The organism is Pseudomonas sp. 1L-C-7-B-C1 (assembly GCF_057291635.1).
On sequence record NZ_JBXAWH010000009.1, the window covers coordinates 1 to 115,343 of the forward strand.

99 protein-coding genes and 3 pseudogenes (1 of these 102 running past the window's edge) are annotated in these 115,343 nt (G+C 61.5%); 34 read left to right on the forward strand and 68 right to left on the reverse strand.

The genetic code is table 11. From position 1 onward, the window contains the following. Positions 1-186, forward strand: a pseudogene (locus tag AC0Z8Z_RS14840) (threonine ammonia-lyase, biosynthetic); the annotation flags it as partial. A gap of 62 nt (positions 187-248) precedes the next feature. Continuing rightward, entirely contained in the window at positions 249-677 is a 429-nt protein-coding gene (locus tag AC0Z8Z_RS14845; RefSeq protein WP_485619614.1) for a DUF2269 family protein, read from the forward strand. Between the two features lie 81 nt (positions 678-758). Here AC0Z8Z_RS14845 and AC0Z8Z_RS14850 read toward each other — a convergent pair whose 3' ends face one another. Then, the gene (locus tag AC0Z8Z_RS14850; protein WP_485619615.1) at positions 759-1,415 is read right to left on the reverse strand and encodes a histidinol-phosphatase; all 657 of its coding nucleotides are present in this window, start codon (positions 1,413-1,415) and stop codon (positions 759-761) included. Positions 1,416-1,581: 166 nt separating this feature from the next. Between AC0Z8Z_RS14850 and AC0Z8Z_RS14855 the strand changes: the two genes are divergently transcribed. After that, positions 1,582-2,061: an RNA pyrophosphohydrolase gene (locus AC0Z8Z_RS14855; protein ID WP_062379340.1), complete on the forward strand. Its 480-nt coding sequence runs from the start codon at positions 1,582-1,584 to the stop codon at positions 2,059-2,061. A 21-nt stretch (positions 2,062-2,082) separates the two neighbouring features. Continuing rightward, complete coding sequence (gene ptsP / locus AC0Z8Z_RS14860) at positions 2,083-4,362, forward strand: phosphoenolpyruvate--protein phosphotransferase (RefSeq protein WP_122533979.1); 2,280 nt, start codon at positions 2,083-2,085, stop codon at positions 4,360-4,362. Positions 4,363-4,495: 133 nt separating this feature from the next. Here the strand turns inward: ptsP and AC0Z8Z_RS14865 are convergent, their stop codons facing one another. Continuing rightward, positions 4,496-5,242, reverse strand: coding sequence for an NRDE family protein (locus AC0Z8Z_RS14865; protein ID WP_485619616.1), 747 nt, complete (start codon positions 5,240-5,242; stop codon positions 4,496-4,498). 267 nt (positions 5,243-5,509) lie between these two features. Between AC0Z8Z_RS14865 and lgt the strand changes: the two genes are divergently transcribed. From lgt to AC0Z8Z_RS14880, 3 genes are all read left to right on the forward strand, one after another. Beyond that, on the forward strand, positions 5,510-6,322 hold the full coding sequence (gene lgt, locus AC0Z8Z_RS14870) for a prolipoprotein diacylglyceryl transferase (protein WP_037016162.1): 813 nt from the start codon (positions 5,510-5,512) through the stop codon (positions 6,320-6,322). Positions 6,323-6,395: 73 nt separating this feature from the next. After that, positions 6,396-7,229 (forward strand): thymidylate synthase, encoded by an 834-nt coding sequence (locus tag AC0Z8Z_RS14875; protein ID WP_074889717.1) that lies wholly within the window; start codon positions 6,396-6,398, stop codon positions 7,227-7,229. A 183-nt stretch (positions 7,230-7,412) separates the two neighbouring features. Then, entirely contained in the window at positions 7,413-8,861 is a 1,449-nt protein-coding gene (locus tag AC0Z8Z_RS14880; protein WP_172610408.1) for a catalase, read from the forward strand. 218 nt (positions 8,862-9,079) lie between these two features. Here AC0Z8Z_RS14880 and cadR read toward each other — a convergent pair whose 3' ends face one another. Beyond that, positions 9,080-9,538: a Cd(II)/Pb(II)-responsive transcriptional regulator gene (cadR, locus tag AC0Z8Z_RS14885; RefSeq protein WP_122533975.1), complete on the reverse strand. Its 459-nt coding sequence runs from the start codon at positions 9,536-9,538 to the stop codon at positions 9,080-9,082. An 83-nt stretch (positions 9,539-9,621) separates the two neighbouring features. Here cadR and AC0Z8Z_RS14890 point away from each other — a divergent pair, with 83 nt between their 5' ends. Beyond that, positions 9,622-11,961, forward strand: a complete 2,340-nt coding sequence (locus AC0Z8Z_RS14890; RefSeq protein WP_485619617.1) for a heavy metal translocating P-type ATPase — start codon at positions 9,622-9,624, stop codon at positions 11,959-11,961. 198 nt (positions 11,962-12,159) lie between these two features. On the opposite strand, the gene hutG is transcribed toward AC0Z8Z_RS14890, so the two are convergent. The 13 genes from hutG to hutC form a co-directional block, all read right to left on the reverse strand. After that, positions 12,160-12,963 (reverse strand): N-formylglutamate deformylase, encoded by an 804-nt coding sequence (gene hutG / locus AC0Z8Z_RS14895; RefSeq protein ID WP_485619618.1) that lies wholly within the window; start codon positions 12,961-12,963, stop codon positions 12,160-12,162. Positions 12,964-12,976: 13 nt separating this feature from the next. Further along, entirely contained in the window at positions 12,977-14,182 is a 1,206-nt protein-coding gene (gene hutI / locus AC0Z8Z_RS14900) for an imidazolonepropionase (RefSeq protein ID WP_485619619.1), read from the reverse strand. Positions 14,183-14,354: 172 nt separating this feature from the next. After that, on the reverse strand, positions 14,355-15,749 hold the full coding sequence (locus AC0Z8Z_RS14905; RefSeq protein WP_485619620.1) for an amino acid permease: 1,395 nt from the start codon (positions 15,747-15,749) through the stop codon (positions 14,355-14,357). Between the two features lie 101 nt (positions 15,750-15,850). Beyond that, entirely contained in the window at positions 15,851-17,401 is a 1,551-nt protein-coding gene (gene hutH, locus AC0Z8Z_RS14910; protein WP_485619621.1) for a histidine ammonia-lyase, read from the reverse strand. Continuing rightward, positions 17,398-19,047, reverse strand: a complete 1,650-nt coding sequence (gene hutH / locus AC0Z8Z_RS14915) for a histidine ammonia-lyase (RefSeq protein ID WP_485619622.1) — start codon at positions 19,045-19,047, stop codon at positions 17,398-17,400. Before hutH (AC0Z8Z_RS14915) ends, hutH (AC0Z8Z_RS14910) begins: the two co-directional genes overlap by 4 nt. 13 nt (positions 19,048-19,060) lie before the next feature. Next, the gene (locus AC0Z8Z_RS14920; RefSeq protein WP_485619623.1) at positions 19,061-19,945 is read right to left on the reverse strand and encodes a quaternary amine ABC transporter ATP-binding protein; all 885 of its coding nucleotides are present in this window, start codon (positions 19,943-19,945) and stop codon (positions 19,061-19,063) included. Further along, complete coding sequence (locus tag AC0Z8Z_RS14925; RefSeq protein ID WP_074890829.1) at positions 19,942-20,793, reverse strand: ABC transporter permease; 852 nt, start codon at positions 20,791-20,793, stop codon at positions 19,942-19,944. Before AC0Z8Z_RS14925 ends, AC0Z8Z_RS14920 begins: the two co-directional genes overlap by 4 nt. 180 nt (positions 20,794-20,973) lie before the next feature. Further along, positions 20,974-21,939, reverse strand: coding sequence for an ABC transporter substrate-binding protein (locus AC0Z8Z_RS14930; RefSeq protein ID WP_122533969.1), 966 nt, complete (start codon positions 21,937-21,939; stop codon positions 20,974-20,976). A 139-nt stretch (positions 21,940-22,078) separates the two neighbouring features. Next, entirely contained in the window at positions 22,079-23,548 is a 1,470-nt protein-coding gene (locus tag AC0Z8Z_RS14935) for a purine-cytosine permease family protein (protein WP_485619624.1), read from the reverse strand. 188 nt (positions 23,549-23,736) lie between these two features. Then, positions 23,737-25,434, reverse strand: a complete 1,698-nt coding sequence (gene hutU, locus AC0Z8Z_RS14940; protein ID WP_485619625.1) for a urocanate hydratase — start codon at positions 25,432-25,434, stop codon at positions 23,737-23,739. A gap of 480 nt (positions 25,435-25,914) precedes the next feature. After that, on the reverse strand, positions 25,915-27,090 hold the full coding sequence (gene nhaA / locus AC0Z8Z_RS14945; protein ID WP_485619626.1) for a Na+/H+ antiporter NhaA: 1,176 nt from the start codon (positions 27,088-27,090) through the stop codon (positions 25,915-25,917). Between the two features lie 56 nt (positions 27,091-27,146). Next, positions 27,147-27,740, reverse strand: a complete 594-nt coding sequence (locus AC0Z8Z_RS14950; protein ID WP_485619627.1) for a HutD/Ves family protein — start codon at positions 27,738-27,740, stop codon at positions 27,147-27,149. Beyond that, a complete protein-coding gene (hutC, locus tag AC0Z8Z_RS14955; protein ID WP_485619735.1) occupies positions 27,737-28,447 on the reverse strand; it encodes a histidine utilization repressor in 711 nt (236 codons plus the stop codon). Before hutC ends, AC0Z8Z_RS14950 begins: the two co-directional genes overlap by 4 nt. Before the next feature lie 190 nt (positions 28,448-28,637). On the opposite strand from hutC, the gene AC0Z8Z_RS14960 reads away from it, so the two are divergent. After that, entirely contained in the window at positions 28,638-30,002 is a 1,365-nt protein-coding gene (locus AC0Z8Z_RS14960) for a formimidoylglutamate deiminase (RefSeq protein WP_485619628.1), read from the forward strand. 64 nt (positions 30,003-30,066) lie between these two features. On the opposite strand, the gene AC0Z8Z_RS14965 is transcribed toward AC0Z8Z_RS14960, so the two are convergent. From AC0Z8Z_RS14965 to AC0Z8Z_RS14990, 6 genes are all read right to left on the reverse strand, one after another. Then, positions 30,067-30,561 (reverse strand): lipocalin family protein, encoded by a 495-nt coding sequence (locus tag AC0Z8Z_RS14965; RefSeq protein ID WP_485619736.1) that lies wholly within the window; start codon positions 30,559-30,561, stop codon positions 30,067-30,069. An 86-nt stretch (positions 30,562-30,647) separates the two neighbouring features. After that, on the reverse strand, positions 30,648-30,902 hold the full coding sequence (bamE, locus tag AC0Z8Z_RS14970; protein WP_122533960.1) for an outer membrane protein assembly factor BamE domain-containing protein: 255 nt from the start codon (positions 30,900-30,902) through the stop codon (positions 30,648-30,650). Positions 30,903-30,990: 88 nt separating this feature from the next. After that, positions 30,991-32,001, reverse strand: coding sequence for a class 1 fructose-bisphosphatase (locus AC0Z8Z_RS14975; RefSeq protein WP_192171239.1), 1,011 nt, complete (start codon positions 31,999-32,001; stop codon positions 30,991-30,993). Between the two features lie 367 nt (positions 32,002-32,368). Further along, positions 32,369-33,766: a DUF3999 domain-containing protein gene (locus AC0Z8Z_RS14980; protein WP_485619629.1), complete on the reverse strand. Its 1,398-nt coding sequence runs from the start codon at positions 33,764-33,766 to the stop codon at positions 32,369-32,371. After that, positions 33,763-36,618: a DUF2339 domain-containing protein gene (locus tag AC0Z8Z_RS14985; RefSeq protein WP_485619630.1), complete on the reverse strand. Its 2,856-nt coding sequence runs from the start codon at positions 36,616-36,618 to the stop codon at positions 33,763-33,765. Before AC0Z8Z_RS14985 ends, AC0Z8Z_RS14980 begins: the two co-directional genes overlap by 4 nt. Before the next feature lie 336 nt (positions 36,619-36,954). Further along, positions 36,955-39,438, reverse strand: a complete 2,484-nt coding sequence (locus AC0Z8Z_RS14990) for a glycogen/starch/alpha-glucan phosphorylase (RefSeq protein WP_485619631.1) — start codon at positions 39,436-39,438, stop codon at positions 36,955-36,957. A 378-nt stretch (positions 39,439-39,816) separates the two neighbouring features. Between AC0Z8Z_RS14990 and pip the strand changes: the two genes are divergently transcribed. From pip to mdoH, 4 genes are all read left to right on the forward strand, one after another. After that, positions 39,817-40,788, forward strand: a complete 972-nt coding sequence (gene pip / locus AC0Z8Z_RS14995; protein ID WP_485619632.1) for a prolyl aminopeptidase — start codon at positions 39,817-39,819, stop codon at positions 40,786-40,788. After that, positions 40,789-41,226, forward strand: coding sequence for a D-aminoacyl-tRNA deacylase (dtd, locus tag AC0Z8Z_RS15000; protein WP_485619633.1), 438 nt, complete (start codon positions 40,789-40,791; stop codon positions 41,224-41,226). A 264-nt stretch (positions 41,227-41,490) separates the two neighbouring features. Next, positions 41,491-43,464 carry a glucan biosynthesis protein G gene (locus AC0Z8Z_RS15005; protein ID WP_122533952.1) on the forward strand — a complete coding sequence of 658 codons (1,974 nt, stop codon included), beginning with the start codon at positions 41,491-41,493 and terminating at the stop codon, positions 43,462-43,464. Continuing rightward, complete coding sequence (gene mdoH / locus AC0Z8Z_RS15010) at positions 43,457-46,054, forward strand: glucans biosynthesis glucosyltransferase MdoH (protein ID WP_485619634.1); 2,598 nt, start codon at positions 43,457-43,459, stop codon at positions 46,052-46,054. The genes AC0Z8Z_RS15005 and mdoH overlap by 8 nt, the downstream gene beginning before the upstream one ends. A gap of 197 nt (positions 46,055-46,251) precedes the next feature. On the opposite strand, the gene AC0Z8Z_RS15015 is transcribed toward mdoH, so the two are convergent. From AC0Z8Z_RS15015 to ubiE, 12 genes and pseudogenes are all read right to left on the reverse strand, one after another. Further along, entirely contained in the window at positions 46,252-48,195 is a 1,944-nt protein-coding gene (locus tag AC0Z8Z_RS15015; RefSeq protein ID WP_485619635.1) for a methyl-accepting chemotaxis protein, read from the reverse strand. Between the two features lie 183 nt (positions 48,196-48,378). After that, positions 48,379-49,242, reverse strand: coding sequence for a methyl-accepting chemotaxis protein (locus AC0Z8Z_RS15020; RefSeq protein ID WP_485619737.1), 864 nt, complete (start codon positions 49,240-49,242; stop codon positions 48,379-48,381). 39 nt (positions 49,243-49,281) lie between these two features. Continuing rightward, a pseudogene (locus tag AC0Z8Z_RS15025) lies at positions 49,282-50,295 on the reverse strand (methyl-accepting chemotaxis protein); the annotation flags it as partial. Between the two features lie 465 nt (positions 50,296-50,760). After that, complete coding sequence (locus AC0Z8Z_RS15030) at positions 50,761-51,468, reverse strand: 16S rRNA (uracil(1498)-N(3))-methyltransferase (RefSeq protein WP_485619636.1); 708 nt, start codon at positions 51,466-51,468, stop codon at positions 50,761-50,763. Then, positions 51,465-52,259, reverse strand: a complete 795-nt coding sequence (gene tatC, locus AC0Z8Z_RS15035; protein WP_122533947.1) for a twin-arginine translocase subunit TatC — start codon at positions 52,257-52,259, stop codon at positions 51,465-51,467. The genes AC0Z8Z_RS15030 and tatC overlap by 4 nt, the downstream gene beginning before the upstream one ends. 337 nt (positions 52,260-52,596) lie before the next feature. Continuing rightward, positions 52,597-52,831: pseudogene (gene tatB, locus AC0Z8Z_RS15040) on the reverse strand (Sec-independent protein translocase protein TatB); the annotation flags it as partial. 10 nt (positions 52,832-52,841) lie between these two features. Then, entirely contained in the window at positions 52,842-53,126 is a 285-nt protein-coding gene (locus AC0Z8Z_RS15045; protein ID WP_122533945.1) for a twin-arginine translocase TatA/TatE family subunit, read from the reverse strand. A gap of 42 nt (positions 53,127-53,168) precedes the next feature. Next, positions 53,169-53,501 (reverse strand): phosphoribosyl-ATP diphosphatase, encoded by a 333-nt coding sequence (locus tag AC0Z8Z_RS15050; protein ID WP_065986654.1) that lies wholly within the window; start codon positions 53,499-53,501, stop codon positions 53,169-53,171. A 2-nt stretch (positions 53,502-53,503) separates the two neighbouring features. Next, positions 53,504-53,896 carry a phosphoribosyl-AMP cyclohydrolase gene (hisI, locus tag AC0Z8Z_RS15055; protein ID WP_122533944.1) on the reverse strand — a complete coding sequence of 131 codons (393 nt, stop codon included), beginning with the start codon at positions 53,894-53,896 and terminating at the stop codon, positions 53,504-53,506. Positions 53,897-53,952: 56 nt separating this feature from the next. Then, on the reverse strand, positions 53,953-55,572 hold the full coding sequence (gene ubiB / locus AC0Z8Z_RS15060; RefSeq protein ID WP_172610434.1) for a ubiquinone biosynthesis regulatory protein kinase UbiB: 1,620 nt from the start codon (positions 55,570-55,572) through the stop codon (positions 53,953-53,955). Further along, a complete protein-coding gene (locus AC0Z8Z_RS15065) occupies positions 55,569-56,192 on the reverse strand; it encodes a ubiquinone biosynthesis accessory factor UbiJ (RefSeq protein ID WP_272633263.1) in 624 nt (207 codons plus the stop codon). Before AC0Z8Z_RS15065 ends, ubiB begins: the two co-directional genes overlap by 4 nt. After that, the gene (gene ubiE, locus AC0Z8Z_RS15070) at positions 56,192-56,962 is read right to left on the reverse strand and encodes a bifunctional demethylmenaquinone methyltransferase/2-methoxy-6-polyprenyl-1,4-benzoquinol methylase UbiE (RefSeq protein WP_485619637.1); all 771 of its coding nucleotides are present in this window, start codon (positions 56,960-56,962) and stop codon (positions 56,192-56,194) included. Before ubiE ends, AC0Z8Z_RS15065 begins: the two co-directional genes overlap by 1 nt. 141 nt (positions 56,963-57,103) lie before the next feature. On the opposite strand from ubiE, the gene AC0Z8Z_RS15075 reads away from it, so the two are divergent. Beyond that, positions 57,104-57,382, forward strand: a complete 279-nt coding sequence (locus tag AC0Z8Z_RS15075; protein ID WP_065986644.1) for a polyhydroxyalkanoic acid system family protein — start codon at positions 57,104-57,106, stop codon at positions 57,380-57,382. 15 nt (positions 57,383-57,397) lie between these two features. On the opposite strand, the gene AC0Z8Z_RS15080 is transcribed toward AC0Z8Z_RS15075, so the two are convergent. From AC0Z8Z_RS15080 to AC0Z8Z_RS15105, 6 genes are all read right to left on the reverse strand, one after another. Next, the gene (locus tag AC0Z8Z_RS15080; RefSeq protein ID WP_485619638.1) at positions 57,398-57,775 is read right to left on the reverse strand and encodes a gamma-butyrobetaine hydroxylase family protein; all 378 of its coding nucleotides are present in this window, start codon (positions 57,773-57,775) and stop codon (positions 57,398-57,400) included. A 148-nt stretch (positions 57,776-57,923) separates the two neighbouring features. Then, positions 57,924-59,261 carry an ATP-dependent protease ATPase subunit HslU gene (gene hslU, locus AC0Z8Z_RS15085; protein WP_122533939.1) on the reverse strand — a complete coding sequence of 446 codons (1,338 nt, stop codon included), beginning with the start codon at positions 59,259-59,261 and terminating at the stop codon, positions 57,924-57,926. Positions 59,262-59,330: 69 nt separating this feature from the next. Beyond that, positions 59,331-59,861 (reverse strand): ATP-dependent protease subunit HslV, encoded by a 531-nt coding sequence (hslV, locus tag AC0Z8Z_RS15090; RefSeq protein WP_065986638.1) that lies wholly within the window; start codon positions 59,859-59,861, stop codon positions 59,331-59,333. A gap of 275 nt (positions 59,862-60,136) precedes the next feature. Further along, positions 60,137-60,826 (reverse strand): SPOR domain-containing protein, encoded by a 690-nt coding sequence (locus AC0Z8Z_RS15095; RefSeq protein ID WP_108119117.1) that lies wholly within the window; start codon positions 60,824-60,826, stop codon positions 60,137-60,139. 1 nt (position 60,827) lies between these two features. Further along, positions 60,828-62,573 (reverse strand): arginine--tRNA ligase, encoded by a 1,746-nt coding sequence (argS, locus tag AC0Z8Z_RS15100; protein WP_485619639.1) that lies wholly within the window; start codon positions 62,571-62,573, stop codon positions 60,828-60,830. Between the two features lie 120 nt (positions 62,574-62,693). Next, positions 62,694-64,913, reverse strand: a complete 2,220-nt coding sequence (locus tag AC0Z8Z_RS15105; RefSeq protein WP_122533936.1) for a primosomal protein N' — start codon at positions 64,911-64,913, stop codon at positions 62,694-62,696. Between the two features lie 168 nt (positions 64,914-65,081). Here AC0Z8Z_RS15105 and rpmE point away from each other — a divergent pair, with 168 nt between their 5' ends. From rpmE to AC0Z8Z_RS15120, 3 genes are all read left to right on the forward strand, one after another. Next, positions 65,082-65,312 carry a 50S ribosomal protein L31 gene (gene rpmE, locus AC0Z8Z_RS15110; RefSeq protein ID WP_122533935.1) on the forward strand — a complete coding sequence of 77 codons (231 nt, stop codon included), beginning with the start codon at positions 65,082-65,084 and terminating at the stop codon, positions 65,310-65,312. A 23-nt stretch (positions 65,313-65,335) separates the two neighbouring features. Further along, positions 65,336-66,139 carry a thermonuclease family protein gene (locus AC0Z8Z_RS15115; RefSeq protein WP_485619640.1) on the forward strand — a complete coding sequence of 268 codons (804 nt, stop codon included), beginning with the start codon at positions 65,336-65,338 and terminating at the stop codon, positions 66,137-66,139. Positions 66,140-66,317: 178 nt separating this feature from the next. Further along, a complete protein-coding gene (locus AC0Z8Z_RS15120) occupies positions 66,318-67,586 on the forward strand; it encodes a malic enzyme-like NAD(P)-binding protein (RefSeq protein WP_122533933.1) in 1,269 nt (422 codons plus the stop codon). Positions 67,587-67,722: 136 nt separating this feature from the next. Here the strand turns inward: AC0Z8Z_RS15120 and AC0Z8Z_RS15125 are convergent, their stop codons facing one another. After that, positions 67,723-70,197: a penicillin-binding protein 1A gene (locus AC0Z8Z_RS15125; protein WP_485619738.1), complete on the reverse strand. Its 2,475-nt coding sequence runs from the start codon at positions 70,195-70,197 to the stop codon at positions 67,723-67,725. Positions 70,198-70,406: 209 nt separating this feature from the next. On the opposite strand from AC0Z8Z_RS15125, the gene AC0Z8Z_RS15130 reads away from it, so the two are divergent. The 11 genes from AC0Z8Z_RS15130 to hemE all read left to right on the forward strand — a co-directional run bounded on the left by AC0Z8Z_RS15130 (position 70,407) and on the right by hemE (position 86,355). Then, positions 70,407-71,471 (forward strand): pilus assembly protein PilM, encoded by a 1,065-nt coding sequence (locus AC0Z8Z_RS15130; RefSeq protein WP_074890782.1) that lies wholly within the window; start codon positions 70,407-70,409, stop codon positions 71,469-71,471. Continuing rightward, complete coding sequence (locus tag AC0Z8Z_RS15135) at positions 71,471-72,040, forward strand: PilN domain-containing protein (RefSeq protein ID WP_122533931.1); 570 nt, start codon at positions 71,471-71,473, stop codon at positions 72,038-72,040. The genes AC0Z8Z_RS15130 and AC0Z8Z_RS15135 overlap by 1 nt, the downstream gene beginning before the upstream one ends. After that, positions 72,037-72,684, forward strand: a complete 648-nt coding sequence (gene pilO, locus AC0Z8Z_RS15140; RefSeq protein ID WP_485619641.1) for a type 4a pilus biogenesis protein PilO — start codon at positions 72,037-72,039, stop codon at positions 72,682-72,684. Before AC0Z8Z_RS15135 ends, pilO begins: the two co-directional genes overlap by 4 nt. Next, a complete protein-coding gene (locus AC0Z8Z_RS15145; protein WP_122533929.1) occupies positions 72,681-73,208 on the forward strand; it encodes a pilus assembly protein PilP in 528 nt (175 codons plus the stop codon). Before pilO ends, AC0Z8Z_RS15145 begins: the two co-directional genes overlap by 4 nt. Positions 73,209-73,261: 53 nt before the next feature. Further along, the gene (locus AC0Z8Z_RS15150) at positions 73,262-75,346 is read left to right on the forward strand and encodes a type IV pilus secretin PilQ (RefSeq protein WP_485619642.1); all 2,085 of its coding nucleotides are present in this window, start codon (positions 73,262-73,264) and stop codon (positions 75,344-75,346) included. A 4-nt stretch (positions 75,347-75,350) separates the two neighbouring features. After that, positions 75,351-75,869 (forward strand): shikimate kinase AroK, encoded by a 519-nt coding sequence (gene aroK, locus AC0Z8Z_RS15155; protein WP_065986620.1) that lies wholly within the window; start codon positions 75,351-75,353, stop codon positions 75,867-75,869. 130 nt (positions 75,870-75,999) lie between these two features. Further along, positions 76,000-77,103 (forward strand): 3-dehydroquinate synthase, encoded by a 1,104-nt coding sequence (aroB, locus tag AC0Z8Z_RS15160; protein ID WP_485619643.1) that lies wholly within the window; start codon positions 76,000-76,002, stop codon positions 77,101-77,103. Positions 77,104-77,113: 10 nt separating this feature from the next. Then, positions 77,114-78,739, forward strand: coding sequence for an AAA family ATPase (locus AC0Z8Z_RS15165; RefSeq protein WP_122533927.1), 1,626 nt, complete (start codon positions 77,114-77,116; stop codon positions 78,737-78,739). A gap of 358 nt (positions 78,740-79,097) precedes the next feature. Continuing rightward, the gene (gene gltB, locus AC0Z8Z_RS15170) at positions 79,098-83,543 is read left to right on the forward strand and encodes a glutamate synthase large subunit (protein ID WP_485619644.1); all 4,446 of its coding nucleotides are present in this window, start codon (positions 79,098-79,100) and stop codon (positions 83,541-83,543) included. 115 nt (positions 83,544-83,658) lie between these two features. Continuing rightward, complete coding sequence (locus tag AC0Z8Z_RS15175) at positions 83,659-85,077, forward strand: FAD-dependent oxidoreductase (protein ID WP_122533925.1); 1,419 nt, start codon at positions 83,659-83,661, stop codon at positions 85,075-85,077. A 213-nt stretch (positions 85,078-85,290) separates the two neighbouring features. Beyond that, on the forward strand, positions 85,291-86,355 hold the full coding sequence (gene hemE / locus AC0Z8Z_RS15180) for a uroporphyrinogen decarboxylase (RefSeq protein WP_122533923.1): 1,065 nt from the start codon (positions 85,291-85,293) through the stop codon (positions 86,353-86,355). A gap of 54 nt (positions 86,356-86,409) precedes the next feature. On the opposite strand, the gene AC0Z8Z_RS15185 is transcribed toward hemE, so the two are convergent. Continuing rightward, complete coding sequence (locus tag AC0Z8Z_RS15185; RefSeq protein WP_485619645.1) at positions 86,410-86,709, reverse strand: HigA family addiction module antitoxin; 300 nt, start codon at positions 86,707-86,709, stop codon at positions 86,410-86,412. Between the two features lie 308 nt (positions 86,710-87,017). Continuing rightward, a complete protein-coding gene (locus AC0Z8Z_RS15190) occupies positions 87,018-88,283 on the reverse strand; it encodes an MFS transporter (protein WP_485619646.1) in 1,266 nt (421 codons plus the stop codon). 115 nt (positions 88,284-88,398) lie between these two features. Here AC0Z8Z_RS15190 and AC0Z8Z_RS15195 point away from each other — a divergent pair, with 115 nt between their 5' ends. After that, the gene (locus AC0Z8Z_RS15195; protein WP_122625545.1) at positions 88,399-89,289 is read left to right on the forward strand and encodes a LysR family transcriptional regulator; all 891 of its coding nucleotides are present in this window, start codon (positions 88,399-88,401) and stop codon (positions 89,287-89,289) included. A gap of 168 nt (positions 89,290-89,457) precedes the next feature. On the opposite strand, the gene AC0Z8Z_RS15200 is transcribed toward AC0Z8Z_RS15195, so the two are convergent. From AC0Z8Z_RS15200 to AC0Z8Z_RS15300, 21 genes are all read right to left on the reverse strand, one after another. Continuing rightward, on the reverse strand, positions 89,458-89,904 hold the full coding sequence (locus AC0Z8Z_RS15200) for an excinuclease (protein WP_122625546.1): 447 nt from the start codon (positions 89,902-89,904) through the stop codon (positions 89,458-89,460). 99 nt (positions 89,905-90,003) lie between these two features. After that, positions 90,004-91,230 (reverse strand): beta-ketoacyl-ACP synthase, encoded by a 1,227-nt coding sequence (locus AC0Z8Z_RS15205; protein ID WP_485619647.1) that lies wholly within the window; start codon positions 91,228-91,230, stop codon positions 90,004-90,006. Beyond that, positions 91,230-91,958: a 3-oxoacyl-ACP reductase FabG gene (gene fabG / locus AC0Z8Z_RS15210; protein WP_485619648.1), complete on the reverse strand. Its 729-nt coding sequence runs from the start codon at positions 91,956-91,958 to the stop codon at positions 91,230-91,232. The genes AC0Z8Z_RS15205 and fabG overlap by 1 nt, the downstream gene beginning before the upstream one ends. Next, the gene (locus AC0Z8Z_RS15215) at positions 91,951-92,424 is read right to left on the reverse strand and encodes a hotdog family protein (protein ID WP_485619649.1); all 474 of its coding nucleotides are present in this window, start codon (positions 92,422-92,424) and stop codon (positions 91,951-91,953) included. Before AC0Z8Z_RS15215 ends, fabG begins: the two co-directional genes overlap by 8 nt. Continuing rightward, complete coding sequence (locus tag AC0Z8Z_RS15220) at positions 92,421-93,617, reverse strand: beta-ketoacyl-[acyl-carrier-protein] synthase family protein (RefSeq protein ID WP_485619650.1); 1,197 nt, start codon at positions 93,615-93,617, stop codon at positions 92,421-92,423. Before AC0Z8Z_RS15220 ends, AC0Z8Z_RS15215 begins: the two co-directional genes overlap by 4 nt. Continuing rightward, positions 93,614-94,102 carry a DUF3261 domain-containing protein gene (locus AC0Z8Z_RS15225; protein WP_122533914.1) on the reverse strand — a complete coding sequence of 163 codons (489 nt, stop codon included), beginning with the start codon at positions 94,100-94,102 and terminating at the stop codon, positions 93,614-93,616. The genes AC0Z8Z_RS15220 and AC0Z8Z_RS15225 overlap by 4 nt, the downstream gene beginning before the upstream one ends. Beyond that, positions 94,099-94,845 (reverse strand): class I SAM-dependent methyltransferase, encoded by a 747-nt coding sequence (locus tag AC0Z8Z_RS15230; protein WP_485619651.1) that lies wholly within the window; start codon positions 94,843-94,845, stop codon positions 94,099-94,101. The genes AC0Z8Z_RS15225 and AC0Z8Z_RS15230 overlap by 4 nt, the downstream gene beginning before the upstream one ends. Beyond that, positions 94,842-96,089 (reverse strand): NAD(P)/FAD-dependent oxidoreductase, encoded by a 1,248-nt coding sequence (locus AC0Z8Z_RS15235; RefSeq protein ID WP_485619652.1) that lies wholly within the window; start codon positions 96,087-96,089, stop codon positions 94,842-94,844. Before AC0Z8Z_RS15235 ends, AC0Z8Z_RS15230 begins: the two co-directional genes overlap by 4 nt. Further along, the gene (locus AC0Z8Z_RS15240; RefSeq protein WP_485619653.1) at positions 96,076-97,251 is read right to left on the reverse strand and encodes a cation:proton antiporter; all 1,176 of its coding nucleotides are present in this window, start codon (positions 97,249-97,251) and stop codon (positions 96,076-96,078) included. Before AC0Z8Z_RS15240 ends, AC0Z8Z_RS15235 begins: the two co-directional genes overlap by 14 nt. Beyond that, entirely contained in the window at positions 97,248-99,563 is a 2,316-nt protein-coding gene (locus tag AC0Z8Z_RS15245) for an MMPL family transporter (RefSeq protein WP_485619654.1), read from the reverse strand. The genes AC0Z8Z_RS15240 and AC0Z8Z_RS15245 overlap by 4 nt, the downstream gene beginning before the upstream one ends. Further along, entirely contained in the window at positions 99,553-100,155 is a 603-nt protein-coding gene (locus AC0Z8Z_RS15250; protein ID WP_192171191.1) for an outer membrane lipoprotein carrier protein LolA, read from the reverse strand. Before AC0Z8Z_RS15250 ends, AC0Z8Z_RS15245 begins: the two co-directional genes overlap by 11 nt. Then, positions 100,152-100,577 (reverse strand): acyl-CoA thioesterase, encoded by a 426-nt coding sequence (locus tag AC0Z8Z_RS15255; RefSeq protein ID WP_485619655.1) that lies wholly within the window; start codon positions 100,575-100,577, stop codon positions 100,152-100,154. Before AC0Z8Z_RS15255 ends, AC0Z8Z_RS15250 begins: the two co-directional genes overlap by 4 nt. Next, positions 100,570-102,114 carry an HAL/PAL/TAL family ammonia-lyase gene (locus tag AC0Z8Z_RS15260; protein ID WP_485619656.1) on the reverse strand — a complete coding sequence of 515 codons (1,545 nt, stop codon included), beginning with the start codon at positions 102,112-102,114 and terminating at the stop codon, positions 100,570-100,572. The genes AC0Z8Z_RS15255 and AC0Z8Z_RS15260 overlap by 8 nt, the downstream gene beginning before the upstream one ends. Next, positions 102,095-103,039: a lysophospholipid acyltransferase family protein gene (locus AC0Z8Z_RS15265; RefSeq protein WP_485619657.1), complete on the reverse strand. Its 945-nt coding sequence runs from the start codon at positions 103,037-103,039 to the stop codon at positions 102,095-102,097. Before AC0Z8Z_RS15265 ends, AC0Z8Z_RS15260 begins: the two co-directional genes overlap by 20 nt. After that, the gene (locus AC0Z8Z_RS15270) at positions 103,036-103,770 is read right to left on the reverse strand and encodes a glycosyltransferase family 2 protein (protein WP_485619658.1); all 735 of its coding nucleotides are present in this window, start codon (positions 103,768-103,770) and stop codon (positions 103,036-103,038) included. The genes AC0Z8Z_RS15265 and AC0Z8Z_RS15270 overlap by 4 nt, the downstream gene beginning before the upstream one ends. 29 nt (positions 103,771-103,799) lie before the next feature. Next, positions 103,800-105,479, reverse strand: a complete 1,680-nt coding sequence (locus tag AC0Z8Z_RS15275; RefSeq protein WP_485619659.1) for an ApeI family dehydratase — start codon at positions 105,477-105,479, stop codon at positions 103,800-103,802. Continuing rightward, on the reverse strand, positions 105,476-106,021 hold the full coding sequence (locus tag AC0Z8Z_RS15280; protein ID WP_122533903.1) for a COG4648 family protein: 546 nt from the start codon (positions 106,019-106,021) through the stop codon (positions 105,476-105,478). Before AC0Z8Z_RS15280 ends, AC0Z8Z_RS15275 begins: the two co-directional genes overlap by 4 nt. Further along, on the reverse strand, positions 106,018-106,272 hold the full coding sequence (locus tag AC0Z8Z_RS15285) for an acyl carrier protein (RefSeq protein WP_122533902.1): 255 nt from the start codon (positions 106,270-106,272) through the stop codon (positions 106,018-106,020). Before AC0Z8Z_RS15285 ends, AC0Z8Z_RS15280 begins: the two co-directional genes overlap by 4 nt. A 9-nt stretch (positions 106,273-106,281) precedes the next feature. Further along, the gene (locus AC0Z8Z_RS15290) at positions 106,282-106,542 is read right to left on the reverse strand and encodes a phosphopantetheine-binding protein (RefSeq protein WP_122533901.1); all 261 of its coding nucleotides are present in this window, start codon (positions 106,540-106,542) and stop codon (positions 106,282-106,284) included. After that, the gene (locus tag AC0Z8Z_RS15295; RefSeq protein ID WP_172610463.1) at positions 106,517-107,329 is read right to left on the reverse strand and encodes a lysophospholipid acyltransferase family protein; all 813 of its coding nucleotides are present in this window, start codon (positions 107,327-107,329) and stop codon (positions 106,517-106,519) included. The genes AC0Z8Z_RS15290 and AC0Z8Z_RS15295 overlap by 26 nt, the downstream gene beginning before the upstream one ends. After that, positions 107,305-108,033, reverse strand: a complete 729-nt coding sequence (locus AC0Z8Z_RS15300; RefSeq protein WP_485619660.1) for a beta-ketoacyl synthase chain length factor — start codon at positions 108,031-108,033, stop codon at positions 107,305-107,307. Before AC0Z8Z_RS15300 ends, AC0Z8Z_RS15295 begins: the two co-directional genes overlap by 25 nt. Positions 108,034-108,380: 347 nt before the next feature. Here AC0Z8Z_RS15300 and AC0Z8Z_RS15305 point away from each other — a divergent pair, with 347 nt between their 5' ends. After that, positions 108,381-109,163 (forward strand): ParA family protein, encoded by a 783-nt coding sequence (locus AC0Z8Z_RS15305; RefSeq protein ID WP_172610465.1) that lies wholly within the window; start codon positions 108,381-108,383, stop codon positions 109,161-109,163. A gap of 3 nt (positions 109,164-109,166) precedes the next feature. On the opposite strand, the gene AC0Z8Z_RS15310 is transcribed toward AC0Z8Z_RS15305, so the two are convergent. Both AC0Z8Z_RS15310 and trxC read right to left on the reverse strand, forming a co-directional pair. Beyond that, positions 109,167-109,544 (reverse strand): PAAR domain-containing protein, encoded by a 378-nt coding sequence (locus tag AC0Z8Z_RS15310; protein WP_122533897.1) that lies wholly within the window; start codon positions 109,542-109,544, stop codon positions 109,167-109,169. A 136-nt stretch (positions 109,545-109,680) separates the two neighbouring features. Then, entirely contained in the window at positions 109,681-110,115 is a 435-nt protein-coding gene (gene trxC / locus AC0Z8Z_RS15315) for a thioredoxin TrxC (protein ID WP_485619661.1), read from the reverse strand. Positions 110,116-110,409: 294 nt separating this feature from the next. On the opposite strand from trxC, the gene AC0Z8Z_RS15320 reads away from it, so the two are divergent. The 4 genes from AC0Z8Z_RS15320 to AC0Z8Z_RS15335 all read left to right on the forward strand — a co-directional run bounded on the left by AC0Z8Z_RS15320 (position 110,410) and on the right by AC0Z8Z_RS15335 (position 113,765). Continuing rightward, complete coding sequence (locus tag AC0Z8Z_RS15320; RefSeq protein WP_485619662.1) at positions 110,410-110,673, forward strand: AbrB/MazE/SpoVT family DNA-binding domain-containing protein; 264 nt, start codon at positions 110,410-110,412, stop codon at positions 110,671-110,673. Further along, complete coding sequence (gene mazF / locus AC0Z8Z_RS15325; protein ID WP_485619663.1) at positions 110,673-111,035, forward strand: type II toxin-antitoxin system toxin MazF; 363 nt, start codon at positions 110,673-110,675, stop codon at positions 111,033-111,035. The genes AC0Z8Z_RS15320 and mazF overlap by 1 nt, the downstream gene beginning before the upstream one ends. A gap of 244 nt (positions 111,036-111,279) precedes the next feature. Then, the gene (locus tag AC0Z8Z_RS15330; RefSeq protein WP_485619664.1) at positions 111,280-112,254 is read left to right on the forward strand and encodes a hypothetical protein; all 975 of its coding nucleotides are present in this window, start codon (positions 111,280-111,282) and stop codon (positions 112,252-112,254) included. Positions 112,255-113,102: 848 nt separating this feature from the next. Beyond that, positions 113,103-113,765: a hypothetical protein gene (locus AC0Z8Z_RS15335; RefSeq protein ID WP_485619665.1), complete on the forward strand. Its 663-nt coding sequence runs from the start codon at positions 113,103-113,105 to the stop codon at positions 113,763-113,765. Here AC0Z8Z_RS15335 and selO read toward each other — a convergent pair. Both selO and mscK read right to left on the reverse strand, forming a co-directional pair. Further along, positions 113,749-115,212: a protein adenylyltransferase SelO gene (selO, locus tag AC0Z8Z_RS15340; RefSeq protein WP_485619666.1), complete on the reverse strand. Its 1,464-nt coding sequence runs from the start codon at positions 115,210-115,212 to the stop codon at positions 113,749-113,751. The two genes, AC0Z8Z_RS15335 and selO, sit on opposite strands and share 17 nt — an antisense overlap. Before the next feature lie 48 nt (positions 115,213-115,260). Beyond that, on the reverse strand, positions 115,261-115,343 hold the final stretch of the coding sequence (gene mscK / locus AC0Z8Z_RS15345; RefSeq protein WP_485619667.1) for a mechanosensitive channel MscK. It continues 3,286 nt past the right edge of the window; the window shows 83 of its 3,369 coding nt (coding positions 3,287-3,369); its start codon lies beyond the right edge, outside the window — the gene reads right to left on this strand; it ends in the stop codon at positions 115,261-115,263.

Below are 115,343 nucleotides of genomic sequence, written 5' to 3' on the forward strand. Positions count from 1 at the left end.
TTGGGCGGGAAGTGGAATATTTCGATGTTCCACTACCGCAACCATGGCGCGGCAGACGGGCGTGTGGTGGCCGGATTGGTGGTGCCGGAGGATGAGCGGCATCTGGTGCCGCAGGCGCTGGCGGAGATTGGCTATCCGTACTGGGACGAGACCAGGAATCCGGCTTACAAGCTGTTTCTGGGATAACGGCAGCGGCATGCGACCGGCTGCTACGCTTCAAACACCGCCAGACACAGGGACACGACACAATGGAACACTTCGCTGCACTGAAAATCCTGCACGTCGTCAGCACGGTGCTGCTGTTCATCTGCGCGCTGGGGCTGGTCGTGTGGATCGTCCGTGGTCGTCGGGCCGGTGATGTGACCGTGCAGAACCGCGCCATGCAACGGCCGTGGGCATTCGTCTGGGTGCTGATGGGCGTATGCCTGCTAACCCTGCCGATCAGCGGCTGGTGGCTGGTGCACTACGCCGGCTGGCCGCTGGGACAGACCTGGCTGCTGGCGGCGAGTGTGCTGTATCTCTTCGGCGCCTTGAGCTGGGCCTGGCTGGCGGTGCGGGTCAATCGCCTGCGCCGGCCGGTCATCGTGGGTAACTCCCGCTTCACCCTGGCGCTGGCCATCTTCAGCGTCGTCTGCTTCGTGGCGATTGCCGGTCTGATGGGCGCCAAACCGGTCTAAATCTCAGTCATCCAAACGGACGCCAGCGCAGATGTTCCCGCCGATAAAGAACGGTGGGAGCGAGCTTGCTCGCGAAGGCTTTCAACCGCGCAGTGAAATCACCGGCCAGCCGCGACGGGTGGCTTCGGCGCGCAGCTTTTCATCAGGATCGACCGCCACCGGGTTCACCACCTGCTCCAGCAATGGCAAATCGTTCATCGAGTCACTGTAAAACCAGCTGTCGTCCAGGTTGAAACCGTTCTCCTCGATCCAGCGGTTCAGGCGGGTCACTTTGCCCTCGCGGAAGCACGGCACGTCAGTGGTCCGCCCGGTGTAGCGGCCATCGACGATTTCGCACTCGGTCGCCAGCAGCGTGTCGATGCCCAGTCGGGCCACGATCGGCGCGGTGACGAAACGGTTGGTCGCCGTGATCACTACCAGTTTGTCGCCAGCGTCGCGGTGCTTGGCGATGAGGGCCATGGCCTTTGGCAGGATCAGGGGCTCGACGCAATCGCGCATGAATTCCCGGTGCCATTCGTCGAGCTGCGCCATGTCGGTGCGCCCCAGAATCTCCAGGCTGAAATTCAGGTAGTCGGTCAGGTTCAGCGTGCCGGCCAGATAGTCCTGATAAAAAGCATCGTTGCGTGCCTTGTAGGCCGCGCCGTCCAGGATGCCGCGTTCGCACAGGTAATCGCCCCAGGCGTGGTCGCTGTCGCCGCCGAGAAGGGTGTTGTCGAGGTCGAAGAGGGCCAGGCGCATGAGCTTTACTCGCTGAAATATCAGAAAAAAGAGCACAAGAATACGAGGTTTGCTCGAGAGATCGCATCTATTAATGCAGTTGTCACGATAAGCTGTCGCAGCCTCGTTGCTGCCTTCACGATCTTTGTGGAACAATGCGGCGACATGCGTTTGCGAGGTTGTAGCCGTGATCGACCCCGATGGTTTTCGCCCTAATGTCGGGATAATTCTGACAAATGATGCTGGTCAGGTCTTATGGGCTCGGCGCATCAATCAAGACGCCTGGCAGTTTCCGCAGGGGGGTATCAACCCTCAAGAGACGCCGGAAGACGCGCTTTACCGTGAATTGAATGAAGAAGTCGGGCTGGAACGGCATGATGTTGAAATTCTTGCCTGCACCCGGGGTTGGTTGCGCTATCGTCTGCCGCAACGATTGGTCCGTACCCACAGCCAACCGCTGTGCATCGGCCAGAAGCAAAAATGGTTTCTCCTGCGCCTGATCTCCAACGAGCAGCGGGTGCGGATGGATTTGACCGGCAAACCGGAGTTCGATGGCTGGCGTTGGGTCAGTTATTGGTACCCGTTGGGCCAGGTGGTGACATTCAAGCGCGAGGTATATCGCCGCGCACTCAAAGAGCTTGCCCCGCGCCTGTTGGCGCGCGACTGACACGGAGTTCGACCCCGAGCCATGCTCAATACGCTGCGCAAGATCGTCCAGGAAGTTAACTCCGCCAAGGATCTCAAGGCGGCGTTGGGCATTATTGTGTTACGCGTCAAAGAGGCCATGAGCAGCCAGGTCTGCTCGGTCTATCTGCTCGACCCTGAAGCCAACCGCTTTGTACTCATGGCGACCGAAGGCCTGAACAAGCGCTCGATCGGCAAGGTGAGCATGGCCCCGAACGAAGGCCTCGTGGGTCTGGTCGGTACACGTGAAGAACCACTGAACCTCGAAAACGCCGCCGACCACCCTCGCTATCGGTACTTTGCTGAAACCGGTGAAGAGCGTTACGCGTCGTTCCTCGGCGCGCCGATCATCCACCACCGCAGGGTAGTGGGCGTATTGGTTATCCAGCAAAAGGAGCGCCGTCAGTTCGACGAGGGCGAAGAAGCCTTCCTCGTGACGATGAGCGCGCAACTCGCAGGCGTTATCGCCCATGCGGAAGCCACCGGCTCCATTCGCGGGCTGGGTCGGCAGGGCAAGGGCATTCAGGAAGCCCGATTTGTCGGCGTGCCGGGTTCGCCGGGCGCTGCGGTCGGTACTGCCCTGGTCATGCTGCCGCCGGCCGACCTCGAAGTTGTGCCGGACAAAACCGTCTCTGATATCACCGCTGAACTCAAGTTGTTCCAGACTGCCCTTGAAGGCGTTCGCAATGACATGCGCACCCTTTCGGCGAAGTTGGCGACACAGTTGCGCCCAGAAGAACGCGCGTTGTTTGATGTGTACCTGATGATGCTTGACGATGCGTCGCTGGGCAGTGAAGTCACCAACGTCATCAAGACCGGCCAGTGGGCCCAGGGCGCTTTGCGCTCGGTGGTCAACGAGCACGTCAAACGCTTCGAGCTGATGGACGACGCCTACCTGCGCGAACGTGCATCGGACGTCAAAGACCTCGGTCGCCGCCTGCTTGCCTACCTTCAGGAAGCGCGCCAGCAAACACTGGTTTATCCCGACAACACCATTCTGGTCAGCGAAGAGCTGTCCCCCGCCATGCTCGGCGAGGTGCCGGAAGGGAAGTTGGTGGGCCTGATTTCGGTACTCGGCTCGGGTAACTCCCACGTCGCCATTCTCGCCCGGGCCATGGGCATTCCCACGGTCATGGGCGTGGTGGACCTGCCGTACTCGAAAGTCGACGGCATCCAGCTGATCGTCGACGGCTATCACGGCGAGGTCTTCACCAACCCGTCCGAGATTCTGATCAAACAGTATTCCGTCGTCGTCGAAGAGGAGCGTCAGCTTTCTCAAGGCCTCGACGCGCTGCGTGAATTGCCCTGCGTGACCCTCGACGGACACCGCATGCCGCTGTGGGTCAACACGGGTCTGCTGGCGGACGTGGCCCGCGCGCAACAACGGGGCGCGGAAGGCGTTGGCCTGTACCGCACCGAAGTGCCGTTCATGATTCAGCAGCGTTTCCCGAGCGAGAAGGAACAGCTCGCCATCTATCGTGAGCAATTGGCGGCATTCCACCCATTGCCGGTGACGATGCGAACTTTGGACATCGGCGGCGACAAGTCGCTGTCGTACTTCCCGATCAAGGAAGACAACCCGTTCCTCGGCTGGCGCGGCATCCGCGTGACGCTGGATCATCCTGAAATCTTCCTCGTGCAGACCCGCGCCATGCTCAAAGCGAGCGAGGGCCTTAACAACCTGCGGATTCTGCTGCCGATGATCTCCGGCACCCACGAGACCGAAGAGGCGCTGCACCTCATTCACCGGGCGTGGGGCGAAGTGCGCGATGAAGGCACCGACGTGCCGATGCCGCCGGTGGGCGTGATGATTGAAGTACCGGCAGCGGTCTACCAGACCCGTGAGCTGGCGCGTCAGGTGGATTTCCTGTCTGTTGGTTCGAACGATCTGACTCAATATCTGCTGGCGGTCGACCGTAACAACCCGCGCGTGGCGGATTTGTACGATTATCTCCATCCGGCGGTGCTCCAGGCCTTGCAGAGCGTGGTGCGTGATGCCCACGCCGAAGGCAAGCCGGTTAGCATTTGCGGCGAGATGGCCGGTGATCCTGCGGCGGCGGTGCTGCTGATGGCGATGGGCTTTGACAGCCTGTCGATGAACGCCACCAACTTGCCGAAAGTGAAATGGATGCTGCGTCAGATCAACCTGAGCATGGCCAAGGATCTGTTGGCCCAACTGATGAAGAACGACAACCCGCAAGTCATCAGCAGCTCGTTGCAGCTGGCGCTGAGGAATCTGGGCCTGTCGCGGATGATCAATCCGGGGTCTGTGAAAGGGCATTGAGGGCTGGCGCTGCGCTGCTCCTGGTGGGACCGGCTTCAGCCGGAAAGAGGCCGGCTTGAACACCCTAAGATGTTGGGCGTGACACAGGACGCTTTCCCGGCTAAAGCCGGTCCTACTAAAACCTTGATGCAGGCTAAACCTGCAGGTCCACTTCTCCCAATCTCCCGCCATACGGCCCAAAGCTGCGCTCGATAAGTCGCCGGCTGCCATCCGCATTAACCAGCAACACCGTGCTCGCTCGCGTGCCGTAATTGGGGCTGGCGATGAACACGCTCGACAGCAGCTTCTCCGTCGCAAGCCCAACGCCGGTGCTTGGCAGTTCAGCGTCTGGCGCAGGCGCGTGATCGCTGAGAAAGCCAAACAGCGCTTCGGGATCAGGATTGTCCAAATGATCAGACAGGGCAGCCTTGGCCTTCACCAGCTTGGGCCACGGCGTGTCGAGTCCGGCGTTGGACACTCCGTAGATGCCTGCTTCCAGTCGGCGGGGTGTCGGATCGTTCCCGTTGAGGAAGTGCAACTGCTCACGATCACCTACCAGCACGTTGAATCCGCCGTACTCCGCCGAACGCGCGGCGACACCACGCAAATAATCGTCAATCGCAACTTCATTGTTTAAAAAACCGGCGACTAATTCCCCCCGCGAACGACGGCCTGGCGGCTTGCCTGGGTCGCGGATGTTGGTGAGCGCTGCGAATCGTCCGTCAGCATTGATCCCCAGCCACGTTCCACCCGCTTCAAGATCGCGTCCGGCATAGATCTGTGGCGCTTCTTCCCACTGCGCGAGCGGCAACGTAGGGCGCGCGTAGAACTCGTCGCGATTGGCTGCCAGAATCAGCGGCTGCGCGTGCGTCGGCCGCCAGGCGAAGACGATAAGGCACATGGATGACTCCTTTTTTCGCCACTTTACCCACCCCGCACGCCGACATCCATCGCACGCTGCTAGAGCGGATCGGCGCGGTCCGGTAACATGCCGCACTCTGTTTTTGAGAGATGCCCCACCGAGCTGTGGTGACATCATCGGCTCGCGGGTTTCCCTTCGCAGTCGCCTTACACCAGATTTCATGATTATTGGGTGGCATGACCTGCCGCCGCCGCCGCATAGTTCTGCTTCGTCGCTCAATGAGCGCTTCTATTTCAAGGAGTCGCAATGCTGCCTTACCCGCAGATTGACCCGGTAGCTGTGGCCATCGGTCCGCTGCAAATTCACTGGTACGGCCTGATGTATCTGGTCGGTATCGGCAGTGCCTGGTACCTGGCATCCCGTCGGCTTAATCGCTTCGACCCGACGTGGACCAAGGAAAAACTCTCGGACATGATTTTCTGGGTCGCCATGGGCGTCATTGTCGGTGGGCGTCTCGGCTACGTGCTGTTCTACGATCTGCCCAATTACATCGCCAACCCGCTGCTGATCTTCGAAGTGTGGAAGGGCGGCATGGCCTTCCACGGCGGTTTCATCGGCGTGATGATCGCGACGTACTGGTTCGGCAAGCGCAACGGCAAGTCGTTCTTCCAGCTCATGGACTTCATCGCGCCACTGGTGCCGATTGGTCTGGGCGCCGGGCGCATCGGCAACTTCATCAACGCCGAACTGTGGGGCAAACCGACTGATCTGCCCTGGGCCATGGTGTTCCCGCCCTACAGCGATCCTGCGCAGCTGGCGCGCCACCCGTCCCAGCTCTACCAGTTCGCGCTGGAAGGCGTGGCCTTGTTCGCCATTCTCTATTTTTATTCCCGCAAGCCGCGTCCGACCATGGCCGTGTCCGGCATGTTCGCCCTGTTCTACGGCATCTTCCGCTTTGTTGTGGAGTTCGTTCGGGTACCGGACGCGCAGCTGGGTTATCTGGCCTGGGGCTGGGTCACCATGGGGCAGATCCTCAGCTTGCCGATGATCATCGGCGGTCTGGTGCTGATCTGGCTTGCCTACCACCGCGCGCCCGCTGCCAACAACGCTGCGGCGTGACGCGCCGGTTACATCTGCTGAACGCCGGGCCTGAAGGGTTCGGCGGATTCACCGAATCAGAGGACCTCTGGTCATGAAGCAATACCTTGAGCTGCTGCAGGACGTCATCAATAACGGAACCCGCAAGGGCGACCGCACCGGGACCGGCACCACTGCCGTGTTCGGTCGGCAGATTCGCCACAACCTGGCCGATGGCTTCCCGCTGCTGACCACCAAAAAACTGCACTTCAAGAGCATCGCCAACGAACTGATCTGGATGCTCAGCGGCAACACCAACACCAAGTGGCTCAATGAAAACGGAGTGACCATCTGGGACGAGTGGGCCACCGAAGACGGCGACCTGGGCCCGGTGTACGGCGCGCAGTGGACCGGCTGGCCGACCAAGGACGGCGGCAAGATCAACCAGATCGACTACATGGTCGACTGCCTGAAGAACAACCCGAACAGCCGCCGCATCCTGTTCCATGGCTGGAATACCGAATACCTGCCGGACGAGAAGCTGTCGCCCCAGGAAAACGTCAAGGCCGGGCGCCAGGCCCTTGCGGTGTGCCATTTGCTGTACCAAGCCTTCGTGGCCGACGGCAAGCTGTCGATGCAGTTGTACATCCGCAGTTCCGACGTCTTCCTCGGCCTGCCGTACAACATCGCCGCGCTGGCGCTGCTGACCCACATGCTGGCTCAGCAATGCGACCTGATCCCCCACGAGATCATCGTCAGCCTGGGCGACACCCACGCTTACTCCAACCACGAAGAGCAAATCGCGACCCAGCTGACTCGCACGCCTCGACAGCTGCCGCAGCTGAACATCAAGCGTCGCCCGGAGAGCATCTACGATTACCGATTCGAAGATTTCGAGATCGTGGGTTATGACGCGGATCCGAGCATCAAGGCGCCCGTAGCGGTGTGATCCGGCTGCGCTCATGAGCGGAGGCTATTGATCAATCGGCAATCGATTGAAATCCTCTATCCGCTCAGTGCGCAGTGACAATGAGCTTAAACGCGTCGATTTCCCTATCGTTCTCCCCATCGGACAGACACAGGGCGGCCTCAGCAGAGGTCGCCCGCCAGTATCCTTGGTGGAGAAACACGCATGAGCAACAAACTGACGACCGCTTTTGGCGCCCCTGTAGTCGATAACCAGAATATCCAGACCGCTGGCCCCCACGGCCCCGCGCTGCTGCAGGATGTCTGGTTCCTCGAGAAGCTCGCCCATTTCGATCGTGAGGTCATCCCTGAGCGTCGCATGCACGCCAAGGGTTCTGGCGCGTTTGGCACCTTCACCGTCACCCACGACATCACCCGCTACACCCGCGCAAAAATCTTTTCTGAAATCGGCAAGAGCACTGAAATGTTCGCCCGCTTCTCCACCGTTGCCGGCGAGCGCGGTGCGGCTGACGCCGAGCGGGATATTCGCGGTTTTGCGATGAAGTTCTACACCGAGGAAGGCAACTGGGACATGGTCGGCAATAACACGCCGGTGTTTTTCCTGCGTGACCCAATGAAGTTTCCTGACCTGAACCACGCCGTCAAACGCGACCCACGCACCGGCATGCGCAGTGCTGAAAACAACTGGGACTTCTGGACTCAACTGCCGGAAGCGCTGCACCAGGTGACCGTGGTCATGAGCGAACGCGGCATCCCCCGCAGTTACCGCGAAATGCACGGTTTCGGCAGCCATACTTACAGCTTCCTCAACGCACAGCACGAGCGGTTCTGGGTCAAATTCCACTTCGTCTCGCAACAAGGCATCGCCAACCTGAGCGACGCCGAAGCGCAGGAACTGGTCGGACGTGACCGTGAGTCCCATCACCGCGACCTGTACGAAAACATCGAGCAGGGCAACTTCCCGCGCTGGAAGCTGTTCGTGCAGATCATGCCGGAGAAAGAGGCGGGCTCGTATCCGATCAACCCGTTCGACCTGACCAAGGTCTGGCCGAAGGGCGATTACCCGCTGATTGAAGTGGGCGTGGTCGAGCTGAACCGCAATCCGGAGAACAACTTTGCGGACGTCGAGCAGGCGGCATTTGCGCCTTCCAACGTGGTGCCTGGCATCAGCTTCTCGCCGGACAAAATGCTCCAGGGTCGGCTGTTTTCCTACGGCGATGCGCAGCGCTACCGTTTGAGCGTCAACCACCACCAGATCCCGGTGAACTCGCCACGGGCGGCGCTGCACGTGAACAGCTACCACCGCGACGGCCTGATGCGCGTCGACGGCAACCGTGGGGGCATGACCTCTTACGAGCCGAACACCAAGGGCGCATTTCAGGAACAGCCGGATTTCAGAGAGCCGCCGCTGTCCATCGAAGGCGCGGCCGCTCACTGGAACCACCGCGTGGATGGCGACTACTACTCACAGCCAGGCAACCTGTTCCGCCTAATGAACGCCCGGGAGAAACAGTCGCTGTTCGACAACACCGCCCGCTCGCTGCGCGGCGTGTCGGCGCCGATTATCCAGCTGCACATCGAACACTGCTCGATGGCCGATCCTGAGTACGGGATTGGTGTGGCGGCTGCGGTTGAGCGTATTCACAACGCCTGATCCCTGTGGGACCGGCTTCAGCCGGGAAGGCGTCGGATGCCACACTGCGAAAGTGATGTTGCCCCCAATGGCCCCTTCCCGGCTAAAGCCGGTCCCACTGACACACCGCATATCCCTTGTGGGACCGGCTTCAGCCGGGAAGGCGTCGGATGCCACACCGCGAAAGTGATGTTGCCCCCAATGGCCCCTTCCCGGCTAAAACCGGTCCCACTAACCAGTCAATGCCCGTGGCTGCGGCCTACGTGGGAGTGTTCGACGTCCGCGGCTACGACGCTGCCGCTGATTTCCAGTCGATCAAGTATGCCGCAGTGATCCGGCGCGCCTTCGCTGCAGCGTTGGCGCAGGTCCACCAATTGCTCCTGCAGCGCTTGCAGGCTCGCAACGCGGGCGTTCACGTGCTGGATGTGTTCGTCGATCAGCGCGTTGACGTTTTCGCACTGGTCCCGGGGACTGTCGCGCAGTGCGAGCAGGCTGCGAATCTCGTCCAGCGTCATGTCCAGGCTGCGGCAATTGCGGATGAAAGTCAGGCGCTCGACGTGCTCTTGGGTGTACAGCCGATAGTTACCGTCGCTGCGTGCGGGTTCGCTAAGCAGGCCTTCACGCTCGTAATAGCGGATGGTTTCCACCGGGCAGTCCGTGAGTTTCGCCAGTTCGCCGATTTTAAATGAAGGGTTCATGCGCAAGACCTCGATAGGACGCTTGACCCTATAGTGGCTACAGGGTGTTCACTTGGCAACACGCACACTTAGAGACTCAACCCATGAGTGACTCTGTACACACACCTTCCCCGCACAAGCCTGGCCACTACTCGCACAACCATGCCGAGCACGAGCACGCTGGCCATGACCATTCCGCCCATGACCACGCCGATCACGATCATGCCGGTCACGACCACGGGCAGTCCAAACTCACGCCCGTGCAGAAACACGACCATGCCGCCCATGCCTGCTGCTCCCATGACAGCGCACCGGCCGTCGTGACCATTGATGGCGCGTCAGACGCTGAGGGTCAGCTCAGCAGCTTCCGCATCGAAGCCATGGACTGCCCCACTGAGCAGACGCTGATCCAGAATAAACTCGGCAAAATGAAGGGCATTCAGAAGCTTGAATTCAACCTGATCAACCGCGTGCTGGGCGTGTGGCACGAGTTGCCGTCCACCGATCCCATCCGCGACGCCATTGGCTCGCTGGGCATGCAGGCGGACCTGATCGAGGAGGGCGCCGACAAGGAAACCGCGTCGCTGCCGCCTGCGAACAAACCGTGGTGGCCGCTGGCGCTGTCGGGTGTCGCTGCGTTGTCTGCGGAGGTCATCCATTTCACCAACGCCGCGCCAACGTGGGTGGTCGCCATCGTTGCGCTGATCGCCATTTTCAGCGGCGGCCTGACCACGTACAAGAAGGGCTGGATCGCCCTGAAAAACTTCAATCTGAATATCAACGCGCTGATGAGCATTGCGGTCACCGGTGCGGTGCTGATCGGGCAGTGGCCGGAAGCGGCGATGGTGATGTTTCTGTTCACTGTTGCCGAGCTGATTGAAGCCAAGTCCCTGGACCGTGCCCGCAACGCCATCGGCGGCCTGATGCAGCTGACGCCGGAAACCGCCACCGTGCAGCAGAACGGCGAGTGGCTCGAGCTTGAGGTCAAGGATATTGCGTTGGGCAGCGTCGTCCGGGTCAAACCGGGCGAGCGCATCGGGCTGGACGGTGCAGTGGTTGCCGGCCAGTCGAGCATCGATCAGGCGCCGATTACCGGTGAAAGCCTGCCGGTCGAGAAAACCGTCGGCGACAAGGTTTTTGCCGGCACCATCAATCAGGCCGGTTCGCTGGAATACAAAGTGACCGCCGCCGCCAACAACTCGACGCTGGCGCGGATCATCCATGCCGTCGAGGCGGCCCAAGGTGCGCGCGCGCCGACCCAGCGATTCGTTGACAGCTTTTCAAAAATCTATACACCTGCGGTGTTCGCACTGGCGCTGGCGATCGCGATCATTCCGCCGCTGTTCATGGGCGCGGTCTGGTTCGACTGGATCTATCGCGCGCTGGTGCTGCTGGTGGTTGCGTGCCCGTGTGCGCTGGTGATTTCCACGCCGGTGACGATCGTCAGCGGCCTGGCGGCGGCGGCGCGCAAAGGCATCCTGATCAAGGGCGGCGTGTACCTGGAGAAGGGGCACAAGCTCGATTACCTTGCCCTCGACAAGACTGGCACCATTACCCATGGCAAGCCGGTGCAGACCGATTACGTGTTGCTCGATACGTCGTTGGGCGAGCAAGCGCTGGCGATCTCGGCGAGCCTGGCCGGTCGCTCGGATCACCCGGTGTCTCAAGCCATTGCCAAGGCCGCGCAGGAAGGTACCCGGCTGCCGGTTGAAGCATTCGAAGCCCTTGCGGGGCTTGGCGTGAAGGGCGAAGTACAAGGGCGTTTGTACCACTTGGGCAACCACCGTCTGGTGCATGACGCCGGGTATTGCTCGCCGGAACTGGAAGCGCAACTTGAAGCGCTGGAAAGCCAAGGCAAAACCGTGGTGCTGCTGTTCGACGCCTCCGGCCCGCTGGCGCTGTTTGCGGTCGCCGACACGGTCAAGGACAGCAGCCGCGAGGCCATCGAGCAACTGCATGCGCTGGGCGTGAAGACGATGATGCTGACGGGTGACAACCCGCACACGGCCAAGGCCATCGCTGCTCAGGTGGGCATCGATCAGGCCCAGGGCAATCTGATGCCAACCGACAAGCTGCAAGCCATCGAAGCTCTGTATGCGAAGAACCACCGAGTGGGCATGGTCGGCGACGGCATCAATGATGCGCCGGCGCTGGCCCGGGCGGAGATCGGTTTTGCCATGGCGGCAGCGGGCACGGACACCGCCATCGAAACCGCCGACGTGGCGCTGATGGACGACGACCTGCGCAAGATCCCGACCTTCATTCGGCTGTCGCGGGACACCGCAGCAGTGCTCAAGCAGAACATCGCGCTGGCGCTGGTGATCAAGCTGATCTTTCTGGCGGTGACCTTCGCCGGTATGGCGACCATGTGGATGGCGGTATTCGCCGACATGGGCGTGAGTCTGTTGGTAGTGTTCAACGGGTTGCGGTTGTTGAAGAAGTGACGCTCACCATCAGGAGACTGATGGTGCGTAGGCAGGCCTCTTCCCGGCTGAAGCCGGTCCCACTAACGCCACGTGCGCATCCAGTGGGACCGGCTTTAGCCGGGAAGGCGTCAGGTGCAATGCCGCAAAATTGATGGCGCTCAAACTGGCCTCTTCCCGGCTAAAGCCGGTCCCACCAAGAAAATCATCAACCCAGGCCTACTTCCCGTACTTCTCCCGCCCCCATGCGATCATTTCTTCCAGCAAACCTTTCAACACCACTTGCGTCGGCTCGGCCAGATCACGGCGGTAGTGGAACGGCACGAACTCGTCCATGTACGTGCTCTGCGCCAGTTCCAGTTGCACGGCGTGGATATGGTTGGCCGGGTCGCCGTAGTGGCGGGTGATGTGGCCGCCCTTGAAACGACCGTTGAGCACATGGCTGTAGTTCTTCGCCGCGGCGCAGGTTGAATCCAGACGCCGGGCCAGCGCTTCATCGCAGCTCGCACCATTAAAGGTCCCGAGGTTGAAGTCCGGCAGCCGACCGTCAAACAGATGCGGGATGTGCCCGCGAATGGAATGCGCATCGAACAGCAGCGCGTAACCGAACTCCGCGCGCAGGCGCTCCAACTCGTTGCGCAGCGTGTCGTGGTACGGCGTCCAGATCTTCTCCAGATAAGTCGCGCGTTCTTCCTTGCTCGGCGCCAAACCCTCTTTGAACAACGGATCGCCCTCAAACAGCGTCGACGGGAACAACCCGGTGGTCGCGCCCGCGTACAGCGGCGTGTCGTCGGACGGGCGATTAAGGTCGATGACGAAGCGCGAATATTCCGCCGAGAGCACGCTTGCCCCCAGATCAGACGCAAAGTCATACAGACGCGGAATGTGCCAATCGGTGTCCGGCAGGCTCACGGCCTCGTCCACCAGACCGTCACGCACGACGGGCGTCAGGTGCAGTCCCGGGTGCGGCATGCTGATCAGCAGCGGTACGCGACCGCGAGTGAAACTCAGAACCTTGTCCACAGTATTCCCCTGATTAGAGAGTGCGTTCCACGCCATGACGCACGACGCGTTTGTCCAGATCGCCGCCCAGCCAGTAGGCCAGGTCGGCAGGCCGTTCGATGTGCCAGGCGACGAAATCCGCCGTTTTGCCGACTTCCAGCGAGCCATGGGTTTCGGCCATGCCCAGCGCTTGAGCCGCATGAACTGTGGCGCCAGCCAGGGCTTCTTCCGGCGTCATGCGGAACAGCGTGCAGGCCATGTTCAGCATCAGCCGCAGCGACAGGCCCGGCGACGTGCCCGGATTGAGGTCGGTGGAAATGGCGATCTTCACCCCGTGTTTGCGCAGGGCATCCATCGGCGGCAATTGAGTTTCGCGCAGGAAGTAGAACGCCCCCGGCAGCAAGACGGCGACCGTGCCTGAGGCCGCCATCGCGATGGCGTCTTCTTCGGTCATGAACTCCAGATGATCAGCCGACAGTGCCTGATAACGCGCCGCCAGACTCGAGCCGTGCAGCGAAGACAATTGCTCGGCGTGCAGCTTCACTGGCAGCCCCAACTGGCCGGCGGTGATGAACACCTGCTCGACCTGCGCCGGCGAAAACGCCAGGAATTCGCAGAACGCATCGACCGCATCCACCAGATTCTCCGCCGCCAGCGCGGGCAACATTTCGCTGCAGATATGGGCGATGTAATCGTCGGCGCGGTCTTTGTATTCCGGCGGCAGGGCGTGGGCGGCCAGGCAAGTGCTGCGCACGGTGACCGGCAGGTTTTCACCCAGTTGGCGAATCACCCGCAGGATCTTGCGTTCGCTGGCGAGGTCCAGGCCGTAGCCTGATTTCATCTCGATCGTGGTCACGCCGTCCCTGAGCAGGTGCATCAAGCGACGCTCGGCGCTGGCGTAGAGTTCTTCCTCACTGGCGGCGCGGGTGGCGCGCACTGTGCTGGCGATACCGCCGCCGGCTGCGGCGATTTCCGCGTAACTGACGCCCTGCAAACGCTGCTCGAACTCACCGCTGCGGTTACCGCCGAACACCGTGTGGGTATGGCAATCGATCAGGCCGGGCGTCACCCACGCGCCGTTCAGGTCGACGCGCTTGATGTCGCCCTGGTCCGGCAGGTCTCGGAGAGGACCGATCCAGATGATCTGCGCTGCATCGGTCACGATGGCGGCGTCCTCGATGATCGAGTACGTGCCGTTCGCCATGGTTGCTGCGTGACAGTGGTGCCAGAGCGTTTTCATCGATGCCTCCAAGAGTCCGGTTTTACAACCTGTTTCGGGTATCGCAAGCGTTAAGTGTGGGCGTGAGCTTGCTCACGAAGAGGCGAGTGTGTCCGCCAAATCTCCAACGCCTGAACTTCAGTCTTCGCGAGCAAGCTAGCTCCCACACGGACCATTCATGACAGCCCATTTATCAGCGGTTTGATGTTGCCTTCCTCAGGTTCTGCTTCGGCTTGACCCATACCCAGTACGCAACCACCAGCAACCCGATCCACACCGCCCCCACCACCAGCGCGGCCTGGCTGTCCGGGAAATAACCCAGCACGCCGAATACGAACACCATGAACAATGTGGCAACGATCGGCGCGACGGGCCAGAACGGCACCGGGAATTTCAGCTGGGCGACTTCTTCTGCGCTCATGGAGCGGCGCATGGCGATCTGCGTAACCAAAATCATCAGCCACACCCAGACCGTCGCGAAGGTTGCGATCGAAGCGATCAGCAGGAACACGTTTTCAGGAATCAGGTAATTCAGCACAACGCCGCAGAGCAGCGCGACGCCCATCACCAGCACGGTCATCCACGGCACGCCCTGGGCGGACAACTGAGCAAAACCCTTGGGTGCCTGACCTTGTATCGCCAGGCCGTACATCATGCGTCCGGCACCGAAAATGTCGCTGTTGATCGCCGAAACGGCTGCGGTGATGACCACGATGTTGAGGACGGTGGCCGCGGATGAAATCCCCAGGTGATCGAAGATCTGGACGAACGGGCTGCCCTGGCTGCCGATCTGCTGCCACGGGTACAGCGACATCAGGACGAACAACGTGAGCACGTAAAACAGCAGAATCCGCAGCGGCACCGCATTGATCGCGCGAGGAATCACGCGCTCCGGGTTGCGCGCTTCGCCGGCGGTGATGCCGATGATTTCGATGCCGCCGAAGGCAAACATGACGACCGCCAGGGAGGCCACAAGACCACCGATGCCGTTGGGCATGAAGCCGCCGTAGGCCCACAGATTGCTCACGCTGCTGACGCCGCCGCCTGAGACCGAGCCGATGCCGAACAGCATGATGCCGAAGCCTGCAAGGATCATCGCGATGATCGCGCCGACCTTGAGCAGCGACAGCCAGAACTCCGTTTCACCGAAAACCTTGACGCTGCACAGGTTGAGCGCGCCGATCAGAAAGACGATGCCGAGCACCCAGATCCAGCGTGGCACCTCGGGAAACCAGAAGCCCATGTAGATGCCGAACGCAGTGACATCGGCCAGGCAGACGATGACCATCTCGAACGCATAGGTCCAGCCGAGGACAAACCCCGCGAGCGGACCCAGATAGGTGGTGGCGTATTCGCCGAACGAGCCGGACACCGGGTTGCGCACGGCCATCTCGCCGAGAGCGCGCATGACCATGTAAACCGCAGCGCCGGCGATTATGTACACCAGCAGAACGGCGGGACCGGCCAGTTGGATGGCTGACGCGGAACCGTAGAACAACCCGGTGCCAATGGCCGAGCCCAGCGCCATGAAGCGAATGTGACGCGCGCTGAGCCCGCGTTTCAGATCTGTTGCGTTTTGCGATGTCATTTCACACGTTCCTAGTCTTACTTTTTGCTGCGAAACGAGCGGTTGCGGGGGGCGATACCCCCACACTCATTTCAACGACAGGCCATCCTGGCCTGTCCCGATCAGAAGCTCGGCAGCAGGTCAGCAGAAACCAGGTCGCTCAGGCAGTTGGAAGCCAGCAGCTCGATGGCGGCCTCGATATCAGGGGCGAAGAAGCGGTCTTTCTCATAGAACGGGACTTTGCCGCGCAGCGTGGTGCGGGCGATTTCCAGTTTTTCGGAGGTCTTCAGACCGTTGCGCAAGTCCAGACCCTGACACGCAGCCAGCCATTCTACAGCCAGCACGCCGCGAGTGTTCTCCGCCATTTCCCACAAGCGCTTGCCGGCGGCAGGCGCCATCGACACGTGGTCTTCCTGGTTGGCGGAGGTTGGCAGGCTGTCGACGCTGTGCGGGTGGGACAGCGCCTTGTTTTCACTGGCCAGCGCAGCGGCCGTGACCTGGGCAATCATGAAGCCGGAATTTACGCCGCCATTGGCCACCAGGAACGGCGGCAGTTGCGACATGTGCTTGTCCATCATCAGCGAGATGCGACGCTCGCTCAGCGAGCCGATTTCAGCGATGGCCAAGGCGATGTTGTCGGCCGCCATGGCAACGGGTTCGGCGTGGAAGTTACCGCCGGAAATCACTTCGCCTTCGGCCGCGAACACCAGCGGGTTGTCCGACACCGCGTTGGATTCGATCGCCAGCACTTCGGCGGCCTGACGCAGTTGGGTCAGGCAAGCGCCCATGACTTGGGGCTGGCAGCGCAGGGAGTAGGGGTCCTGAACCTTGTCGCAGTCGCGGTGGGAGTCGGAAACCTGACTGCCTTCGCCGAGCAGGGCGCGATAGGCCGCAGCCGAATCGATCTGGCCGCGCTGACCGCGAGCCGCATGAATGCGCGCGTCGAACGGCGCGCGGGAGCCGAGCACGGCTTCAACGGTCAGCGCGCCGCAGCTCAGGGCGCCGGCGAACAGGTCTTCGGCTTCAAACAGGCCGCGCAGCGCGTAGGCCGTCGACACTTGCGTGCCGTTGAGCAGCGCCAGGCCTTCTTTGGCCGCCAGCGTCAGCGGGGTGAGCCCGGCAATCGCCAGTGCTTCCACAGCATTCAGCCATTCGCCCTTGTAGCGCGCCTTGCCTTCGCCCAGCAGCACCAGCGACATGTGCGCCAATGGCGCGAGATCTCCGGAGGCACCGACCGAACCCTTGAGCGGGATGTGCGGGTAAACCTCGGCGTTGATCAGGGCGATCAGCGCGTCGATGACCTGGCGGCGAATCCCGGAGAAACCCCGGCTCAGGCTGTTGACCTTGAGCACCATGATCAGGCGCACCAGCTCATCGCTGATCGGCCCGCCAACGCCCGCAGCGTGAGACAGCACCAGCGAACGCTGCAGGTTCTCGAGGTCGGCGCTGGCAATGCGCGTCGACGCCAGCAGGCCGAAACCGGTGTTGATGCCGTAGGCGGTGCGGTTCTCCGCGAGGATCTGCTCGACGCAGGCCACGCTGTCTTCGATCTGCCGATTGGCGCTGGCGTCGAGGGTCAGCGTAACCGGCCGCTGATAAATCGCGCGCAACTGGGCGAGGCTCAATTGGCCGGGGATCAGATTCAGCGGGGTCGCCTGTTGGGTGTCGGTCACGATGCTGCTACTCCTGAATGGATATCGGTCGTCTGCGCTGAACCGGCTCCTGCCTGTCCTGCGCGGGGGGCGCTTGCGCTGCGACCGTTGTTGTCGGTGTCGGGGTGAGCCTGCGCCGCGTAATCGCGGCAGCGCTGGAATACGGTTTCCAATGACTCTTCGTTCTTGAGCAGGGTCACGCTGCTGGCGATGTCCGGGGCCAGCCAGCGGTCTTCGTCATAGGCCGGCACGCGCTCGCGCAGCAGACGCCACGCCGCTTCGGTGCCGACGCCAAAGCGCGGGCCCTTGAAAAACTCGAACGCCTGGGCGGCCAGCAAATACTCGATCGCGAGGATCTGCGTCACGTTCTCCAGCACCTTGTGCAGCTTCAAGGCGGCGCTGGTGCCCATGCTCAGATGATCCTCCTGCAGGCCGGACGTCACGTAGTTATCAATGACCGCCGGTTGTGCCAGCTGGCGGTTTTCCGCGCACAGCGAGGCGGCGACGTATTGGGTGATCATCATCCCGGAGTTGACCCCAGGCTGGCTGACCAGAAACGCCGGAAGTCCGCTGACTGTCGGGTTGATCAACCGGTCCAGCCGTCGCTCGGCAATCGAGCCCAGTTCGGCCATGGCGATCGCCAGCAAGTCAGCGGCCATCGCCACGGACTGGCCGTGCGGGTTGGCCTGGGAAACCACGCGATACGCTTTGGGCGTGCCCAGCAGCAGCGGGTTGTCGGTGGCGGAATTCAGCTCGATCTCGATCTGCCGCGTTGCGTGGGCCAACTGGTCGCGGGTGGCGCCGTGGACCTGCGGGATCGAGCGGATGCTCAAGGCGTCCTGGGTGCGGATACCCTGACTGTTGGCGAGCACTTCACTGCCCGCGAGCAGGCCGCGCAGGTTTTTGCCGACCTGCTGCATGCCGGGGTGCGGCTTGAGCGCGATGATGGTTTCGTCAAAAGCGTCGAGCTGGCCGCGCAGGCCCTCGAAGGTCATGGCGCTGATCACGTCAGCCCACTGCATCAGGCGATTCACGTCGGCAACGGCCAGGCAACTGAGGCCGGTCATGCACGGCGTGCCGTTGACCAGACACAACCCGTCTTTTGCGCCCAGCTCCACCGGCGACAGGCCTTCTTCGCTGAGCGCCTGCAACGCCGACATCACTTGCCCGCGGTAACTGACCTGACCCACGCCGAGCAGCGCGACGCCGATGTGCGCCATGTGCGTGAGGTAACCCACCGAACCCTGGGACGGCACTTGCGGTGTGATGCGTCGATTGAGCAGGGCGAGCAAGGCCTCGACCACCTGACGATGAATCCCGGACTTGCCCTGGCTGTAGTTGATGATCGCGGCGCAGGTGATCGCGCGGGTCTGCTCGTCCGGTAACGCCGGGCCAACGCCGCAGGCATGGCTGAGCAGGGTATTGCGTGACAGTCGACCCAGTTGCTCGCCCGCCAGCGACACATTGCACAGGGCGCCGAGGCCGGTGTTCACGCCATAGGCGCGTTCGCCGCTGGCAACGATGCGCTGCACAATCGCCTGAGCATTGTCGATCCGCGCCCAGGCGGCTTCCGATAACGAAAGCGTCGCGCCATGACGGGCAACCGCGGTCACATCCCGCCAGCTGAGCGGGCCTTCGCCGATGATGATCTGTTCTGCTCGCGACATGACCACAGCGTCCTTAAAGAGTCGCCACGCGCCGCTGCACGAAACGGTCAACGTAATCGTCGGCGGGCGAGTAGAGGATTTCCTTCGGCGTGCCAACCTGAATCAGCCGACCGTCCTTGAGAATCGCAATGCGGTTACCGATGCGCACGGCTTCGTCGAGGTCGTGGGTGATGAACACGATGGTTTTCTTCAGGCTCGATTGCAGCTCCAGCAACTGGTCCTGCATCTCCGCGCGAATCAGCGGATCGAGTGCGCTGAACGCTTCGTCCATCAGGATGATGTCGGTGTCAGCCGCCAGCGCCCGTGCCAGGCCAACACGCTGGCGCATGCCGCCGGAGAGCTGATGCGGGTACTTTTTCTCGTAGCCCTTCAGCCCCACCGTGGTGATCCAGTGCTGCGCGCGCTCGGCGCATTGCGTTTTGCTCTCGCCGCGAATGGTCAGCCCGTAGGCGACGTTGTCGATCACGGTCTTGTGCGGCAGCAGACCGAAGCTCTGGAACACCATGCTGATCTTGTGCCGACGGAAGTTGCGCAGCGCTTCCATGTCGTAGGTCAGGATGTTCTCGCCATCGACCAGAATCTCGCCGCTGGTGGGGTCGATCAGACGATTGAAATGGCGCACCAGGGTCGATTTGCCGGAGCCGGACAGGCCCATGATCACGAAGATCTCGCCGCTAGAGATGGACAGCGACAGGTCGTTCACGCCGACCACGCAGCCGGTCTGCGCCAGCACCTGATCCTTGGTCTGGTTGTTCTGAACCATCGCCAGCGCATCCTTGGCGCGGTTGCCGAAGATCTTGTACACGTTCTTGACGACGATTTTGCCGTCCGTGCTATCTGGACTGCCCGCGCCAAGCGGATTGCCCGAGCTCGCTGGATTAATAGTCTCGACGCTCATTTGTTCGCCTCATGCCGTGGGCGGCCGTAGGCCTGCGTGATGCGGTCGATCACGACCGCCAGAATGACGATGGCCAGGCCCGCTTCCAGGCCGCGTCCGACGTTGAGGGTCTGGATGCCGACCAGCACGTCTTCGCCCAGGCCGCGCGCACCGATCATCGAGGCGATCACCACCATCGACAGCGCCATCATCGTGGTCTGGTTGATCCCGGCCATGATGCTCGGCAGGGCCAGCGGCAGTTGCACGCCGAACAGTTGTTGCCAGCGGTTGGCGCCGAATGCGTTGATCGCTTCCATGACCTCGCCATCCACCTGACGAATGCCCAGGTCGGTCAGACGAATCAGCGGCGGCGCGGCGTAGATGACCGTGGCGAAGATCGCCGGGACCTTGCCCAGGCCAAACAGCATCAGCACCGGAATCAGGTACACGAAGCTGGGCATGGTCTGCATGATGTCCAGCAAGGGCATCAACACCGAACGCAGGCGATTGCTGCGCGCCGACAGAATGCCGAGGGGGATGCCGATGATCACCGAGATCAGCGTGGCGACCAGCATCAGCGCCAGGGTCTGCATCAGCTTGTCCCACAGGCCTACGGCACCGACCAGGAACAGCAGGCCGACGATGACCACAGTGGTCGTGATTTTGCGTGTCGCGTGCCAGGCGATCAGACCGACGATGGCCAGCAGCAGCCACCACGGCGCAACGCGCAGCAGGCCTTCGAGTTTGACGATGGCCCACAGCAGCGTGTCGGAGATGTGCCGGAACACGTCGCCGTAGTTGGTGACCAGCTTGTCGACCCAGTCATTGACCCAGTCGGCGATGGAGAACGTGAAGCTTTCGGGGAACATAGGTTTTCTCGATCAAGTAGGTGGTACTGATTCCTGTAGGAGTGACCGGGGTGGCGCTCCACCTTGCTCGCGATAGCAATTTGTCAGCCACCAACGATGGTGGGTGTGCCGACGTCATCGCGAGCAAGCTCACTCCTACAGGTTCGGTGTACCGCCGTAGCGCGGCACCCGGATCAAGGTTTACAGCGAAGCATCCACCTTCTTCGCCGCATCCTCGCTCACCCACTGATGCCACACTTCCGGGTGTTCCTTGAGGAAGATCTTCGCCAGCTTCGGCGACTCGATGCGCTCCTTGGTCATGCGCGCCAGGTTCTGGTTGAGCAGGTCGATCGGGATATTGACCTTTTCCATCACTGCCACCAGTTCAGGCGCCTGCTCGTGGAACGCCTTGGACAGGCCGACCTTGATCTCGATGGTCTTGTTCACGCCGGCTTTTTCTTCCAGACGCACCATGTCCACCTGGCCCATCAGCGGCGTTGGCGACCAGTAGTAAGCCAGGATCGGCTCGCCACGCTTGTAGCTGGACAGAATCGCCGCATCCAGCGCCGGTCCGGTGCCTGGGCGGAAGTTGGTGTATTTGCTTTCCAGGCCATAGCTTTTCAGCATCTCGCTGTTTTCCAGCTCGCAGGTCCAGCCAGCCGGGCAGTTATAGAAGCGGCCTTTCTCCGGTTCTTCGGCGTCCTTGAACAGTGCTGAGTATTTGCCCAGATCGGCGATGGACTTCAGGTCCGGTGCCTTGGCTTCCAGCTTGCGCTTGGCGTCGCCTTCAATCACGTAACGCGGCACGTACCAGCCTTCCACCGCGCCCTTCACCGGCGAGCCGACACCCACCACTTTGCCGGCGGCTTCAGCCTTGTTCCACACTTCGCTGCGGCCTACCCACTCTTCAGCAAACACTTGAATGTCATTGGTGCCCAGGGCGTTTTCCATGGTGATGGAGTTGCCCGGCAGGCTGTCCGTTTCGCAGCCATAGCCCTTGTTCAGCACAACTTGCAGCACATCGGTCAGCAGCATTGCGCTTTCCCAGTTCAGACCGGCGAATTTCACCGGTTTGCCGGACTCGCACCATCCCGCAGCCTGACTGGCGCCACTGGCGAGCACGCCCGCGGTGAGCAACGTGGATAGCAGGGCCTTTTTCGTGTTCATTGAGTGACGCTCCGGTCTTGTAGTGGATGACGGCAGTAACGAAAACAGACGGCTTCCAGCCAAGGGGAGAGGCACTTGTCGGCCTCTTCCCGCTTCTCTCTCCAGCATGCCCCCTGCAACAGACGTGCATGACGAACGGTCAGTTCACCTCGACGTGCGCAGGAGCAACGCTGCCGCTTGCAGGAGACGCGTTTTGCTCCGTTGGCAGGATCAAACGATCGGCCACGTTGCCCGGCCACGTCTTCGCCGCCACGTAGTACAGCACAGCAGGCACGATGAGACCGATGATCCATGAGATGTCAGTGTCATCGAGGCTCGCCACCAGTGGGCCGGTGTAGAAATGCGTGGAGATGAACGGCATTTGAATCAGCACGCCCAACACGTATATCCCGATGCCCATCCCGTTCCAGCGGCCATAGCGACCGTCCGGGTCCGACAGCGCCGGGATGTCGTAGCGCTCTTTGGTGATGCAGTAGAAATCCACCAGATTGATCGCGCTCCACGGCGTGAAAAACGCCAGCAGGAACAGGATGAACGCCGAGAAGTCCTTGAGGAACGAGTCCTTGCCCAGCAGCGCCAGGGCCGTGGCGATGCCGACCATGGCGAAGATGTACGTCAGTCGCAGCGCGCTGGAGATGTGCCGGTTGCCGCGAAAGCCGCTGACGATGGTGGCAATGGACATGAAGCTGCCGTAGGCGTTGAGCGTGGTGATGGTCACCTTGCCGAATGCGATGCTGAAATACAGCGCTGCCGCCACCGCGCCGGTCCCGCCGAGGCCGACAATGAACGAGACCTCGTGATGGGCAAAGTTCTTGCCGGCCAGTGCCGCGGCGAACACGCCGAAGACCATGGACGCCTGCGCGCCGATCACCGAACCCAGGCCCACCGCCCAGAACGTTTTGCCGGCGGACGTGCTGCGCGGCAGGTAGCGGGAGTAGTCCGCGACATAAGGGCCAAAGGCAATCTGCCAGGATGCCGACAACGAGATCGCCAGCAGGAAGCTGCTCAGCGAGAAATGCTTGTTGCCCAGCAGGGCGCCGACGTCGTTGCCTGCCAGCAGCGCAGCGAACAGGTAAACGAAGGCGATCACGCCGATGAGGCTGGCGACGCGGCCGATCATGTGGATGACCCGGTAGCCGAGAATGGTCAGTACCACGATGGCCGCTGCGAAGATCACCACGCCCTGCCAGTCCGGCACGTTGATCAGTTGCGCCACCGCTTGCCCTGCGAGCAACGAGCCGCTGGCGGAAAAGCCGATGTACATCAGGCACACCAGCACCAGCGGAATCACCGCGCCATAAACGCCGAACTGCACCCGGCTGGAAATCATCTGCGGCAGACCGAGCTTCGGGCCCTGCGCCGCATGCAGCGCCATGACGCCACCGCCGATTAGCTGACCGATGAACAACCCGATCAGCGACCAGAACACATCGCCGCCCAGCACCACGGCTAGCGCCCCGGTGACGATCGCGGTGATCTGCAGGTTGGCGCCCAGCCAGAGCGTGAACTGACTGAACAGACGCCCGTGTCGTTCGGCATCAGGGATGTAATCGATCGAACGCCGCTCGATCACGGAAGCAGGTGCAGCACGATCATCTGGAATAGCCATCTCAAACATCCCCTAAATCGATTGTTGGCACGCGTACTTGTGCTGCCGCGGATTTGTGGGAGCGAGCTTGCTCGCGAAGGGGCCGGTACGGACGACGCATCACCGGCGTCTGGGCCTCAGCATTCGCGAGCAAGGTGGCGCGCCACCCCGGTCGCTCCCACGGGTGCTGTGTGCACCAATGGCATTGATCAGTTATTGATCATCGGCAGGTTCAACCCCTGCTCTTTGGCGCAGTCGATCGCGATCTGATACCCGGCATCGGCATGACGCATCACGCCAGTGGCCGGGTCGTTGTGCAGGACGCGGGCGATGCGGTCGGCGGCTTCATCGGTGCCGTCGCAGACGATGACCATGCCCGAGTGCTGCGAGAAGCCCATGCCGACGCCGCCGCCGTGGTGCAACGAGACCCAGGTCGCGCCGCTCGCGGTATTGAGCAGGGCGTTGAGCAGTGGCCAGTCGGAGACGGCGTCGGAGCCGTCCTGCATCGATTCGGTCTCGCGGTTCGGGCTGGCGACGGAGCCGGAATCCAGGTGATCACGACCGATCACCACCGGCGCCGACAGCTCGCCGCTGCGGACCATTTCGTTGAAGGCCAGGCCCAGCTTGGCGCGCTGGCCCAGGCCGACCCAGCAGATGCGTGCCGGCAGACCCTGGAAGCTGATGCGCTCACGGGCCATGTCCAGCCAGTTGTGCAGGTGTGCGTCGTCCGGGATCAGCTCTTTGACTTTGGCGTCGGTCTTGTAGATGTCTTCAGGATTGCCCGACAGCGCGGCCCAGCGGAATGGACCGACGCCGCGGCAGAACAACGGCCGAATGTACGCGGGGACGAAACCGGGGAAGTCGAAGGCATGGGTCACGCCGACTTCCTTGGCCATCTGACGGATGTTGTTGCCGTAATCGAACGTCGGCACGCCCATTTTCTGAAACGCCAGCATGGCTTCGACGTGCTCGGCCATGGACTGCTTGGCGGCCTTGACTACTGCGGCAGGCTCGCTGGCGGCGCGCTCGCGGTACTGCTCCCAGGTCCAGCCTTTGGGCAGGTAGCCGTTGAGCGGGTCGTGAGCGCTGGTCTGGTCGGTGACCATGTCCGGGCGTACGCCACGGCGGACCATTTCCGGAAGGATCTCGGCGGCGTTGCCGCACAAGGCGATTGAGATCGCTTTGCCTTCGGCAGTGTATTTGGCGATGCGGGCGAGGGCGTCGTCGAGGTCCGTGGCTTGCTCATCGACATAGCGGGTTTTCAGGCGGAAATCGATGCGGCTTTGCTGGCATTCGATGTTCAGCGAGCAGGCGCCCGCCATGCCTGCAGCCAGAGGCTGCGCGCCGCCCATGCCGCCCAGTCCTGCGGTCAGCACCCAGCGGCCTTTAAGATTGCCGTCGTAATGCTGGCGACCGGCTTCGACGAAGGTTTCGTAGGTGCCTTGAACGATGCCCTGGCTGCCGATGTAGATCCAGCTGCCGGCGGTCATCTGGCCGTACATCGCCAGGCCTTTTGCATCCAGTTCGTTGAAGTGCTCCCAACTGGCCCAGTGCGGCACCAGGTTGGAGTTGGCGATCAGCACGCGGGGCGCGTTGCTGTGAGTCTTGAACACGCCGACCGGCTTGCCGGATTGCACCAGCAGGGTTTCGTCGTCGTTCAGGTTCGTGAGGCTCTCGACGATCTTGTCGTAGCACTCCCAGTTACGCGCTGCACGACCGATACCGCCGTAGACCACCAGTTCGTTCGGGTTCTCGGCGACTTCCGGATCGAGGTTGTTCATCAACATCCGCAATGGCGCCTCGGTCATCCAGCTCTTGGCGGTCAGTTGCGTGCCACGGGCTGCGCGGATTTCGACATCGCGGCGTTTGGTCCATTGCTGAGCAGGGGGGGTGTGGTCAGTAGTCACTTAACAATCCTCGATGATCAATCCGGCCTGGACGCGGGGTCCGTGACGAACGTGGAATAAGGTTCTGCGTGAGTGCTGCCGTTGTGATCCGGACCGGGCTCGATGGCCTCGTGCTGACTCATGCTTACTTGTACATACAAGCATATGCAACCAAGGGGCCAATGTTGGTTTTGCGGGCGCAGAAAAGCCGTTGGGCCGTGCTGGCCCGGTCGTTCCGAAGGTGAGTGAGTCGGGATATCGAAAAGCGCAGAAGCGGCCACAGGAAGGAAATTGTTACTTTTCGGTGCGCGCGCCCCAGTGCGGTGCGTGGCTAGGGGTAACAGAACCTTGTGCGCTGACACACGACCTGTGGGAGCGAGCTTGCTCGCGAAGAGGCCATTTCAGCCGCGGAGATGCAGCGGATGTACTGCCATCTTCGTGAGCAAGCTCACTCCCACATGATCGGTAGCGCTGGATATATCAGGGTAGTCTCAGTGCTAATCAGCGCTGAGCCAGCTTGCTGCGCAACAGCCACACCCCGGCAAGCGCCGACGCGATCGAGCCCAGCAACACGCCTACTTTCACTTCATCGATCAGATGCGCGGCGCCCGGGAATGCCAGGTTGCCGATGAACAGGCTCATGGTGAACCCGATCCCGCAGAGCAGGGCCACGCCATACAGCTGCGTCCAGTTGCTGCCTTCCGGCAGTGTCGCCAGACCGGACCGGATGGCCAGCACCGCCGCAAGAAACACGCCGATCTGCTTGCCGACAAACAACCCCAGTGCCACGCCCAGCGGCACCGGGTCTACCAGGTTGCCCAACGTGATGCCCGACAAGGACACGCCTGCGTTGGCGAAGCCGAAAATGGGCACCACCGCGAACGCCACCCAGTAGTGCATTTTCTCTTCAAGAAACAGCAGCGGCGAGCGGGCTTCTTCCTTGCGCGTGCCCAACGGAATGCACAGCGCCAGGGCTACACCGGCCAGCGTTGCATGCACGCCTGATTGCAGCACGAAGAACCACAACAACAGACCGAGCAGCAGGTACGGCAGCAATCGCTGCACGCCCATTCGGTTCATGATCACCAGCACGGCCAGCGTCGCGAACGAGGCGCCGAGCATCGGCATGTTCAGGCCGGTGCTGTAAAACAGCGCAATGATGGTAACGGCGCCCAGGTCGTCGAGAATCGCCAGCGCGGCAAGAAAAACCTTCAACGACGTCGGCACCCGCTTGCCCAGCAACGACAGCACGCCGAGGGCGAAAGCGATGTCGGTGGCCGCCGGGATCGCCCAACCGCTCAGGGTTTCGGCGTTGCCCATATTGACGCCGATGTAGATCAGCGCCGGCACCAGCATGCCGCCCGCTGCTGCAAAACCGGGCAGCGCACGCTGACCCCAACTGGCGAGACCGCCGGCCAATACTTCGCGTTTGATTTCCAGACCGACCATCAGAAAGAAGATCGCCATCAGCCCGTCGTTGATCCACAGCTCGATCGACAACCCGCCCCAGACACTTTGCAGTGCGGCGAAATACGTGGGGGCGAGGGGGGAGTTGGCAACGATGATTGCTGCAAGGGCGGCGCCCATCAGCACAAGGCCGCCTGCTGATTCCGACGCAAGGAAACTGGCAAGAATGGCGAGGGCTCGTGGGCTTTCTCTGTTGTTGAGCGTCGTCATGGTCGTCCCTGTGTGCTGGCGAAAAAAAACGCAATCTACCACAGTGACGGCGGGACTCAGACGCGTGACAGCTCGATCACGCAGACGCGGCTGGCGCGTGGAGCGTAGAGCACCGCTTCCACTAGCGCGCCGGGGGCATTGTCCAATTGTAAGCAGTCATGTTGTTCGAGCAATTGCGGCGGATGCTCGCCGATGTTGGCGGCCATCTGCTCAGCGGTGCTGAACACCAGAAAAACGTCAGCCGAACTGAAAAACCGCTGCGGCTGCATCACGTCGATCCACTGCAGGCGCGCGCGGTAGCGGGCAGGCGAGTAGATCAGGTTGAAATCGCGTATCGGGCCGTCGAGCAGCGTGCATGACACCGCGCTGTCGCCGCTGAACGCGAACGGATCGGAGGGCAGCAGTGGCTCGCTATCTCTGCCATCGATATTCAGCGTCATGCCTGCGCCTTGCAGCACCGTGATGATGCGTTGATAACCGGCGAACACCGAAAAGCCACCTGACTCGGCGATGTCGGCGATGGACAACCGCCAGCCGAAACCTTCCAGTCCTTTTCCGGCATCGCGGGTAATTTCTTCAGTGCTGCCGCCACCGTTTTTCCAGGGCATGCGCCGGTAGTCAGCGGCGCGCAGAACAGTCGGTTGAGTCATTTGCTGAAGCGTCCTTCCAGGCGGTGGCGTGAGCCGGGGTGGATCAGGCGGGCAGCGGTCACTGGTTGGCGGCCGGACCAAGTGCGGCGACGCACCAGCAGGCACGGCTCGCCCTTCTCGATCTGCAGCAATTTACACTCGTCGGGCTCGGCGAGAATCGCCTCGACCACGTGCTCGCCCTCGGTCAGCGGCGCGACTTGGGACAGATAAGCGTAGGGCGTTTGTTGTGTGAAGTCCTGCTGCAGGTAATCCGGCGCGACGAGGGCGTTGACGAAGCGGTCTTCGATTTGCACGGGAATATCGTTTTCGAAATGCACAATCAGCGAGTGAAACACCCGCTGGCCTTCACGCATGTCCAGCGCCAGCGCGCGTTCGGAGCCGGCAGCTTCTTCGGTCAGAATAATCACCTTGCAGGTGTGGGCATGTCCGCGGGCGGCAATCTCATCGGCGATGTTATGCACTTCGAACAGCGCGGATTGAGTCTTGGGCTCGGCGACGAAAGTGCCGACGCCCTGCATGCGCACCAACAGCCCTTCGGCGGTCATCTCGCGCAGGGCGCGGTTAATGGTCATACGGCTGAAGCCCAGCCGCGTCACCAGTTCGCTCTCGGACGGCACGCGGTGATGCGGCGGCCAGGTGCCGTTCTGAATCTGCTGGGTGATCATGTGCTTCACCCTAGCGTAGAGCGGCGCCGGACTGTCACCCATCTGGGAAGCCAGCGGCAAATGGGCAGGTGGAGTCGGCACAGAGAAATCCTTGTTATGGCGTTATTCAGGCGAGAGAGGTTACAGCGTTCACGCTAACCATTAACACGTGGGCCGACAAGCGCCTCGCAGTTTACCGGCCGTATAAACGTCTGTATATGTATAGACAATTTCAAGCAAGGGGTGCCGATTCATGTCCGTTTTCTTTGCCGAACGCGCGTTACTGCCCACCGGCTGGGCCACTGACGTACGTTTCGAGGTCAGCGCCGACGGCTTGCTGAGCCAGGTTCAGGCCAACGCCGAGCGCGGTGACGCCGAGTGGCTCGACGGGCCGGTCGTGCCGGGCATGCCCAATCTGCATTCCCACGCTTTTCAACGCGCCATGGCCGGCCTGGCGGAAGTGGCCGGCAATCCCAATGACAGTTTCTGGACCTGGCGCGACCTGATGTATCGCCTCGTCGGGCAGATCAGTCCGCAGCAGCTTGGCGTCATCGCGCGGCAGCTGTACATCGAAATGCTCAAGGGCGGCTTCACCTCGGTCGCCGAATTTCACTACGTCCATCAGGACACCACCGGCAAGCCTTACGCCGACCCTGCCGAACTCGCGCTGCAGGTCAGTCAGGCGGCAAGTTCGGTTGGCATCGGCATGACCCTGCTGCCGGTGCTTTACAGCCACTCCGGCTTTGGCGGTCTGACCCCGAACGAAGGGCAGCGCCGGTTTATCAACAGCACCGACAGTTACCTGGATTTGCAGTCCCGTCTGAAGCCGATCATCGGTAAGCAGCCGGCTCAGGCCCTGGGCCTTTGCTTTCACTCGTTGCGCGCCGTGACCCCACAGCAGATCAGCGACGTGACAGCCGCCAGCGACCCCCAATGCCCGATCCACATTCATATCGCCGAGCAGCAGAAGGAAGTCGATGACTGCCTGAGCTGGAGCGGTCGCAGGCCGTTGCAGTGGCTGTATGAAAACGTCGAGGTCGATGGGCGCTGGTGCCTGGTGCATGCGACCCATGCCGAGCCGGACGAAGTGGCGTTGATGGCGAAAAGTCGTGCGATCGCAGGACTGTGCCTGACCACCGAAGCAAACCTGGGCGACGGGATTTTTCCGGCGGTGGATTACATCGCCCAGGGCGGGCGTTGGGGCATTGGTTCCGACAGCCATGTGTCGCTGAGCGTAGTCGAAGAGTTGCGCTGGCTGGAATACGGCCAGCGTCTGCGCGACCAGCGCCGTAATCGTCTGTACCGGCCTGATCAACCGATGGTCGGACGCACGCTGTACGACGCAGCCCTGGTGGGCGGTACCCAAGCGATGGGGCAACCGGTGGGTGCGCTGGAAGTAGGCAAACGGGCGGACTGGCTGGTGCTCGATGGCAACGACCCGTATCTGGCGACGGCATCCGATGATGCCATTCTCAATCGCTGGCTGTTCGCCGGGAGTGATCGCCAGATCAAGGACGTAATGGTCAATGGCCGCTGGGTGATCCGCGACGGCCACCACAACGACGAAGCGCAGACCAGCCGCGCGTTCGCTCAGGTGTTGCGAGAATTGCTGGGCTGATGCGCTGCAGTGAATGGATAGTAGTTTCGCGAGCAAGGTGAAGCATCACCTTGCTCGCGAAGGGTCAGTCCGCCTTGCCCACCTTCGAATCCGCCACCCGCCAGATCAGCTTGGTGGTGTCGTAACCCTGTTGCTGCGCTCTCATCAGCATGTCGTTACGCACTAAGTCCGGCACTTGAGGCGTGCGCGACAGCAGCCACAGGAACTTGCGGTTGGGGCTGCCCACCAGCGCTACTTTGTAGTCGGGGCTCACGTACAGCACCCAGTAGTCGCCTTTCGCCACACCCGGGAAGAGGTTCGAGAACCAGTTATCGAACACGACCCACAACTTGTCGGTCTTGCCCTTGATTTGCGGCGAAGCTGTCCCGGTTGCTTCCTCCCACTTGCCCTCAATGGTGCGGCAGCGGTTGGTGACGGCAATATTCCCGTCATCCTTCAGCGTGTAGTGCGCTTCGGACTGCGCGCAGTTGCGCTGAAAGAACATCGGCAGCCGCGCCACCTCGTACCACGTGCCCTGGTAGCGCTTGAGGTCGACATGATCGACCGTCTTCGGCGCCATGGATTCAGTTTCAGGCTTCGTCGCACAGGCGCTGATCCACAATGCTGCCAGCGCCACAGCGCCGATTTTCAATGCCTGACGAATGCTCATTTAAGGCCCTGCCCGGAAAACAGCACAACCTTGTCGGCGGCGTACTGGACGCTGATGAACGTCTTCGCATCGCCCCACGTGCAGCTGGACATGCCCAAGGCGCCGGAGCATTCGGTCGGGCTGCCGAGCAGCTGCTCGACCTGCGCCTTCGACATGCCAGCGGAGATTTTCGAGTAGTTTTCCTGGGTGACCTTGCTGCAGGCCGCCAGCAAGACACAGAACGACAACACCGCGAGAGTGCGCAAAGACATGAGATGAAGCTCCTGGATCCAAGGGGGGGCAGTGTCACAGCGCTGACATTGAAAAGAAAATGGCCGCTAAAAGCGGCCATTCAGGACCTCATTCCTTGTGATACGCCGTTGCGCGTTCCACTTCTTCTTTCGAACCCAGGAAGACAGCGACACGCTGGTGCAGGCCTTCGGGCTGGATGTCGAGGATGCGCTGATGGCCGTCGGTCGACGCGCCGCCAGCTTGCTCAACCAGGAACGACATCGGGTTGGCTTCGTACATCAGGCGCAGCTTGCCCGGCTTGGAAGGCTCGCGGGAATCGCGCGGGTACATGAACAGGCCGCCACGGGTCAGGATACGGTGTACATCAGCGACCATCGCCGCGACCCAGCGCATGTTGTAGTTCTTCTTCAACGGACCGTCTTCGCCCGCCAGCAGCTCTTCGACGTAGCGCTTGACCGGGGCTTCCCAGTGACGCTGATTGGACATGTTGACCGCGAATTCCTGAGTGGACTCCGGGATCTTGATGTCTTCGTGGCTGAGGACAAAGCTGCCCATCTCGCGGTCCAGCGTGAAGCCTTTGACGCCGTCACCCAGGGTCAGCACCAGCATGGTCTGCGGGCCGTAGATGGCGTAACCGGCGGCGACTTGCTGGGTGCCTGGCTGCAGAAATGCCTTCTCGTTCAGCGCTTCGTTCTGGCTCAGGTACTCGTTCGGGCAACGCAGCACCGAGAAGATCGTGCCGACCGGCGCGTTGATGTCGATGTTGGACGAACCGTCCAGTGGGTCGAACACCAGCAGGTAGGCGCCTTTCGGGTATTTGCCGGGAATCTGGTAGGCGTTGTCCATTTCTTCGGAGGCCATGCCGGCCAGGTGACCGCCCCATTCGTTGGCTTCGAGCAGAATCTCGTTGGACATCACGTCCAGTTTCTTCTGCACTTCACCCTGCACGTTTTCAGTGCCCATGCTGCCGAGCACGCCGCCCAGGGCGCCTTTGGATACCGCGTGGCTGATCTCCTTGCACGCACGCGCCACCACTTCAATCAGAAAGCGCAGATCGGCAGGGGTGTTGTTGGTGCGGGTCTGCTCGATCAGATAACGACTCAAGGTAACGCGGGACATGGAGAGCTCCGAAATGGGGGATAAAAACGCGCACAGTCTAGCGTGAGCGGAGATTTAATACTGCCTGTCAGACCGGTTAGGTAGTGATTCAGTTCACGGGCTACATCCAAGTGGGACCGGCTTTAGCCGGGAAGAGGCCAGTGTGAACACCACAAATCTTGCAGCGTGACGACTGACGCCTTCCCGGCTGAAGCCGGTCCCACAAGGGATCTCCGTACCCAGTCGCATCGGTTGTACGTTAAGCGTAGCGCGATCGGGGTGACGAATTGGCTTGCATCGTCTGCAATTTTTTCGATCCCGGATCGATTCAGCGTCATCACCCCGACACCTATTCTTTGGCGCCTGAGCAGGCGCGTTGTTTTGCGCGTTATTTGCTACGAGACCCGCGCAGCGTGCCAAGCGCCATCCATGCCAGAAAAACCACCCCGATTATCAGCACGGCCCACAGACCGATGCGCTTCAGGTCAGGCATGGCCTCCACGGGCGCAGCCGCAGCAACTGGCGCGACCGGTGTGGAGGCCATGGACGCGCTGCCAAGTGCTGCCAGCTTCTCGGGGCTGACGCCGGGAATCAGCGTCGCCAGCGGCAGCGCCGCGCTTTTCACCGTGGCATTGCCAACTGCCAGGCTGTAAGGCGGCGCGCCCCGTCCGAGGAACACCAGTTGTGTGGCGCGCACGGCGAAACTCAGCGCTGGCGCGTCCTTGCCCAGGCCGCCGCCACGGTCATCGACCTCAAGTTTCAGCTGCTGCACGACATTGCCGGGCAGCTCCATTTCGTCCTGCACAACGTCCTGACCGTTCTGGCTGAGCCGATAAAGCAGGCCGTTGTCGATCATCTGCCAAGGCGCGTTGCTGTCACGACGCCCATACAGCGTGGCGGGCGCGAGGCTGTTGGGTTGCGCAATGTTGATCCGCATACGTTCCAGCGGCAGAGCCACCGGCAGTTGCCACACATACACGCCAGGTTTTTCGACGCGACCATTGATGGCCGGTGACCAGCTCAACGGCAGCACGCCGGGTTGCGTGCTGATCAGTTGCACGGCGTTCAGCGTGGGCGCGGAAAGCGGCGATTTCCACAGCAAACGCAGATAGCGGGCGCTGCGCCCCGGCAGATTGACGACGCGCTGCTCAACCAATTCCTCGGCAAATGACAGCCTCGCCACCTGACCGTCGCCCCAGCGCTGCCAATGCTGGAGGTCGTCGCTGGCCTCGATGCTGAACCGCTGAAAACCGTCGCGCTCGCTGCTCCAGTCCAGAATCAGCTGATCCAGCGGCGCGTCGATCGCGCTGGTGTCGAGCAGCCAGCCGCGCAGAATCTCTTCGCCCGCCTCAATCTCGCCCTGGGGCTGAACCTCCACCAGCGTGCCGTTGGGCGTGCGTTCGACGCGGATTTTCGGCTCGGCGTCTTTGGCGCCATCGCTGTTGTACAGCGGGAACCACTTCACCGACACCGGACTGGCGTCGGCCGCACGCTGGGGCGGGCTTTGGGTGATTGCGTAGGGTTGGGCCTGGCCGTCTGCATTGAAAACACGCACGTCGTTGAGAGTGCTCTGGCGCGCGTTTAACTGCACGCCGAGGGGCAATTCCAGCCGATACCAAGGCCCTTCACCGGTGACGGTCAGCGGCGCATGGGTGGTGAAATCATCCGGCAGATCCTCGGCCTGACTGAGCGTTGCTGCGCACAGTAGCGAGCCCAGCAACGGGGCGAGCAGGGCGGCCTTGACGATGAACTGACGACTCAACTGAACACTCCTTACGCGCTTCATTTCGATGCCCTGTCCGCAACATCCGCATCGGTCAAACCCTGGTCTCGGGCCGGATGCCGGGGCGGCAGGGGGGCGAAATATCCCACCACCAGCAACAGAACGCCAACGCCGATAAAGGAAATGATTCGCTCCAGACCGCCACGATTGCTCAGCTCGACGAAGAACAGTTTGGCGACGACGACCCCAATCAATGCGGCGCCGGCAATCCACAGGTCCCGGCGGGCGCGCAGGTGGCCGCCGATCATCAGTGCCAGGGCCATCAGCGTCCATACGATGGAAAGCCCGGCCTGCACACGCATCGATTCGAACAGCGCGTCGGGGTACCAGGCCACGCCGAGCCAGTGATGGGCCGTGCGCAGGACCATGGCAGTGATCAGTGCAAACAGCGATGCGCCGGCAATGACCAGCGCCGTTTTTTGAGCACGCCCCTCGCTGACGCCCAATTGCGGGAGGTGCTGGCGGGTCCAGCTGACGATACCGGTCAGCGTGATCAGCAAGCCCAGTTCCAGCGGGTTCAGCAGCGGAAGATAGGGCAGGGGATCGGCAGCGCCTTCGCTGAACCCGTTCGCCAGCCAGAACCAGCCGAGCATCAATGCCGCCAGCGGCGCGGCAGCCCAGACACGGTACTCACGCGGGTACGCCCTGACAGGCCAGGGCCACGTGCGGGGTGCGGTCATCGCCAGCAAGTACAGGCTCGGCAGCAACGCCCAGCCCAGCCAGCGCCAGGCGTTGTATGCGTCCGACAGCACCAGTAATCCATAACGAAGCTGCAACGAAAGCACGCCGATGATCAGCCAGCAGCCGATGACGTGGGCCGCACTGCGCAGGCGCGGAAGCAGCATATTGTCGAGCCGCTTCAATGACCACAGGTGAACCGCAAACACCGCGATCCAGCCCAGCCAGCCCCAATCAGCGGCAGGGTTGTAGTAGGAACTGAAACTCATCAGCGCCAGCAACACCGCGCTCATCGGCGTCAGCAGCGTGGACAGTTGAGCAACTCCGGTCCAGTTCAGGCGCAGGGCTGCCATGGTCCATAGCCCAACGCTAACGGCGCCCAGCAACAGCAACGTCGAGAACACGTTCGGGCCTGCTACGTAGTCAGTCATGATGAACAGCGCTACGGACCACCAAAGCGCTCCCCACATCAGCAATGCAGGTTGCAATACACGCTTGCTTAGCGACAGACGTAAAGTCCCGATGCGCTCCACGGAGAACGCGCTGACCAGACCAGCGAGTGCGATGATCAAGGGGGTCCAGAAATCCCCCTGATTGAACGTCGGCACATACCAGCGACCGACCACTCCCAGGAACGCGATCCCGGCGCCCAGTTGCAGCAGCAAGCCAAAACCCCGCGCCAGCAAGCGGTTCTGGCGCATGCCGAGCCAGAACACGGCCGCGCCTTCGACGGCCCAGGCCACCGTCGTCCATTGCGCGCTCAGGCCAAGGGGAATCGCCAGGGTGCCGAACACCACGCCCAGTGACAGGCACGTTTCGACCAGCAGCAATGCCCGACCCGGTACGCGCCCGGTCAGAAGCCGAGCGATGCCCATGTACAGCAAGCCAAGCGCCAGTGCGCTCAACGCAGCGCCGAATTCAATGTGTCGAACGAGGGCGTATTGCAGGCCGAAACCGACGATAGGTGTGCCAAACAACAGGCTGCCATCGACATAGTGGGTCTGGCGCGCAGACCAGCGCAGGGTGGCTTCCCGGCTGTCGTCGTCGGGCCCCGCGGCGTGTTCTCGCAGCTTGCGTCGGGCGAACAGCAGGCCGATGGCCAGGTACATCAGGAAGAACAGAATCAGGAACGGTTCGGTACTCCAGAACAGCTCGGGCGTGTAAGCGTCCATGCCCCAGGCGAAACCGATCCCGAACGTGCCGATGAAGCCGATCAGGTTCAGCGGGCGCCATGCCTTGAACCACGCGATGGCGAAAATGCCGGCGTTGAGCAGGGCGAAATAACTGAACAACGCGACATGACTCCCCTCGCCGGAGGACGTCAGCAGCGGCGCGGCAAACCCGCCCAGCGCGGCGACGCAGGCGAGGGCCAGGGAGTTTTGCGTGACGGCGAGAATGGCCGAAAACACGGTGACTGCAACCAACAGGCTGAACGCCATCCCCGGCGCCAGCAGGGTGTGGACTTTCATGGCGGCGAACACGGTCAGGTACAGCACCGCGACGCCGGTCCCCTGCAGCATTAGCGCGAAGGACTCATTGCGTTGCCGTAGCCACCAACCCAGACCCAGCAGCGCCAACGCTGCCAAAGCGACGCCGGCATAGCGGGCCTCGATCGGAACGACCATGCCCTCGGTGGCGTAGCGCAGCAGAAACGCCAGACCGAGAAACAGCAACACCACGCCGACCCGGAGCACGGTGTTGCCACCCAGCAGCCAGCTCTGGGCGCGGAGCAAGGCGCTGTCGAACAGATTGGGCTGGGCGGCAGCGGGCGCAGAAGCCGGCTCATAACTCGGGGCTGCAGGGGCTGGCGGCTGCTGAGGCCGACGCCATTCCGAATCGCTGACATCCGAGGCAGCAGGCTCGAGGTCCGGAAGGTCCCACAGCAGTTCCGGGCCGTCGTCTGCGATAGGCTGAACATTCAACGGCGCCGTGACCGGCGCATCCGGCAATTGCGCGGCGGCCGAGTCCAGCTGGCTGAGACGTTGCTGGACGGCGTCGAGATCTAGCCGGGTTTTGGCAAGTTCGGCTTTCTGCGCGGCCGTTTCGCGTGACAACGCAGTCAGCCGGAGGCTCAAGCCCGCGGCCAGGCCGACAACCGCACCGACGGCGCCGCCCAACAGCGACTCATCAAGAAGCGCCCCGATTACCAGACCGGCCAGCAGAAGAATCCATTGCACGCGACGACGTCCCTTTTCGGCCGATTAACGGCGATGGCGAAAAGTATATCGGGCGTCAGGAAAGGGGAAACATTTTGTGTCGGGGAGGGGGGGCAGTGGACAACATGCAAATGAGAACTGTGGAGTGAGATCTGGATGGACTCGGGATCTCGGCCACGCTGGTGAACTTGTGGGAGTGAGCTTGCTCACGAAAAGGTCGGTACATCCGCCAGATCATCAGCGGCTGAACTGCCTTATTCGCGAGCAAGCTCGCTCCCACAGGATTAGTACTTGCTGCGAGAGCGAGCGGTCACATGAAGGTGATCGTCTCCGCTGAGGCGATCACCCCACGCGTCCTTAATCCAGAGCGTTCCAGATTTCGGTCGCGTACTCGCGGATGGTCCGGTCCGAGGAGAACCAGCCCATGCGTGCGGTGTTGAGCACCGCAGAGCGCCACCACTCTTTCGAATCGTGCCAGCGCGCTTCGACCTTTGCCTGGGCGTGCCAGTACGACTCGAAGTCAGCGCAGACGAAGAAGCGGTCGTAGTTGATCAACTGATCGATCAACCCGGCATAGCGATACGGATCATCCGGTGAGAACACCCCGCCCCGAATGGCTTGCAGCACGTCATTCAAACGCCCGGACGCGGCGATGTCCTGATGCGCGTTGAACTCACCGGCATGCTTGCGCGCTTCGACTTCCTGCGCGGTCATGCCGAAGATGAACATGTGCTCCAGGCCGACCTGCTCGCTCATCTCCACGTTGGCGCCGTCGAGTGTGCCGATGGTCAGTGCGCCGTTGAGGCCGAACTTCATGTTGCTGGTGCCGGACGCTTCCAGACCCGCCGTGGAAATCTGCTCCGACAGATCCGCCGCCGGAATGATGCTTTCCGCCAGGCTGACGTTGTAGTTGGGCATGAACACCACTTTCAAACGGCCGCGCAGCGTCGGGTCGTTGTTGACCGTGCGTGCGATGTCGTTGGTCAGCTTGATGATCAGCTTGGCCGAGTGATAACTGGCCGCCGCCTTGCCGCCGAAGATCTTCACACGCGGCACCCAATCGGTGCTCGGGTCGGCACGCATGGCCTGATACAGCGCCACGGTGTGGAACAGGTTCAGCAGCTGACGCTTGTATTCGTGGATGCGTTTGACCTGTACGTCGAACATCGCCTCAGGATTGATTACGATGCCCATGCGGTCCTGAATGATCGTGGCCAGGGCCTGTTTGCTCTGCAGGCGTTGAGCAGCGAATTCCTGCTGGAATCGTGCGTCATCGGCCAGCGGCTCCAGTTTCAGCAGCGCGGTCTCGTGGTTGTCGAGCACTTGCTCGCCCAACTCGTTGACCAGCATGGACGTCAGTTGCGGGTTGGACTGGAACAGCCAGCGGCGGAAGGTGATGCCGTTGGTTTTATTGTTGATACGGTCAGGGTGCAGCTTGTGCAGATGGGCGAAAACGGTTTTGCGCATCAGTTGCGTGTGCAGCGCGGAAACGCCGTTCACGCTGTGGGAACCGAGGAACGCGAGGTTGCCCATGCGCACGCGACGGCCGTTGTCTTCCTCGATCAGCGAGACGGCGCGCAGCAGGTCGAACAGGGCAGGGTCGTCTTTGAAGTCCTGGCGAACCTTGTCGATGTGCTGGGCGTTGATCATGTAAATGATCTGCATGTGGCGCGGCAACATGCGCTCCATCAGGCCGACGGACCAGGTTTCCAGCGCTTCAGGCAGCAGCGTGTGGTTGGTGTACGCCAGGGTGCCGACGGTAATGCGCCAGGCCTCGTCCCACTCCACTTCATGCAAGTCGATCAGAACGCGCATCAGCTCCGCCACGGCGATCGACGGGTGCGTGTCGTTCATCTGGATGGCCACGTGTTCCGGCAGGCTGCTGATGCTGTAGCCCATGTTCTTGTGGCGGCGCAGCAAATCCTGCAGCGACGCCGAAACGAAGAAGAATTCCTGGCGCAGGCGCAGTTCCTGGCCGGCTTCGGTACTGTCGTTCGGGTAAAGCACGCGAGAGATACTTTCTGCCCGCACCACTTCCGCCACCGCACCCACGTGGTCACCGGCGTTGAAGCGTTCCAGGTGCAGGTCTTCCACCGCACGGGCACGCCACAGACGCAGCGTGTTCACCGCTTTGCCACGCCAGCCCACGACCGGGGTGTCGTAAGCAATCGCGCGGACGGTTTCACCCGCGGTCCAGACCTGGCGGGTTTCTCCCGAGGCATCCAGAACAGGCGCGCCGGCTGCATCCAGCAGAGGCTGCACGCTGCCGCCGAAACCGATCTGGTAAATCACTTCAGGACGTTCGAATTCCCACGGGTTACCGAAGTCCAGCCAGTTCTCGGTCTGCTCCTGCTGCCAGCCATCGACGATAGCCTGACGGAAGAGACCGTGTTCGTAACGAATGCCATAGCCGTGACCGGCAATCCCAAGGGTCGACATACTTTCCATGAAGCACGCGGCCAGACGACCGAGGCCGCCGTTGCCCAATGCAGCATCAGGCTCCAGCGAGCGAATCTGCTCCAGGTCGACGTTCAGGCCCTTCAACGCTTCCCGCGCGGTTTCGAGAATGCCAAGGTTGCTCAGGCTGTCGAACATCAGACGGCCGATCAAGAACTCGAGGGAGAGGTAATAGACGCGCTTCTTTTCCTGCCGGTAGACGTAGCGCGTGTGGTTCATCCAGCGCTCGGCCATTTTGTCGCGCGTCGCCAGGGCGATTGCCATGAACCAGTCATGATCGAAGGCATGGTCGGGGTCTTTACCGACGGCATACTCGAGTTTGTTCAGCACAGCTTCTCGGAAGGCTGCCACTTCAGCGTCACGAACGTTGGGTTCCGGAGACATCGGGTACGACCTCAAGTTGGTTTGACGATTAAATGGGTGGGTTGACTGTAGGGCGTGTCATTGGTTATTTCCTCCCGACAGGATGAAAAATACGCAGTTGCACGACCCTCGGTTCGACTCAAACAAGCTACCTTCGGTTCGCCGTCATTGCACATCGCGACGAATCTCTGGCGCTTTCCCCTGATGTGAAGACGGCTTGCATTGATCGTTCCACTCTTGCTGATGCGCCGGCTGGTGCGGGGCAGAGTTGGGCCCATGGGCTCTAACAGGCAACAACAGTTGGCCCGAATCAGGCAAGCATGTTCATTCGCCGATTCGGGTTTATGATGCCCCACGGCAGATAGACCGCAGCCCCTGAACCGGACTTTTGGAGCACCTATGCAGACTTTGTACCCGCAGATCAAACCTTACGCCCGGCACGATCTCGCGGTTGAAGAGCCGCATGTGCTGTATGTCGATGAAAGCGGCTCGCCAGACGGCTTGCCCGTCATCTTCATCCACGGCGGGCCGGGTTCGGGATGCGATGCACAGAGCCGCCGCTACTTCGATCCGAATCTCTATCGCATGATCACCTTCGATCAGCGCGGTTGCGGCCGCTCTATCCCCCACGCCAGCCTGGAAAACAACACCACCTGGCATCTGGTCGATGACCTGGAACGTATCCGCACCCACCTGGGCATCGACAAATGGGTGGTGTTCGGTGGCTCGTGGGGTTCGACGCTTTCCCTGGCCTACGCGCAGAAGCACCCTGATCGAGTTCATGCACTGATTTTGCGCGGCATCTTTCTCAGCCGGCCCCAGGACATCAAGTGGTTTTATCAGGAAGGCGCCAGCCGCCTGTTCCCGGATTACTGGCAGGACTACATGGCGCCGATTCCGCCGGACGAGCGCCACGACGTGCTCGGCGCGTTCCACAAGCGCCTGACCGGCAGCGACCAGATCGCTCAGATGCACGCCGCTAAGGCATGGTCGACATGGGAAGGGCGCACCGCCACATTGCGTCCGAATCCGCAGGTGGTCGACCGATTCACCGAGCCCCATCGCGCCCTGTCCATTGCGCGCATCGAATGCCACTACTTCACCAACGGCGCGTTCCTTGAAGAAAACCAGCTGATTCGCGATATGCCGAAGATCGCCCATCTGCCGGGCATCATCGTGCACGGCCGCTACGACATGATCTGCACCCTGGACAACGCCTGGGAGCTGCATCAGGCGTGGCCGAACAGTGAGCTGCAGGTTATCCGTGACGCGGGTCACTCGGCGTCCGAGCCGGGTATCACCGACGCATTGGTGCGCGCAGCATCAGAAGTGGCGCGCCGTTTGCTGGATCTGCCACCGGAAGAGGCATAAATGAAAGCGTTGCTTCAGCGCGTTTCCCAGGCGCGCGTTGACGTGGCCGGCGAAACCATTGGCGCGATCGATCAAGGATTAATGGTCCTGATTGGCATCGAGCCTCAAGACACGCCGGCCAGCGCCGACAAGATGTTGCACAAGCTGCTTAACTACCGGGTATTCAGTGACGCCGACGGCAAGATGAATCTTTCGTTAACCGACGTTAATGGCGGGTTACTGCTGGTCTCACAGTTCACACTGGCGGCAGACACTAAAAGCGGGATGCGGCCAAGCTTTTCAAAAGCAGCACCCCCGGCTCTCGGCGCCGAGCTGTTTGGCTATCTGGTAACAAAGGCCAAGACGTCTCACACGACGGTGGAAACGGGCCAGTTTGGTGCGGATATGCAGGTGCACCTGATCAATGATGGCCCCGTGACATTTTTGCTTGAGACCTGAATAGCCTGGTCCGATTGATGGCCCCGGATTTACGCGCTCCAAACGCAATAAATAGTTTGCGTCCCCTGATGCGTTGTAACGCGAGCTACTGGATAATCGCGCGCTACAAGGACGGGCCAAGGCCCGTCAAATCGGTAAAACGCAGACTGCTCCGGCACCGCTTGGGGAATCATTGGCCCTTTTTGGAGTCGGAACAGTGCTCGCCAACCCGGCATTTGAAAGCTGGCCGTTGGTTTCTTCATCTGTTTTCGGCGAGGGTTGCTCGTGATTGTTAGTCCATGTAATGCACCAAAGAACCCGGGCGGACGCTTGCGCAGCGCGCTGCTGGCAGGGTCGGCTTTGTTTTGTCTGTTCGGCGCCAGTCAGCTGTGGGCGTTCGATCTCGACGACGTGGCGACAAAGGCCAAAGATCTGGCCGGACAGAAATTCACCGCGCCGAAGAGCAATCTTCCGGCCGAATTCCGCGACATGAAGTTCGCGGATTATCAAAAGATCCGCTTCCTGCAAGACAAAGCCGAATGGGCCAATGACAAGACCCCGTTCAAGGTGTCGTTCTACCACCAGGGCATGCACTTCGACACCCCGGTCAAAATCAACGAAGTCACCGCCAACTCCGTCAACGAGATCAAGTACGACCCGAGTCGTTTCGATTTCGGCGACGTGAAGTTCGATCCCAAGTCGACCGAAAACCTGGGCTATGCCGGTTTTCGCGTCACTTACCCGATCAACAAAGACGACAAGCAAGACGAAATCATGACCATGCTGGGCGCGAGCTACTTCCGCGTCATCGGTAAAGGTCAGGTTTATGGTCTGTCTGCGCGCGGGATGGCGATCGACACGGCCATGCCGTCAGGTGAGGAATTTCCTCGCTTCACCGAATTCTGGATCGAGAAGCCGAGCCCGGATGACAATCATCTGGTCATCTTCGCGCTCCTCGACTCCCCTCGTGCCACCGGCGCGTACAAGCTGACCCTGCGTCCGGGCACCAACACACTGGTCGACGTCCAGTCGCGCATGTACCTGCGTGACAAGGTCGGCAAGCTCGGCGTAGCGCCGCTGACCAGCATGTTCCTGTTCGGCGCCAATCAGCCGTCTAAAGTCCTCAACTACCGTCGCGAGCTGCACGACTCCAGCGGTCTGTCGATCCAGGCAGCCAATGGCGAGTGGATCTGGCGTCCGCTGAACAACCCTAAACACCTTGCCGTCAGCAGCTTCTCGGTCGAGAACCCGCGCGGTTTCGGTCTGCTGCAGCGTGGCCGCAACTTCAGCCATTACGAAGACCTGGATGACCGCTATGACAAGCGTCCGAGCGCCTGGATCGAGCCGAAGGGCGATTGGGGCAAGGGCACTGTTGATCTGGTGGAGATCCCGACGGCTGACGAAACCAACGACAACATCGTTGCGTTCTGGAAGCCGGAAACCCAGCCAGAGCCGGGTCAGCCGATCGACTTCAACTATCGTCTGCACTGGACCATGGATGAAGACGCCATTCACTCGCCTGATCTGGGTTGGGTCAAGCAGACCCTGCGCTCCACCGGTGACGTGAAGCAGTCCAACCTGATTCGTCAGCCGGACGGCAGTGTTGCCTACCTCGTCGACTTCGTCGGTCCGAATCTGGCCAAGCTGGGCGAAGATCCTTCGATCCGCAGTCAGGTCATCACCGATGACAACACCGACCTGGTCGAGAACAACCTGCGTTACAACCCGGTGACCAAAGGCTGGCGTCTGACGCTGCGCCTGAAGGTCAAGGATCCGGGCAAGTCGGTTGAAATGCGTGCCTACCTGCTGCGCGAAACCCCTGCCGAACCGGGCAAGGAGCCAGCGGTGATCACCGCTGACAAGTCGGACAAGAAGCCGGCTGCCAAGGCTGACGCCAAAGCTGTTGTTGCCGCGGCGCCAGTCGTTGCTGCACCGAAGGACGAGAAAGCCGAAATCGTCAAAACCGACGCCTTGAAGGCCGGTGATGCGAAAGACGCGAAAGACATGAAGGACGCCAAAGGGCCTAAAGCCGACAGTAAGGACGCTGCCAAGCCTGCTGACGCCGCCAAGGTAGCCGAAGCCAAGTCGGACGAGGCCTACAAGCCTGAAGCCGCACTGGGCGATGCCGCCAAGGCCAACAAAGGCGCCAAAGACACACCGCAGCCAGCGGTCCAGGCTGCACCCACCCAACAGGGGCCGGACATGATTCAACAAATCCTGACCGAAACCTGGAGCTACCAGTTGCCAGCCGATGAGTAATTCACACGCGGTGCCAGAGCCTTTGAATGAGTCTCTCAGCGAGTACCTCGCGCATCTGCCGATGACCGACGCGCAGCGGGCAGAACTTGCCAGCTGCACGTCGTTCGCTGAGCTGCATGAGCGCCTTTCCGCGCAAACCGTCGCTGATTCCGCCGAGGCCTCCCAGGCCTCGGTGGGTCGTCGCCTGACCCTGACGACCGCTGATGAATTGCACGAAGCCGAGATGCTGAGTGTGGACGCCAGTGGCCGCGTTGTCCTGAAAGCGACGCCGCCGATTCGTCGTACCAAAGTCGTGCCGGAACCGTGGCGGACCAACATCCTGCACCGCGGCTGGCGCCGACTGACCGGCAAGACCAATCCGCCGCCGCCCAAGGATGATCTGCCACGTGATCTGCCGAAGGCGCGCTGGCGCACCGTGGGTTCGATCCGTCGCTACATCTTGCTGGTCCTCATGCTCGGCCAGACCATCGTTGCCGGCTTCTACATGAAGGGCATCCTGCCGTATCAAGGCTGGTCGCTGGTTTCATTCGACGAAATCAGTCATCAGACCCTGTGGCAGACCGCTGTTCAGGTCGTGCCGTATGCGCTGCAGACCAGCATCCTTCTGTTGTTCGGGATTCTCTTCTGCTGGGTATCGGCCGGTTTCTGGACCGCGCTGATGGGCTTCCTCGAACTGCTCACTGGCCACGACAAGTACCGTATTTCCGGTGCCAGTGCGGGCAATGAGCCAATCGAGGCCGGTGCGCGCACTGCGCTGGTCATGCCGATCTGCAACGAAGACGTGCCTCGCGTATTCGCGGGTTTGCGAGCGACGTTCGAATCGGTCAAGGCCACGGGCGATCTGGATCGCTTCGACTTCTTCATCCTCAGTGACTCCAACGAAACCGACATCTGCGTGGCCGAGCAACAAGCCTGGCTGGACGTGTGCCGTGAAACCGGCGGTTTCGGCAAGATCTTCTATCGTCGTCGCCGCCGTCGCGTTAAGCGCAAGAGCGGTAACCTCGATGACTTCTGCCGTCGCTGGGGCGGTGAATACCGCTACATGGTCGTGCTTGACGCTGACTCGGTCATGAGCGGCGAATGTTTGACCAGCCTCGTGCGTCTGATGGAAGCGACGCCGGACGCCGGTATCATCCAGACCGCGCCACGTGCGTCGGGCATGGACACGCTGTACGCGCGCATGCAGCAGTTCGCGACTCGCGTGTACGGCCCGCTGTTCACGGCCGGCCTGCACTTCTGGCAGTTGGGTGAATCCCACTACTGGGGTCACAACGCGATCATCCGCATGAAACCGTTCATCGAGCACTGCGCCCTGGCGCCGCTGCCCGGGAAGGGTGCGTTTGCCGGTGCGATTCTGTCCCACGACTTCGTTGAAGCTGCGCTCATGCGCCGGGCCGGCTGGGGCGTGTGGATTGCCTACGACTTGCCGGGCAGTTATGAAGAGCTGCCGCCGAACCTGCTGGATGAGCTCAAGCGTGACCGTCGCTGGTGTCACGGTAACCTGATGAACTTCCGTCTGTTCCTGGTAAAAGGCATGCACCCGGTGCATCGCGCGGTATTCCTGACCGGCGTGATGTCGTACCTGTCGGCGCCGTTGTGGTTCTTCTTCCTCGTGTTGTCCACAGCGCTACTGGCGGTGAACACGCTGATGGAGCCGACCTACTTCATGGAACCGCGTCAGCTGTATCCGTTGTGGCCGCAGTGGCACCCGGAAAAAGCCGTTGCGCTGTTCTCCACGACGGTCGTGCTGTTGTTCCTGCCGAAGCTGCTCAGCGTGATTCTGATCTGGGCCAAGGGCGCGACCGGTTTTGGTGGTCGTATCAAGGTCACCCTGTCCATGCTGCTGGAAATGCTGTTTTCCATGCTGCTGGCGCCAGTGCGCATGATCTTCCACACCCGCTTTGTACTGGCTGCGTTCCTGGGCTGGGCAGCGACGTGGAACTCGCCGCAGCGTGATGATGACTCGACGCCGTGGAGCGAAGCGGTCAAGCGCCACGGGCCGCAGACGCTGCTGGGCTTTTGCTGGGCGTTGCTGGTGGCTTGGCTGAACCCAAGCTTCCTATGGTGGCTGGTGCCGATCGTGGGTTCGTTGATGCTGTCGATCCCGGTCTCGGTGATTTCCAGCCGCACGAATCTGGGTCTGAAGGCGCGCGACAACAAGCTGTTCCTGATTCCGGAAGAGCACACGCCGCCCCAAGAGCTGGTGTCCACTGATCAGTACACCCATGAAAACCGCTGGCACGCGCTGAACGACGGCTTTGTTCGCGCCGTGGTTGATCCACAGCAGAACGCCTTGGCCTGCGCGCTGGCGACCTCTCGCCATCGCGACGCCGAGCCGATCGAGTGGATGCGTGTCGAGCGTGTGCGTCATGCGATCAAGGGAGGCCCTGAGCTTCTGAACAACCACGAGCGCCTGCAGTTGCTGAGCGATCCGGTTGCGCTGGCTCGGTTGCACGAGCTGGTCTGGAGCGAAGGCAACTCCGCCTGGCTGAATGCCTGGCGCGCTTCGGTGGAAGCCGACCCCCATGCGCCGCTGCTGCCATTGCAGCCAGCGACCCATGTGAACGACGCGACCCTCGTCAACGCCTGATCCACCCGCTAAACAAAACGCCGCCGAAGAGTGATCTTCGGCGGCGTTTTTGTTTGGGTAATCTATGTTGGCGCTTCCCCTGTAGGACTGGCCTTAGCCGGGAAGGGGGCCAGTGCGTGCGCTATTCTGCGGTGTGAGGCCAGACACATTCCCGGCTAAAGCCAGTCCTACAACTCGACGTCGCAGTCCGTTTCGCCTCAACTCACCCGAAACTTGCCGACCATCTCCTGTAACTGCACCCCAAGCCGCGCCAGTTCGATGCTTGAGGCGGCGGTCTCTTCACTGGATGCCGCGGTTTGCTCGGACACATCCCGCACGTTCAGCACGCTGCGGTTGATCTGCTCGGCCACGCTGCTCTGTTCCTCACCCGCTGCAGCAATCTGCTGGTTCATCGTCTGAATCGTCGACACCGTGCGTGTGATGTGTCCCAGGGCATTGCCAGCCTGGCGACTCAAATCGACGCTGCTGTCCGTCAGGGTTCGGCTGGCGTCGAGGGTCATCACCACTTGCTGGGTGCCGCTCTGCAGTGCTGCGATGAGCACTTCGATTTCTTCGGTGGATTCCTGGGTGCGCTGGGCCAGGCCGCGAACCTCGTCGGCGACGACCGCAAACCCGCGTCCTGCTTCGCCTGCGCGGGCGGCTTCGATCGCGGCGTTCAGGGCGAGCAGATTGGTCTGCTGCGACACCGATTTGATGACGTCGAGCACCCCGCCGATCTTGTCGCTCTCCAGCTTCAGCTTGCCCATGGCTTCGGTCGAGTTATTGACCTCCACCGCAAGGCGCTCGATCTGCGCGATGGCGTCGTTGACCACCTTGTCGCCGTCCCGCGCCTGCTGATCGGCGTGGCGCGCTGCCTCACTGGCTTCTTCGGCATTGCGGGCCACTTCCATGACGGTCGAGGTCATCTGGTTCATCGCCGTGGCGACGCAGTCGGTTTCGTCTTTCTGGCTGTTAACGCCCACGCTGGTCTGCTCGGTCACGGCCGACAACTGTTCTGCCGCACTGGCAATCTGGGTGACGCCGTCGCTGATGCCGCTGATGAGCTGGCGCAGGCTCAGGGTCATCTCCTGCATGCTGCGCTGGAGCATGCCCATTTCGTCGCGACGGCCGATTTCCAGGTCCTGACTCAGATCACCTTTGGCGATGCGCGCAGCGGCACTCAAGGTCAACCGCAGGGGCGCGATGATCTGCTGGGTGATCAACCAGGCCGCGAGCAGGCCGAGCAGCATTGCCAGCCCGGCCACGCCGCTGAGTGTCTGCCGCGACTGGGTGGCTTCGGAATCACGCCGCTGGCCTTGCAGCGCAGTGATCTCCCCGGTTGATGTCAGCAGATTCTCGCTGAGCGCCTCCATGGACTCCTGCGCCGCTTCAACCTTGACCTGGAGGTCCTTGAACTGGCCCATGTGCTCGCGGTACTTGAGCAGCGTCTTACGGGCGTTGAGCAATTCACTGACATTGCCATCGGCCTGGTCGGTGGCAATTTGTTCGACCTCTTTCAATGCTTCGTCGATGGCAGTAATGGCCGCGACTTCGTAGGACTCTTTACCGCTGAACACGTACGCCTGGACTTCGTAACGGGCATTTTGCACCTGCCCGCGCAATTGCTGGATGTTGGTGAACTCCCCGAGGCGCTCGCTGCTGTCCTGCTCCTGACTGACGGCTTTCAGAACCTCGCTTTCCACCAGGCCAATGGACTTGATCGCCTCTTCAGACAGAAGGGCAAGTTGCGCGCGGGAATCTGCCCGTGCGCTCAACAGCTTCGCCAGATCGGCAAACGTGGCTTCGAGCGCTCTGACAGTGTCGCTCTGCCCATTGAGCAACTTGAGGATGTCGGCAGGAGGCGCGTCGGCGCGCAGCACCACCAGATGCGCTTCAATCTCGTTGATGCGGTCGACGACACGCGAGGCGCTGTCCGCGGTGTTTTCGACCCGAAAGACGATGCGCTCGGCGCGCAGGTCCTTGGTCATCGCATTAAGCTGAGCGATGGAGGTCAATGACTCCGAGCGCTCGATCATGGTGTCGAGCCCATGCCATCCGGTCAGCGTGATGGCCAGGGTCAGAAGCAGAACCAGGCCGAAGCCCAGCGAGAGTTTGAGTTTGACGCTGGTATTGGCCAGCGCCCGATTGATGCCTTGCAGCATGATGCGTCTCCTGCGGATGAGCGATAAACGCGCATCGGCAGGGGAAGCGGAGGCGTGACCTGATCAGGTCGTAGGAGATTTCCGAGGGGCGGAAAGGGGTGACGCGTGTCACAGATTCCGCCCCTGATTGGAGATTTTGCCGGCAAGTCCGTTACTGAAGCGGACGCGGATCAGGCCACTGGATCAGACCCGGAAGCGACCCACCAGCGCTTGGAGATGGCTGCCCAGGCGCGCCAGCTCGACGCTCGACGCGGCGGTTTCCTCGCTGGCGGCCGAGGTCTGTTCCGACACATCGCGCACGTTGAGCACACTGCGGTTAATCTCTTCGGCGGTAGCGCTTTGCTCCTCGGCCGCAGCGGCGATCTGCTGGTTCATGGATTGAATCGCAGACACGGTGCGGGTGATGCTTTCCAAGGAGGTGCCGGCGCGGCGGGTCAGCTCGACGCTGCTGACGGTAAGCTCGCGGCTGTTGTCCATGATCGTCGCCACTTGCCGGGTGCCGTTCTGCAGGCCTGAAATCAGCTCTTCGATCTCTTCGGTGGATTTCTGCGTGCGCTGCGCCAGGCTGCGCACTTCGTCCGCAACCACGGCAAATCCACGCCCGGCCTCACCAGCCCGCGCGGCCTCGATGGCGGCGTTAAGGGCGAGGAGGTTGGTTTGCTGTGCGACGGATTTGATCACGTCGAGGACGCTGCCGATCTTGTCGCTCTCGCGCTTGAGTTCGGCCATTGCCTCGGTGGAGTGACCCACTTCGGTCGCGAGCCGCTCAATCTGCGCGATGGCCTCGTTCACCACTTTGTCGCCTTCGCGGGCCTGCTGGTCGGCGGCTACGGCGGCCTCGGACGCTTCTTCGGCGTTACGCGCCACCTCCTGCACCGTAGCGGTCATCTCGTGCATAGCCGTCGCCACTTGATCGGTCTCGACCTTCTGGCTGTTGACGCCGGCGCTGGTCTGTTCGGTAACCGCCGACAGCTCTTCGGCGGCGCTGGCGATCTGGGTCACGCCTTCGCCGATGCCGCTGATCAACTGGCGAAGCTCCACGGTCATGCGCTGGATGCTGCCCTGCAACTGACCCAGCTCATCGCGGCGGTCGACGCTCAAGTTGTGGGTCAGATCACCGGACGCCACGCGCTCGACCGCCACAAGCGTCTGGCCCAACGGCACCGTGATTTGTCGTGTAATGATCCAGGCGGCGAGAACACCGAGGATCAGGGCCACTACCGTAGCGATGCCGAGAGTCGATTGGGCCTGACGGGTGTCTGCATCGCGCTTGGCGTTTTGCGAACTGTTCAATTGTTCGCTGTTGTCCAGCAGCTGCTGGCCCAGCTCGGTCATTTTGGCCAGGGCCTGGACGCTGACCAGTTGTGCGTCACGGTACTGGCCGACAGCGTCGCGGTAGCCTTTGAGCGCCAGGTTGGCCTTTTGCAACTGCGGGATGTATTGGGAGGAAACGTCCCCGGCCAGCGTGTTCACTCCGACGATGGCTTCGTCGATGGCGGCGGTGGCGTTCTTCTCGAAATCCGGTTTGCCGCTGAAGGTGTAACCGCGCACCTGGAAGCGTGCCTGCTGAATCTGTTTGCTGACATCTACCGCGCTGTTGAATTGCAGGATGTTGTCGTGCTGGATCAACGCTTCTTCGATCTTTTTGACGACATCCACGGCGGCATCGGCCGTATTTCCCAGATTGGCTCGGCTGGCTTCGCGGGACTGGATGGCTTTGGTCATGTCACCAAAAGCGCGGCGGTATTCGCCCGCGGCCTGAGCCTGAGCGTCCATCAGTTTGAGATCGCCGACGCCTTTGACCATGCTCTGCGCGGTTTTCAGGTCGGCGTCGAGCTTGTCCAGCGCGGTCATGACGGCCGTCGCGGCTTCAGCGGTGTATTGGGTTTCATACACCATGCGTGCCGTGCGCAGATCCATCGTCCGCTCACTGATCTGCGAGATCATCCCCAGCTTGTCGCCGCGCTCGATCACCGCCTTCACGCTAGACCACCCCGTCGCCGTGATGAGCAGCGTCAGCAATAGCACCAGGCCGAAACCGATACCCAGTTTGAGGCTGACGCTCATATTTCCAAGGCGTTGGGTAAACCAGCGAGACATGATGATTCCTGCGAATTGTAGTTATGGACGCCTGTGCATCGGCCGATGCGCGCCGAACTGAAGTGTGGAGTGAGGAAGGGAGATGGCTTGGGGCAAGGACATTGCCCGTCGTTCTGACACCGCGCGATTCAGACCGCCAACAATCCCCCTGTGTGACTGAGCTCGCTCAGGAAGAGGCCGGGACAGTCAGCAACGTTCTCGGGTGACTGAAAGTGAGCCTTCGCGAGCAAGCTCGCTCCCACGGGTTATCCGTCTGCGGGAAATCGGTGTAGTCATGTTCGCGCTGACACCGCGCTGTCGCGCAGCAAACACAGGACTTGTGGGAGTGAGCTTGCTCACGAAGGCGGCGTGTCAAGCGCTAAAGCTCGGACGGATGTACCGGCCTATTCGCAAGCAAGGCGGAGCGCCAGCCTGTCGCTCCCACAGACGCGTCGTTTGTAGGGAGATCGGTGATGTTGCTATGTTTTAGAACAACCGGGCGAGCAGTGCGGTGACGGCGGTTTCGACGCGCAGGATCCGCGCGCCCAACTGGACGGGGTTCAAGCCGGAGGCGTGCAGCAAATCAACTTCGTAGGGAATCCAGCCGCCTTCAGGACCAATGGCCAGGGTGACAGGCTGTTCAACGGCGCGCGGGCAGGCCGGGAAATCACCCGGATGACCGACCAATCCCAACGTTCCTTCAACCACAGCGGGAAGGCGGTCTTCAACGAAGGGCTTGAAGCGCTTTTCAATGACGATCTCCGGCAGCACGCTGTCCCGGGCCTGCTCCAGCCCGAGAATCAACTGCTCGCGAATCGCCCCAGGCTCCAGAAAGGGTGTCTGCCAGAAGCTTTTCTCGACGCGGTAACTGTTGACCAGAATGACCCGTGGCACGCCCATCGTCGCCACCGTCTGAAACACCCGGCGCAGCATCTTCGGGCGAGGCAGGGCGAGGATCAGCGTCAAGGGGAGTTTGGCGGGCGGCGCGTGCTCGAAGCTCACCGAAAGCTCGGCTTCCCGAGCCTCCAGTCGCAGCAATTGGGCGCTCCCCAGCAGGCCGTTCACCCGGCCGACCCGCAGGCTGTCGCCCACTTCGCTGCGATGCACTTCCTGCATGTGCTTGAGGCGCCGGTCACGCAGCACCACCCGGTCAGCCGCGATGAAGTCGGCTTCCTCAAGCAACAGCAGGTTCACGGTTGGGTCGCTGGCGGTTGGCTCTGTTCGTCTTCGGCTTTTTCGTCGTCTTCATGATCGCCGCGCTTGGTGATCATCGAACTGCACAGCACGCCGATTTCAAACAGCAGCCACATCGGCACAGCCAGCAGGGTCTGCGAAAAGATGTCCGGCGGGGTGAGGATCATGCCGACCACGAAGCAGCCGATCACCACGTACGGACGAATCTTCTTCAGGTATTTGACGTCGACGATGCCGATCCACACCAGCAGCACAACCGCCACCGGAATCTCGAACGCGACGCCAAACGCCAGGAACAGCGTCATGACAAAGTCCAGATAGCTGGCGATGTCCGTCATCATCGACACGCCTTCCGGAGTGACGCTGGCGAAGAAGTGGAAAATCAACGGGAAGACCAGAAAGTAGGCAAACGCCATCCCGGCGTAGAACAGGATGATGCTGGAGATCAACAGCGGCACTGCCACGCGCTTTTCATGCTTGTACAGGCCCGGCGCAATGAATCCCCATATCTGATGAAGAATCACCGGCATCGCCAGGAACAGCGCCACCATCATCGTCAGCTTGAACGGCGTGATGAACGGCGAAGCCACGTCCGTCGCAATCATTGTGGCGCCGTCAGGCAGAAACTTGCGCAGCGGGGCAGAAACGAAGGTGTAGATCTTCTGGGTGAAGTAGAACAGCGCGCCGAAGATCACGAAGATCGCCAGCACGCAGCGCAGCAGGCGCGAGCGCAGTTCTGTCAGGTGCGAGACCAGCGGCATTTGCTGGTCGTTTTCCGGGATTTCGCTCATGGGGCTCGTGGTGGCAGTGACGAATCGTTGGCAGAAGGCGCACTTTGCACCGCGGTCGCAGGGGTGGTGACCGGCGCAGGTGCGGGTGCAGATCCCGGCCCGACAGGCGAAGGTGCAGCAGGCTCGACATGAACGGGCGGCGGCGTGACCGACGCGCTTTCAGCCGGCGCGGCCGGGCCAATGTCGGCGCTCTGGGCCGGTGAGGCCGCACCCATGACCGGCGCCGAGGGTGGCGTTGTCGATGCAGGTGCCGGCGAAACAGGCGTTTCGGCGGCGGGCTCAGTCAGTGCCGGGGTCGCAGGGGCTACCGGCGCCGCTGGCGGCTGTTGCGGCTGCATGATTTTTCGAGCCTCTTCTTCCAGCGAAAGAATATGCTCGTTGTGCAACTGACGCCGAATCTCGTCAGCGCCGATTTCGCGCTCAACTTCCTGTTTGATCGCATTGAAGCTGCGTTTCAGGCGGCCGATCCAGAGTCCGGCCGTCCTTGCTGCGCCTGGCAAACGCTCGGGGCCCAATACCAGCAGGGCAACGAGGCCGACCAGCAGCAGTTCAGAAAAGCTGATACCAAACATGCGTCACGACCTAGTCTTTGCGGAGGGGGTCTTCGACTCGTTGCGCTTGAGCGTCGATGGTGTGCGGCTGGTGCAGCGGCTGAGTCGGAGGCACAGGCTGCGCGGTCGGCTGTGGCTGAACCGGCGGCGTCACGGTTGGCTCTTCAGGGTGCTTGTCGTCGTCATTCATGGCTTTGCGAAAGCCCTTGATCGACTCACCCACGTCGGTCCCCAGGTTCTTGAGTTTCTTGGTGCCGAAGACCAGCACGACAACCACAAGAATGACGATCCAGTGTTTCCAGTCAAAAATGCCCATGACGCGTTCCTCACAAGAAATTTCGGGCCGCAGCCCAGGTGTTTATTCCGCCGAGCGCGACGCTTTCTCGGCGTGGCCGGACAGGCCGAAGCGGCGGTCCAGCTCATCCAGCACGGCTTGCGGGTGTTGACCCAGTTGGGCAAGCATCACCATGCTGTGGAACCATAAATCGGCGGTTTCGTAGACGACATCACTGCAGTCACCGCTGATGGCAGCGTCCTTGGCAGCGATTATGGTTTCGACCGACTCTTCGCCGACCTTCTCCAGAATCTTGTTCAGTCCCTTGTGGTAGAGGCTGGCGACGTAAGACGAGTCGGCAGCCGCGCCTTTGCGTGATTCAAGCACCTCGGCAAGGCGTGACAAGGTATCAGTCATGTTCAGTGTCCTGCTTGGTAAATGGCATCGGGGTCTTTGAGCACCGGGTCCACGGTCTTCCAGGCTGCGTCGTCGTAGACGCGGTAGAAGCAGCTCTCGCGGCCGGTATGGCAAGCGATGCCGCCGATTTGCTCGACCATCAGGATAATGACGTCGGCATCACAGTCCAGGCGCAGTTCATGAAGCTTCTGCACGTGGCCCGATTCTTCGCCCTTTCGCCACAACTTGCCACGCGAACGTGACCAATAGATAGCGCGCTGTTCGCTGGCAGTCAGGCTCAAGGCTTCGCGGTTCATCCAGGCCATCATCAGCACGCGACCGGTCTTGTGGTCCTGCGCGATAGCGGGCACCAGACCGTCCTTGTCCCACTTAATCTCGTCCAGCCAGTCTTTCATCATCGGCTCCGGCCGGTCCAGGGGAGGGCTAGTGTGCCAGCGGCTCGCGCCAATGGCTATCGGCGAACGACCAGATAGACGCCTGCCGCCAGCATCAACAAGGCAGGCCAGGCGCTCAGGCTGTTCAGCGCTGCGCCAGTCTGGGTATGGGTGATCGCCAACAGTACGCCGCCAGCCAGCAGGCCTGCGCCGAGCAGGCGAAGGGCCCAGTGATCGCCATCTCGCCGATAGGGCGGGGGCGGATCATGACGATGGGGCTGCGACAGACGCTCGAGCAAATCCCGGGTCATGTTGGCCAGATGCGGAATCTGTTCGACCTGGGACTGCAGATTGCCGAGCAGGGTTTTCGGGCTGACGCGCTCGCGCATCCAGCGTTCAAGGAACGGCTGCGCGGTCGCCCAGAGATCCAGCTCCGGGTACAGCTGACGGCCGAGGCCTTCGATGTTGAGCAGCGTTTTTTGCAGCAGCACCAGTTGCGGCTGCACTTCCATGTTGAAGCGGCGGGCGGTCTGGAACAGGCGCATCAGCACCTGCCCGAAGGAAATGTCCTTCAGGGGTTTCTCGAAGATCGGCTCGCACACCGTGCGGATGGCCGCCTCGAATTCATTCAGCTTGGTCTCGGCCGGCACCCAGCCCGAGTCGATATGCAACTGAGCCACGCGGCGGTAGTCGCGCTTGAAGAAGGCAAACAGGTTGCGCGCCAGGTAGTCCTGATCCTCAGGCGTCAGGCTGCCGACAATGCCGCAGTCGATGGCGATGTACTGCGGATCCCACGGTGTGACCGTGCTGACGAAAATATTGCCGGGGTGCATGTCGGCGTGGAAAAAACTGTCGCGGAAGACTTGGGTGAAGAACAGCTCGACACCGCGCTCGGCCAGCTTCTTCATGTCGGTGCGTTGATCGGCGAGGGTCGCCAGATCGGTCACTTGCACACCGTAAATGCGCTCCATCACCAACACCTTCGGCCGGCACCAGTCCCAATAGACCTGCGGCACGTACAGCATGGTCGAGCCTTCGAAGTTGCGGCGCAGCTGGCTGGAGTTGGCCGCTTCGCGCAACAGGTCGAGTTCGTCGTAAATGGTTTTTTCGTAATCGGCGACCACGTCCACCGGGTGCAGCAGTCGCGCGTCAGCGGATACCCGCTCGGCGATCTTCGCCAGAATGAACAGCCACGCAAGATCAGAACCAATGATCGGCTTCAAGCCCGGCCGCACCACTTTGACTACCACTTCTTCGCCTGTTTTCAAACGCGCGGCGTGGACTTGAGCGACAGAAGCCGAAGCCAGCGGGGCGACGTCGAAGCGGCTGAAGACTTCGCTGATTTTCGCGCCCAGCTGCGATTCGATCAGCGCGACGGCTTTGGCGGAGTCGAACGGCGGCACGCGGTCCTGCAGCATCATCAGCTCGTCGGCGACGTCTTCAGGCAGCAGATCGCGTCGGGTCGACAGCAACTGCCCGAACTTGATGAAAATCGGCCCCAGGTCCTGCAACGCCAGTCGCAGACGGGCGCCACGGCTCAGTTCGTTTTTGCGCCGCGGCAGCCAGCGCCATGGCAGCACGAAGCGCACGGCCAGCAGCCACCAGGGCAGGGGCAGGGCGAACAACAGGTCATCGAGGCGGTAACGGATTACGACACGCTGGATGCGAAACAGGCGGCGGACGGCAAGCAGGCTCATGCGTTATCGCTGGATTTGAGGGAGTGGGCCAGACGCTCGAAGCGGGCTTCGAGGCGTTCCAGGTCTTGTTTGGTCTGATCCAGTTCGGCGAAGCGGGCTTCGGCCTCGCGCTTGCCGACCAGCGTGCGGGATTCTTCGGCCAGGTATTCGGCCAGATTGTGGCTGAGGCTGGCTGCGCTGTCGCGGGTCCAGCGTGCGCTGTTGCGCAAGTGCCCGCCGATCAGGGGCGCGGCGACAGGGCCGAGCCAGCGTTGCAGCTCGTACTCCCAGTCGAGGTCGAGATCCTGCAGCACGCCCACCAGCTCAAGCAACACGGCGCTTTCGCCCTCCAGCTCGACTTCCGGGCTGTGCAGCACGGCATTTTTGTCTTTGCTCATCGCCAGGCGCATCAGGCTCGCAGCGGGGGCACGCAGCGTTACATCAGCACCGCCTTCCCAGTTCGCCGCCAGCATCAGGCCGTCGTCACTGGGCAGCACGTGCAGATGAAACGCAGGGCTGGTGCATTCGATCGCGATGACCTTGCCGCCGAGCCGGTCAAGGCGCGGCAGGGCGGTGCTGTCCATGCGCAGCACGCGATTGATGCCGTGCTCGGCACTGGCGAGCAAGCCGTTGAGCAGCATCAGGGTTTGATGCCCCGGTGCAGCGCGACGATCCCGGAGGTCATGTTGTGGTAGGTCACGCGGTCAAAACCGGCCTGGACCATCATTGACTTCAGGGTTTCCTGGTCGGGGTGCATGCGGATCGACTCTGCCAGATAGCGGTAGCTTTCCGAATCGTTGGTGATCAACTTGCCGGCCAGCGGCATGAAGGCGAACGAGTAGGCGTCGTAGATCTTGGACATGACTTTGCTGGTGGGCTTGGAGAACTCCAGCACCAGCAAACGACCACCCGGCTTGAGCACGCGCAGCATGGAGCGGATGGCGTCTTCTTTGTGGGTCACGTTGCGCAGGCCGAAAGCGATGGTCACGCAGTCGAAGTAGTTGTCCGGGAACGGCAGCTTTTCAGCGTCGGCCTGAACGAACTTGATGTTGCCAACCACGCCGCGATCCAGCAGGCGGTCACGACCGACTTTGAGCATCGAAGCGTTGATGTCGGCCAGCACGACTTCGCCGGTCGGACCGACAAGATGGGAGAACTTCTTCGCCAGGTCGCCGGTGCCGCCTGCGATGTCGAGCACGCGGTTGCCGCTGCGAACGCCGGACAGTTCGATGGTGAAGCGCTTCCAGAGGCGATGCATGCCGCCGGACAACACGTCGTTCATCAGGTCATATTTGGCCGCTACGGAGTGAAATACCTCGGCGACTTTCTCGGCCTTCTGGCTTTCCGGTACGTTTTTGTAACCGAAGTGGGTGATGGGTTCGGCATCGCTGCCTTTGCGCGGATCATTCATATCGCTGTCACCGGAATAAAGTGGCGCCATTCTAATCGTCGAGGCTGGCTTTGTCTTGACAAGGCTCACCGCCAACAGTTTCTTCGGTTCTGGCCGCTGGTATAGTGCGCCGACGATTTAAGCCGAAGCAGGAACCCGTCAGTGGCCAGAATTACCGTGGAACGTCAGCACACGCTGGGAAAGGAAAAAGCCCGCGAGAAGGCTGAGATCATGCTGCAGAAGCTGTCCGACAAGTACGGCATCGAGCACGAGTGGACAGGTGACACCGTGGCTCTGGAAGGCAAGGGCGCCAAGGGTACTGTCGCAGTCGAGGATGAGTGGGTGCGGGTGAACATCGACCTCAACTTCTTCCTCTCCGCCATGAGCGGTTCGATTCAGTCGGAAGTTGAACGGCAACTGGACAAGGTGCTGACCGCCTGACGTCTGGAGCGACGGCTAGAGCATCAGTTTGATGACTTGCTCGGAGGGGTCGCGGGATTTGCCGGCGGCCTTGAGCTCGGCCAGGTATTCCTCCCAAAGCTGCGCCTGGCGTTGCGCCAGTTGCTCCAGGTATTCCCAGGTAAACAGCCCGCTGTCATGACCGTCGTCGAAGGTCAGCTTCAGCGCGTACTGCCCGGCGGGCTCGACCTTGGTGAGCCCGACGCCCAGCTTGCCGAACTGCAGAATCGGATTGCCATGGCCCTGCACCTCCGCCGACGGCGAGTGCACCCGCAGAAATTCCGCCGGCAGGCGGTACACCTCATCCGGCCCGTATTTCAGGCTGAGGACTTTCGAGGCTTTGTGTAGCTGGATGGCGATGGGGATGCGGGTCATAGAGGTAATCTCAGCTACAAGCTACAAGCTACAAGCTACAAGCTACAAGCTACAAGCGGCAAGCTACAAGCGGCAAGCTACAAGCGAAGCAGATTCGTGCAGCCAGTGAAATCTGCTTGCCGCTTGAAGCTAACCGCTTGCAGCTGCTTTAAAGGATATAGCGCGACAGATCTTCGTCTTCCGCCAGTTCACCCAAATGGCTGTTCACGTATTCAGCGTCGATCTGAATCGTCCCGCCATCCTGCGCGCCTGCCAAGTCACCGGCACTGAAAGAAACCTCTTCCAGCAACCGCTCAAGCAGCGTGTGCAAGCGACGCGCACCGATGTTCTCGGTCTTCTCGTTGACCTGCCAGGCGATCTCGGCCAGACGCTTGATGCCATCCGGCAGGAACGCGATGTTCAGGCCTTCGGTCTTCAGCAGCTCGCGGTATTGCTCGGTCAGCGACGCATGGGGCTCGGTCAGGATGCGTTCGAAATCCTGCGGGCTCAGCGCTTTGAGCTCGACGCGGATCGGCAGACGACCCTGCAGCTCAGGCACCAGATCGCTCGGCTTGCTCAGGTGGAACGCGCCGGACGCGATGAACAGGATGTGATCGGTTTTGACCATGCCCAGCTTGGTGTTGACGGTGCAGCCTTCGATCAGCGGCAGCAGGTCGCGCTGAACGCCTTCGCGGGACACATCAGCGCCGCCGACATTGCCACGCTTGGCCACTTTGTCGATCTCGTCGATGAACACGATACCGTGCTGCTCAACCGCTTCCAGCGCTTTAGCTTTCAGCTCTTCGTCGTTGACCAGACGGCCCGCTTCTTCGTCGCGAACCATCTTCAGCGCGTCTTTGACTTTCAGCTTGCGGCTCTTCTTCTTGCCCTTGCCCATGTTGGCAAACAGGCTCTGCAGCTGGTTGGTCATCTCTTCCATGCCCGGCGGCGCGGAAATGTCGACGCCGCCCATTTCAGCGACCTCGATCTCGATTTCCTTATCGTCCAGTTGGCCTTCGCGCAGGCGCTTGCGGAACAGCTGACGGGTGTTGGAGTCGCTGCCCGACGTCGCGTCTTCGTTGAAGCCCGCGCGTGCCGGTGGCAGCAGGGCGTCGAGAATGCGGTCTTCGGCAGCGTCTTCGGCGCGGTGGCGAACCTTGGTGATTTCCTGTTCGCGCAGCAGCTTCATGGCAGCGTCGGCCAGATCACGGATGATCGACTCGACGTCGCGACCCACGTAGCCGACTTCGGTGAACTTGGTCGCTTCGACCTTGATGAACGGCGCGTTGGCGAGCTTGGCCAGACGACGGGCGATTTCGGTCTTGCCGACGCCGGTCGGGCCGATCATCAGGATGTTCTTGGGGGTGACTTCAACGCGCAGCTCTTCAGGGAGTTGCATCCGGCGCCAGCGGTTACGCAGCGCGATGGCGACGGCGCGTTTGGCATCGTCCTGGCCGATGATATGGCGATTGAGTTCGTGGACGATTTCACGGGGAGTCATGGACATGGTTTTCAACGGTCCTCGGCAGAGTGCAAGTCGGGCAGGCCGCGATGAATGGCGGCCATTACCTGAGGCTTACTCGGCGAGGTCCTGCTCCTCAATGGTGATGTTGTGGTTGGTGAAGACGCAAATGTCGCCAGCAATGTGCAAAGCGGTTTCGGCGATTTCACGGGCGGAGAGTTCGGTCTTCAGCAGCAGTGCGCGGGCCGCAGCCTGGGCAAAGGCGCCGCCGGAACCCATGGCGATCAGGCCATCTTCGGGCTCAACGACGTCGCCGTTACCGGTAATGATCAGCGAAGCGTCTTTGTTGGCAACGGCCAGCATGGCTTCAAGCCGGCTCAGAGAGCGGTCGGTACGCCATTCCTTCGCCAGCTCTACGGCGGCACGAATGAGGTGACCCTGGTGTTTTTCCAGCTGGGCTTCGAAGCGTTCGAACAGGGTGAAGGCGTCAGCGGTGGCGCCTGCGAAGCCGGCAATGACCTGGCCGTGGTAAAGGCGCCGGACTTTCTTGGCGTTGCCTTTCATGACGGTATTGCCCAGAGAAACCTGGCCGTCACCGGCCATGACGACTTTGCCTTGGCGGCGCACTGAAACGATGGTGGTCAAGGGGAGAGTCTCCACGCTGCGGGGCGAAAATGCCCTGATGGAAACTCATATGGGGGTGGGGGCGGGTATTTCAACCGTTGAGTGGGTTGAGGGATGAAAGGCGGTGGGTAAGGTTGCTTCAAATTTGTGTAGGAGTGAGCTTGCTCGCGATTGCGGTGAATCAGGCACCATTATGTTGGATATGCCAATGTCATCGCGAGCAAGCTCACTCCTACAGCTGATCGTCCCCGCCTGTAGCGCGACCGATCGTTGGTCCTGCGGTGGGTGGCAGTGCCCTAGCGAGCCTGGCGCTGTTGCAGCAGCAGGTTGCTGAAGCCGCCGCCCGCCAGTTGCTTCTGCGCGATGGTCAGCTGTTCGCGGTTGCTGAACGGGCCGACCAGCACGCGGTACCAGGTTTCATCCTTCACCGTGCCCGATTCCACGGTCGACGTTTGCCCCAGCAGAATGATCTGCGCGCGCACTTTCTCGGCGTCGGCCTGTTTGCGGAACGAGCCCGCTTGCAGGAAGAACGTCGTCACCGCCGCCGGTTTGGTCACCGGAGGTGCTGGTGGCGGGGTCAAACCACTGAGTGCCGCCTGGGCGCGAGCGGTGTCGATCTTTGCGGCCACTTCAGGCGTAACCGGCGTGCTTGGCGCAACGACCGGTGGCGTCTTCTCCGGCACTGCTTCGTTCGGCACGATGACTTCCGACTCAGGCAACAGCGTGTAGAAGTCGTATTTCGGCTTCACAGGCGCGGTCGGGCTGGGCGGCGTCTTGTTTGCTTCGGCAATCTTCGCGGCCTTGGCTTCAGCCTTGACGCGCTTGATGTCGTCGCCGCTGCCGGGTTCGAGTTTCATCAGGAACACAACGAAAGCGCCGACGGTCAGGCCGATCGCCATCCACACCCAGCCCGGAATCGGCGTCTTTGCGGGAGCCTGATACCGGCTGGCGCCGCGCTTGGGAGCAGGTTTCTTTTTAACGGCCAACTTACATACGCTCCAGAGTGTCCAGACCCAGCAACTGCAGGCCTTGCTTGAGGGTGCGACCCGTCAGGGCGGCGAGGCGCAGACGGCTTTGCTGTTGTTCAGGGTTTTCCGCGGCCAGGATCGGGCAGTTCTCGTAGAAACTGGAAAACAGACCGGCGAGGTCGTACAGATAGGCGCAGAGCACATGGGGCGTGCCCTTTTCAGCGACGGTGTTGATGGTCTCGCCGAACTGCGCCAGGCGCGCGGCCAGGTCTTGCTCCTGCGGTGCGTCGAGGATGATCCGGCCCGCGCTCGCGTCGAAGGTTTCGCCCTTTTCTTCGAGCTTGCGGAATACACCGGCCACACGGGTGTAGGCGTACAGCAGATAAGGCGCGGTGTTGCCTTCGAAGCTGAGCATCTGGTCGAAGTTGAAGCTGTAGTCACTGGCGCGATGCTTGGACAGGTCCGCATATTTCACCGCGCTGATGCCTACGGCCTTGGCGATCAAGCGCAACTCGTCTTCGGCGACGTCCGGGTTTTTCTCTTTCACCAGCGTATAGGCGCGCTCTTCGGCTTCGTCGAGCAGGTCGACCAGCTTGACCGTACCGCCATCGCGGGTCTTGAACGGACGGCCATCGGCGCCGTTCATGGTGCCGAAGCCCATGTGCTCCATCTGCATGCCGTTGGTGACGAAGCCTGCACGGCGGGCCACTTCGAAGACCTGCTGGAAGTGCAGGGCCTGACGCTGATCAACGAAATACAGCGCGCGATCGGCTTTCAACACGTTGCTGCGATAGCGCACAGCCGCGAGGTCAGTGGTGGCATACAAATAACCACCACCGGCCTTTTGCACGATCACCGGCAGCGGCGTGCCTTCAGCGGTTTTGAATTCTTCAAGAAACACGCACTGCGCGCCGTTGCTCTCGACCAGCAGACCGGCTTTTTTCAAATCAGCGACCACATTGGCGAGGTCGTCGTTGTAGGCGCTTTCGCCCATGACGTCCTTCGGCGTGAGTTTGACGTTCAGGCGCTCGTACACTTCTTGGCAGTGGGACAGGGAGATGTCTTTGAAGCGCGTCCACAGGCTCAGGCACTCGGCGTCGCCAGCTTGCAGCTTGACCACCAGCCCACGTGCGCGCTCGGCGAACTCTTCGGACTCGTCGAAACGGCCCTTGGCGGCGCGGTAGAAGTTTTCGAGGTCAGCCAGCTCATCGCTGGTCGCCGGGGTTTCCTGCAGATAGGCCAGCAGCATGCCGAACTGAGTGCCCCAATCGCCGACGTGGTTCTGACGGATCACGGTGTCGCCAAGAAACTCAAGGACGCTGGCCACGCCGTCGCCAATGATGGTCGAGCGCAAGTGGCCGACGTGCATCTCTTTGGCCAGATTCGGCGCAGACAGGTCGACCACAACGCGTTGAGCAGGGCCGTTCTTGCGCACGGACAGGGTCGCGTCGGCCAGAGCTTCGTCGAGTCGCGAAGCCAGGGCCTGGGTGTTCTGGAAGAAATTGAGGAAACCGGGGCCGGCGATGTCGACCTGGGTGATCTGCTCGTCGGCGGGCAACGCGGCGACGATTTTCTCGGCCAGGTCACGCGGCTTCATGCCCGCAGGCTTGGCCAGCATCATGGCGATATTGCTGGCGAAGTCGCCGTTTTTCTTGTCCTTGGCGTTCTCCACCTGAATCGCCGGCGTCAGCCCTTCCGGCAAGACGCCATCGGTGACGAGTTGGCTCAGAGCTTGTTGAATCAGCTGGCGAATGGTGTCTTTCATGGTGCTCTCTTTCGACCGCAAGCGCGGCCGCGCCTGGATGCGCGGGTGGAAAAACTGGGCATTATCCGTGGCCGGGGCCACCTTGCCAACCGCGCTGGATGCGCGGTCAACCGATGCGAATCAATAAAGGTCCACCGGATCCACGTCCAGCGACCATCTGACCTGGCGCCCGCTGGGCATGTTTTCCAGTGTCAGCAGCCAGGTCGCGAGCAGCTTGTGCAGCGGCGCGCGGGCGTTGGCCTGGACCAGCAACTGAGCGCGATAGCGCCCGGCGCGTCGTTCCATCGGTGCCGGAACCGGGCCCAGCAGCTCGATGCCGCCCAGCGCCAGGTCCTTCAGCAAGCGCTCGGCTTCGGTGCAGGCTTCGTCGAGAAACCCCTCGGCCTGACCAGGCTTGTGCGCTTCGGCGCGCAGCAGCGCCAGGTGCGAAAACGGCGGCAGCCCGGCGGCGCGACGTTCGCTCAAGGCCTGCTCGGCAAACGCGAAATAGCCCTGTTCGGTCAGTTGAATCAATAAAGGATGGTCGGCCAGGTGAGTCTGGATGATCACCTTGCCCGGCTCTTCGGCGCGCCCGGCTCTGCCTGCGACCTGCACAATCAATTGCGCCATGCGCTCGCTGGCGCGGAAGTCGCCGGAGAACAGCCCGCCATCGGCATCGAGAATCGACACCAGCGTCACGCGCGGGAAGTGATGCCCTTTGGCGAGCATCTGCGTGCCCACCAGAATGCACGGCTGGCCTTTCTGGATGGTTGCGAACAGCTGATTCATCGCGTCCTTGCGTGAGGTGCTGTCCCGATCAACGCGCAGCACCGGGTAGTCGGGAAACAGAATCGCCAGCCGCTCCTCGGCACGTTCGGTCCCTGCACCCACCGGGCGCAGATCGACCTTGCCACACGCCGGGCAATTGCGTGGCACCCGCTCGACATGGCCGCAGTGGTGGCAGCGCAGCTCGCCCGAGCGCTGGTGAACGGTCATGCGCGCGTCACAGCGAGGGCATTCCGACAACCAGCCACAGTCGTGACACAGCAGCGTAGGGGCAAAGCCGCGCCGGTTGAGGAACACCAACACTTGCTGGCCCGCCGCCAGGGTCTGGCCGATGGCTTGCTGCATGGGGCCTGAAATGCCGCTGTCGAGGGGGCGACTTTTCACATCCAGCCGCAGGAAGCGCGGTTGCTGAGCGCCACCAGCGCGCTGATTCAGACGCAGGAGCGCGTACCGACCGGTGTGGGCGTTGTGCAGGCTTTCCAGCGAAGGCGTCGCCGAGCCGAGCACGATCGGGATGTCCTCCTGATGCGCCCTCACCAGTGCCAGGTCTCGGGCGTGATAGCGCAGGCCCTCCTGCTGTTTATAGGAGCCGTCGTGCTCCTCGTCGATGATGATCAGCCCGGGGTTTTTCATCGGGGTGAACAGCGCCGAACGGGTGCCGATGATGATGTCAGCTTCGCCATCGCGTGCTGCCAGCCAGGCGTCGAGCCGATCCCGATCGTTGACCGCCGAATGCAGCAGCGCAATGCGCGCGTTGAAACGCTGCTCGAAGCGCGCGAGGGTCTGCGGCCCCAAATTGATTTCCGGAATCAACACCAGCGCCTGCTTGCCCGCTTCCAGCGTTTCGCGGATGAGCTGCAGATACACTTCGGTCTTGCCGCTGCCGGTGACCCCCGCCAACAGTGAAGCGTGGAAACTGCCGAAACCCGACCGAATGGCTTCATAGGCGGCCCGTTGCTCGGTGTTGAGCGGCAGTTCCGGCTGCGCCAGCCAGTGCTCGTGCCGCTCGACCGGACCGTGACCGCGGACCTCGACGGTCACCAGTCCTTTGGCGAGCAACAGATTCAGGCTGTCCCGGTTGAGCATCAGCTTGCTCAGCAACTGGTGAGCCACGCCATGGGGGTGCTGGGCCAGCGTGCGCAGCGCTTCCTTTTGTTTAGGCGCCCGGGCGATGCGCGGGTCATCGACGCTCGCGTCCGGGGCTGCGTGCCAGAACCGCTCCTGCCGCGCTTCCGCCGGTTCGCCCTGACGCAGCAGCACTGGCAACGCCCAACTGAGGGTGTCGCCCAGGCTGTGCTGGTAATACTGGGCCGTCCACAGGCACAACTTGAACAGCGCGGGCGGCAGCGGCGGTTCGGCATCCAGCACGGCAATGGCCGGCTTGAGCTTGTCGGCCGGCACGTCACTGTGATCGACGACTTCCACCAGCACGCCGATCATTTCCCGACGACCGAACGGCACGCGCAGGCGCATCCCCGGTTGCAAGGCACTGCGCGCCACACCTGCGGGGGCAAGGTAGTCGAACAGGCGACGCAGCGGCGAGGGCAGGGCGAGGCGCAAGATGGCGTCGGGCACGCGGGGGATTTCCTGTTACGGAGTATGACGAAGGGCGCGATCTTAGCAGACGACCGGCGTGAACGTTCCCTTGCGTGATTGGCGTTGTCTGTTAATATGCGCGGCCTAATTCCGTGCGGTATTCAACAATAGTGTTGGGTGGCGGCACGATAGCCTGAGGAAATACCCATGAAAGCTGATATCCATCCAGTTTACGAAGCCATTGACGCAACCTGCAGCTGCGGCAATGTCATCAAAACCCGTTCCACACTGGCCAAGCCTCTGAGCCTGGACGTGTGCAACGAGTGCCACCCGTTCTACACCGGCAAGCAAAAAACTCTGGACGTCGGCGGTCGTGTCGACAAGTTCAAGTCGCGTTTCGGTGCATTCGGTCCTACCAAAGCTCCTGCTGCAGAGTAAGGTTGGCCGTTCTGGAGTCGCCGATGCGTTTCTCCAGGCTGCTTAAAAAGGCGTCCCTCGCGGGCGCCTTTTTTATGTCCGCGATTTGGCTTTCGACGGCCCAGGCCTTGTGCCCTGCGCCGCCGTCTCTGCCTGTGGTTCAGGTGCAGCGAGTGGTCGATGGCGACACGGTGCGCCTGAGCGATGGTCGCAGCGTTCGCATGATTGGCCTGAACACGCCAGAAACCGGCAAAAAGGGTCAGTCCGCCCAGCCTTTTGCCGAAGCGGCCAAGCGTCGATTGCAGGCGTTGGTGGATGCCGGTGACGGGCAGGTCAGGCTGCGCGTCGGTGAAGAGCCGACCGATCACTACGGGCGCACCCTCGCCAACGTCTATGGCCACGATGGCGCCAACCTTGAAGCGCAACTCCTGGCGGAAGGCCTTGGCTATCTGGTTGCGGTCGCACCAAACGTTGCGCTGGTCAGCTGCCAGCAGGCCGCAGAGAAGTCAGCTCGCCAGGCCGGCTTGGGCCTGTGGCGCAATTCGCCGGTTCAGTCGGCGGAGCAGATCAACGCCGGCGGGTTCGCGTTGGTCAGTGGGCGCGTGACCCGCGTGCAGCGCAATGGCGGCGGCCTGTGGATCGCATTCGGCGATTCACTGGTGCTGCGCATTGCGCCCAAGCTGCTCGGCCAGTTCGACACTGCCGCGCTGCAGCGCTTGAAGGGGCAGCGAATCGAAGCCCGTGGCTGGGTGGTCGATCGTTCGCGTCGGGGCGGTCTGAAATCAGGCCAACCGCGCTGGATGATGTCGATTACTCACCCTGCAATGTTGGATACATTAAATAAATAAATTGTAGACATCTTTAGCCTGGATTGTCGCCTATGGAGGCCTTGTTTCCTGCGGCTCTACGCTGAAAGTCGCAGATGCGGCCTCTTGACACAGGTGACCCGCCAGTCTTGTTAGGACTTTATGACTTGCGTATGCTCGGCGGTCCGTCTGTCCAACAGCAAAAAAGCGGAATGCCCCCATGTCAGATTTGAAAACTGCCGCTCTCGAATATCACGCTCATCCCCGTCCAGGGAAACTCAGCGTCGAGCTCACCAAAGCCACTGCAACCGCTCGCGATCTGTCGCTGGCCTACAGCCCGGGTGTGGCTGAGCCGGTCCGCGAAATCGGTCGCGATCCGGAGCTTGCCTACAAGTACACCGGCAAAGGCAACCTGGTAGCGGTCATCTCTGATGGCACCGCGATTCTGGGTCTGGGTAACCTCGGGCCTCTCGCGTCCAAGCCGGTGATGGAAGGCAAGGGCGTGCTGTTCAAGCGCTTTGCCGGTATCGACGTGTTCGATATCGAAGTCGATTCGGAAAGCCCGCAGGCCTTCATCGACACCGTGCGACGCATCTCCATCACCTTCGGTGGGATCAACCTGGAAGACATCAAGGCACCTGAGTGCTTCGAGATCGAAAAGGCGCTGATCGAGCAGTGCGACATTCCGGTTTTCCACGATGACCAGCACGGCACCGCGATCGTTACCGCAGCAGGCATGATCAACGCGCTGGAAATCGCAGGCAAAACCCTGGAAGCGGCGAAGATCGTCTGCCTGGGCGCTGGCGCTGCAGCCATCTCCTGCATGAAGTTGCTGGTGAGCATGGGCGCGAAGATCGAAAACATCTTCATGATCGACCGCAACGGCGTGGTTCACGACGGGCGTACCGATCTGAACCAGTACAAGGCCCAGTTCGCTCACTCCACCGACAAGCGCACGCTGGCCGATGCTCTGGAAGGCGCTGATGTGTTCGTCGGTCTGTCCGGTCCGAACCTGCTGAGCGCTGAAGGCTTGAAGTCGATGGCAGCCAACCCGATCGTGTTCGCCTGTTCGAACCCGGATCCGGAAATCTCGCCGGAACTGGCTCACGCCACTCGCAGCGACGTAATCATGGCGACCGGCCGTTCGGACTACCCGAACCAGGTCAACAACGTGCTGGGCTTCCCGTTTATCTTCCGCGGTGCACTGGACGTTCGCGCCAAGCGCATCAACGAAGAGATGAAGATCGCTGCGGCCAACGCCCTGCGCGAACTGGCCAAGCTGCCGGTGCCTCAGGAAGTCTGCGACGCCTACGGCGGCATCGCCCTGGAATTCGGTCGTGAGTACATCATTCCGAAACCACTGGACGTGCGCCTGCTGACTATCGTTTCCGATGCCGTTGCAAAGGCAGCCATCGAAAGCGGTGTTGCGACCCTGCCGTATCCAAAGCACTACCCGCTGAAAAGCGTGGATGACGTGTTTAACGGCTGATAACCGCGGCCACAAAAAACCCAGCCAAGTGCTGGGTTTTTTTTGAGCTGCAAGCTACAAGCTACAAGCAGTGCAAAGATCGCCGCTGCTCTTGCCTTTACTTGTAGCTTGCCGCTTCAAGCTCGCCGCTGCCTCACTAGAACAAATCGATCGGCGCTGATTCGTCCGCCGGCAACGGGCTGCCTGGAGGCGGGCTGCCGCCGAGTTCGTTCACGCTAGGCGGCGTGTCTTCGCTCTTGAACAGCTCGAAGAACGCACCCGGCGTGCTCGGCGTGGCGGAGCGGCCGCTGACCGGATCGATGCGCAGGCTGAGGATGCCGTCTGGTTCGGCTTGAACGTGGGGCGGCTTGTCCTTCAGGGCGGCGCTCATGTACTTCATCCAGATTGGCAGCGCGACCGTGCCACCGAACTCATGGCGACCCAGGCTCTCCGGTTGATCGAAACCGGTCCAGACCGTCGTCACATAATCCGCGTTGTAGCCGGTGAACCATGCGTCCTTCGATTCGTTGGTGGTACCGGTTTTGCCTGCGATATCCGGACGGTTCATCGCCAGAGCGCGGCGACCGGTGCCGCGTTTGATCACGTCCTGCAGCATGCTGTTGAGGATGTAGACCGTGCGACCGTCAACAATCCGTTCCGCCACCACAGGGGCCGGCGCTGCGCCCGAGGCATCCAGCGCGTTTGGCACCACGTTGGCCGTCAGTGGCGGTGTTTCTGGCGCAGCGTACGTCGATGCGCTACTGATGGCCGCTTCGCTGACCGCTTTCGGGTTAGGGTCGTTGGCGGGCACTGTCGGCGGATTGGCGACGAACAGGGTTTTGCCTTCACGGTCCTCAATCTTCTGGATGAGGTACGGGCTGATCTTGTAACCGCCGTTGGCAAACGCACTCCAGCCGCCGACGATTTCCATCGGTGTCAGGGTTGCGGTGCCCAGTGCTAGAGACAGGTTGGGCGGCAAATCCTGCTTGTTGAAGCCAAAGCGGGTGATGTAGTTGATCGCGGTGTTCACGCCCAGGCTTTGCAGCAGGCGGATCGACACGAGGTTGCGTGACTTGTACAGCGCCTCGCGCAGCCGAATCGGACCGAGGAAGGTCCCGGTGTCGTTCTTTGGCCGCCAGACTTTGTCGATGGCCTCGTCGACGAATACGATCGGCGCATCGTTGACCAGGCTGGCGGCGGTGTAGCCGTTGTCCAGCGCTGCCGAGTACAGGAATGGCTTGAAGCTGGAGCCCGGCTGACGCTTGGCCTGCATCGCGCGGTTGTAGTTGCTCTGCTCGAACGCGAAACCGCCGACCAGCGCACGAATCGCGCCGTTCTGCGGATCCAGCGAAACCAGCGCGCTCTGCGCCACGGGAAGCTGGCTGAACTTGAGCGAGTTGTCCGGCTGACGCTGCAGGCGCACCAGATCGCCGACATGGGCGACATCACCGGGCTGCTTGGGATTGGCGCCGACGCTGTTGGTGTTCAGGAACGCCTTGGCCCACTTCATGTTGTCCCAGGCGACGGTCTCCTCGTTCTCGCCGTTGCGGGTCAGTACGCGGACGCCGGTCTTGTCGACCTGGGTGACGATGGCCGGCTCCAGACCGCTGATCGGGCGCTGTTTGCTCAGCTCCTGCACCCAGCCCTCGCGGGTCAGGCCGGGGAACCGGCTCTCAGGCCCGCGATAGCCATGGCGCTGGTCGTATTCGATCAGACCGTCCTGCACCGCCTTGTTGGCGTCTTCCTGCAAGCCGCTCGGCACGGTAGTGGTGACGCGGAAGCCTTCTGTGTAGGCTGCGCTGCCATAACGACCCACCATTTCGGCCCGCGCCATTTCAGCGATATACGGCGCATTCACTTCAGGACTCTGAACGTGATAGCTGGCGTTGATCGGCTCGACAAGCGCGGTCTGGTAGGTGTTCTGGTCGATTTTCCCCAGTTTGAACATGCGGCCCAGAATCCAGTCGCGGCGCTCTTTGGCACGCACCGGGTTGGCCAGTGGGTTGAATCGTGACGGCGCCTTGGGCAGGCCGGCGATCATTGCCATCTGCGCAACGCTCAGGTCGCGTATCGATTTGCCGTAGTAGACCTGCGCCGCGGCCTCGATGCCGTAAGCGCGGTTACCCAGATAGATCTTGTTGACGTACAGCTCGAGAATCTCGTCCTTGGTAAGTTGGCGCTCGATTTGCAAGGCCAAAAGAATCTCGGTGGTTTTGCGCGAAAAACTGCGCTCGCTGGTCAGGAAGTAATTTTTTGCGACCTGCATGGTGATGGTCGAGCCGCCGGACTGAATGTGACCGCTCTTGATCAGTTGGCTGGCCGCGCGCATCAGACTGCTCGGGTCCACGCCATAGTGGTTCTCGAAGTTATCGTCTTCGGCCGACAGCAGGGCGTGGATGAAATTGGGGGGAATGTCGGCGAAACGGATGGGAGAGCGGCGCATTTCGCCAAACTCTGCAATCAGTTTGCCGTCGCTGCTGAACACGCGCAGCGGGATCTGCAGCTGAATATTGCGCAGGGCATCGACCGAGGGCAGGTTCGGGGCCAGGTAGAGAAAGGCGCCGCTCAGGCCGAGCAGCAGCCCGCAGACGACCGCGACGATGGACCACCAGACGAACTTCAGCAGGCGTATCAAGGCTTTTGGATTTCCAGAAAAAAGAATGAGTTAGACGCAGGCATTTACAAATGAACACGCCTTGAAGCTTTGGTACACGAAAAAAACGCTGGGCATTATAAGCATTTTTCGTCGTCGAGCGTTATTTGCGCTACTGTCAAGTCAGCCGACAGTGGCACTGGACTAGAAATCATCCGTAAGTGACGGAAACGCATAGGGAATCGGTTGTGTTCGAACTCTTCAGTAAGAAGGCCAACACCCTTCTGGGGATCGATATTAGCTCCACCTCGGTCAAGCTCCTGGAGCTAAGTCGTTCCGGCAACCGTTACAAGGTCGAGTCTTATGCGGTCGAGCCACTGCCCGCCAACGCAGTGGTCGAAAAGAACATCGCGGAGCTCGAAGGTGTCGGCAGTGCTTTGACGCGGCTGCTGGTAAAAGCCAAAAGTAACGTCAAAATCGCGGCGGTTGCCGTCGCCGGTTCGGCTGTTATTACCAAGACCATCGAGATGGACGCAGGTCTTTCCGACGACGAGATGGAAAACCAGCTCAAGATCGAGGCCGATCAGTACATTCCCTATCCGCTCGAAGAAGTCGCCATCGACTTCGAAGTCCAAGGCTATTCAGCGCGCAATCCCGAACGCGTGGAGGTATTGCTCGCCGCCTGCCGCAAGGAAAACGTAGAAGTGCGCGAAGCCGCGCTGGCACTGGCCGGGCTCACCGCTCGCGTGGTCGACGTCGAAGCCTATGCCTTGGAGCGCTCGTTCGGTCTGCTGTCGGCGCAATTGGGCCAGGACCACGAACAGTTGACCGTCGCCGTCATCGACATCGGCGCGACCATGACCACCCTCAGCGTGCTGCACAACGGCCGCATCATCTATACGCGTGAACAATTATTTGGCGGTCGCCAGTTAACCGAAGAAATCCAGCGCCGTTATGGCTTGTCGGTCAGCGAGGCCGGGCTTGCGAAAAAGCAGGGCGGACTCCCCGACGACTACGTTATGGAAGTCCTGCAGCCGTTCAAGGACGCCGTGGTGCAACAGGTGTCTCGCTCGCTGCAGTTTTTCTTCGCGGCCGGCCAGTACAACCGCGTCGACTACATCATGCTGGCCGGCGGCACCGCCTCTATTTCCGGTCTTGATCGGCTGATCCAGGAGCGCCTGGGCACGCCGACGCTGGTGGCCAACCCCTTTGCTGACATGGCGCTGAGCGTCAAGGTCAACGCCGGCGCCCTCGCCAGCGATGCTCCCGCACTGATGATCGCTTGCGGTCTGGCCCTGAGGAGCTTCGACTAATGGCACGGATCAACTTACTTCCCTGGCGCGAGCAGCAACGCGAGGAGCGCAAGAAGCGCTTCATTCTGGCACTGGTTGGTGTGCTGGTGCTTGGCGTAGGCGCCATTCTTTTGGCTGATCAATATTTGAGCAGTGCCATCGCCCACCAAAACGCTCGCAATCAATTTGTCAGGACCGAAATCGTCCAGCTCGATGCGCGCATAAAAGAGATCAGCGAGCTGAAGGCGCGTCGCAAGCAATTGCTGGAACGGATGAAGATCATTCAGGACCTGCAGGGTAACCGGCCAATCATCGGACGCATCTTCGATCAGATGGCTCGTACCCTCCCCGATGGCGTCTATTTCAACGACGTGAAGATGACCGGACAGATGATCAGCATTTCCGGCGCTGCGGAATCCAATAACCGGGTGTCGGACCTGCTGCGGAATCTGGATGCGTCTGACTGGCTGGAGTCGCCGAGTCTGACCGAGGTCAAGGCAAACACTGCGGCGGGTGGCGTGGATCAGACCAATACCTTCCAGTTGACGGTGCGCCAGACGCAGCCAGCCGTTGAGGGGGTCAAGCCATGAACATGAATGACTGGCTCGATAGCCTGAAAAAGATCGACATCAATGACCTGGACGTCAATAACCTGGGTTCATGGCCTGCTGCGGTGAAAACCATTGCCGGCGCGCTGTTGCTGGCGCTGGTACTGGCCGGTGGGTACTTCTTCTATATCCAGGATATGCAGGCTCAGCTCGATCAGGCCCGTGGCGAAGAGACGGCGCTGAAAGAGCAGTTCGCGACCAAGGCATATCAGGCTGCCAACCTCGCGGCCTACAAGAGCCAGATGGTGGAGATGGAAAACACTTTCGGCGCCTTGCTGCGGCAGTTGCCGAGCGACACTGAGGTCCCCGGCCTGCTTGAAGACATTACCCGCACCGGTCTGGGCAGTGGCCTGGAGTTCGAGGAAATCAAGCTGCTCCCCGAAGAGGCCCAGCAGTTTTATATCGAACTGCCGATCCAGATTACCGTGACAGGCAGTTACCACGACCTCGCGACCTTCGCCAGCGGCGTCGCCAGCCTGCCGCGAATCGTGACGCTGCATGACTTCGAGATCAAACCGCTGGACGTCAAGTCCCCCGGCAAGCTGCGCATGAGCATCCTTGCCAAGACCTATCGCTATAACGACAAAGGTCTTCAGAACGTCGACACGAAAGGGCCAGCGAAATGAGGGCGATGCGTTGGTTGTGCGTCGGCGTCACGCTGATGGGGCTCGCGGGTTGCGACAGCTCGAACGAATTTGACGATCTCAAGCAGTTCATGGCCGAGGTGCGCGCGCGGCCTGTTGGCACTATCGAGCCGATGCCCAAGTTTCGGCCGTATGAAGCCTTTACGTATGCGGCGGCCAGTTTGCGCAGTCCGTTTCAGCCGCCGGTCAAGATCGATCTGGTCAACCGTCCAAAGGGCTCGCACCTGGTGCAGCCTGATCCGACGCGGGTGAAGCAGTTCCTCGAAGGCTTCAACATCGATTCCTTCGAAATGGTCGGCACGTTGAGCAATGAATCCGGCACGTTCGCGCTGCTTCGCGGGGCGGGTGGGGTGCATCGAGTGAAAGTGGGCGATTACCTGGGGCGTAACGATGGCCGGATCACGGCGATCACCGACTCGGCGGTGCAAGTGATGGAAATCGTTCCGGACGGAGAGGGGGCGTGGCTGGAACGCCCGCTCAGCATCTCTCTCAAGGAGCGCTCATGAAGACGGCAAGCAAGCGAAGCACCTTCGGATCGGCACAGTGGTGGAATGTGAACATGAACAGGATTCTTTCGATTATCGGCCTGTCGCTAGGGATGGCGATGCTTTCACCGGTTGTCCTGGCGGCTAACCTCAAGACGCTGGATGTCGCTGCATTGCCGGGGGATCGAGTCGAATTGAAACTGTCCTTCGACGGTCCGGTGGCGGCGCCTCGCGGCTACACCACCGAGCAGCCGGCGCGCATCGCGCTGGACTTGCCGGGCGTGACCAGCCAGTTGGCGATCAAGAGCCGTGACCTGGGTTCAGGCAATGCCCACAGCGTAGTGGTCGTCGAAGCCAAGGATCGCACGCGCGTGATCATCAACCTCACCACGCTCGCGCCGTACAGCTCGCGTGTCGACGGCAACAACCTGTTCGTGGTCGTGGGCCAAGGCGCTGCCGCGGCCCAGGGCTCGCAGCCGAGCACTGCCACAGGCGCAGCGCGAGTGAGTGTGCCGAGCGGACCTGCCGCGCAATCGAAACCCGTTGCCCGCTCGTATGCGCCGGGCCCACGGTCGGTAAAAAACGTCGACTTCCAGCGTGGAGAGTTGGGTGAAGGCAACGTCATCATCGAATTGAGCGACACCGGCATTGCGCCCGATATTCAGGAGCAGGGGGGCAAGATCCGCGTTGATTTCGCCAAAACGCAACTGCCTGAACCGCTGCGCGTGCGTCTGGATGTGAAGGATTTCGCGACCCCGGTGCAGTTCGTCAATTCCAGCGCCACAGGTGACAAGGCCAGCATCTCCATCGAGCCGTCCGGCGCGTTTGATTACTCCGCCTACCAGACCGACAACAAGCTGACCATTAGCGTGCGTCCCCTGACCAACGAAGATCAGGAGCGCCGCAACTCGGAGAAACTGGTCTACACCGGCGAGAAACTGTCGCTTAATTTCCAGGACATCGACGTGCGTTCGGTGCTGCAACTGATCGCCGACTTCACCAACCTCAATCTCGTGGCGAGCGACACCGTTCAAGGCGGCATCACTCTGCGCCTGCAGAACGTGCCGTGGGACCAGGCGCTGGATCTGGTGCTCAAGACCAAAGGCCTGGATAAGCGCAAGATCGGTAACGTTTTGCTGGTCGGTCCTGCTGATGAGATCGCCGCCCGCGAGCGCCAGGAGCTGGAATCCCTGAAGCAGATTTCCGAGCTTGCCCCCCTGCGTCGCGAGTTGCTGCAAGTGAACTACGCCAAGGCCGCGGACATCGCCAAGCTGTTCCAATCGGTGACCAGCGCTGAATCGAAGACCGACGAGCGCGGTTCGATCACCGTCGATGAGCGCACCAACAACATCATTGCCTACCAGACTCAGGATCGTCTCGACGAGCTGCGCCGCATCGTGTCGCAGCTGGACATCCCGGTGCGCCAGGTGATGATCGAGGCCCGTATCGTCGAAGCCAACGTCGATTACGACAAGGCCCTTGGCGTGCGCTGGGGCGGGTCGAGCAACAGAGGCAATTTCACCACCGGCGGCAGCGGCACCGTGACCGGCGCAGCAGCGACCAATGGTCCCTATGTCGACATGGGCGTGACCGATGCCACCTCGTCTATCGGTCTGGGCTTCCTGACCAACAACACGATTCTTGACCTTGAGCTGACCGCGATGGAAAAGAGCGGCAACGGCGAAGTGGTCTCGCAGCCGAAGGTCGTTACGTCGGACAAGGAAACCGCGAAAATTCTGAAAGGTACGGAAGTGCCTTATCAGGAAGCGAGCTCCAGCGGCGCGACGTCGGTGTCTTTCAAAGAGGCCTCGCTGTCGCTGGAAGTGACCCCGCAGATCACCCCTGACAACCGCATCATCATGGAGGTTAAGGTCACGAAGGATGAGCCGGACTACGTGAATACCGTGCTGGGCGTGCCGCCGATCAAGAAAAACGAAGTCAATGCCAAGGTGCTGGTGGCCGATGGCGAGACCATCGTAATTGGTGGCGTGTTCTCGAATACGCAGAGTAAAGTCGTCGACAAGGTGCCATTTTTGGGCGATGTGCCGTATGTTGGCCGCCTTTTCCGGCGCGATGTGGTTTCGGAGTCAAAATCCGAGCTGTTGGTGTTTCTCACTCCGCGTATCATGAATAACCAGGCGATTGCTGTGAGTCGTTGATTCTGTGCGAAATTTAATTCTTGTGGGGCCGATGGGGGCGGGCAAAAGCACCATCGGTCGCTTGCTGGCCAAAGAGCTTCGACTGCCGTTCAAGGATTCCGACAAGGAAATCGAGCTGCGAACGGGCGCCAATATTCCCTGGATCTTCGACAAGGAAGGCGAAGCGGGTTTTCGTGATCGAGAACAGGCGATGATCGCCGAGCTTTCCGCGCTGGACGGTGTGGTCGTGGCCACCGGCGGTGGTGCGGTCATGCGCGAAGAGAACCGCCGCGCGCTCCACGCCGGTGGTCGGGTGGTGTATTTGCATGCATCGGTTGAGCAGCAGGTGGGCCGCACCTCGCGGGATCGCAATCGCCCCTTGCTGCGCACCGCGGACCCGGCGCGGGTGCTGCGCGAACTGTTGGCCATCCGCGATCCGCTGTACCGCGAGATCGCCGATGTCATCATCGAAACCGATGAGCGGCCGCCGCGAATGGTGGTTATCGACATCCTCGCCCTGCTGGCCGAGCTTCCTCCCCGTTAAAGCGCAGACGGAAATGCGCTATCCTCGGCGACCATAAAAAGTGGGGTCGCTACATGGCCTTGCGCCATAGCCGGTATCGGCGTTTTCTCAGACGCCCGCAGGCAACCAATTGTTAACAGCGTGGGGACACATGCAGACACTCAAGGTCGAGCTTGGCGAACGCAGCTACCCGATCCATATCGGCGAAGGCTTGCTGGATCAGCCCGAGTTGCTCAAGCCGTACATTGCCGGAAAACAGGTGGCGATCGTTTCCAATGCCACCGTCGCGCCGCTGTACATGGACCGCCTCACCCGATCCCTTGCCGGTTACAGCGTCTTGCCGATCGTGCTTCCCGACGGTGAAGCCTTCAAGAACTGGGAAACCCTGCAAACCATCTTCGACGCGCTGCTCACCGCACGCCACGACCGCCGCACCACTGTGATTGCGCTGGGCGGCGGCGTTATCGGTGACATGGCCGGCTTTGCTGCGGCCTGTTACCAGCGCGGCGTTGAATTCATTCAAGTGCCGACCACGCTGCTGTCCCAGGTCGATTCGTCGGTCGGTGGCAAAACCGGCATCAATCATCCATTGGGCAAAAACATGGTGGGCGCGTTCTACCAGCCCAATGCGGTGCTGATCGATACGTTGTCGCTGAACACCCTGCCTGAGCGCGAGCTGTCCGCCGGTCTTGCCGAGGTCATCAAATACGGTTTGATCTGTGACGAACCGTTCCTGACGTGGCTCGAAGAGAACGTGAACAAGCTGCGTGGGCTGGATCAGGCCGCGCTGACCACGGCGATCGAGCGTTCGTGCGCTGCCAAGGCTGCAGTCGTTGGCGCCGATGAACGCGAGTCCGGCGTGCGTGCCACACTGAACCTCGGCCACACTTTCGGCCACGCCATCGAAACCCACATGGGCTACGGCGTGTGGCTGCACGGCGAGGCGGTGGCCGCAGGCACGGTGATGGCGCTGGAGATGTCGGCGCGTCTGGGCTGGATCAGCGAGCAGGAACGTGACCGCGGCATTCGTATTTTTCAGCGCGCCGGCTTGCCGGTGGTTCCGCCGGAAGACATGACGCCCGAGCACTTCCTCGAGCACATGGCGGTGGACAAGAAAGTCATTGACGGTCGTCTGCGCCTGGTGCTGTTGCGTCGCATCGGTGAAGCAGTGGTAACTGACGAATATCCACAAGAAGTACTACAGGCCACACTGGTCGCGGACTACCGCGCCTTGGTGGATCAGCTTAGAGGTTAATGAGAAATCCATGACTAGTTTGCACGCCGATGAGGCCTTCCTCGGTCATTACCAGTTGAGTCATGACCCCTTTGCAACGCGGGTTCCCGGCTTCAAATTCTTCCCGGCACAGCGCAAGCCCGTGCTGGGTCAGCTGCATCATCTCGCGCGCTACAGCCAGTTGCTGTTGGTCGTCACGGGGCCTCAGGGCAGCGGCAAGACGCTGTTGCGTCAGGCACTGGTGGCAAGCACCAACAAGCAGTCGGTGCAGAGCGTTGTGGTGTCCGCGCGTGGGGCAGGTGATGCGACGGGCGTGTTGCGTCAGGTTGCCCAGGCGCTGAACGTCGCTCAAGCGGAAATGCGCCCGATCCTGGCGCAAGTCGTGCAGTTGGCGCTGACCGGTCAGGAAGTCTACATCCTGGTGGACGATGCCGAACAACTGGGCGAATCCGCACTCGAAGCGTTGTTGGGATTGGCAGCAGGCACCCCGGAAGGGCGTCCGCATGTCTTCCTGTTCGGCGAGGCTTCGATCATTGATCGCCTGGATCAGCTGTGCGCCGAGAGCGGTACCGAGGAAGAGCGCTTCCACGTTATCGAGCTCGCGCCGTATACCGAAGAAGAAACCCGTGAGTATCTGGCTCAGCGTCTCGACGGCGCAGGGCAGGGCGTGGAGTTGTTCAGCGCCGCACAGATCACTGATATCCACGAGCAGTCCGGTGGATGGCCAGGTGCGATCAACCAGGTCGCGCGCGATTCGATGATCGAAGCCATGATTGCCAGCCGCTCTGCGGTCAAGCGTCCAAGTATGGGGTTCAAAATGCCTAAGAAACACGTGTTGGCTTTGGGTGGGGTTGTTGTTGCAGCCGTTCTCGCGGCTTGGCTGATTCCAGGCCGCAGCAACGCACCTGCCACTGCACCTGCCAACTCTCAGGCGCAACTGCCTCTGGGTCAGGGCCAGACGCCTGCGCAACAATCGAACAACGGTGGCCCGGCCATCGAATTCGCCGGTAATTCGCAGCCTATGCCGTTGCCGATGAACGGCTCTCAACCCGCGACCCGCGCGCCGCTGGCCGAGGCCGCAGGCTCGGGTGAAGGTGATGGCGAAGATGGCGGCCCTGCAGCTAACCAGTCGCTGCAGCCACCGACCGTGACCACCACTGCGCCACCGGCCGGTGCGACGGCGAGTCCTGCTCCGACCATGGCTCAGCAGCCGGTTCCGGCAACGCGCCCTGCACCGGCGGCCAAGCCAACGCCTGCTCCGGCGCCTGCCGCGAAGCCTGCGCCAGCGCCGACTCAGGTGGCCACCGCCAAACCTGCCCCGGCACCGGCGGCCAAACCAGCTGCGGCAGCTGCAGCGTCCGGCGCTGCGGGCAGTGGCTGGTACGCAGGTCAGGCACCAACGCATTACGTGGTGCAGATCCTCGGTACCAGCTCCGAAGCCACCGCGCAGAGCTACGTGAAAGAGCAGGGCGGTGAATACCGCTACTTCAAGAAAACCCTGCAGGGCAAGCCCCTGTTTGTGGTCACTTACGGCAGCTTCGCCGACCGCAACGCGGCACTGACCGCTATCAAGGCCTTGCCAGAGAAGGTTCAGGCTGGTAAACCTTGGCCTCGTACTGTCGGCAGCATCCAACAGGAACTCGCCGCCGCCCGCTGATGACGCAGGGACCTTATCCAGGTCCCTCGCTTGGCCCTCCCGATACCACGCATGAGCGTGCTGCCAATGAGCAGCGCGACTTGCGGTGTCTGCGTCTCAGGCACGCATTGATCTTCGGGCTCTCGTTGGTCAGACTCGCAACAAAGCTCTGACTAGCACGAGAATCGATATAAAACCTTTCATGAATGCGACATAAATTTGCGACACTTCGTCGTCAAATTTGTGAGGACTTGTGTCGCTGTGTACAATGACCTCCCTTTTGCTCCCGCAAAGCCGGCATACGTTCGGCGTGGATGGTAAATGGTTGAATTGAAAAGAAATTTGTCCCGTTAAGGGGCAGCCTGGTGAGAATGTGTCTATGAAAGCAGGTCTGTACCATCCAGAAGAATTCAAGGATAACTGTGGTTTCGGCCTGATCGCCCATATGCAAGGCGAGCCCAGTCATCACCTGTTGCAGACGGCTATCGAAGCCCTGACCTGCATGACCCACCGTGGTGGTATCAACGCCGACGGCAAGACCGGTGACGGTTGCGGGCTGTTGATGCAAAAACCTGACACCTTCCTGCGCGCGGTCGCCACCGAAGCTTTCGGCGTCGAGCTTCCGCGCCAGTATTGCGCAGGCATGGTCTTCCTCAATCAGGACGACGCGAAGGCTGAAGCCGCCCGCGAAAACATGAACCGTGAAATCCTCGCGGCCGGCCTGACCTTGATTGGCTGGCGCCAGGTTCCGATCGACACCAGCGTACTGGGCCGTTTGGCCCTTGAGCGCTTGCCGAAGATCGAACAGGTGTTCATCGGAGGCGAAGGCCTGAGCGATCAGGAATTCGCAATCAAGCTGTTTTGCGCGCGTCGTCGCTCCTCGGTGGCCAACGCTGCCGACACCGACCACTACATCTGCAGCTTTTCCCACAAGACCATCATCTACAAAGGCCTGATGATGCCGCGTGACCTCACGGCATTCTTCCCGGACCTCAACGACGAGCGCCTGCAAACCGCGATTTGCGTGTTCCACCAGCGCTTCTCGACCAATACCCTGCCGAAATGGCCGCTGGCTCAGCCATTCCGCTTCCTCGCCCACAACGGCGAGATCAACACCATCACCGGTAACCGCAATTGGGCTCAGGCCCGTCGCACCAAGTTCGCCAACGACCTGATGGACCTCGACGAGCTGGGCCCGCTGGTCAACCGCGTAGGCTCCGACTCTTCGAGCATGGACAACATGCTCGAGCTGATGGTGACCGGCGGCATCGACCTGTTCCGTGGCGTGCGGATGCTCGTGCCGCCGGCGTGGCAGAACGTCGAAACCATGGACCCGGATCTGCGTGCGTTCTACGAATTCAACTCCATGCACATGGAGCCGTGGGACGGCCCGGCCGGCATCGTCATGACCGAAGGTCGCCATGCGGTCTGCCTGCTGGACCGTAACGGCCTGCGCCCTGCGCGCTGGGTCACCACCAAGAACGGCTACATCACCCTCGCGTCGGAAATCGGCGTGTGGAACTACAAGCCCGAAGATGTCATCGCCAAGGGCCGTGTTGGTCCGGGCCAGATTTTCGCTGTGGACACCGAAACCGGGCAGATCCTCGACACCGATGCCATCGACAGCCGTCTGAAGTCGCGCCACCCGTACAAGCAGTGGCTGCGCAAAAACGCCCTGCGTATTCAGGCAACGCTGGAAGACCACGACCACGGTTCGGCGTTCTACAACCCGGATCAGCTCAAGCAGTACATGAAGATGTTCCAGGTCACGTTCGAAGAGCGTGATCAGATCCTGCGCCCGCTGGGTGAGCAGGGTCAGGAAGCGGTCGGTTCCATGGGCGATGACACGCCGATGGCGGTGCTGTCCCGTCGTGTCCGCACGCCGTACGACTATTTCCGTCAGCAGTTCGCGCAGGTCACCAACCCGCCGATCGACCCGCTGCGTGAAGCCATCGTCATGTCGCTGGAAGTCTGCCTCGGTGCGGAGCGCAACATTTTCCAGGAGTCGCCAGAGCATGCGTCTCGCGTGATTCTCAGCTCGCCGGTCATTTCCCCGGCCAAGTGGCGCTCGCTGATGACCCTGGATCGTCCGGGCTTTGATCGTCAGATCATCGACCTGAACTATGACGAAGCCACGGGCCTGGAAGCGGCCGTGCGCAACATCGCTGATCAGGCTGAAGAAGCCGTGCGTTCGGGCAAGACCCAGATTGTCCTGAGCGACCGTCATATCGCACCCGGCAAACTGCCGATTCACGCATCGCTGGCCACCGGTGCGGTGCATCACCGTTTGACCGAAAAAGGCCTGCGCTGCGACAGCAACATTCTTGTCGAGACAGCAACGGCTCGCGACCCGCACCATTTCGCCGTGTTGATCGGCTTCGGCGCGTCGGCGGTCTATCCGTTCCTGGCGTACGAAGTGCTGGGCGACCTGATCCGTACCGGCGAAGTGCTGGGCGATCTGTACGAAGTCTTCAAGAACTATCGCAAGGGCATCACCAAAGGCCTGCTCAAGATCCTGTCGAAGATGGGCATCTCGACCGTCGCGTCCTACCGTGGCGCGCAGCTTTTCGAAGCCATCGGTCTGTCGGAAGAAGTCTGCGACCTGAGCTTCCGTGGCGTGCCGAGCCGCATCAAGGGCGCGCGTTTCGTCGACATCGAAGCCGAGCAGAAAGCCCTGGCCTTTGAGGCCTGGAGCGCACGCAAGCCGATCCAGCAGGGCGGTTTGCTGAAGTTTGTCTACGGCGGCGAATACCACGCGTACAACCCTGATGTGGTGGCGATGCTGCAAGCTGCCGTGCAACAGGGCGATTACAGCAAATTCAAGGAATACACGGCGCTGGTGGACAATCGTCCGGTGTCGATGATCCGCGACCTGCTCAAGGTCAAAGAGCTCGACACGCCGCTGGCCATCGATGAAATCGAGCCGCTGGAAGGCATTCTCAAGCGCTTCGACTCGGCGGGTATCTCGCTGGGCGCGCTGTCGCCGGAAGCCCACGAAGCGCTGGCCGAGGCGATGAACCGCCTGGGGGCGCGCTCCAACTCCGGTGAGGGCGGCGAAGATCCGGCGCGCTACGGCACCATCCGCAGCTCCAAGATCAAACAGATCGCGACCGGCCGTTTTGGCGTGACGCCTGAGTACCTGGTCAACGCCGACGTGCTGCAGATCAAGGTCGCCCAGGGCGCCAAACCGGGCGAGGGCGGGCAACTCCCAGGCGGCAAGGTCAACGGCCTGATCGCCAAGCTGCGCTACGCAGTGCCGGGTGTGACACTGATTTCGCCGCCGCCACACCACGACATCTACTCCATTGAAGACTTGTCGCAGCTGATCTTTGACCTCAAGCAGGTCAACCCGGCCGCGCTGGTCTCGGTCAAGCTGGTGGCCGAAGCGGGCGTGGGCACGATCGCAGCCGGTGTAGCCAAGGCCTATGCCGACCTGATTACGATTTCCGGCTATGACGGCGGCACCGGTGCATCACCGCTGTCGTCGATCAAATACGCGGGCTCGCCGTGGGAAATCGGCCTGGCGGAGACCCACCAGACCCTGCGCGGCAACGACCTGCGCGGCAAGGTTCGGGTGCAGACCGACGGCGGCCTGAAGACCGGGCTGGACGTGATCAAGGCGGCCATCCTCGGCGCCGAGAGCTTCGGCTTCGGTACCGCGCCGATGATCGCGCTGGGCTGCAAATACCTGCGCATCTGCCACCTGAACAACTGCGCCACCGGCGTGGCGACCCAGAACGACAAGCTGCGCAAGGACCACTACATCGGCACCGTCGACATGGTGATCAACTTCTTCACCTACGTGGCTGAAGAAACCCGCGAGTGGCTGGCCAGGCTAGGCGTGCGTTCGCTGGAAGAACTGATCGGGCGTACCGATCTGCTGGACATCCTGCCGGGTGAAACCGCCAAGCAGCAGCATCTCGACCTGACGCCGTTGCTGGGCAGCGACCACATTCCGGCCGACAAACCGCAGTTCAGCCAAGTCGAGCGCAACCCGCCGTTCGACAAGGGCCTGCTGGCCGAGAAAATGGTTGAACTGGCGATCACCGCCATTCAGGCCAAGAGCGGCGGCGACTACGAACTGGACATCTGCAACTGCGACCGCTCCATCGGCGCGCGGATTTCCGGCGAGATCGCCAAGCTCCACGGCAACCAGGGCATGAACGACGCGCCGGTGACCTTCCGCTTCAAGGGCACGGCAGGGCAGAGCTTTGGCGTGTGGAACGCCGGCGGCCTGAACATGTACCTGGAAGGCGACGCCAACGACTACGTCGGTAAAGGCATGACCGCCGGCAAGCTGGTGATCGTGCCGCCCAAAGGCAGCCCGTTTAAAACCCAGGACAGCGCCATCATCGGCAACACCTGTCTGTACGGCGCGACGGGCGGCAAGCTGTTCGCGGCGGGCACGGCGGGTGAGCGTTTCGCGGTGCGCAACTCTGGCGCCCACACCGTTGTGGAAGGCACGGGCGACCACTGCTGCGAATACATGACCGGCGGTTTCGTCTGCGTGCTGGGCAAAACCGGCTACAACTTCGGCTCAGGCATGACCGGCGGCTTCGCGTACGTGCTTGATCAGGACAACACCTTCGTAGATCGGGTCAACCACGAGCTGGTCGAGATTCAGCGCATCAGCGGTGAAGCGATGGAAGCCTATCGCAGCCACCTGGAGCGTGTGCTGGCCGAATACGTGACCGAAACCGACAGCGAGTGGGGCCGCAATCTCTGGGAAAACCTGGACGACTACCTGCGCCGCTTCTGGCTGGTCAAGCCGAAGGCCGCGAGCTTGAAGTCGCTGTTGTCCAGCACCCGCGCGAATCCGCAGTAAAGCAGCCACAAGCTGCAAGCTTGAAGCGTCAAGCGTGCAGCTTCGTGGGTCGACAGAATTTGATTTTCTTGCAGCTTGAAGCTTATCGCTTGAAGCTGCCGCGAAGAGGCTCCAAATGGCTGAACGTCTCAGTAACGACTTCCAGTTCATCGAAGTCGGGCGTAAAGACCCGAAAAAGAAACTGCTGCGTCAACGCAAGAAAGAGTTCGTTGAAATCTACGAACCCTTCAAGCCTCAGCAGTCGGCCGATCAGGCGCACCGCTGCCTGGGTTGCGGCAACCCGTACTGTGAATGGAAATGCCCTGTGCATAACTTCATTCCCAACTGGCTGAAGCTGGTGGCTGAGGGCAACATCCTCGCGGCCGCCGAGCTGTCGCACCAGACCAACACCCTGCCGGAAGTCTGCGGCCGCGTGTGCCCACAGGATCGTCTGTGTGAGGGCGCGTGTACCCTCAACGACGGCTTTGGCGCCGTCACCATCGGCTCGGTCGAGAAGTACATCACCGACACGGCCTTCGCCATGGGCTGGCGTCCGGACATGTCCCGCGTGGTGCCAAACGGCAAGCGCGTGGCCATCATCGGCGCAGGCCCGGCAGGTCTGGGCTGCGCTGACATTCTGGTGCGCGGCGGCGTGAAGCCTGTGGTGTTCGACAAGAACCCGGAAATCGGCGGTCTGCTGACCTTCGGCATTCCCGAGTTCAAGCTCGAGAAGAGCGTGCTGAGTAATCGCCGCGAAGTGTTCACCGGCATGGGCATCGAGTTCCGCCTCAATACCGAGATCGGCAAGGACATCACCGTCGAGCAGTTGCTGGAAGAGTACGACGCGGTGTTCATGGGCATGGGCACGTACACGTATATGAAGGGCGGCTTCCCCGGTGAAGACCTGCCGGGCGTGCACGATGCGCTGGACTTCCTGATCGCCAACGTCAACCGCAACCTGGGCTTTGAAAAGTCGCCGGAAGATTTCGTCGACATGAAGGGCAAGAAGGTCGTGGTACTCGGCGGCGGCGATACGGCGATGGACTGCAACCGCACGTCGATCCGTCAGGGCGCCAAGTCAGTGACCTGCGCCTATCGCCGGGACGAAGAAAACATGCCGGGTTCGCGCAAGGAAGTGAAGAACGCCAAGGAAGAAGGCGTAAGGTTTCTGTACAACCGCCAGCCCATCGCCATCGTTGGCGAGGATCGTGTCGAAGGCGTAAAAGTCGTCGAAACGCGTCTGGGCGAGCCTGATGCGCGCGGCCGTCGCAGCCCCGAGCCGATTCCGGGTTCCGAAGAGATCATCCCGGCGGACGCCGTGGTCATCGCGTTCGGTTTCCGTCCAAGCCCGGCATCGTGGTTCGATCCGCAAGGTATCCAGACCGACAGCCAGGGCCGCGTCGTGGCGCCGGAGCAGGGCCAGTTCAAACACCAGACCAGCAACCCGAAGATCTTCGCCGGCGGCGACATGGTGCGCGGGTCCGATCTGGTGGTGACAGCCATCTTCGAAGGCCGCAATGCGGGGGAAGGGATTCTGGATTATCTGGGCGTCTGATGACGCCAGCGGCAAGCTGCAAGCTGCAAGCGGTAAGCTCCAAGCCACAAGCTTAAGGCAGACGCTGATCTGTTTTTACTTGAAGCTTGCGGCTTGAAGCTCGCAGCTGCATTCATGCGACAAATCGCCCCGATAAATAAATGGCACGGCACCGACCGTGCCTTTTGCGTTGGTGTCTGAGAAAATGCCCGCACTTTTTTTCCGGATGCCGACATGACTGCCCTGAAGAACGACCGTTTCCTTCGCGCCCTGCTCAAGCAGCCTGTTGACGTCACGCCTGTATGGATGATGCGCCAGGCTGGCCGCTATCTCCCGGAGTACCGCGCCAGTCGCGCCAAGGCCGGAGACTTCATGAGCTTGTGCATGAACCCGGCGTTCGCCTGTGAAGTTACCCTGCAGCCCCTTGAGCGCTATCCGCTCGACGCCGCCATTCTGTTCTCCGACATCCTCACCGTTCCCGACGCCATGGGCCTTGGCCTGTACTTCGAAACCGGCGAAGGTCCGCGCTTCCGCAAAACTGTCACCACCCTGGCTGACATCGAAGCGCTGCCGATCCCTGACGCCCAGAAAGACCTCGGCTATGTCATGGACGCAGTCAGCACCATTCGCCGCGAACTCAACGGCCGCGTACCGCTGATCGGTTTCGCCGGGAGCCCGTGGACCCTCGCGACCTATATGGTTGAAGGCGGCTCGTCCAAGGACTTCCGCAAATCCAAGGCGATGCTCTACGACAACCCGCAGGCCATGCACTTGTTGCTCGATAAGCTCGCGCAGTCGGTGACGGCTTACCTGAACGGCCAGATTCTCGCAGGCGCGCAAGCAGTGCAGATCTTCGACAGCTGGGGCGGGAGCCTTTCGGCCGCGGCGTATCAGGAATTCTCACTGGCTTACATGCGCAAGATCGTCAACGGGCTGATCCGTGAGCGCGACGGTCGCAAAGTGCCGGTCATCCTGTTCACCAAGGGCGGCGGCATGTGGCTGGAAAGCATCGCCGACGCCGGCGCCGATGCGCTGGGCTTGGACTGGACCTGCGACATCGGCGAAGCCCGCCGGCGCGTCGGCAACAAAGTGGCGCTGCAGGGCAACATGGACCCGACCGTGCTCTACGCCAACCCAAACGCCATCCGCCAGGAAGTCTCGAACATCCTCGCCAGCTACGGCAGCGGCACCGGCCACGTCTTCAACCTCGGCCACGGCATCACCCCCGAAGTCGACCCGGCCAACGCCGGCGCCTTTATCGAAGCGGTGCACGAAATGTCGGCCAAGTACCACCAGTAAGCGCTTTGCAGCTATGAAAACGCCCGGCACATGCCGGGCGTTTTTGTGTGGGGTTCAGGCTGCAGTAATCGTCGGTGCGATATACAACGGCGTTATGGGCGGCTGCTCCCGGTGCTCGGCCTGCCAGAGGTCGTGGCTCATCTGCAATGCCAGCCACATTCGTGCAGTGCTCAGACCGGCGCGTTCCAGTCGGACGGCCAGATCTGGACTAACCGGAGCGCGGCAATTGATGACCCGGGACAACATTTCACGTGAAAAATGGAGCCGTCGCGCCATTTCGGCAATCTTGATGTTCATCTCCGGCAGCATCTCCTGGAGCATTTCGCCAGGGTGGGGAGGGTTGTGCATTCTCATGCAGGAGTCCTTTTTCTTGTTGGGCTGTATAGCTTGCGGTGAGCTCCGATTGCGAACACTCAGCGCGTGCCGTCAGTGAGAGTGGCTGTGAACGCAAATGTAGGACTGGCTTTAGCCGGGAATACGTCAGGCGTCACAATACAAAATTGACGGCGCACATAAGGGCCTCTTCCCGGCTGAAGCCGGTCCCACTAAAACAGCGCGCGCATTGCCCGAGATGGTGCTTTCCCACGCGGAGCATGGGAACCATCAATACCAAGCTTTGTGCACGGAGTCTCTTTTAACGAATGCCCGATGTGACCCTTGCCTCAAACCTGCACATTCACTGCCAACGGCTTCACTTTCGCCAGTTTCAGCGCCACGGCGAGGGCTATCAGCAGTAGGGCGCCGATGAAGGCGCCGATGCCGTTCCAGCCGGCGTAGTGCCAGAACACACCGCCGCCGGTGCCGGCGACGCTGGAGCCTACGTAGTAGCTGAACAGGTACAACGACGATGCCTGGCCTTTGGCTTTGATGGCGCGGCGGCCGATCCAGCTGCTGGCGACGGAGTGGGCGCCGAAGAAGCCGAAGGTGAACATCAGTACGCCGACGATCACCACCACCAGTGGGGTGAACATGGTCAGCGTCACGCCGACAAACATCAGCACGATCACGGCCCACAACACGTTGCGTCGGCCCAGTTGGTCGGCCAGTGCGCCGATCTTCGCCGAGCTGTAGATGCCCGACAGGTACACCACCGAGAACAAGCCGACCACGGCCTGGCTCAAGTTGTACGGGTCGGCCAACAGGCGGTAGCCGATGTAGTTGAACAGCGTCACGAACGCGCCCATCAGCAGGAAGCCTTCGAGGAACAGCCATGGCAGCCCGGCATCACGGAACTGCAGGACAAAACCTTCCAGCAGGCTGCGGCCATTGAGCGGACGGGCGCGGAAGTTGCGCGACGGCGGCAGGATTTTCCAGAACACGCCCGCCGCGCCCAGCGCAATGATGCCCATGATCAACAGTGCCGTGTGCCAGCTGACGTAATCGCTCAGGACCCCGGTGATCACCCGGCCGCTCATGCCGCCAATGGCGTTGCCACCGATGTACAGGCCCATCGCCAGGCCGATGTGCTGCGGGTGGATCTCCTCGCTGAGGTAGGTCATGGCGACGGCGGCGAGTCCGCTCAACGACAAGCCCACGAACGCCCGGGTGATCAGTACGCCTTCCCAAGTGGGCATCAGTGCGCTGGCGATGGTGAAAAGGGCAGCCGAGAACAACGAGAACACCATGACCGACTTGCGCCCGAGGCGGTCTGAGATGGGGCCGGTAATAAGCAGTCCTATTGCCAGCATCGCGGTGGACACCGACAGGATCATGCTGCTCTGGGCGGCGTTGATGGAGAAGTCCCGCGACAGCACCGGCATCATCGGTTGCACGCAGTACAGCAGCGCAAACGTCGCGAAGCCACCGGAGAACAGCGCTAATACGGTACGAATGAAAGCAGGCGTGTCCTTCTCGATGTAGGTATCGCCCAAAGGGATGGCTGCTGTGGCGAACTCGGCAGGCGCGGCGGCGGATGCAGCAGTATTCACGATTGACCTCAGACGGGAGAGCGGACGCAGTGACGAAAGAATATAGCCGGCTAACGATTGCTTCCAATATATTGTTCGACCTGTTTGATAGGTTTAACGACCCAATGGAATCGCCATGGAATTGCGTCATCTGCGTTACTTCATTGCCGTTGCTGAGGAGCTGCACTTTGGCCGTGCCGCGCAGGCCCTCGGTATCTCTCAACCGCCGTTGAGTCAGCAGATCCAGGCGCTGGAGCAAGAGCTCGGCGCGCGTCTGTTTGAGCGGACCAATCGGCGGGTGGAGCTGAGCGAAGCGGGCCGGTTGTTCCTTGACGAAGCACGGCTGGTGCTGGCGCAGGTTGAGAAGGCTTCGGACGTGGCCCGGCGTGCGCAGCTGGGGGAGCTGGGCGAATTGAAGATAGGCTTCACGGCGTCCGCACCGTTCACCTCAAGCATCCCGCAGGCCATCTTCGCGTTTCGCCAGCGTTACCCCGCGGTGCATCTGGCGCTTCAGGAAATGAGCAGCCGGGAAGTTGCCGAGCGGCTTGAGAACGAGTCGATGCAAGTGGGCATCATGCGGCCCCTGCCGTTGCCGGATTCACTGGTCGCCGTGGAGCTGCTCCACGAACCGTTGGTGGCGATATTGCGCTCGGACCATCCGCTGGCCGAAGGCTCGGAACGCGGTATTCATCTGCGTGAACTGGCCAGTGAACCGTTTGTGTTCTTCCCGCGCAGCTACGGCAGCGGGCTTTACGCACAGTTGCTGGATCTGGCGCGGGAGGCGGGCTTCAGCCCGTTGTTTACTCAGGAGGCGGGTGAGGCGATGACCATCATTGGTCTGGTGGCAGCTGGGCTGGGCGTGACGGTGCTACCGGCGTCGTATCAACGCATGCGCATCGACGGGGTGGTGTACCGAACCCTTCTGGATGCGCAGGCGACGTCAGCGGTATGGTTGGTGCAGCGCAAGGATCAGAAATCCCCGATGGCCAAGGCGTTTGTCGAACTGGTGACGCGCAAGGCGGGGTAACTGATCCGGAGCGGGTGGGATTGTGGGAGTGAGCTTGCTCACGAAGACTCAGGTGGGTTCGCCGATGATTTGTCGGTTGAACCGCCCTCTTCGCACGCTAACTCGCTCCACAACGTAACCGTGCAAGCCAGTGAACCACGCGAGACGCGTTAACTCACTGGCAAAAACTTACTGCACCTTCGCCAGATCACCCTTCAACGCAACGCCTGCCATTATGGCGCCAGCGTGGCACTCATAGGTGGCCGGGTCTTTGCGTTCGATCTTTTTGTAGTAGCTGGCGATGTTGACCACTGCGTTGGCGCCTGCGCCTTTTGCGGCCTCATTCAGTTGCAGGATCGCGGACTGCAAGACCCATTCGCAGGCGTCGTTGTCACTCTTGTTGAAAGCGTTGGTTTTCTTGTTGGTCACCACATTCGGCGACAGCACGGACACCTTGCCTTTTGGCTGTACGCCAGCGAGATAGAACTTCACGCTGCCGTCGAGTTTTTTCTCCTGGGTCATCTGCGCGACCACCTTGTCGAACGGTAGATACAGCGCCGTGTCCCGAGCCTGGCTGATGCCCGGCAGTGTGCACAAAACGACGGCGGCCGTTGCTGCCCAGACTTTCAATTTCATGGTGTCGCTCCTTGAGGTGTTTAACGGGTGTAGAAGATCAGTGGAGTGCCCCGTCGGGAGCGTTTTCCGTTGCGCCGGCGGGTTGAACGAATTACGGGGTCAAGACCAACGCCGGAAAATCAACGACGTGTTGACCCCGCCGAAAGCAAAATTGTTGTTCATCACGAACTCGTGGCTCATGTGGCGCGGCTCGCCGCGCAGGTAGTCCAGCTCGCCGCAGCGACTGTCGACCTCGTCGAGGTTGAGCGTGTGGATGTAGCGGTCGCGGTTCATCATTTCGATGCTGAACCAGGACTCCAGCGCACCGCAGGCGCCGAGGGTGTGACCCAGGAAACTCTTCTGCGAACTGATCGGCATGCGCGAGCCGAACAGGCTCTGGGTGGCGAGGGTCTCGGCGATGTCGCCCTGTTCCGTTGCCGTGCCGTGGCCGTTGACGTAACCGATGGCCTCGGGCGGCAGACCCGCGTCTTCCAGCGCCAGTTCCATGGCCCGGCGCATGGTGACCTGCTCGGGGCGGGTGGTGTGCACGCCATCGGCGTTGCTGCCAAAGCCGACGACCTCGGCGTGAATCTTCGCCCCCCGCGCCAGCGCATGTTCCAGCTCCTCAAGCACCAGCATGCCGCCGCCTTCGCCGATCACCAGACCATCGCGCCCGCTGTCGTAAGGGCGAGGGCTGGTGTGCGGCGCATCGTTTTTCAGGCTGGTCGCGTACAGCGCGTCGAACACCATGGCCTCGGTGGGACAAAGCTCTTCGGCACCACCAGCGAGCATCAACGGCAGACGCCCGAACTTGATTGCTTCATAGGCATAGCCCACGCCCTGGCTGCCGCTGGTGCAGGCACTGGAAGTCGGGATCAGGCGGCCGGTGAGGTTGAAGAAGATGCTGATATTCGCCGCCGTGGTGTGCGGCATCATGCGCACATACGAATTGGCATTGAGGCCTTCGGCCACGGAATTCAGCAGCATGTTGCCGAAGGCCTTGATCTCGTCGGTGCTGCCGGTGGACGAACCGCAGGCCACGCCCATGCGCCCGTCACGAATGATCGGATCGCCCAGCAAGCCCGCGTCACGCAGCGCCTGTTCGGCGGCGCCGACCGCCAGTCGCGACACCCGGCCCATGCTGCGCAGTTGCTTGCGCGTCCAGTATGAGGGCACCGCGAAATCATCGATGGGTCCGGCCAGACGGGTGTTGAGTTCGGTGAAGCGATCCCATTCGTCCATGCGCCGGATGCCGCTGCGATTGCCACTGAAATTGGCCTCGATGCTGGCCCAGTCGCTGCCCAGTGACGTAATGCCGGCCATGCCGGTGACGACGACGCGTTTCATCAGCACAGGCCTCCGTTGACGGCCAGCACCTGGCGGGTGATGTAGGACGCTTCCGCCGACATCAGGAAATTCACGGCGCCAGCGACTTCTTCCGGGGTGCCCATGCGCTGCGCGGGGATCATCTTCATCAGTTCATCGACCGGCACGTTTTCGTCGAGCATGGCCGTGTCGATAAGCCCCGGCGCAACGCAGTTAACGGTGATTTTGCGTTTGCCCAGCTCGATCGCCAGCGCCTTGGCCGCGCCGATGACGCCAGCCTTCGAGGCGCTGTAGTTGACCTGGCCGCGATTGCCGATCAGCCCGGACACGGACGTGATACAGACGATGCGTCCGGCGGCGCGGCGACGGATCATCGGCATCATCACCGGGTGCAGCACGTTGTAGAAGCCGTCGAGGTTGGTGCGGATGACCATGTCCCAGTCGTCATCGGTGAGCGCCGGAAACGCGCCGTCCCGGGTCAGGCCGGCGTTACAGACCACGCCGTAATAGGCGCCGTGGGTTTCGACGTCGGCTTCAAGGATGACCTTGCACGCAGCACGGTCGGCGACGTCGAATTGCAGAACGCGCGCCTGACGCCCGAGCGCCTCGACTTCACGCTGCACGGCGTCAGCTTCGGCCCGGCCACTGCGGCAGTGCAGGACGATGTCGTAGCCGGCCCGGGCCAGGCGCAGCGCGATGGCGCGACCGATACCGCGGCTTGAGCCTGTGACCAGAATTGAGTCAGTCATGTGCGGCTCCTTCGGCCAGATAGCTCGCCGATTGTGGCGGGCAATAAACATTGAGTCGGGCGCTGACCTGAATGCCGGCACCGCTCAGAGAACACTCGAACACGCCCATGCCGCTGTCGTCCTGCAAGGACCGCCGCGCATGAATGGTCAGCTCGCTGCCAACCGGAAAGTGCTCGACGTTGCATTCGAATTTGCGTGTGCCCAGCAGAAACCCCAGCTCAACCGGGTCACCCTTCACCCGTGCCTGACAGCCGGCAAACGCCGCGACGCTTTGCGCCATGAGTTCGATGCCGACCCAGGCCGGCATGCTCCCGTCAGGGCGATTGAAAAGCCCGCCGGGCCGAACGATGACGCGGGTGTGAATCTGCTCTTCGTCGAACGACAGCACTTGGTCGATGAGTACCATGTCGCCGGCGTGGGGCAGTAAATCAGCCGGAGGCCACGGGCATGAAGGTGCAGCGGTCATGGCTGCTCCCCGATGATCAGGCTGACGTTGTTGCCGCCGAAGGCAAAGGAGTTGCTCATCATCCGGCGCGGTGAATCAGGCTGAAGGGCTTCGTTTGCCTTGACCCAGTTCAGCCCGGGCAGGCCTGTATCGGCCTCGCCATCCCACACATGAGGCGGCAGTTGCCCCTCGGTATTTTCAGGGGCGAGTGCCAGCCAGCAGAACGCGGCTTCCAAGGCCCCGGCGGCCCCCAAGGTGTGCCCGCTCATGGGTTTGGTGGACGAGCACGCCACGCCATCGGGGAAGACGGCGTTGACCGCGAGACTTTCCATCGCATCGTTGTGCTGGGTCGCGGTGCCGTGCAAGTTGAGATACGCGATGTCCGTGGGCGCCAGGCTGGCGATGGTCAGCGCCTTGGTCATGGCGTCTCGCGCACCGCGGCCGCTGGGCTCGGGGGCGGAAATATGGTGCGCATCCGAACTGGCCCCGGCGCCCAGCAAGGCAATGCGGTGGTCGTTCGCTGGCTCGCGGGTCATCAGAAACAGCACGGCCGCTTCGCCGATATTGATGCCGTTGCGATTGCGCGAGAACGGGTTGCAGCGCTCGTTCGCCACCGCTTCAAGGGACGAGAAGCCATTGATGGTCAGCTTGCAAAGGCTGTCGACGCCCCCGCACAAAACCGCGTCGCACAGGTTCATATCAAGCAGCCGACGCGCACTGAGCAGGGCGCGGGCGCTGGAGGTGCAGGCGGTGGAAATCACGTAGGCCGGGCCGCTGAGGTCCAGCCACGACGCGAGGAAGTTGGCCGGAGCGCTGAGCTCCTGCTGGCGATAGTCGTAGCTGTCCGGAAAGGTCTGATCGGCCAGGTAGCTGGCGATCCCGCGGCTCGCTTCGTCGATGCCCGAGGTGCTGGTGCCCAGAATCACGCCGATGCGGCCACGACCATAGCGGGTGATCGCCTGCTGAATGTCAGGCTCGATCTGGAGGGCGGCGGCGAGCAGCAGCTGGTTGTTGCGGCTGCTTTGTTGACCGAGCGTCGCAGGGATCGTCGGCAGCAGGCTCTTCACGCCGGCCACGGGCAGCGAGCGTTCGGGTATCCAGCCGCTTTCCGAGCGCATGCATGAGGTGTCCCCGGCGAACAGCGTCCGGGCCACGCTCTGGCGGTCGTCCCCTAGCGCGCAGATCAACCCCAGAGCATTGAGGTATGCCGTCATTGACTCGCCTTGCCTTCGAGCGGACTGACGACGTATTTCAGTTCGCCGCTTTCCATGCTGATCTTGAAGACGCCCTCGGAGGCGTAATCGACGAACCAGCGATCATCCAGGCTGCGCCCATACGGACGCAGCTCGACGCCGGGGTATTCAAAGCGCACTTCTTTCAGTGACGTCAGGGCAAACAGCACGGCCGCGAACAACTCGCGCGCTTCAGGATTCGGCGGCAGCAGACCGTCGGCCTTCCAGCGATCTTCGCGAAGCTGCTGACGCGCAACGGGAATACCGAGGGGGTCCATCAACGAGAAGCGCAGGCCGTGGCGTTCCTTCTGGATCACCATCAGCCAGTCCTGGCGCTGGCCGGCCTGTTCGCGCTGCACATGCAGCTGCACCGGGAATTTGATGTGGGGCGTTTGCGCAGGGAGCGGCGCATGGCTGGCGCAGCCACTCACCAACAGGACGCAGAGCAGCAGAAAGGCGCGAATCATGAGGCTTTACCTTCTATGGGGGCCGAGAGAGGTTTGCGTGCGACGACATTGATCAGCGTCTCTTCACGTTCCCCAAAGGGCTTGGGTTTGACCAGTTTCAAACGTTCCAGCAGACCGAAATCTTTGGCCCGGCTCCACCAGAGGTAGGGGTACGAAACGTTGTGCGCAGTGAAATGAAAACCTTCATTGCCCAGCATGTCCAGGTATTGCGCGGCGCTTTTCTGCACATGCATCGGATGGCGGAAGAGCCAGCGAATCACCCATGTGTCGATGTAGGCCTCGGTGGACTCGGCGAACAGCAGATAGCCGCCGGGCTTGAGCACCCGATAGAATTCGGCGAGGGACATTTCCTGCTCGACCAGATGATGGAACGTCTGGTGGCAGAAGACCATGTCGACGCTCGCGTCCGCCAGTGGCAAGTCTGCGCAATCGCTGCCGATCAGCTCGACGTTCAACCCGCGACGCCTGGCCTCTTCAGCGCTGAGTTGCAGGCTGAGCGGGTCGGCGTCGATGCCTAAAATTTTCGCCGGGGTGAAAGCAGTGTGCAGGTACTGAAACGACTTGCCCTGCCCGCAACCGGCGTCCAGCACCACCGGGCTCTCCGGCAGCGGTTCACTGAACAGGCTGCGCAGGTCGTCGATGGCCACCCGCAAAACGCGGTGCTGCCACGTGTGACTGCGCAGAAAAAGAAAGCCCAGGCGCGTCTCTTCGACGTAGCTATCGCTGAAATACTGGCCGCTCATGGCCGTGGGCTCGCGCAGATTTCGGCGAGCATGCGCAGGCGACGCTTGGGCTCGGCGACGAACGGGTTGCGCTCATCCCACGCGTACCCGGCCAGGATCGAACTGATCATGCGGCGTATGTCGGGTCGGCTGTCCGGATAGAAAATCACGTCCTGAAAACTGCCCTCGTACCAGCCTTCGACGTAGGCACGGAACGTGTCGACGCCGCGTTTCAGCGGCGTGGCGAACTCGCTTTCCCAGTCAACGGGCTCGCCTTGCAGCTGGCGATGAAGCACTCCGGCCGCCGTGCTCGCCGAGCGCATGGCGATGGTGACGCCAGACGAAAATACCGGATCAAGGAATTCAGCCGCATTGCCGAGCAGGGCGAAGCCTTTGCCGTGCAGGGTTTTGACGTTCGCCGAATACCCGCCGATGCTACGCGCCGGGGTGTCCCAGACAGCGTTTTGCAACACGCGGCTCAGGCTTGGGGTCTCGTCGATGAACGCGCGCAGACAGGCGTCGAGGTCATCGGGCTTGTCCACGAAGCGCTCGGCGGACGCCACGACGCCCACCGAGCAACGACCGTTGCTGAACGGAATAGACCAGAACCACACGTCCTTCAGGGTCGGGTGAACGGTCACCAGAATCTTTTCGCGATCAAAGCGTGGGTCGTCGATGCGGTCTTCAACGTGGGTAAACACCGCCTGACGCAGGGGAAAGTTCGACGGCGCCTCCAGGTCCAGCAGGCGCGGCAGCACGCGGCCATAACCGCTGGCGTCGAGCACGAACGTCGCTTGCACGCGGTAGCCTGTGCCGTCTTCGCGCTGCACGTCGAGGGTCGGCTGCTCGCCGGAGAAGTCGGCGGCGGTGATGGTTTCCCGGTAGCGAACTTCAACGCCCTGGCGCTCGGCCTCGTCGGCGAGCAGTTTGTCGAAGTCGGCGCGCTGCACCTGAAAGGTCGTGGGCTTGCCGTTGCTGAAGGTGTCGCCGAAGTCGAAGGCGCTGTATTGCTCACCGCAGGCGAACGCCGCACCGTTTTTCATCTGGAAACCAGCGGCGTTGACCGCTTCCAGCATGCCCGCTTCTTCGACGAAATCCAGACAATGGGACAGCAGGCTCTCGCCGATGGAGAAGCGCGGAAACTGCTGGCGCTCGATGATCAGCACATCGTGGCCCTGACGTTTGAGCAACGCAGCGGCGATGGCTCCGGCTGGACCGGCACCGATCACGACGATCTGGCGACATTCCATTTCAGCTATTGGCACAAGGTTTCCTTTTCGAGTGTTCGACGACATCGACGTCATGCAAATCAAGAGGGCGATTCATGCCCAGGAGGGCAGGCAATAGGGTGGCGATCAGGCTCATGAGCATCAGCGCGAAATACAGCGACGGGCTGATCAGCCCTTGTTGCAACAGCAGATTGAGAAAGACGATTTCGCTGAGGCCACGGATGTTCAGCAGCAGGGCTTCCTTCCAGCGCACGGCACCCGCAAACGACGGCGCCGCCCAGCGCACGCCGATCCAGTTGCCCAGCAGTTTGCTGGCGATTGGCAGCCCGATCAGCGCCAGCAGATTCAATCCGCCCAGTTCGCCGATGGCGCTGTGAATATTGATCTGGACGATGCCGAACGTGAGGATCAGCGGGATCGCCACGTAGTGCTGCAGCGCCTTGAGCCAGGCGGCTTTCAGCGGCAGCGCAAAGGGTTGCTTGAGCGCGTTCATGCACAGCAGATAGCCGATGCCGACGATGAGCGCGTTGAGGCGGTAGTGCTCGGCGACCATCAGCAGCAGAAAGAAAACAGCCCCATAAACCTGTGGCTGGCGAACCCGCAGCAGCCATAACAGCAGCGGCACGCCGGCGAGCAGCAACGGGATAATCAGACTGGTCAGGTGCAGGCTGCCCTGGGCCAGCCCGAACAGCCCCCAGCAGGCCAGATCGATCAGGATCGCCGTCTGCACCAGACGTCGCGTGGCGTGCAGCGGGTAGCCGATGTGATTGAGATAGAGATACAGCACCGGAATGGCGGTGATGGCGAACACCAACCCCAGCGCCAGGCTGCTTAGCCAGCTCGATGCCGGCAAAAGCCACACGGCGCAGGCCATGCCGCAGAGAAAGGGTACGCAGAAGCTGGGCAGCGCGACTTTGAGGCTCTGCGGGTCGAGGCGCACATCGATCACGTCGCTGAGGATGTGACCGAGCACGACCGCGAAGCTCACGCCGTACAGGGTTTTCAGCCAGACCGGCGAGACCAGTTGCGCGCCGGTGAGCTGCCACTGCGCTTCGACGAGGAACAGCATCAGCAGCGGGATGGCAAACGTCGCCAGCAGCAACTGGCTGACGATGGGGATCAGGTTCAGTCGAGCGCCAAGCCGGCCGGCCAGCGCGAACAGCCCGAGCACCAGCGCCCAGAACGCGACAATCATCACGAGCGCGCCCCGTGCTGCCGACCGGCCCAGGGCGCCAGAATGAAGCTGAAGGCCAGACCGAGGCTCACCGACAGCCCGAAATTGCTCACCGCCGGGGTGCTGGAGATCGCCAGCAGACCGAACGACAGCCACGTGGTCGCCGCCGCCAGCAGCGTGCCCAGCAGGCTCACGGCCGCGCCGCCAATCTGCTCGCGCATGAGGATCGCGTAATCGACGCTGATCGCAGTGACCAGCAGCAGACCGAACAGGCTGAACAGGGTCAGCGGCTGACCCAGCCAGCCGAGGCTCGCCAGACTGCACACCGCCGCGAGCAACGGCAGGGCAATCACCCGCAGCGCCCCGCGCAGACCGAATGGCAAAATCAGCAGCAGAACGATCAGCACGCAGGACGCCAGCTTGAGTTCGGCGGCGCTGATCTGGGTGGCGGCAAACACCTTGTTCAGGTCGCCAAGACGGTCCACCAACTGGACGCCCGGAAGGTCCTGCGCCTGCACGCGGAGCAGCGCCGCATCGTTCAGGCCCTGCAGGCTGACGATTCCGGCCACGCCTTGATCGTTGCTGCCCAGCCACAGCAGGCGCCAGGGTTCACCCAAAGGTCCGCCCAGCACATCGTCGATGCCCTGAACGGGAAGGGCGCGCAGGTTTGCCAATTCGTTATCAAGCACCTCCGGTGGCACACCCAGCGCTAACAGCGGCTGCCAGTGCGCAGGCAGCGTGTCGAGGGCGGCGCGCGCAGCCTGTTGTTCAGCGGGCGTCGCCACCAATTGGTTGAGTGACAGATAACCCTGCAGCTTGCCTTGAGTGACCAGTTGATCAAGTCGCTGGCTCAGCGCGGTCTGACGCTCCAGCAGTTGCTGCTGATCGGCGGCGCGCACCAGGAAGAACTGGCTGGTAGGTTGATAACCGGTGATGCGCGCCACGGATCTGGCCTCGTCGGTCAGGCTTTGTGGCGCGGCGATCCATTGGCGGATGTCGTTCTTGGTGGTCAGCTGTAGCAGGCCTGCTGCGCAAAAAATGAGCAACGCCCCCAACAGCACCGGCGTGCCCACTCGAGTGAGCAGTCTGGCGCGTGCGTTCATCAAGGCTTCAGCGATCTTCAGTGGCCATTGCGCAGGTCGCAACTCGACACCGTTGAGCAGCGCCGGCAGCAGGCACACCGCCGTCAGATAAGCGCCAACCAGACCGGCCGCCGAGAACACGGCGATCTGGGTCAGGGCCGGGAAGGGTGTCCAGGCGAGGGCCAGATAGCCAATGCAACTGGTGGCCAGACTCAGGCTCAGACCCGATAGCGTCAGGCGCAACGCCGGCCAGCTGCGCCAGGGTTTCAGGCTCCAGCTTTTCGAGAGGTAGTGCAGCGGATAGTCCACCGCCACGCCGATCAGGCTTGAGCCCAGCACCAGCGTCATGACGTGCATCTTGCCAAACAGCGCAACGCAGGCCGTGGCGCCGAACAGCATGCCGACCATCACCGGAACGAACGCCAGCAACACGCGCCAGCGTTTGAACGCCAGCAGCAGCAGCAACAGGATGCCCAGCGTGGCACCGCCGCCGACCCAGGTGATTTCCCGGGTAGCCTGTTGCTGGCCGTGGGCGGCGTACAAGAGTCCGCTGGCCGCCAGTAATTGTGCGTCTCTGGCGCTCGCCTGTTGGCGCGCCTCGTCCAGCAGCGCTGAGACGTGCAGCGGCAGGCGCATGTCGAAGGCGTCGGCGCGGGTCCGGGCGCGCAGCAGCACCCAGCTCTTGCCGTCGGCCTTGGCGATCAGCGCGCCGCTGCCAATGTCCAGTTGCACCGAGCCGTGCATGGGCTGGCCGTTCTGGATGCGCCCTGTCAGCCCGAGCCAGTCTTCCTGGCTGGGGACAAGACTGAAACCGCCAAACGGATCGAACAGGCTTTGTACGCGCTGTTGAATAAAACCTTCCGGATGCTCGATGAGTTCGGTGCGGTCCTTGGGCGGCAGCATCGCCAGACGACCTTTGAGCAGTTGCTCACGCAGCGCCGGAAGATCGGCCTGCACGTTCCACTGGACCTTTTCGAAGAGCCCACTAGCCTGCCATTTGTCGCTCAACTGCCGCGCCAGCTCGACGGCCTTTTCGGCATCGGCGTGACCCACCAGCACCAGCATCTCGCGGTTCATCGGCTCCTGAATGCGTTGTTCGGCGCGCAGCTCCAAGGCATCCGGCGTGGTGCCGGGGACCAGTTCCATGAGGTTGGCCGACAGCGGCGCGCCATGACGCCATTGCCAGCCGGCGAGTGCGAGCACGGCCAGCAAGGCAATCAGGAAAAGGCGCGGCAGCAGGCGTTCAATCGGCAAAGTCAGCGCGCTCCGAATCGCTCAGCGGTTGGGCGCTGGAGCTGTCGATCATCTTCAGCAGCGTGCTGTCGCCCTGGGTTTCAAGCAGCTCGATACGTTGCACCAGTGCGCCGCCATTGATGTTGATCTGGTTGAACACCTGTTTCAGCAACATCGAGCGCGGCACCAGGGTCAGTTGCCAGGCCTGGGCGTCGCCGCTCAACTGCACGTCGAAATCACGCTGCAGGCCGCTGCTGTCACCTTGTAAAACGGCGAGAAACAGCCGGTTCTGCTCGGCGCCTGCGCTTTTGCCCGGCAGCATCTGCCAGCTGCCATCGGCATCGCGGCGGGCGATGCCGGCGGCGGTGATGCGGTAATCCTGTTTCAGCGGCGTATCGAGCAGCCACAGCAGACCTGAATCTTTCGCCAGTACGAAGTCGCCCTTGCTGGTCAGCGGCTGGGGCAGGGCGCGCAGGTGTTTTTCCTGCACGAAGGCGCCATGAATGACGGCAGGTTTGGCCAGTTGATCGCTCAGTTGCTGCAGATCGAAGGCGTGGGCCAGCGAGGTCAGCGTGAGCAGCATCAAGCTGAGGAGGCCTTTAAAGGCACTCATTTCAAAGCCCTCTCGACCGCTTCCACAAACACCGTGGGGCAGGCCAGTTGCATTTCGCGGGTGTTAACGTCGACGGCCACTTGCACGGTGCTGGCGCGGGTCAGGCGCTCGCCGGTCGCGATGTCGGTGATCAGATAATCGATCTTCAAGCGGTTCTCCCACTCCACGAGACTGGCGCGCACGTTGATGCGCTGACCGAACACCGCGCCGCGCACATAGCGCAGTTGCAGATCGATCACCGGCCAGGCGTAACCCGAATCGAGCATGTGCGTGTAGTTGTGGCCGAGCTTGTCGAGGAGCGCGCAGCGCGCCACTTCCAGATACTTCACGTAGTGCCCGTGCCAGACGACGTGCATGGTGTCGACGTCGAAAAACGGCACCAGGATTTCGGTGTCTTCGTGGATCACGCCTTTGCTACGCATGCAGCCTCCAATGTTGTTCGGCGATGCGCTTCAGGCACAGCCGTAGTTCGCCTTCCAGCGCGCGGTCTTCGATCACCGGCGGGAAATCCTCGCGCAGTTGTTCGTGCATGTCCGCAAGGGCCGGTGGAAGCGGGCGCGCATCAGCGTCGCGACTGCGCAACCAGACGCCCTGATTAGCGGCGATCAGCGTGGCGGCGGCGACCTGCTCGGTCAGCTCCAGCACGCGAATGGCGTCGCGGGCGGCGATGGTGCCCATGCTCACCTTGTCCTGGTTATGGCATTCGGTGGAGCGGGAAAACACGCTGGCCGGCATGGTGTTTTTCAGCGCTTCGGCGGTCCAGGCGCTGGTGCCGATCTGCACGGCCTTGAAGCCATGGTTGATCATCGCGCGGTCCGCCGGGGCGCCGGACAGGTTGCTCGGCAGGCCATGGTTGTAGCGCTCGTCCACCAGCAACGCGAGCTGGCGGTCCAGCAGGTCGGCGACGTTGGCAACCAGGTTTTTCAGGCTGTCCATGGCGAAGGCGATGTGACCGCCATAGAAGTGACCGCCATGCAGCACGCGCTCGGCTTCGGCGTCGATGATCGGGTTGTCATTGGCGCTGTTCAGCTCGATTTCGATGAAGCTGCGCAGCCAGTTCAGGCTGTCTGCCAGCACGCCGAGCACGTGGGGGGCACAGCGCAGGGAATAACGGTCTTGCAGGCGATGCAGCGGGGCGGTCGGCGCGTCGATGGCCAGATCCTTGCGCAGCCAGGCGGCCACTTGCATCTGCCCCGGGTGCGGCTTGGCAGCAAACAGGCGCTCGTCGAAATGCTCAGGGTTGCCTTGCAGCGCCACGACGTTCATCGCGGTGATGCGGGTGGCCAGTTGCAGCAGATAATCGGCACGGGCGAAGGCCAGGCACGCCAGACCGGTCATGACCGCCGTACCGTTCATCAAGGCCAGCGCTTCTTTCGGCCGCAGAACCAGCGGATCCCAACCCAGTTGACGATGCACATCGGCGGACTGGCGGCGCTCGCCGTTGAACAGCACCTCGCGCTCGCCGGAAAGTGTCGCCGCGACATACGAGAGCGGCGTCAGATCACCACTGGCGCCCACCGAGCCCTCTTCCGGAATCAGCGGCAGGATGTCGTGGTCAAGAAACGCCTGAAGACGCTCAAGCAACTCGACCCGAACGCCGGACACGCCGTGGCACAGCGAGCGCAGACGCGCGGCCAGCACTGCGCGGGTGGCCTGGGCATCGAGCAACTTGCCAAGCCCGCAACCATGAAAGGTGTACAGATGGCGGGGCAGCGCTTCGACGTGTTGCAGCGGTACCGCCACCACGCACGAATCTCCATAACCGGTGGTTACGCCGTAAATCACGCCTTCCTTGTCCAGCAACGAATCAAGAAACTGCGCGCCCTTGGCGATGCGCTGGCGGTAGGCGCTGTCGTCCTGCAACGCCGTCGGCCGCTGGCGGTTGGCCAGGGCCAGCACGTCTTCGATACGCAGGTGGCCTTCGCCAAAAATAATGGGCTCAGGTGCTTGGTTCGTCATCGGATTTCCAGAACGGGTAGAAGTTGAACCACTGCTGCGGCGCTTGCACGCAGTAGTGCGCCAGACGGTCGGCGTAGCGTTGGGTCCATTGGGTGATCACTTGCTGGCGATCGCTGCGGCGCCATTCGATGGCAGCGGCGAACGGCTCCAGTATCACCCGGTAACCGCTCGCGGCCTTGAGGCAGAAAATCAGGTTGATCGGGCATTTCAGCAAGCCGGCCAGCAGCCACGGGCCCTGGGGGAACGCAGCCTGATGGCCAAGGAAATCGACCCGTGCATTGCGTCCGCCGTGCAGCGGAACCCGGTCGCCGGCGATCGCGAGCCATTCGCCGCGATCCAGACGCTGACTCAACTGCAGCATGATCGCCGGGTCCAGCTCGCTGACCTGGATTAGCCGCAGATTGGTCGCGCCGGCTTCGCCCAGCAGGCGGTTGAAACGCTCGGCGTGCTTGGTGTGCACCAGCACGTTCATGGTGACTTTTTCGCCAAGCTCCGCCAGCGCCCGACAGACTTCAAGGTTGCCCAGGTGCGCGCCGACCAGCATCTGCCCGCGCTCGCCGCGCAGCTGATCACGCAAGTGCGCGTCGTCGATGATTTCAATCTGCTCCAGACCGAGCTTGCCGTTCCACACATCCAGCTTGTCGAGCAGGGCGTCGGCGAAGGCCATGAACTGCCCGAACACGCGCCAGTGCGTGGGCCGCAGCTCTGGCTGCTGGGTCCAGTCCGCCAGGTGCTCTTGGTACTGCCAGGCGCTGCGGCGAGCGCGGCGGCCGAACAGGAAAAAGTACAGCACGATGCCGTGCAGGATCGGGCTGAGCACCCGGCGACCAAGGACCTTCACGCCCCAGGCCGTAAGCTTCATCAGCAGGAAACTGCCGCGTTCTTCGTGGGCCGCCCAGTGCTGCTTTTGATCGGCGTCACTCATGGCAACCACCGCCGCCAGAGGATCAGCGGGAAGCGGCCGAGCATGCCGAAGAACAGCTTGGCGTGCATCTTCGAGATGAGGGCGTTGTCGTGAAACAGCCGAAAATGCGAGAGGCCGTCCTGGGGATAGTGAACCTTGGTCGGCAGCCAGCGCATCGGCTGATTGCGCCACGCCAGGCGCACAAGGATTTCCGGGTCAAAGTCCATGCGCTTGCCCAGATTCACGGTGTCGATCAGGTGCAGCACCGGCTTGAGCGGGTAGACCCGAAAGCCGCACATGGAATCGGGAATCTGCAAAGACAGGCTGTTGATCCAGACCCAGACGTGGGTCAGGTAGCGCGCGTACAAGCGACCTTTGGGCACGCTGGCGTCGTACTGCGGATAGCCGCAGATCAGCGCCGCCGGGTGTTCGCGGGAATGATCGAGAAACACCGCGATGTCGTTCAGATCGTGCTGGCCGTCGGCGTCGACTTGCAGGGCGTGGCTGAAGCCCAGTTTCGACGCTTCACGCAGGCCGGCCATGACGGCGCCGCCCTTGCCCTGATTGATCGCCAGCTTCACCAGGAAGACATTGGCCTGTTGGGCGAGTGATTCAAGCACAGCCGCGCAGGCCGGGCTGCTGGCGTCGTCGACCAGCACGCAGGGCAACCCGGCGTGCAGCAACTCCTGAACCACAGCCGGTACGGCGAGTTCGTGGTTGTAGACCGGGATCACGGCGCAGGGGTTATGCATAAGCGACCTCTTCCTTGAATGTGCAGAGCTCATGCATCCGCGTTCACCAGTAAAATCCGCCCGCTGGAGCAGGCCGCTTCGCCGTTGCGATAGGCAAAATGCAGCTTGCTGCGCTCGGGGTCGAAACGCAGGGTCAGGCTGATGCGATCGCCGGGGCGCACCAGTTGTTGAAACTTCAGCACTTCCATGCCAGCAAAGCGCGGCGGCAGGTCCATCAGACGCTGGGACAGGTTCATCGCCCAGTCGACCTGCACCACGCCGGGCAGAATCGGCGTGCCCGGGAAGTGGCCGGGGAAATGCGCGAGGTCCAGAGGGACGATCAGCTCCAGACGTAACTCGTCGCCGTGTTGCTCCTGGGCAACCAGATCAGGGGCTTGAGTGCGCGGCGACACCAGCAATGTCTCGATCAGCGCTTGCGGCAACTTGCCCTGGGCATTGAGGGGCAGATGGCTCAGCAGTCGCCAGCGGCGGGGCAATGCCAGCGCTTCGCAATGCGGCACCAGATGCTGACGCAACGCCTGAGTCAGCGCCCGCCGACCCTGATTGCGCAGTGCGTGGACGCCGCTGGCGCTCAACACCACCAATGCGCCCAGCGATGCGCGGTTTTCCCGGACCACGCCCAAGCGTGCTTCGCTGACCCATTCATGGGTCGCGAGTGCTTGCTCCAGAAGCGGCAGGGAGATGCGTTTCTCTTCCAGTTTGACGATGCGGTCCAGCCGGCCCAGCAGCTCGAAACGACCGTCTTCCAGAAAGCGCACCGCGTCGGCTGTCTGTTCGACATGGCCGATCGGCAGGTACGGCGACTCGATCCGCAGGGCGCCGTCGTCGTCCTGACCCAGCGTGACATCATCGAAAGCGCGCCACAGCGGGTCGCCCTGGCGCCAGGCGATGCCGCCGGTTTCAGAACTGCCGAGTATTTCGCTTGGCCACTGCCCGAGCCGCTGATGCAGGCACTCTGCCGCGTCAGTCGGCAGCGCGCCGCCGGACGAAAACACACGGCGCACGGCGCTCAGGTGATTCCAGTCGAGATTGTCGCCCATGCGTTTGAGCAGCGCGGGGCTTGCCACCCAGGCGAAGGATTGGTGCTCACGGCTGACGCGTTGCAAGTCTTCGGGAAACGGCAGTTGCTGACGCACGAAGCTGCGTCCGGCGCACAGCGGCCACAGCACCCGAAACAGCAGTCCGTAAATGTGCTGCGCCGCCACGCTGCCGATGATGCAGGCATCGCCCAGGTCGGCGCCCCACAGGCGTTCGAGTGCACTGACTTCGTTGGCCAGCTGTCGCAGGCGCTTCTCGATCAGCTTGGGTTCGCCGCTGGAGCCGGACGTGCACAGGCTCAAGCTGCACTCATCCAGATCGAGCGCGGCGGGAGGAAGCGGGTCGGCGTTCAGTTGATCGAGCCGAGTGTCGTCCGGCAGATCCGTCAGCCACAGGTCGACATGGCCGGCCCAGCGCAGTCTCGTTTGCGCCTGCAAATCGGCCGGCAGCAACACCGCCACGCCGGCTCGCCATGCCGCGAACAATGCGATGGCCAGTTCAGCGGCGTCTTCCAGATGGACTGCCAAACGTGTCACGCCACGTTGCTGCAGCGCGGCGGCGACACGCAGCGCGCGTTCCTGCAACGCGGCATGGCTCAGCGCGGGAGTATGGGCAACGGCGCGCTGTGGATGAGCGTCAAGCAACAGGTGTTCGAGATCGATCCAGCTCATGCCCGCCCCCGGACGCGCTGACGAACGATCCATTCACCGGCGAACAGCAGGCCCATCAAACCGTAGGCGATGAGCCCTGTGTATAACGTCCACCAGCTCAGCGGCGCCCAGAGGGTCAGGGCGGCGGCGACGAAGCCGTTGAACAGAAAGAACAGGCACCAGACGCGGGTGACCTGACGGGTGTAGCGAACCGCAACGACCGGCAAATCGGGCTCTGTCAGGCGTGCCAGTCGCTCGATCAGCGGCATGCCGCGCATCAGGCTCAGTCCGAACAGGGTCAGCATGAAACCGCTGATCAGCACCGGGTACCAGCGCAGCAATTGCGGGCTGTTGAACAACCCGAGCAGCAGGCAAAAGCCCATCGCCGTCAGCGCCATCGACACGCCGCCCGGACGTCCCTCGCTGGTCAGCGCACGCACCCCCCACAGCGCGCCGAGCAGCAGCGCGAATTGCCATGGGGCGAAATGGCCCATGCCGAAGTAGACGGCAAACGGGTACAGGACGCCTGCAAGCACCAGGACCAGGCCAATCAGTCGACTCATGCGGGGCTGTGGACCAGGCGATAGACCGCGTCGACGACATCGCCCACGGTGCGTACCGATTTGAATTCCTCGGCGGCGATCTTCTTGCCGGTCTTGCGCTTGATGTGGTCGATCAGGTCCACGGCATCGATGCTGTCGATTTCCAGGTCCTGATACAGGTTGGCTTCGAGGGTAACGCGCTCGGGTTCGAGCTCGAACAGCTCAACCATCGACGAGCGCAGGGTGTCGAAGATGTCTTCACGGGATTGCATGTTCTGTCCTCAGGCCACTTGGCGCGCGCTGACGAATGCCGCGAGGCTGTCGACGCTGGTGAAGTGATTGCGAGTGTCTTTGGCGTCGGCGTCGATCTTGATGCCGTAGCGTTTCTGGATGGCCAGGCCCAACTCCAGGGCGTCGACCGAATCCAGCCCCAAGCCTTCGCCGAACAGCGTCTGGTCGTTGCCGATGTCCTGGGTGCTGATGTCTTCGAGGCCCAGGGCGTCAATGATCAGCTGTTTAATGTCCTGGTGCAGATCGCTCATCTGTGGCGAGCTCCTTGGTGAAGTGTTGATGCAGATAGTCGTTGAGCTTGCGCGACGCCACAGGGGCCGGGCCAAGCGCGGCGAATGCCGCTGGATCTATATCGTTGCCCACGCGCAGGTGAAAATGCGGGCGGCGCAGGGGAATGCGGTACCACGGCTCGGCTTTGGTCAGCGTGGTCGGCGACACATGGATGGTCACCGGCGTAATGACGTGGGCGCCACGCAGGGCAATGGCCGCAGCGCCGCGATGAAAGGCGGGCGCATGGCCAGGCTGGGTTCGCGTGCCTTCGGGAAAGATGATCAGGGTTTGCCCGGTCCGCAGCAGATGCGCGGCTTGCTCCAGCATGTCGGCGCTGCCGTCGTTGCTGACATACCCGGTGGCCCGGACCGGGCCTCGGGTGAATACGTTCTGCCACAAGCTCTGCTTGACCACGCAATTGGCGTCGCGCACCAGCCCGATGAGAAACACCACGTCGATCAGCGACGGATGGTTGGCGATGATCATTTGCCCGGGGCGGCCCAGACGCTCGGCGCCCTGGATTTCGTAAGTCAGCACGCCAGCGTTGCTCATGATGCGGATAAATGCCCAGAACAGGCGGCTGATGGTCCGGCGGGCGCGGCGTTGGTGGCTGCAGGCATCGCCGGGCAGCAGCGCCAGCAGGGGAAAGACGAACACGCGCAGGCACAACCCGCCCACACCGAACAGGGCAAAGCTCAGGGCCGTGGCCAGCAGGCGCCAGTGATAGGCGTCGCGGCTTTTGCTCAGCGGTTGTGTTGCCAATTCCATAGCCGATTCTTCCAGGGATGTTGCAGAGCGCTCTGTTGTGTCGACAGCGCACGTAAAAGGTTGAGCGCGTGGGGCCATTGGCTGCGCCCGGAATCCGTCTCGGTCGGTTCGCGGGTCATCAACGAAAGCTGCCACTCATCCCCCGGCGTCAGCAGCAGGCCGAGCGCATAGGGAAACGGCACATCGTCGATCCACGGCGCGTAGGCGGCAGGCGGCTGCTCCTCGGTGATCACCAGCAGCACTGCCGGCGCACCGTCTTCAAGGAGGGACGCGGCCTCGACGACGCCATGTTCGAGCCCGTCACCCGCACAGGCCAGGGCCGTCATCTCGCTGGTCTCGCCGCGCAGGATCGACCACAGGCCGATAACGGCGTTGTGCACGGACAGGCTGAACTGAGTGGGCGACAGCGGCTCGTCGTTGGCCAGATCGCTAAGGATGTCGAAGGTTCGGGGCGTTTCGCCGTGCCGCGAGACGAACACCAGCGGCAATCGCTCCAGGCCCTCTGCCAGCGGCCAGCCTACGCTGAAGGCCATGCGGGCCAGACGACTCAACCGGCGGCGTTGCATGGCCGGCAAAAATGAAACGTCTGGCGCTGCATCCGTCGGGGCGGGGATCACGGGTTCGTGGCTCCATTGGCGCCACTCTTCGACAGATGTCAGCCCCGGCGCCCACGCGCGCCACTGTGCAATGTTGAACTTGATCACAAAATCATCCTGCCCTGATACGGGCATACTTCCGGACTTCGAGTCTCCGAAGTGGCACCAGCCATGGCGCGGCGCTATCGCCGAGTGGCGGGCATTATCCGGATGCCACAGCGCCGAGGCAAACGTTGAAACAAAAGGTTTGTTTACTGACGATTATTCTTACTGGTATGGCGGCGGCATCTGACACGGTTTTGTAGGAGCAATGGACCTGTATGCGTTGCGGGCCTCGCCCTTACAGTCAGATTTTTCCAAGAGGCTCGCCCTACTCTTCGCGATTGCCTAGACTCGAGACCATTCATCGGGTCGCAGGCGATCCTTCACGGCTGGACAGCAACAGGGAGTCATACATGCGGCGTGTGGTATTCAATCAGAAGGGCGGCGTTGGCAAGTCCAGCATCGCCTGCAATCTGGCGGCTGTCAGTGCTCATGAAGGTTATCGGACGCTGTTGATCGATCTTGATGCCCAGGCCAACTCGACGCAGTACCTCACCGGTCTGACCGGCGACGAGATTCCCATGGGGATCGCGGATTTCTTCAAGCAGACCCTGTCATCCGGGCCTGGCGCCAAGAAGAATCAGGTCGACATCTACGAAACGCCCTTCGACAACCTTCATGTCGTGACCGCCACGGCGGAGCTGGCGGATCTGCAGCCCAAGCTGGAAGCCAAGCACAAGATCAACAAGCTCCGCAAATTGCTGGATGAGCTGAGCGAAGACTACGATCGCATCTACCTGGACACGCCCCCGGCGCTGAATTTCTACGCGGTGTCGGCATTGATCGCAGCGGATCGCGTGCTGATTCCGTTCGACTGCGACAGCTTCTCCCGTCAGGCGCTTTACGGCCTGCTCAAGGAAATCGAAGAGCTCAAGGAAGATCACAACGAGGATCTGGAAGTGGAAGGCATTATCGTCAACCAGTTCCAGGCGCGGGCGAGCCTGCCCCAGCAGATCCTCGACGAGCTCATCGCTGAAGGGCTGCCGGTGCTGCCGGTCTACCTCACCAGCTCAATCAAGATGCGTGAATCCCACCAGGCCAATATGCCGCTGATCCATCTGGAGCCGCGGCATAAACTGACTCAGCAATTTGTCGAGCTGCATCACTTGCTGGAAACGGGTGCGGGCAATCGCTGACTGCTAGGCGAGCGGTTCGTGGCTTTCCCGACGGGCTCGGGTCATGTGTTTGGCTCGCTTGCGCGCCTTTTCGGCCATGTCCTTGGGAATGTCGATGGTCGCTTCCATGTCGGCCTGAAGCTGATCCTGGCTGGCGATCAGATGGTGGGTGCCGTCCGCACAGCCGCAGCGCACGGCCTGTCCGTGGGTCGCCACGGCCACGAGCTCATCGATGAAGGTCGGATTGCCTTGGGCAATGAAGCCAACCTGTGCACACAACTCGCACCAGACCGGATCGCCCATGCGGGCCAGACGCCGGTCCTCCCATGTGTGCGAGCCTGAGGCGCTCAACACCACGCCGCCGGTTGTCGTTGAATCGCCCTCTCTGACCACGTATGTCATAGCTAACCACTCCAGGGTACCGATAGGAGTGGCGAAGCCTAGACGCAGAATTCGACGGATTCGGGGCCAAAAGGGGCTTTCAGAACCTGCCTACAGCCCCTGCTGTCATGCACTTCGATCGCTGAAGAAGCGTCTCTCATATTCCCTGACTGGTCAGCCAGGCCATCAGCTGTTGCAACGGCATCGCGCCACTCTGCCGGGCAACTTCACGACCGTCCTTAAACAGGATCAAGCTCGGGATCGAACGAATGCCCAGCTGCGCGGAAAGCTGCTGATTGGCCTCGCTGTCCAGCTTCGCCAGGCGAACACGCCCGCTCAGTTGAGTGGCCGCTTGCTCGAACGTCGGCGCGAAGGATTTGCACGGCCCGCACCACTCCGCCCATACGTCCACCAGTAGCGGCAGATCGCCCTTGATCTGACTGGCGTAATCGCCCTGCGTCAGGTTGAACGGCTTGCTCAGCAAAACCGGCTGCTTGCAACGCCCGCATTTCGGCTGGTCGGACACCCGCCCGGCAGGGATGCGATTGAGCCCGTTGCAATGTGGGCAGGGGATTAGCAGGGAATCGGACATGGGAGAGGCCTGAGTAGGGTTGATGACTGTTACGTGGAGTCTGGGGGCTGGGTTATCAAGCTTTACAGGCTCCACTCTTATTGCGGCAGCGATGCTTTACATGGATTAGTTAAGGCGACCGGGGGGATTGAGCGAATTCCTACGAACTTGGTCGTGGCGTCCGATTGGTGAAAAATCGGCTTGTGGGTATGCTTCGCCCCTGCCCCCATCGCTCGCATTGAGATGTAGCGAGTGCTACGTTCGTAGCACTTCTGGTGAGGCCCTGCTATGAATCGAAAGAGAAATAAGATGACGATGAGCTCCACAATTCGGCGCCAGGGTGGCGCAGCAGTCATGACCATTCCGCCCGCGTTTCTCAAGCTGCTTGACCTGGACATCGGATCTCAGGTCGAGCTGAGCGTGGAGTCAGGAGGCTTGGTCGCAAAGCCCCTCACACACATTGCACGCAAACGGTACTCGGCTACGGAGCTGCTCAAAGGCGCAGAGCATGTGGCTGAGCTCAACAGCGAAACGGCATGGGCCAGAGAGGGCGACTCGGTAGGAAGGGAACTGACCTGATGGTTCGTCGCAAGGCACCTCGTCAAGGTGACGTGTACTGGATAGACCCAAATCCGGTTTCAGGTCGTGAAATGAAAGGGCGGCACCGCTTCGTCGTTATCACCTCCCAGCGTATTAATCAGTTGGGCCTGTGTATGGCTGTTCCGGTAACCAGTGCTGGCGTGCATGCGCGAGAGTCAGGGCTGGCAGTCGTCATCGGCGGTCACGAAACAAATGGCGTCGCGGTGTGTAATCAGGTGCGCAGCTTTGACATAGAGAGCCGGGTGCAAATGGGGTCCGCAAAGTACATTGAAAGTCTGGACAGGATTACGACCAACGATATCGTCTCTAAAGTGCTGAGTGTCATCGACTTGCACGATTGATTGATTGATCTGAGCCGAGGTGCGACCTACTGCAGCTTTCACCGCTCGTTTAAGCACCCACGTCCAATAAAAGCTCAAACCTGAAGACGCAACAAATTCCTCCTTCACCGTTCGTCCCAGCCCCTGACTACGGGCGTTAAGCCCAATCCTCGGTCGCTGATTCCCCGAAAGCATCCCCCGTTCGCCCAACTGTTCGCCCTGCCTGGCCGTCGCTAGTGTCGACGCGAGGGGCTGACTGACGAACATGCGCGTCGGCCCCTGTCATCTCATAGCCAGGGAGTCGCCCATGATCAGCCAGATCCAGGCCGCGGTTGCAGCGGTTGTCGCGAATAAAAAGCCAGTCGTTGACGCCGCTTCAAACAGCGCCCCCAAAACCGTCGATAAACCTGCAACGACCGCGACCGACAAGGCGACGTTTTCGACACTGGCGGCTCAGTTGAACGAGAGCGCAGCGCGAGCCGAGAAGAGGGACGCAGGGATGACTCACGCTGAGCTGGGGCAGTACGGGCGAAATCGCATCAATGAGTTTTTGATCGAAAGCCGCACAGTCAACAGCGGCACCCGGGCCATGGAAGTGCCCAAGACTAACGACCCTGAGTTGCTGGACCGCGCGCGAGAGGCCAGTGCGTTCGTGACCCGGACACTGGCCGGTGACAAGAACGCCAAAAGCCCTTTCGAGAACCTGTCCCGTGAACAACTGAACCTGATTACCTTTGACGACAGCGGAGCCTTCACGCTCAACGAGCGGCGCGCGGCCTGGCAGGGCGTGCAGAAGATGGACGAGGACTGGCGCAAGGTGGCGATAAACGAGGGGGTGATCGAGCAAGCCCGGACGGGCAAGGCCTCCCGGTTCTACAACGACGCCCTGAGCTACCTCAAGTCGCTGCCGGCGATCGAAAAGGCGGTGAGCTATCCCAAGGGAGCAGAAGCCATACTGGAGGCGCGAATCAAGAGCGCCCTCACGCTGCCCAGCCTGCCGGGCGCTTTTGGACGTCAGGCGGCAGACCGCAAACTGACCCTTTACGACATCCTCGCCGGCATCGTTGACACCACCAAAGACAAGAAAGCTGACCCAAACAACATCGCCTACACGAAGAAGTACGCGCCCCGTACCTCACCGGTGTCGACTACGGCGGCTGCGCAGGAGGTTGAAAAGCCAGCGGCTGCGAACGCCGGTGCGCAAGTTTCTGCTTCACCCAAGCCTGCAGCTGAAGCGTGATCCTGACGGCGCCTGCTGTCCGCGCTCGATGCGCTCCAAAGAGCCTATCCGTTCGGGTAGTAGGCATTTAAAGCGATGCCTGATTAGCTTTTTTTAGATTTAATAAAAAGGAGGATCTAAAAAATGAAACTACATTTAAAGTTAATGCATTTTTGCTGTTGTCTACTTTGGCCACTGCGGGCGTGGTGAGTGCCGCACCCAACGTCACCGTAAATTTCCAAAATAATACAGCTGAGGATGCCGATTATATACGTGGCAGTAACAGTAATGAGTTGACTACGTATCTGAACGCTTTACCTAAGCCGAACAAGGTAGTTGCAGGCGGCTTTTCTAGCTTTAGCGTGGGCGCAAACGGCTCTTCGCCGATTACTTACGCTACGGTTAGATATCAGGCGGGAATCAAATCCTGCCAGTTCACGACCAGCTACTTAATGAGCTCGACCCCTGGAGGGTTGCGCACGCCAAAGTGGAATAGAAGTGCAGTATCAAGCGGTGGTGCGAAATGCGATGTCAGTGTGACCTCCGTTAATTATTCCAATCACGATTGGGTGGTCAGCTTTACCATGCGTTGATAAGGCCATTGGGGGCGGGGCCTGCTATTAGCGGTGCCCCGCGTCTGACCGTTGCCTCAAAAGGAAGTTATCATGCTCCTTAGTGTAAGTTCATTGGCTGGAGACAGCTCTGTGTCAAGCACAGTTTCCAAAGTAAACGGGCTGAAGTTGCGCGCCGCAGAGGTAGGGCATGCACCGGATACATTGGTCAGAGTAGAGGGTGGAACCGAAAATCTATCAGTTATCAGCCGGAAGTTAAGCAGTAGCGCGGAAAGGGCGAGTCAGCGCGAACTTACAATGTCCCGCGATGAGCTGGCGGCCTATGCCACGGCACAGCAAAGTAAGCTTCTATTTGAAGGTTACAAAGCAGGGAAGCCCCGTCACGATCTGGAAATGCCGCGAACAGATGATTCAGAACTTCTGGATCGTGCCAGACGGGCTACCAATTACGTTAACCGCTACAGTAATGGCGATGTGAACGCACACAGTCCGTTTGATGGCCTTTCCCGGGATCAGTTGATTCTGATTGCCTATGACGACCGAGGCGGCTACACCATTAATGAGAGGCGAGCTGCTTGGTGCGCCAGTGCTCATATGGAGGCTGAATGGGCCAAAGGTGCCATTGCCCGGGCCCAACTTGAGCGCAGTGCGACTGGCAAGCAGCCTGTGTTCATGAGGGAGGTCTTGAATTTCTACAAAGCGCTGCCGATGATCGAAAAAGTTCAGGACCGTTATCCCTGGAATTACGAGGCAGAAATGGAGGCGAAAATCGCAGAGGAGCTAGCGCTGCCGGCGGGAGGCGGGCGCGAAGCCCAAACGCACATTCTCAACCTTTACGACATCCTCGCTGCCATGACTGATCCGGAAAAAAAGCGCTTAGAGCACGAGGATCCCGCATTGCCCAAAACGGTGGAGGTTTCACCTGACCTCAACTCACCCCCACTCACGACGAACAACTGATCTCCAGATGCTTGCCCCAATCCGGCGGACGCTGCGCATAACTCTCCATTCCAGGCTGCTCCTCAAACGGTGTACACAGCACCTGATGCAGGCGGCGAACCTCGCTGTCGTCGCCTTGTTCGGCCGCTTCGATGGCGCGTTGGGCCAGGTAGTTGCGCAGGATGTACAGCGGATTGACGGCGTGCATGCGCGCACGGCGATCTTGTTGGCTGGACTCGGGCTCGCGCGCGATGCGGGCTTTGTAGGCGTCGGCCCAGGCGTCGAAGCCGAGCATGTCGACGAAGTCGTCGCGCAACTTTCCTGCCGCGACTTCGGCTGATTCTTCCCCCAGATGGCGGAAAAACAGCGTGTAGTCGACGCCGCTGTTCTGCATCAGTTGGAGCAAGCGCGCAATGAGGTCAGCGTCATCCTCTTCGGCCGTTGTCAGGCCCAGACGTCGACGCATCAGGTCCAGGTAATGCGCCTGATACAGCGGCAGAAACAGGTCTAGCGCCTCACGCAATGCCTCGACACTGATGAAGGGTGTCAGCGCCTGGGCCAGCGCGCTGAGGTTCCACTGGCCAATCGGCACCTGATTGCTGAAAGAGTAGCGGCCTTCGTGATCGGAATGGTTGCAGACGAAGTGCTGGTCGAAGTCATCGAGGAACGCGAAGGGGCCGAAGTCGAAGGTAATGCCGAGGATCGACATGTTGTCGGTGTTCATCACGCCATGACAGAAACCATAGGCCTGCCATTTGGCAATCAGCTCGGCCTGACGCTCGACGATCGCGCGAAACATCGCCAGGTACGGCTCGGGCTCTTCCAGACATTCGGGGTAGTGCAGGGACAGCACGTGATCGGCCAGTTGCTTCAGCTGTTCCGGCTGTTTGGTGTAGAAGAAATACTCGAGGCTGCCGAAGCGCACGTGGCTTTGCGCCAAGCGTAGAACCATCGCTGCGCGTTCCTGGGTTTCGCGCCACACCGGGGTGCTGGAGCCGATCACGCAGGCCGCGCGACTGGTCGGGATGCCCAAGGCATGCAGGGCTTCTGAAGCCAGAAACTCGCGGATCGACGAGCGCAATACAGCACGACCATCGCCCATGCGTGAATACGGTGTCTGCCCGGCGCCCTTGAGGTGCAGGTCCCAGTGTTCGCCGGCGTCGTTGTACACCTCGCCGAGCAGCAAGCCGCGGCCATCACCCAGGCGCGGGTTGTACGAACCGAATTGATGACCGGAGTAAACCATCGCGCGCGGATCGGCTTCGGCCCACAGTTTGTGACCGCTGAAGATTTCAGCAAAAAGAGGTTGTTCTGCCTGAGCAAGGTCCAGATCGAGCAACGCGAGGGCCGCTTCGCTGGCAACCACCAGCCGCGGGTCGGCGATGGGCTCGGGCAGCACGGTGGTGGAAAACGCATCGCCCAGGCGGGCAAAACGATTATCGAAGGTCAGCTCGTCGAGGGCTTTCAAGGGATGCCTCCAGCAGAATGTCCGACCATTCTGCTGGGTTTTTCCCGGTCAGTCGAGCCTGACTTCGGGCGGCTCAGGTGCATCTTTTGGGGCTGGAGGCACAGCAGCGGGCGTCGTGATGGTCTTCTGCT

Bases quoted from the DNA above. Each gene is read 5' to 3' on its own strand.
- AC0Z8Z_RS15220 (WP_485619650.1), bottom strand. From the start codon at position 93,617: ATGACGGCATACCTCAATGCTCTGGGGTTGATCTGCGCGCTAGGGGAC.
- AC0Z8Z_RS15290 (WP_122533901.1), bottom strand. From the start codon at position 106,542: ATGAGCGATCTGCACCAGGACATTAAACAGCTGATCATTGACGCCCTG.
- hutI (WP_485619619.1), bottom strand. From the start codon at position 14,182: ATGAAAACGCTCTGGCACCACTGTCACGCAGCAACCATGGCGAACGGC.
- ubiE (WP_485619637.1), bottom strand. From the start codon at position 56,962: ATGAATGATCCGCGCAAAGGCAGCGATGCCGAACCCATCACCCACTTC.
- pilO (WP_485619641.1), top strand. From the start codon at position 72,037: ATGAACATGAATGACTGGCTCGATAGCCTGAAAAAGATCGACATCAAT.
- trxC (WP_485619661.1), bottom strand. From the start codon at position 110,115: ATGTCCGATTCCCTGCTAATCCCCTGCCCACATTGCAACGGGCTCAAT.
- hisI (WP_122533944.1), bottom strand. From the start codon at position 53,896: ATGAAAGACTGGCTGGACGAGATTAAGTGGGACAAGGACGGTCTGGTG.
- AC0Z8Z_RS14975 (WP_192171239.1), bottom strand. From the start codon at position 32,001: ATGTCCCGCGTTACCTTGAGTCGTTATCTGATCGAGCAGACCCGCACC.
- AC0Z8Z_RS15230 (WP_485619651.1), bottom strand. From the start codon at position 94,845: ATGAGCGGCCAGTATTTCAGCGATAGCTACGTCGAAGAGACGCGCCTG.
- AC0Z8Z_RS15145 (WP_122533929.1), top strand. From the start codon at position 72,681: ATGAGGGCGATGCGTTGGTTGTGCGTCGGCGTCACGCTGATGGGGCTC.
- mdoH (WP_485619634.1), top strand. From the start codon at position 43,457: ATGAGTAATTCACACGCGGTGCCAGAGCCTTTGAATGAGTCTCTCAGC.
- AC0Z8Z_RS15175 (WP_122533925.1), top strand. From the start codon at position 83,659: ATGGCTGAACGTCTCAGTAACGACTTCCAGTTCATCGAAGTCGGGCGT.
- AC0Z8Z_RS15330 (WP_485619664.1), top strand. From the start codon at position 111,280: ATGCGCGTCGGCCCCTGTCATCTCATAGCCAGGGAGTCGCCCATGATC.
- rpmE (WP_122533935.1), top strand. From the start codon at position 65,082: ATGAAAGCTGATATCCATCCAGTTTACGAAGCCATTGACGCAACCTGC.
- AC0Z8Z_RS15280 (WP_122533903.1), bottom strand. From the start codon at position 106,021: ATGAGTCGACTGATTGGCCTGGTCCTGGTGCTTGCAGGCGTCCTGTAC.
- AC0Z8Z_RS15120 (WP_122533933.1), top strand. From the start codon at position 66,318: ATGTCAGATTTGAAAACTGCCGCTCTCGAATATCACGCTCATCCCCGT.
- AC0Z8Z_RS15270 (WP_485619658.1), bottom strand. From the start codon at position 103,770: ATGCATAACCCCTGCGCCGTGATCCCGGTCTACAACCACGAACTCGCC.
- AC0Z8Z_RS15200 (WP_122625546.1), bottom strand. From the start codon at position 89,904: ATGAAATTGAAAGTCTGGGCAGCAACGGCCGCCGTCGTTTTGTGCACA.
- AC0Z8Z_RS15265 (WP_485619657.1), bottom strand. From the start codon at position 103,039: ATGAGTGACGCCGATCAAAAGCAGCACTGGGCGGCCCACGAAGAACGC.
- AC0Z8Z_RS14880 (WP_172610408.1), top strand. From the start codon at position 7,413: ATGAGCAACAAACTGACGACCGCTTTTGGCGCCCCTGTAGTCGATAAC.
- AC0Z8Z_RS15045 (WP_122533945.1), bottom strand. From the start codon at position 53,126: ATGGGCATTTTTGACTGGAAACACTGGATCGTCATTCTTGTGGTTGTC.
- AC0Z8Z_RS15225 (WP_122533914.1), bottom strand. From the start codon at position 94,102: ATGATTCGCGCCTTTCTGCTGCTCTGCGTCCTGTTGGTGAGTGGCTGC.
- gltB (WP_485619644.1), top strand. From the start codon at position 79,098: ATGAAAGCAGGTCTGTACCATCCAGAAGAATTCAAGGATAACTGTGGT.
- AC0Z8Z_RS15260 (WP_485619656.1), bottom strand. From the start codon at position 102,114: ATGACGAACCAAGCACCTGAGCCCATTATTTTTGGCGAAGGCCACCTG.
- AC0Z8Z_RS15135 (WP_122533931.1), top strand. From the start codon at position 71,471: ATGGCACGGATCAACTTACTTCCCTGGCGCGAGCAGCAACGCGAGGAG.
- AC0Z8Z_RS14845 (WP_485619614.1), top strand. From the start codon at position 249: ATGGAACACTTCGCTGCACTGAAAATCCTGCACGTCGTCAGCACGGTG.
- AC0Z8Z_RS15255 (WP_485619655.1), bottom strand. From the start codon at position 100,577: ATGCGTAGCAAAGGCGTGATCCACGAAGACACCGAAATCCTGGTGCCG.
- AC0Z8Z_RS14980 (WP_485619629.1), bottom strand. From the start codon at position 33,766: ATGAAGCGCGTAAGGAGTGTTCAGTTGAGTCGTCAGTTCATCGTCAAG.
- AC0Z8Z_RS15275 (WP_485619659.1), bottom strand. From the start codon at position 105,479: ATGAGCTGGATCGATCTCGAACACCTGTTGCTTGACGCTCATCCACAG.
- hemE (WP_122533923.1), top strand. From the start codon at position 85,291: ATGACTGCCCTGAAGAACGACCGTTTCCTTCGCGCCCTGCTCAAGCAG.
- AC0Z8Z_RS14865 (WP_485619616.1), bottom strand. From the start codon at position 5,242: ATGTGCCTTATCGTCTTCGCCTGGCGGCCGACGCACGCGCAGCCGCTG.
- AC0Z8Z_RS15295 (WP_172610463.1), bottom strand. From the start codon at position 107,329: ATGGAATTGGCAACACAACCGCTGAGCAAAAGCCGCGACGCCTATCAC.
- AC0Z8Z_RS15185 (WP_485619645.1), bottom strand. From the start codon at position 86,709: ATGAGAATGCACAACCCTCCCCACCCTGGCGAAATGCTCCAGGAGATG.
- nhaA (WP_485619626.1), bottom strand. From the start codon at position 27,090: ATGACGACGCTCAACAACAGAGAAAGCCCACGAGCCCTCGCCATTCTT.
- tatC (WP_122533947.1), bottom strand. From the start codon at position 52,259: ATGAGCGAAATCCCGGAAAACGACCAGCAAATGCCGCTGGTCTCGCAC.
- hslU (WP_122533939.1), bottom strand. From the start codon at position 59,261: ATGTCCATGACTCCCCGTGAAATCGTCCACGAACTCAATCGCCATATC.
- AC0Z8Z_RS15205 (WP_485619647.1), bottom strand. From the start codon at position 91,230: ATGAAACGCGTCGTCGTCACCGGCATGGCCGGCATTACGTCACTGGGC.
- AC0Z8Z_RS14905 (WP_485619620.1), bottom strand. From the start codon at position 15,749: ATGACATCGCAAAACGCAACAGATCTGAAACGCGGGCTCAGCGCGCGT.
- AC0Z8Z_RS14850 (WP_485619615.1), bottom strand. From the start codon at position 1,415: ATGCGCCTGGCCCTCTTCGACCTCGACAACACCCTTCTCGGCGGCGAC.
- AC0Z8Z_RS14920 (WP_485619623.1), bottom strand. From the start codon at position 19,945: ATGAGCGTCGAGACTATTAATCCAGCGAGCTCGGGCAATCCGCTTGGC.
- AC0Z8Z_RS15335 (WP_485619665.1), top strand. From the start codon at position 113,103: ATGTCCCGCGATGAGCTGGCGGCCTATGCCACGGCACAGCAAAGTAAG.
- bamE (WP_122533960.1), bottom strand. From the start codon at position 30,902: ATGTCTTTGCGCACTCTCGCGGTGTTGTCGTTCTGTGTCTTGCTGGCG.
- AC0Z8Z_RS15050 (WP_065986654.1), bottom strand. From the start codon at position 53,501: ATGACTGATACCTTGTCACGCCTTGCCGAGGTGCTTGAATCACGCAAA.
- ptsP (WP_122533979.1), top strand. From the start codon at position 2,083: ATGCTCAATACGCTGCGCAAGATCGTCCAGGAAGTTAACTCCGCCAAG.
- aroB (WP_485619643.1), top strand. From the start codon at position 76,000: ATGCAGACACTCAAGGTCGAGCTTGGCGAACGCAGCTACCCGATCCAT.
- AC0Z8Z_RS14990 (WP_485619631.1), bottom strand. From the start codon at position 39,438: ATGTCTCCGGAACCCAACGTTCGTGACGCTGAAGTGGCAGCCTTCCGA.
- cadR (WP_122533975.1), bottom strand. From the start codon at position 9,538: ATGAACCCTTCATTTAAAATCGGCGAACTGGCGAAACTCACGGACTGC.
- AC0Z8Z_RS15320 (WP_485619662.1), top strand. From the start codon at position 110,410: ATGAGCTCCACAATTCGGCGCCAGGGTGGCGCAGCAGTCATGACCATT.
- AC0Z8Z_RS15080 (WP_485619638.1), bottom strand. From the start codon at position 57,775: ATGACCCGCATCCCCATCGCCATCCAGCTACACAAAGCCTCGAAAGTC.
- AC0Z8Z_RS15150 (WP_485619642.1), top strand. From the start codon at position 73,262: ATGAACAGGATTCTTTCGATTATCGGCCTGTCGCTAGGGATGGCGATG.
- AC0Z8Z_RS14950 (WP_485619627.1), bottom strand. From the start codon at position 27,740: ATGACTCAACCGACTGTTCTGCGCGCCGCTGACTACCGGCGCATGCCC.
- hutH (WP_485619622.1), bottom strand. From the start codon at position 19,047: ATGTCGCGAGCAGAACAGATCATCATCGGCGAAGGCCCGCTCAGCTGG.
- hutC (WP_485619735.1), bottom strand. From the start codon at position 28,447: ATGGGTGACAGTCCGGCGCCGCTCTACGCTAGGGTGAAGCACATGATC.
- AC0Z8Z_RS15020 (WP_485619737.1), bottom strand. From the start codon at position 49,242: ATGACCGTGGAGCTTCGCCAGTTGATCAGCGGCATCGGCGAAGGCGTG.
- lgt (WP_037016162.1), top strand. From the start codon at position 5,510: ATGCTGCCTTACCCGCAGATTGACCCGGTAGCTGTGGCCATCGGTCCG.
- argS (WP_485619639.1), bottom strand. From the start codon at position 62,573: ATGAAAGACACCATTCGCCAGCTGATTCAACAAGCTCTGAGCCAACTC.
- AC0Z8Z_RS14965 (WP_485619736.1), bottom strand. From the start codon at position 30,561: ATGGCGCCGAAGACGGTCGATCATGTCGACCTCAAGCGCTACCAGGGC.
- AC0Z8Z_RS14925 (WP_074890829.1), bottom strand. From the start codon at position 20,793: ATGTTCCCCGAAAGCTTCACGTTCTCCATCGCCGACTGGGTCAATGAC.
- AC0Z8Z_RS15015 (WP_485619635.1), bottom strand. From the start codon at position 48,195: ATGCTGCAAGGCATCAATCGGGCGCTGGCCAATACCAGCGTCAAACTC.
- dtd (WP_485619633.1), top strand. From the start codon at position 40,789: ATGAAAGCGTTGCTTCAGCGCGTTTCCCAGGCGCGCGTTGACGTGGCC.
- AC0Z8Z_RS14935 (WP_485619624.1), bottom strand. From the start codon at position 23,548: ATGGCTATTCCAGATGATCGTGCTGCACCTGCTTCCGTGATCGAGCGG.
- AC0Z8Z_RS15065 (WP_272633263.1), bottom strand. From the start codon at position 56,192: ATGCTGCTCAACGGCTTGCTCGCCAGTGCCGAGCACGGCATCAATCGC.
- fabG (WP_485619648.1), bottom strand. From the start codon at position 91,958: ATGACTGACTCAATTCTGGTCACAGGCTCAAGCCGCGGTATCGGTCGC.
- pip (WP_485619632.1), top strand. From the start codon at position 39,817: ATGCAGACTTTGTACCCGCAGATCAAACCTTACGCCCGGCACGATCTC.
- AC0Z8Z_RS15285 (WP_122533902.1), bottom strand. From the start codon at position 106,272: ATGCAATCCCGTGAAGACATCTTCGACACCCTGCGCTCGTCGATGGTT.
- AC0Z8Z_RS14930 (WP_122533969.1), bottom strand. From the start codon at position 21,939: ATGAACACGAAAAAGGCCCTGCTATCCACGTTGCTCACCGCGGGCGTG.
- AC0Z8Z_RS15305 (WP_172610465.1), top strand. From the start codon at position 108,381: ATGCGGCGTGTGGTATTCAATCAGAAGGGCGGCGTTGGCAAGTCCAGC.
- AC0Z8Z_RS15250 (WP_192171191.1), bottom strand. From the start codon at position 100,155: ATGAGTGCCTTTAAAGGCCTCCTCAGCTTGATGCTGCTCACGCTGACC.
- AC0Z8Z_RS15115 (WP_485619640.1), top strand. From the start codon at position 65,336: ATGCGTTTCTCCAGGCTGCTTAAAAAGGCGTCCCTCGCGGGCGCCTTT.
- AC0Z8Z_RS14890 (WP_485619617.1), top strand. From the start codon at position 9,622: ATGAGTGACTCTGTACACACACCTTCCCCGCACAAGCCTGGCCACTAC.
- AC0Z8Z_RS15165 (WP_122533927.1), top strand. From the start codon at position 77,114: ATGACTAGTTTGCACGCCGATGAGGCCTTCCTCGGTCATTACCAGTTG.
- AC0Z8Z_RS15215 (WP_485619649.1), bottom strand. From the start codon at position 92,424: ATGACCGCTGCACCTTCATGCCCGTGGCCTCCGGCTGATTTACTGCCC.
- AC0Z8Z_RS14960 (WP_485619628.1), top strand. From the start codon at position 28,638: ATGTCCGTTTTCTTTGCCGAACGCGCGTTACTGCCCACCGGCTGGGCC.
- AC0Z8Z_RS14875 (WP_074889717.1), top strand. From the start codon at position 6,396: ATGAAGCAATACCTTGAGCTGCTGCAGGACGTCATCAATAACGGAACC.
- AC0Z8Z_RS15310 (WP_122533897.1), bottom strand. From the start codon at position 109,544: ATGACATACGTGGTCAGAGAGGGCGATTCAACGACAACCGGCGGCGTG.
- ubiB (WP_172610434.1), bottom strand. From the start codon at position 55,572: ATGAGCCTGCTTGCCGTCCGCCGCCTGTTTCGCATCCAGCGTGTCGTA.
- AC0Z8Z_RS15195 (WP_122625545.1), top strand. From the start codon at position 88,399: ATGGAATTGCGTCATCTGCGTTACTTCATTGCCGTTGCTGAGGAGCTG.
- mazF (WP_485619663.1), top strand. From the start codon at position 110,673: ATGGTTCGTCGCAAGGCACCTCGTCAAGGTGACGTGTACTGGATAGAC.